The sequence below is a fragment of the Nocardia sp. NPDC020380 genome (genome assembly GCF_044386975.1).
Classification (GTDB): domain Bacteria; phylum Actinomycetota; class Actinomycetes; order Mycobacteriales; family Mycobacteriaceae; genus Nocardia.
This window is the reverse complement of record NZ_JBIRVQ010000028.1, coordinates 1-92,169: the sequence shown is the minus strand read 5'-3', so window position 1 is coordinate 92,169 and position 92,169 is coordinate 1. Positions and strand designations below refer to the sequence as shown.

59 protein-coding genes and 2 pseudogenes are annotated in these 92,169 nt (G+C 68.1%); 24 read left to right on the top strand and 37 right to left on the bottom strand.

Annotated elements, in window-relative coordinates:
* Positions 1-103: 103 nt before the first annotated feature.
* Positions 104-394, top strand: a pseudogene (locus ACH438_RS44805) (SRPBCC domain-containing protein); the annotation flags it as partial.
* Positions 395-874: 480 nt separating this feature from the next.
* Here the strand turns inward: ACH438_RS44805 and ACH438_RS44800 are convergent.
* The 5 genes from ACH438_RS44800 to mftF all read right to left on the bottom strand — a co-directional run bounded on the left by ACH438_RS44800 (position 875) and on the right by mftF (position 35,781).
* Positions 875-1,096 carry an MbtH family protein gene (locus ACH438_RS44800; RefSeq protein WP_397017153.1) on the bottom strand — a complete coding sequence of 74 codons (222 nt, stop codon included), beginning with the start codon at positions 1,094-1,096 and terminating at the stop codon, positions 875-877.
* Positions 1,097-1,110: 14 nt separating this feature from the next.
* On the bottom strand, positions 1,111-20,493 hold the full coding sequence (locus ACH438_RS44795; protein WP_397017151.1) for a non-ribosomal peptide synthase/polyketide synthase: 19,383 nt from the start codon (positions 20,491-20,493) through the stop codon (positions 1,111-1,113).
* Positions 20,493-32,180, bottom strand: coding sequence for an amino acid adenylation domain-containing protein (locus tag ACH438_RS44790; RefSeq protein ID WP_397017149.1), 11,688 nt, complete (start codon positions 32,178-32,180; stop codon positions 20,493-20,495). Before ACH438_RS44790 ends, ACH438_RS44795 begins: the two co-directional genes overlap by 1 nt.
* A gap of 548 nt (positions 32,181-32,728) precedes the next feature.
* Positions 32,729-34,081 carry a GAF domain-containing protein gene (locus ACH438_RS44785; protein ID WP_397017147.1) on the bottom strand — a complete coding sequence of 451 codons (1,353 nt, stop codon included), beginning with the start codon at positions 34,079-34,081 and terminating at the stop codon, positions 32,729-32,731.
* Between the two features lie 299 nt (positions 34,082-34,380).
* On the bottom strand, positions 34,381-35,781 hold the full coding sequence (gene mftF, locus ACH438_RS44780) for a mycofactocin biosynthesis glycosyltransferase MftF (protein WP_397017145.1): 1,401 nt from the start codon (positions 35,779-35,781) through the stop codon (positions 34,381-34,383).
* 209 nt (positions 35,782-35,990) lie between these two features.
* Here mftF and mftR2 point away from each other — a divergent pair, with 209 nt between their 5' ends.
* On the top strand, positions 35,991-36,611 hold the full coding sequence (gene mftR2 / locus ACH438_RS44775) for a mycofactocin system transcriptional regulator MftR2 (protein WP_397017143.1): 621 nt from the start codon (positions 35,991-35,993) through the stop codon (positions 36,609-36,611).
* Between the two features lie 45 nt (positions 36,612-36,656).
* Positions 36,657-37,712, top strand: coding sequence for a 2Fe-2S iron-sulfur cluster-binding protein (locus ACH438_RS44770; protein ID WP_397017141.1), 1,056 nt, complete (start codon positions 36,657-36,659; stop codon positions 37,710-37,712).
* Positions 37,713-37,773: 61 nt separating this feature from the next.
* On the opposite strand, the gene ACH438_RS44765 is transcribed toward ACH438_RS44770, so the two are convergent.
* The 5 genes from ACH438_RS44765 to ACH438_RS44745 all read right to left on the bottom strand — a co-directional run bounded on the left by ACH438_RS44765 (position 37,774) and on the right by ACH438_RS44745 (position 42,578).
* A complete protein-coding gene (locus tag ACH438_RS44765) occupies positions 37,774-38,502 on the bottom strand; it encodes a transglycosylase SLT domain-containing protein (protein ID WP_397017139.1) in 729 nt (242 codons plus the stop codon).
* Positions 38,503-38,748: 246 nt separating this feature from the next.
* Entirely contained in the window at positions 38,749-39,489 is a 741-nt protein-coding gene (locus ACH438_RS44760) for a DNA alkylation repair protein (protein WP_397017137.1), read from the bottom strand.
* Positions 39,490-39,553: 64 nt separating this feature from the next.
* Positions 39,554-41,497: a hypothetical protein gene (locus ACH438_RS44755; protein WP_397017135.1), complete on the bottom strand. Its 1,944-nt coding sequence runs from the start codon at positions 41,495-41,497 to the stop codon at positions 39,554-39,556.
* Positions 41,498-41,598: 101 nt separating this feature from the next.
* Complete coding sequence (locus ACH438_RS44750; RefSeq protein ID WP_397017133.1) at positions 41,599-42,225, bottom strand: TetR/AcrR family transcriptional regulator; 627 nt, start codon at positions 42,223-42,225, stop codon at positions 41,599-41,601.
* On the bottom strand, positions 42,225-42,578 hold the full coding sequence (locus ACH438_RS44745; protein ID WP_397017131.1) for an SPW repeat protein: 354 nt from the start codon (positions 42,576-42,578) through the stop codon (positions 42,225-42,227). Before ACH438_RS44745 ends, ACH438_RS44750 begins: the two co-directional genes overlap by 1 nt.
* A 154-nt stretch (positions 42,579-42,732) precedes the next feature.
* Between ACH438_RS44745 and ACH438_RS44740 the strand changes: the two genes are divergently transcribed.
* Together ACH438_RS44740 and ACH438_RS44735 are read left to right on the top strand one after the other, a co-directional pair.
* Complete coding sequence (locus ACH438_RS44740; protein ID WP_397017129.1) at positions 42,733-43,926, top strand: NAD(P)/FAD-dependent oxidoreductase; 1,194 nt, start codon at positions 42,733-42,735, stop codon at positions 43,924-43,926.
* A gap of 98 nt (positions 43,927-44,024) precedes the next feature.
* Positions 44,025-44,801, top strand: coding sequence for a glutamate racemase (locus ACH438_RS44735; protein ID WP_397017157.1), 777 nt, complete (start codon positions 44,025-44,027; stop codon positions 44,799-44,801).
* Positions 44,802-44,962: 161 nt separating this feature from the next.
* On the opposite strand, the gene tuf is transcribed toward ACH438_RS44735, so the two are convergent.
* The 7 genes from tuf to hppD all read right to left on the bottom strand — a co-directional run bounded on the left by tuf (position 44,963) and on the right by hppD (position 52,172).
* Positions 44,963-46,153 carry an elongation factor Tu gene (gene tuf, locus ACH438_RS44730; RefSeq protein WP_397017127.1) on the bottom strand — a complete coding sequence of 397 codons (1,191 nt, stop codon included), beginning with the start codon at positions 46,151-46,153 and terminating at the stop codon, positions 44,963-44,965.
* 116 nt (positions 46,154-46,269) lie between these two features.
* Positions 46,270-48,372 carry an elongation factor G gene (gene fusA / locus ACH438_RS44725; RefSeq protein WP_397017125.1) on the bottom strand — a complete coding sequence of 701 codons (2,103 nt, stop codon included), beginning with the start codon at positions 48,370-48,372 and terminating at the stop codon, positions 46,270-46,272.
* Positions 48,373-48,546: 174 nt separating this feature from the next.
* Positions 48,547-49,017 (bottom strand): 30S ribosomal protein S7, encoded by a 471-nt coding sequence (gene rpsG / locus ACH438_RS44720; protein ID WP_040813378.1) that lies wholly within the window; start codon positions 49,015-49,017, stop codon positions 48,547-48,549.
* Positions 49,017-49,391 carry a 30S ribosomal protein S12 gene (gene rpsL, locus ACH438_RS44715; protein ID WP_014353064.1) on the bottom strand — a complete coding sequence of 125 codons (375 nt, stop codon included), beginning with the start codon at positions 49,389-49,391 and terminating at the stop codon, positions 49,017-49,019. Before rpsL ends, rpsG begins: the two co-directional genes overlap by 1 nt.
* Before the next feature lie 280 nt (positions 49,392-49,671).
* Positions 49,672-50,247, bottom strand: a complete 576-nt coding sequence (locus tag ACH438_RS44710) for a DUF3558 domain-containing protein (RefSeq protein ID WP_397017122.1) — start codon at positions 50,245-50,247, stop codon at positions 49,672-49,674.
* 11 nt (positions 50,248-50,258) lie between these two features.
* Positions 50,259-50,789, bottom strand: a complete 531-nt coding sequence (locus ACH438_RS44705; RefSeq protein WP_397017120.1) for a DUF3558 domain-containing protein — start codon at positions 50,787-50,789, stop codon at positions 50,259-50,261.
* Positions 50,790-50,972: 183 nt separating this feature from the next.
* The gene (hppD, locus tag ACH438_RS44700; RefSeq protein ID WP_397017118.1) at positions 50,973-52,172 is read right to left on the bottom strand and encodes a 4-hydroxyphenylpyruvate dioxygenase; all 1,200 of its coding nucleotides are present in this window, start codon (positions 52,170-52,172) and stop codon (positions 50,973-50,975) included.
* Positions 52,173-52,310: 138 nt separating this feature from the next.
* Here hppD and ACH438_RS44695 point away from each other — a divergent pair, with 138 nt between their 5' ends.
* Positions 52,311-52,829, top strand: a complete 519-nt coding sequence (locus tag ACH438_RS44695; protein ID WP_397017116.1) for an Lrp/AsnC family transcriptional regulator — start codon at positions 52,311-52,313, stop codon at positions 52,827-52,829.
* Between the two features lie 21 nt (positions 52,830-52,850).
* Here ACH438_RS44695 and ACH438_RS44690 read toward each other — a convergent pair whose 3' ends face one another.
* From ACH438_RS44690 to ACH438_RS44650, 9 genes are all read right to left on the bottom strand, one after another.
* Positions 52,851-53,495, bottom strand: coding sequence for a GntR family transcriptional regulator (locus tag ACH438_RS44690; protein WP_397017113.1), 645 nt, complete (start codon positions 53,493-53,495; stop codon positions 52,851-52,853).
* 27 nt (positions 53,496-53,522) lie between these two features.
* Positions 53,523-54,515 (bottom strand): isopenicillin N synthase family dioxygenase, encoded by a 993-nt coding sequence (locus ACH438_RS44685; RefSeq protein ID WP_397017111.1) that lies wholly within the window; start codon positions 54,513-54,515, stop codon positions 53,523-53,525.
* A 26-nt stretch (positions 54,516-54,541) separates the two neighbouring features.
* Positions 54,542-55,702 (bottom strand): nitrate ABC transporter substrate-binding protein, encoded by a 1,161-nt coding sequence (locus ACH438_RS44680; RefSeq protein WP_397017109.1) that lies wholly within the window; start codon positions 55,700-55,702, stop codon positions 54,542-54,544.
* A gap of 11 nt (positions 55,703-55,713) precedes the next feature.
* Positions 55,714-56,556 carry an ABC transporter permease gene (locus ACH438_RS44675; protein ID WP_397017107.1) on the bottom strand — a complete coding sequence of 281 codons (843 nt, stop codon included), beginning with the start codon at positions 56,554-56,556 and terminating at the stop codon, positions 55,714-55,716.
* Positions 56,556-57,305, bottom strand: coding sequence for an ABC transporter ATP-binding protein (locus ACH438_RS44670; RefSeq protein WP_397017105.1), 750 nt, complete (start codon positions 57,303-57,305; stop codon positions 56,556-56,558). Before ACH438_RS44670 ends, ACH438_RS44675 begins: the two co-directional genes overlap by 1 nt.
* Before the next feature lie 94 nt (positions 57,306-57,399).
* Positions 57,400-58,740: an amidohydrolase family protein gene (locus tag ACH438_RS44665; RefSeq protein ID WP_397017103.1), complete on the bottom strand. Its 1,341-nt coding sequence runs from the start codon at positions 58,738-58,740 to the stop codon at positions 57,400-57,402.
* A gap of 175 nt (positions 58,741-58,915) precedes the next feature.
* On the bottom strand, positions 58,916-60,031 hold the full coding sequence (locus ACH438_RS44660) for a winged helix DNA-binding domain-containing protein (RefSeq protein WP_397017101.1): 1,116 nt from the start codon (positions 60,029-60,031) through the stop codon (positions 58,916-58,918).
* A 29-nt stretch (positions 60,032-60,060) separates the two neighbouring features.
* Entirely contained in the window at positions 60,061-61,035 is a 975-nt protein-coding gene (locus tag ACH438_RS44655) for an NADPH:quinone oxidoreductase family protein (protein WP_397017099.1), read from the bottom strand.
* 113 nt (positions 61,036-61,148) lie between these two features.
* Positions 61,149-62,990 carry a protein kinase gene (locus ACH438_RS44650; protein WP_397017096.1) on the bottom strand — a complete coding sequence of 614 codons (1,842 nt, stop codon included), beginning with the start codon at positions 62,988-62,990 and terminating at the stop codon, positions 61,149-61,151.
* Positions 62,991-63,173: 183 nt separating this feature from the next.
* Between ACH438_RS44650 and ACH438_RS44645 the strand changes: the two genes are divergently transcribed.
* Together ACH438_RS44645 and ACH438_RS44640 are read left to right on the top strand one after the other, a co-directional pair.
* Positions 63,174-63,947: an acyl-[acyl-carrier-protein] thioesterase gene (locus ACH438_RS44645; RefSeq protein WP_397017094.1), complete on the top strand. Its 774-nt coding sequence runs from the start codon at positions 63,174-63,176 to the stop codon at positions 63,945-63,947.
* Between the two features lie 20 nt (positions 63,948-63,967).
* Positions 63,968-64,480, top strand: coding sequence for a hypothetical protein (locus ACH438_RS44640; protein WP_397017092.1), 513 nt, complete (start codon positions 63,968-63,970; stop codon positions 64,478-64,480).
* Positions 64,481-64,576: 96 nt separating this feature from the next.
* Here ACH438_RS44640 and ACH438_RS44635 read toward each other — a convergent pair whose 3' ends face one another.
* Positions 64,577-66,268, bottom strand: a complete 1,692-nt coding sequence (locus ACH438_RS44635; protein WP_397017090.1) for an FAD-dependent oxidoreductase — start codon at positions 66,266-66,268, stop codon at positions 64,577-64,579.
* A gap of 183 nt (positions 66,269-66,451) precedes the next feature.
* Here ACH438_RS44635 and ACH438_RS44630 point away from each other — a divergent pair, with 183 nt between their 5' ends.
* On the top strand, positions 66,452-66,943 hold the full coding sequence (locus ACH438_RS44630; RefSeq protein ID WP_397017088.1) for a SixA phosphatase family protein: 492 nt from the start codon (positions 66,452-66,454) through the stop codon (positions 66,941-66,943).
* An 8-nt stretch (positions 66,944-66,951) separates the two neighbouring features.
* Here the strand turns inward: ACH438_RS44630 and ACH438_RS44625 are convergent, their stop codons facing one another.
* A complete protein-coding gene (locus ACH438_RS44625; protein WP_397017086.1) occupies positions 66,952-67,149 on the bottom strand; it encodes a hypothetical protein in 198 nt (65 codons plus the stop codon).
* A 148-nt stretch (positions 67,150-67,297) separates the two neighbouring features.
* Between ACH438_RS44625 and ACH438_RS44620 the strand changes: the two genes are divergently transcribed.
* Together ACH438_RS44620 and ACH438_RS44615 are read left to right on the top strand one after the other, a co-directional pair.
* Positions 67,298-67,756 carry a MerR family transcriptional regulator gene (locus ACH438_RS44620; protein WP_397017084.1) on the top strand — a complete coding sequence of 153 codons (459 nt, stop codon included), beginning with the start codon at positions 67,298-67,300 and terminating at the stop codon, positions 67,754-67,756.
* On the top strand, positions 67,753-68,763 hold the full coding sequence (locus ACH438_RS44615; protein ID WP_397017082.1) for an aldo/keto reductase: 1,011 nt from the start codon (positions 67,753-67,755) through the stop codon (positions 68,761-68,763). The genes ACH438_RS44620 and ACH438_RS44615 overlap by 4 nt, the downstream gene beginning before the upstream one ends.
* 127 nt (positions 68,764-68,890) lie before the next feature.
* Here the strand turns inward: ACH438_RS44615 and ribA are convergent, their stop codons facing one another.
* Positions 68,891-69,562 carry a GTP cyclohydrolase II gene (gene ribA, locus ACH438_RS44610; protein WP_397017080.1) on the bottom strand — a complete coding sequence of 224 codons (672 nt, stop codon included), beginning with the start codon at positions 69,560-69,562 and terminating at the stop codon, positions 68,891-68,893.
* Positions 69,563-69,663: 101 nt separating this feature from the next.
* On the opposite strand from ribA, the gene ACH438_RS44605 reads away from it, so the two are divergent.
* From ACH438_RS44605 to ACH438_RS44590, 4 genes are all read left to right on the top strand, one after another.
* A complete protein-coding gene (locus ACH438_RS44605; RefSeq protein ID WP_397017078.1) occupies positions 69,664-70,125 on the top strand; it encodes a MarR family winged helix-turn-helix transcriptional regulator in 462 nt (153 codons plus the stop codon).
* Between the two features lie 93 nt (positions 70,126-70,218).
* The gene (locus ACH438_RS44600; RefSeq protein ID WP_397017076.1) at positions 70,219-70,701 is read left to right on the top strand and encodes a carboxymuconolactone decarboxylase family protein; all 483 of its coding nucleotides are present in this window, start codon (positions 70,219-70,221) and stop codon (positions 70,699-70,701) included.
* A gap of 3 nt (positions 70,702-70,704) precedes the next feature.
* The gene (locus tag ACH438_RS44595) at positions 70,705-71,019 is read left to right on the top strand and encodes a GNAT family N-acetyltransferase (protein ID WP_397017074.1); all 315 of its coding nucleotides are present in this window, start codon (positions 70,705-70,707) and stop codon (positions 71,017-71,019) included.
* Entirely contained in the window at positions 71,016-72,002 is a 987-nt protein-coding gene (locus tag ACH438_RS44590; RefSeq protein WP_397017072.1) for a pirin family protein, read from the top strand. Before ACH438_RS44595 ends, ACH438_RS44590 begins: the two co-directional genes overlap by 4 nt.
* Before the next feature lie 65 nt (positions 72,003-72,067).
* On the opposite strand, the gene ACH438_RS44585 is transcribed toward ACH438_RS44590, so the two are convergent.
* Entirely contained in the window at positions 72,068-72,907 is an 840-nt protein-coding gene (locus ACH438_RS44585; RefSeq protein ID WP_397017070.1) for a helix-turn-helix transcriptional regulator, read from the bottom strand.
* A gap of 235 nt (positions 72,908-73,142) precedes the next feature.
* Here ACH438_RS44585 and ACH438_RS44580 point away from each other — a divergent pair, with 235 nt between their 5' ends.
* The 3 genes from ACH438_RS44580 to ACH438_RS44570 all read left to right on the top strand — a co-directional run bounded on the left by ACH438_RS44580 (position 73,143) and on the right by ACH438_RS44570 (position 76,431).
* Positions 73,143-74,438, top strand: coding sequence for an erythromycin esterase family protein (locus ACH438_RS44580; RefSeq protein ID WP_397017068.1), 1,296 nt, complete (start codon positions 73,143-73,145; stop codon positions 74,436-74,438).
* A 90-nt stretch (positions 74,439-74,528) separates the two neighbouring features.
* Entirely contained in the window at positions 74,529-75,776 is a 1,248-nt protein-coding gene (locus ACH438_RS44575; RefSeq protein WP_397017066.1) for a sensor histidine kinase, read from the top strand.
* A 10-nt stretch (positions 75,777-75,786) separates the two neighbouring features.
* A complete protein-coding gene (locus ACH438_RS44570; protein WP_397017064.1) occupies positions 75,787-76,431 on the top strand; it encodes a response regulator in 645 nt (214 codons plus the stop codon).
* Here ACH438_RS44570 and ACH438_RS44565 read toward each other — a convergent pair.
* Positions 76,428-78,485 carry a CocE/NonD family hydrolase gene (locus ACH438_RS44565; RefSeq protein WP_397017155.1) on the bottom strand — a complete coding sequence of 686 codons (2,058 nt, stop codon included), beginning with the start codon at positions 78,483-78,485 and terminating at the stop codon, positions 76,428-76,430. The genes ACH438_RS44570 and ACH438_RS44565 overlap by 4 nt on opposite strands.
* Before the next feature lie 152 nt (positions 78,486-78,637).
* Here ACH438_RS44565 and ACH438_RS44560 point away from each other — a divergent pair, with 152 nt between their 5' ends.
* Together ACH438_RS44560 and ACH438_RS44555 are read left to right on the top strand one after the other, a co-directional pair.
* On the top strand, positions 78,638-79,309 hold the full coding sequence (locus ACH438_RS44560) for a TetR/AcrR family transcriptional regulator (protein ID WP_397017062.1): 672 nt from the start codon (positions 78,638-78,640) through the stop codon (positions 79,307-79,309).
* Entirely contained in the window at positions 79,306-80,313 is a 1,008-nt protein-coding gene (locus ACH438_RS44555; RefSeq protein ID WP_397017060.1) for an aldo/keto reductase, read from the top strand. Before ACH438_RS44560 ends, ACH438_RS44555 begins: the two co-directional genes overlap by 4 nt.
* A 52-nt stretch (positions 80,314-80,365) precedes the next feature.
* Here ACH438_RS44555 and ACH438_RS44550 read toward each other — a convergent pair whose 3' ends face one another.
* From ACH438_RS44550 to ACH438_RS44540, 3 genes are all read right to left on the bottom strand, one after another.
* Positions 80,366-80,836: a PaaI family thioesterase gene (locus ACH438_RS44550; RefSeq protein ID WP_397017058.1), complete on the bottom strand. Its 471-nt coding sequence runs from the start codon at positions 80,834-80,836 to the stop codon at positions 80,366-80,368.
* 53 nt (positions 80,837-80,889) lie between these two features.
* The gene (mqo, locus tag ACH438_RS44545) at positions 80,890-82,401 is read right to left on the bottom strand and encodes a malate dehydrogenase (quinone) (protein WP_397017056.1); all 1,512 of its coding nucleotides are present in this window, start codon (positions 82,399-82,401) and stop codon (positions 80,890-80,892) included.
* A 75-nt stretch (positions 82,402-82,476) separates the two neighbouring features.
* Positions 82,477-83,007: a CGNR zinc finger domain-containing protein gene (locus ACH438_RS44540; protein WP_397017054.1), complete on the bottom strand. Its 531-nt coding sequence runs from the start codon at positions 83,005-83,007 to the stop codon at positions 82,477-82,479.
* Between the two features lie 39 nt (positions 83,008-83,046).
* On the opposite strand from ACH438_RS44540, the gene ACH438_RS44535 reads away from it, so the two are divergent.
* The 4 genes from ACH438_RS44535 to ACH438_RS44520 all read left to right on the top strand — a co-directional run bounded on the left by ACH438_RS44535 (position 83,047) and on the right by ACH438_RS44520 (position 86,662).
* Positions 83,047-84,015 carry an EamA family transporter gene (locus ACH438_RS44535; RefSeq protein ID WP_397017052.1) on the top strand — a complete coding sequence of 323 codons (969 nt, stop codon included), beginning with the start codon at positions 83,047-83,049 and terminating at the stop codon, positions 84,013-84,015.
* A gap of 82 nt (positions 84,016-84,097) precedes the next feature.
* Complete coding sequence (locus tag ACH438_RS44530) at positions 84,098-84,799, top strand: hypothetical protein (protein WP_397017050.1); 702 nt, start codon at positions 84,098-84,100, stop codon at positions 84,797-84,799.
* 118 nt (positions 84,800-84,917) lie between these two features.
* A complete protein-coding gene (locus ACH438_RS44525) occupies positions 84,918-85,505 on the top strand; it encodes a TetR/AcrR family transcriptional regulator (protein WP_397017048.1) in 588 nt (195 codons plus the stop codon).
* A 107-nt stretch (positions 85,506-85,612) separates the two neighbouring features.
* Positions 85,613-86,662 carry a medium chain dehydrogenase/reductase family protein gene (locus tag ACH438_RS44520; protein ID WP_397017046.1) on the top strand — a complete coding sequence of 350 codons (1,050 nt, stop codon included), beginning with the start codon at positions 85,613-85,615 and terminating at the stop codon, positions 86,660-86,662.
* On the opposite strand, the gene ACH438_RS44515 is transcribed toward ACH438_RS44520, so the two are convergent.
* The 3 genes and pseudogenes from ACH438_RS44515 to ACH438_RS44505 form a co-directional block, all read right to left on the bottom strand.
* The gene (locus ACH438_RS44515) at positions 86,663-87,115 is read right to left on the bottom strand and encodes a hypothetical protein (RefSeq protein ID WP_397017044.1); all 453 of its coding nucleotides are present in this window, start codon (positions 87,113-87,115) and stop codon (positions 86,663-86,665) included.
* A gap of 123 nt (positions 87,116-87,238) precedes the next feature.
* On the bottom strand, positions 87,239-91,192 hold the full coding sequence (locus ACH438_RS44510; protein ID WP_397017042.1) for a DNA-directed RNA polymerase subunit beta': 3,954 nt from the start codon (positions 91,190-91,192) through the stop codon (positions 87,239-87,241).
* A 141-nt stretch (positions 91,193-91,333) separates the two neighbouring features.
* Positions 91,334-92,169, bottom strand: a pseudogene (locus ACH438_RS44505) (DNA-directed RNA polymerase subunit beta); the annotation flags it as partial.

The following is a 92,169-nucleotide window of genomic DNA, read 5'->3' as shown; positions in this document are numbered from 1 at the left end:
CAGCCCCGCCGACTACGAATCCGTTCACGCACCCGATAACATGGCTCAAGCCGCGTAATCACAAACCCCGTGTCCAACTTCCGGGGTCAAGGCCCCAGGAACCCGCTTCCGATTCACCATGCCGTCCGCACCGCTGGATGAAATCGCCTGCGAAGTCCTCACAGCCCAGCCCTGCAAACAGTTGACCTACAGCTGGAGATACCTGCAAGCCGTCCATCCCGCCCGATGGATTGTCGACTGGACGTTGCACCCGCAGGGGCGTGGCACCCGACTTCTGTTCACACAAAGCGGTTTCGATATCGAGGACCGTCGGCAGCAGATGGTGCGCAACGCCACGGAGCGCAGCTGGAAACGTCGCGTGTTGCCGCGACTCGGCGAGGTAATGAAACACTGACGCCGCGGCGTGCCGGTCCGGCAGAGGGGAGGTGGACGGGACGCCGCGGCGTGTATTCAGGTGGAAAAGGGGGCTGCCGGGGTGGAATGCCCTGGTGGCCCTGTACCTTCCCGCGTTATAGGGGCGGGAGGGTGACGGATGAACCTGTTTGGATGGATTTGGCCAACAGCTCCAGGAGGTTGTTGACTGCGCTTCCGGTCGTCATGAGGGGGCTAGCCGGGGACGATGGAGGTGGCGGAACCTGTGGTGATCAGGTGGGCCAGGGCCGCCAGGACGTCGGCGGCGCCGGAACCGGTGGTGGGCATGGGGACTCCTTACTGGGGGTGGATGGCTATTTGGGGGTGTAGCTGGTGGTGGAACCTGTGGCCAGGAAGGACAGGACCTGGGTGAGGATGGCGCCGTAGTCCACGGTGCCGGTGCCGCCGGTTGGCATCTATCTGTTCTTCTTTCTTCACTGTGCGGAACCTTTGTTCCGCAGTGCTATTCGGGATCGACGGCCATCGCTTCGATGAGCGACTTGGGCCGCATGTCGGTCCAGTGGGCTTCCACGTATTCGAGGCATTCCTGGCGGCCGGCGGGGCCGTGGGCGACGGTCCAGCCGCCGGGGACCGCGGCGAACACCGGCCATAAGGAGTGCTGGGCCTCCTCGTTGACGAGGATGTAGAACTGGGCGTCTTCGTCGTCGAAGGGGTTGCTGCTCATGGCGAATCACCTTTCTAGGCATGGTCTTTCGGGGTGGCGGTGGCCGCTCCGGAGACGGGGGCGTCGAGTACCCGCGCGATCTGGGCCAGGGACTCCGGAGTTGCCATCTGCCAATGGGTGGCGAACACGGCGTGGTTGTGCAAGGCGCCGTCGATGGCGTTCGCCCAGCCGGACACGCCCAGCGTGCCGGTCGGATCATCCAGGGCCGCGGTGAAATACAGCAGGTCGCCGTGGAACGGGCGCGGCCGGTAACGGTCGATGAGGGACAGCGACGCGACACCGCTGTCCACGATGCGGGCCAGGCGTTCCGCGCCCACCGAGGCGAAGGGCTCGGGCAGTTCCGCCAGCTTGGCCGCCAATGTCTGCGGGTCCAGGCCGTCCAGTTCGGAGGCATCGCCGAGCAGGCCGCCCAGCATTTCGCTGACCAGGATCTGCACCGAGGACGCCTCGTCGATCAACGGGCCGTCGCTGTCCAGGGAACTGTCCAGCATGGCCAGCGAGGCCACCCGTTGACCCTGATCCTGCAGCCGCACCGCGACCGCGTGCGCGATCACACCGCCCAGCGACCAGCCGAGCAGATGGTACGGGCCCTCCGGCTGGACGCGGCGGATCTCCGCGACATAGCGATCCGCCCAGTCCTCGATCGAATCCGGCAGCGGCACAGCGCTGCCCAGCGTCGGCGACTGCAGGCCGTAGATGGGCCGGGACTCGTCCAGGTGCGCGGTCAGGCCCGCGAAGGACCAGGCCACACCGCCGACCGGATGGATGCAGAACAGCGGGGCGCCCGTGCCGCCGGTACGCAGCGGCAGCAGCACGTCGAAGGCGCGCTCCACATCGAACTCCGCATTGCGCAGTCGCGCCGCCAAGCCGCCGGGCGTGGGATCGGTGAACAGCAGCAGCACCGGAATCTGCATCCCGAGCTTGCCACCCAGCTCCGCGGCCAGCTGCACGGCCAGCAGCGAATTGCCGCCGAGCTCGAAGAAGCTGTCGTCCAGGCCGACCCGCTCCACCCCGAGCACCCCGGCGAAGGCGGCGCAGGCCGCGATCTCCAGATCGCTGACGGGGGCCCGGTATTCGCGCGCCGCGAACACCGGTTCCGGCAGCGCCTTGCGGTCGAGCTTGCCGTTGGCATTGAGGGGCAGATCGTCCAGGACCATCAAGGCCGAGGGCACCATGTAGGACGGCAGTGCGGCGCGCAACGCGGCTGCCACCCGCTCGGTATCGAGCGCGGTGTCCGAGGCCGGTACCAGGTAGGCCACCAGCATTCCACTCTCCTTGTTCGGTCCTTCGTGAACGAGCACGGCCGCCTGCGCGATCTCGGGCGACGCCAGCAGCGCCGTCTCGATCTCGCCCAGTTCGATGCGGAAACCGCGCACCTTGACCTGGAAGTCGGTGCGGCCCAGATACTCCAGCTCTCCGCCGGAAGTCCAAGCCACCAGGTCGCCGGTGCGGTACATGCGCTCGCCCGGCGTGAAGGGACTGGCCACGAAGCGATCCGCGGTCAGATCGGGGCGCGCGAAGTAGCCGCGGGCCAACTGGGCGCCGGACAGGTAGAGCTCGCCCTCGACGCCGGCCGGGACCGGGCGCAGCCGCGAATCCAGCACGTAGACCTGCGAGTTCCACTCCGGAGCGCCCACCGGCACCGACAACCGATCCGCGTCGGTGACCCGGTGATTGGTGATGGAGACCGCGGCCTCGGTGGGGCCGTACAGGTTGCAGAGCTCGATCTCCGGGTAGGTGCGGCGGAACCGTTGCGCCACCGCCGCCGGCAACGCCTCACCGATGGCCAGTACGCGGCGCAGCGGCAATGCCGTCCGGGCGGCACCCGAGGTGGCCGTGGTGAGCAGCGCGTGCAGCATGGACGGGACGGCGTGCAGGGTGGTGACGCCTTCGCGGGCCATGAGGTCGATCAGATAGGCCGGGTCGCGGTGACCGTCCGGGGCCGCGATGACCAGCCGTCCACCCGAGACCGCGGCCGACCAGAACTCCCAGACCGACAGGTCGAAGGTGGCGGCCGTCTTCAACAGCACCGCGTCCTCCGCGCCGAGCCCGAATTCGGCTGTCTTCCACAGCAACTGGTTGACGATCGCCGCATGCGGGACCGCCACGCCCTTGGGCTTGCCGGTGGAGCCGGACGTGAAGATCACGTAGGCGGTGTGGTCCGGGCGCAGCGTGCCGCGGCGTTCGGCGGCCGTGATCGGCGCGTCGGAGTAGCCGCTCAGATCCAGCCGATCGATCGGCAGCTGCGCGGTGTCGACCTCCAAGTCGGCGCCCGAGGTCAGCACGGTCACCGGATCGGATGTCGCCAGGATGTACTCGATGCGGTCGGCCGGCTGATCCGGATCCACCGGCACATAGACGCCGCCCGCGACGGACACCGCGTACATGGCCACCACCAGGTCGACCGAGCGCCGCAATGCCAGCGCAACCCGGTCCTCCGGGCCGACGCCGAGCGAAATCAGGTGCCGGGCAAGGCGATTGACGCGCGCAACGAGTTCGCCGTAGGTCAGTTCGACCCGACCGGCCGGTAGACCTCGGTGCGCTGGCTTCGAAGCCACCGGCGTACCGGATTGCGACGCACTCGAAGCCGCGGATGTCCCGGATTGCACCGCACCTGCGGCCTCGGATGTACCGGTCTGCGCCACACCCGAGGTCGCGGGCGTACCGGTCTGCGCCGCACTCGAAGCCGCGCGTGTCCCGACTGTGGCCGGGGCGTCGGCGACCAGGGCGATGCGGTCCGGGTGCAGGGCCGCGGTTCGGTCCAGCAGCGTCGCCAGGGTGGCTGTGGTCTCCACCTCGTGTGCGGTGTCGTTCCAGGCGCGCAGGATTCGGGTGCGCTCGGGGGCGGCGAGGATTTCCAGATCACCGACCTGCGACTCCGGCGCCAACACCACCGCATTGAGGACGCGGCGCAGGCGTTCGGCGAATCCGGTCGCGGTGTCCTTGTCGAACAGGGCGGTGGAGTAGGTGAGCGAGGCGGTCAGCCCGGCCGGGGCGCCGTCGGCGGCGTAGCGGTCGGCTATCACCAGGTGCAGATCGAACTGCGAGATGGTGGTCTCGAAATCGGCCGCGCCGACCCGCAATCCGTCCAGTTCCAGTTCCGGCGTCTCCACATTGTTGAAGGAGAAGCCGATCTGGAACAGGGCGTGGCGGGCGGTGGAGCGGACCACGTCGAGCGATTCCACCAGGCGTTCGAACGGCACATCGGCGTGCGAGAAGGCGGCGAGGTCGGATTCGCGCACCTCGGCCAGCAGGGTGCGGAAGTCGGCGGCCGGATCCACCGCGGCACGCAGCACCAGGGTGTTGACGAACATGCCGACCAGGTCGTCCAGTTCGTGCTCACCGCGGCCCGCGATCGGGGTGCCGACCGCGATATCCGCGGTGCCCGACAAGCGGGCCAGCAGCAGCGCCCACGCCGCGTGCAACACCATGAACAGCGTCGCGCCCTGGGAATGACCCAGATCCACGAGCCGCTTGTGCAGATCGGCATCCAGATCGAACTCGACCGAGCCGCCCTCGGTGGACAGCACCGCCGGGCGCGGCCGATCCGACGGCAGGTCCAGCTGATCGGGCAGGCCCGCCAGCGCACCGCGCCAGAAGTCGAGCTGCCGCGCCAGCAGCGAGTTCGGATCGTCCTCGGCGCCCAGGCGAGCACGCTGCCACAGCGCGTAATCCGCGTACTGCACCGGCAGCGGCTGCCACTGCGGGGCCAGGCCCGCATGCCGGGCGGCATAGGCGGCCATCACATCCCGGGCCAGCGGGGCCATGGAGGCGCCGTCCGCCGCGATGTGGTGCACCACCACGACCAGCACGTACTCATCGGCAGTACCGGCGATCGAGTACAGCTGCCCGCGCAGCGGCACACCGGTGGTGACGTCGAAACCAGCCGAGACGAAATCGGTGATTACGCCGAACAATTCATCGGCGGCGACCGGAATCGGTTGCAGCGAGGGCAGTTCCACCTCGGACATGGGCAGGATGACCTGCACCGGGCCGGACTCGGTGAGCGGGTACACCGTGCGCAGCACCTCGTGCCGCGCCGCCACATCGGCCATGGCGGCCTCCAGGGCGGGGATGTCCAGCGCGCCGGTGAGGCGGATCGGCAGCGGCATGTTGTAGGCCGAGGAATCGCCGTCGAAGCGGTTCAGGAACCACATGCGCTGCTGCGGCAGCGACAACGGCACCGGACCCTCACCGGTGCGCGGCGCCAGCGCCGGGCCCTCGGAGAGCCGCACCGCGTCGGCGTCCACCGTGGCGGCCAGGGCGGCCACGGTCGGGAACTCGAAGACGGTCCGCATGGCCACATCGACGCCCAGCCGCGCCGACAGGCGGGCCGAAAGCTTCACCGCGCTCAGCGAATTGCCGCCGAGCAGGAAGAAGTTGTCGTCCAGGCCGACCCGGTCGGCGCCGAGCAACTGCGCGATGGTGTCGGCCACCACCTGCTCGACCACCGTCTCCGGCGCGCGGAACTCCGCGGTGCGGAAGACCGGTTCGGGCAACGCCTTCCGATCCAGCTTGGCCATCGGTGTGAGCGGGATGGCGTCGATCACCATGATCACGGCCGGGACCATGTAGGCGATGAGCGAGCGGCCCGCGAACTCGAGCAGCTGCTCGGTGTCCACCACCCGACCGGCGGCGGGCACCACGTAGGAGACCAGGGAGACGTCACCGCTGCGGCCGGTGTGGCCGACGGTGACCGCGAATTCCACGCTCTCGTGGGCGATCAGCGCCGCGTCGATCTCCCCGAGTTCGATGCGCAGGCCGCGCACCTTCACCTGATCGTCGGAGCGGCCCAGGTATTCGAGGGTCGGCTCGGTGCTGCCCGCGATCGGGCTGCGCACCCAGCGCACCAGGTCACCGGTGCGGTAGAGCCGGCCGCCGGGTGCGCCGTACGGGTCGGCCACGAAACGGTCGGCGCTCAGCGCGGCACGCCCGTGGTAGCCGCGGGCCAAGCCCGGACCACGCAGGTACAGCTCGCCCGCCGCCCCGTCCGGGACGGGACGCAGCCGGGTGTCGAGCACCACCGCGGACTGGCCGTCCACCAGATCACCCAGCACCACACGGCCGTTCGGCGGCAGCGGGTAGCTCATGTGGCTGATGATGGTGATCTCGGTGGGTCCGTAGCCGTTGTACAGCTCGCGGGTCGCGCCCCAGCGGTCCACCAGATCCTGGCCGAAGCCCTCGCCGCCGACCGTCAGATACGGCATGCCGCGCAGGGTTTCCGGGTCGAGGGTATTGATGACGGCCGGAGTGAACACGCCGTGCGTGACACCCTCGGACTCGATGAGCTCCTTCAGCTCCGCACCGCCGATGATCTCCACCGGCGACACCACCAGCGCCGCGCCGACCGGGAAGGCCATCAGGATTTCCAGGATATTGGCGTCGAAGCTGGGCGAAGTACGGTGCAGCACACGGGAACTCGACGTGGTCGGCGAATGCCGGTGATGCACGCCCGCGATGCCGATGATCCCGGCATTGCCGACCACCACACCCTTGGGGCGGCCGGTGGAACCGGAGGTGTAGACCATCCAGGCGGCATTGTCGACGTGCACGGGGCGCACGAGCTCCGCCGGGGCGATCCGCTCGCCGGCCGCGTCGGCCAGCCGCAGCTGGGTCGCCGGATCGTCGATCACCAGCCAGGTGCAGGTGTCGGCGGGCAGCCGGTCGGCGTACTCGGCGATCGTGATGCCCACGGGGGCACCGGAATCGGAGAGCATGAAACCGATGCGGTCGGCCGGATAGGTCGGGTCGACCGGCAGGAAGGCGGCACCGGTCTTGGCGACCGCGAACAGCGCCACTACCGAGTACACCGAGCGCGGCACCGACAGGGCCACGAAATCCTCGGCGCCGACACCGTGTTCGATGAGCAGCCGGGCCAGACGCGAGGACATCGCATCCAGTTCGGCGTAGCTCACCTGCTCGCCGCGGTAGATGAGCGCGGGGGCGGCCGGATTCAGATCGACGGCCGCGCGCAGGATTTCGGCCAGCGACATCGGCTCCAGCGCAACCGGACCGCGGCGGGCCAGGATGCCGGCCCGTTCGCCCGGGGACAGCACCTCGACGCTGCCGATGGTGCGGGTGGCGTCCGCGGTGACCGCGCCCAGCACCCGGCCGAAGCGGCGCAGCAGATCCCGGGCGGTGGACTCGTCGTAGAGGTCGGTGGCGTAGACCAGCTCCACCACCAGATTGCCGTCCGAGTCCAGGTCCTGGCCGACCGAGAAGGTGAGATCGAACTTGGCGACGCTGTCGTCGAAGTCGACCGGCTCCAGCACCAGACCGGGCACGGCGTGCGTGCCGTCGTCCAGGTCGAGGTAATTGAGCGAGACCGTGAACAGCGGGTGCCGGGCCTGCTCGGCCACCACGCCCAGCGCGCTCACCACCCGCTCGAACGGGACGGCGGCGTGCGCGAAGGCGGCCAGGTCCGTGGTCCGGCTCTCCGCCAGCAGTTCGGCGAAGGTGCGGTCGGCGGCCGGGCGGGTGCGCAGTGCCAGGGTGTTGACGAACATGCCGACCAGGCCGTCCAGCGCGGGCTCGTCGCGGCCCAGCACCGGGGTGCCGATGGCGATGTCCTCGCTGCCGGACAGGCGGGCCAGCAGGGTCGACAGGGCCGCGTGCAACACCATGAACGGCGTCGCGTGATGCTGCTTGGCCAGCTCACGGACGCGCTGGCCGATACCGCCGCCGATCCGGCCGCGCACCACCGCGCCACGGAAGGAGGCGACCGGCGGGCGCGGGCGATCCGCGGGCAGGGTCAGCTCGTCCGGCAGGCCGGCGAGGGTCTCCCGCCAGTAGTCCAGTTCGGTTTCGCCGACGGTGTCGAGCACCTCGTGCCGCCACAGGGCGTAATCCGCGTACTGGACCGCGAGCGGCTCCCAGGCGGGTTCGACGCCCACGGTGCGGGACAGGTAGGCCAGCACCACATCCCGCAGCAGCGGATCAGTGGAGGCGCCGTCACCGGCAATGTGGTGCAGGACCGCGACCAGCACGTGGCTGGTCTCGGACTCGCGCAGCAGCATGGCGCGCAGCGGCACCTCGGTGGTGACATCGAAACCGGCGGAGGCGAATTCGTAGAAGCGCTCCACGACCGAACCGGTGATCTCCTCCAGCGGCAGGTCGATGACCGTGCCGGCGGGCAGGATCTCCTGGCGGCCTTCGCCGTCGGCGTCCATCGGGTAGCGGGTGCGCAGCACCTCGTGCCGGGTCATGACATCGGCCATGGCGGCGCGCAGCGCCTCGAAGTCGATATTGCCGATGAGGCGCACCGCGAACGGGATGTTGTAGGCCGGTGAGGCCGGATCCAGGCGGTTGAGCAGCCACATGCGGGTCTGCGCGGGCGAGAGCGGAATCCGCTCCGGGCGCGGGACCGCCAGCAGCGGCGGCAGCGTGCGCTGATCGGCGCCCGTCACCACCGGCGCCAGCGTGGCGACGGTCGGGAACTCGAAGATGGTGCGGACGCCGAGATCGCAGCCGAAGGTGGCATTGATGCGGGCGACGAGGCGCATGGCCAGCAGCGAATTGCCGCCCAGCCCGAAGAAGTCGTCGTCCGCGCCGATCGGGGCGGTGGCGCCGAGCAGTTCGCCGACCAGACCGGCCAGCACCGCCTCCGCGCCCTCGCGGGGTGCGCGGAAAGTGGTTGCGGCGGCAGTGAACTCGACCTTCGGCAGGGCCGCGCGGTCCAGCTTGCCGACGCTGGTGCGCGGCATGTCCTTCAGGACCACCAGGTGCGCGGGGACCATGTAGGCGGGCAGCAGCGCGCTGGCGTGCTCGAGGACGGTGTCCGCGGAAAGCCCGGCGCCGGAGACGTATCCGACCAGGCAATCGGTGCCGCTGCTGTCGCGATCCAGCAGGACCACGGCATTCGCGACGCCCTCGGCCGCCAGCAGCGCGGCCTCGATCTCGCCGAGCTCGATGCGCTGGCCGCGCAGCTTCACCTGGAAGTCGTTGCGGCCGAGGTAGACCAGGTCACCCGCGCGGTTCCAGCGCACCAGGTCGCCGGTGCGGTACATGCGCTTACCGGCCACGCCGAACGGGTCGGCCACGAAGCGTTCCGCGGTGAGTCCGCCACGCGACTGGTAGCCGCGGGCCAGCTGGTCACCAGCCAGGTACAGCTCGCCGATCACGCCGGTCGGGACCGGGCGCAGGCGGGCGTCGAGGACGTAGGCGCGGGTGTTCCAGTTCGGCAGGCCGATGGCGACCTCGTAATCCGGGTCCGCATCGGTGAATTCGTGATAGACGGCCGAAATGGCCGCCTCGGTCGGGCCGTACGCATTGTGGACCGCGCCGCCCACCTGCTCGCGCAGGGCGCCCAGCAGTTCGGCGGGGAGCGCCTCGCCGCCGGTGTGCAGGTGCCGGAACGAGCGCAGGGCATCGCCGTGGCCCTCCGCCAGCAGGGCGGCCAGCACCGACGGGACGTGCTCGGCAATGGTGACGCCGTGCTCGCGCATGCGATCGGCCAGATAGTTCAGATCCTGATGACCGCCCGGGCGCAGCAGGGCCAGCGGCGCGCCGGTGAGGGCAGGCAGGAAGCACTCCCACACCGAGACATCGAAGGCCAGCGGCGCGCGCTGCATGATGCGGTCGGCGGCCGTGACCTCGTAACGGTGCTCCAGCCAGCGCAATTGGTTCATGATCGCGCGATGGCTGGTGCCGACCCCCTTGGGCTTACCGGTCGAGCCCGAGGTGAACAGCACGTAGGCCAGGTTGTCCGGCCGCAGCGGCCGGACACGCTCGGCGTCGGTGATCGGCGCGGGGGAGAAACCAGCGAGGTCGAGATCGGCGACCACAAGGGTCCGGACGCCAGGTGCGCTCGGTGTGGCCACCGGCTCGCTCGCTGCTACCGCGTCGACGACCTCGACTGCCACAGCATCGACTATCTCGGCTGCCACAGCGGCGGCTATCTCGGCGGTCTTCGCGTCGGTTACGCCGTCCGCCACCGGGCCGGCCACGGCGGCCATCGCTCCATCGGACGCGCTGATCGAATCGGGCGCAGCGGTTTCCGTGAGTGCGGCGATCGAAGCCGGGAGGGTTGCGCCGCCTACTGCCAGGACCAAGCGGGCGTGGGAGGTTTCGAGGACGTGGGTGATGCGGTCTGCTGGGTGGTCGGGGTCGATGGGGACGTAGGCGGCGCCCGCGCTGATGACGGCGTAGAGGGCGATCATCATGTCGAGGCTGCGGACCGCGGTGAGGGCGATGATGTCGTCCGGGCCTACGCCCTCGCGGATCAGGAAGCGGGACAGGCGGTTCGAGCGGTCGGCCAGTTCGGACCAGGTGAGGGTGGCGCCGTCGAGTTCGATCGCCACGGCGTCGCCGGAGGCGGCGGCGCGGTGATCGAGCAGGTCGGCCAAGGTCTCCGAGGGCAGGGCGCGGACGGTGGCATTGCGGTCGGAGAACAGCCGGCCGCGTTCGGCCACCGACATGAGCTCCAGCTCGCCCACCACGGTGCGCGGGTCGGTGATCAGCGTGCGCAGCACCCGCTCGTACCAGCGCAGGAAGTCGGTGGCGGTATCGGCGTCGAAAAGGTCGGTGGCGTAGTGCAGGTGGACGTCGATGCCGGTGGGGACGCCGTCCTCGTAGTGATCGCTGAGGGTCCAGTCCTGATCGAACTGGATCGGCAGCACGCCCGCGTCCAGGCCGGTGATGGACAGCTCGCGCAGGTGGAAGTCCGGCTGCGCCAGGTTCTGCATGGTGAAGCCGACCTGGTACAGCGGCGAATACGACTGGGAGCGCACCGGATTCAGGGCGTCCACCAGCGTCTCGAACGGGACCGCGGAGTGGTCGAAGGCGGCCAGGTCGCTGTCGCGGACCTGCGCCATCACATCCGACAGGCGGGCACGCGCCGCGACCGGGGTGCGCAGCACCAGGGTGTTGACGAACATGCCGACCAGATCGTCCAGGGCCTGATCGCCACGACCCGCGATGGGGGTGCCGACCAGGATGTCATCGGTGCCCGACACTCGCGCCAGCAACACGGCCAGCGCGGCGTGCAGCACCATGAACGGGGTGGCGCGGTGCTCGTTCGCGAATTCCACCACGGCGGCGTGCAATTCGGCGTCCAGCACAGCCGTGCGGGCGTCCGCGCGGCCCGAGGCCACGGCGGGGCGCGGGCGATCGGTGGGCAGGGCCAGCAGATCCGGGGCGCCGGTCAGGCGGCGCTGCCAGTACCGCAGCTGCCGGGCCAGCACCGAGGACGCGTCGTCCGGCGTGCCCAGCGCATTCCGCTGCCAGATGGCGTAATCCGCGTACTGCACCGGCAGTGGCCGCCAGGTCGGGGCGACATTCGCGCAGCGGGACACGTACGCCTGCGCCAGATCCCGGGCCAGCGGGGCCAGCGACCAGCCGTCGGAGGCGATGTGGTGCACCACGATCAGCAGGACGTAGGTGTCGGGCTCATCGGTCACCTGGAGCAGCTGCGCGCGCAGCGGCACCTCGACGGTGACATCGAAGACCGTGTGCGCCAGGCCCACCGCCAGCATGGGCAGCTCGGCCGAGGCGACCGGCTTCGGCTCCAGATCGACCAGGCGGGTGCCGGCGGGCAGCACCAGCTGCCGTGCCACACCGTCCTGTTCGGGGTACAGGGTGCGGAGCGTCTCGTGGCGGTCGATCACATCGTCCACCGCGGTGCGCAGGGCTTCCACATTCAGCGCACCGGTCAGGCGCAACGCGAACGGCATGTTGTAGCCGCCCGCCTCGGTGTCGAAACGGTTGAGGAACCACATGCGCTGCTGCGAGATCGACAGCGGGACGAAATCGCCGCGCTCCTGCCGCGTCACCGGCGGCAGCGCCACCTTCTCCTCGGCGGCCAGCTCGGCCAGGCGGACCGCCAGGTCACGCACGGTCGACGCGTCGAAGATGGTGCGCAGCGGGATGGCGAGACCGGTGGCCTGGGACAGGCGCGCCACCAGCTGGGTGGCGATGAGCGAGTTGCCGCCGCGGATGAAGAAGTTGTCCTCCGCGCCGACCTGGTCGAGACCCAGCAGATCACCCATCACGGCGGCGACCAGGATCTCCGAATCGCCTGCGGGCGCGATGAATTCGTCGACCGGGGCGAGGACCGGGGCGGGCAGGGCCGCACGGTCCAGCTTGCCGTTGGGGGTCAGCGGCATGGCGGCGAGCACCACGAAGGCGCCCGGCACCATGTAGCCGGGTAGCTTCGCTGCGAGCCGCGCGGACAGGGCCTCGGTATCGATGACCTGTCCGGTGGCGGGCACCAGGTAGGCGGTGAGGATGTCGCCGGTCGAGACGGTGGCCAGCAGTACGGCGGCCTGCGCCACGGTGTCCTCGGCGGCCAGCGCCGCTTCGATCTCACCGAGCTCGATACGCAGTCCACGCAGCTTCACCTGGAAGTCGGTGCGGCCCAGGTACTCCAGCTCGCCTTCGGCGTTCCACTTGACCAGATCGCCGGTGCGGTACAGGCGCTCACCAGCCGCGAAGGGACTGGCCACGAAGCGATCCGCGGTCAGGCCCGGCCGGGCGGTGTAGCCGGTGGCCAGCTGCGCGCCGGCCAGATAGAGCTCGCCGGGCACGCCCGCCGGAACCGGCGCCAGACGCGAATCCAGCACGTACACGCGGGTATTGAATACCGGGCGGCCGATCGGCACCGTGCGAGTGTCCGCATCGGTGACGCGGTGGTAGGTGACGTCCACCGCCGCCTCGGTGGGGCCGTACAGATTGTGCAGCTCCGCGCCGGTCAGGGCGCGCAGGCGCTGCGCGGTCGCGGCGGCCAGCGCCTCCCCCGACGCGAAGATGGTGCGCGGAGCGGAATCCCGCTCCCCCGCGTGCTCGGTGAGTTCGGTGACATACAACTCCAGGGCGGAGGGCACGAAGTGCGCGACCGTGACGCCCTCGCGGGCGATCAGGCCCGCCAGGTAGGCCGGATCGCGGTGACCGTCCGGCCGTGCCACGACCAGGCGCGCGCCGATCTGCAAGGGCCAGAAGAACTCCCACACCGACACGTCGAAGGTGGCCGGAGTCTTCTGCAGCACCACATCCGCGGTGGTCAGGCGGTATTCGGCCTGCATCCACTCCAGCCGGTTCACGATCGCGGCGTGACCGACGGCCACACCCTTCGGCCGGCCGGTCGAGCCCGAGGTGAAGATGATGTACGCGGTGTGCGAGGAGTGCAGGGCGACCCGGCGATCGGCGTCGGTGAGCGGCGTGTCCGAATACTCTTCCAGCGCACCGCTCTTCACGAGCTCGTCGATACGCAGCTGCGGCACGCCGAAACCGTCCACACCCGCGGTGCCGAACGGGCTGTCCGTCCCGGACGTGAGAATGACCGCCGGAGCGGCAGTCTCGATGATGTAGCGGATGCGGTCGACCGGATGATCGAGATCCAGCGGCACGTAGGCGCCGCCCGCCGCCACCACCGCGTACATGCCGATCACCAGGTCCGGGCCGCGGCGCATGGCCAGCGCGACCGGCACGTCCGGGCCGACACCCTGCGCCACCAGGTGGCGGGCCAGCCGGTGCACGCGGGCGGCGAACTCGCCGTAGGTGAGGCTCTCGTCCTCGAAACACACGGCGGCCGTATCGGTTCCGGCCGCCACCTGCTCCTCGAAGCGGGTCAGCAGGGTGCGGGCCGGGTCCACCGCGACGGCGGTGTCGTTCCAGACCCGCAGCACGCGTTCGCGTTCCGCGGCCTCGAACAGGTCGATATCGCCGATCGGAGCGGTCGCGTCGAGGGCCACCGCGTGCAGCACCCGCTGCCAGCGCGCCACGAAGGAGGCGGCGGTGGCCGCGTCGAAGAGCTCGTCGGCGTAGCGCAGGGCTCCGCCCAGCGTCCCGTCCGCGCCGTCGTCGACCACCAGCTGCAGGTCGAAGCGCGCACCCGGATCGGTCAGTGGCACCGGCTGGATGGTCAGCGCTCCGCCTCCCCGCGCTTCCGGCAGCGCCAGTTCCCCGGTGTCGCCGTGGTTCTCGCCGAAGCTCAGCATGACCTGGAACAGCGGGTGACCGGTCTCGGTGCGATCCGTGACCAGCTCGTCCACGATCTGCTCGAAGGGCAGATCGGCATTGGCGAAGGCGGCCAGGTCGGTCTCGCGCACGCCGGCCAGCAGTTCGAGGAACGAGGCGCCGCCGTCCACCGCGGTGCGCAGCACCACGGTATTGACGAACATCCCGATGAGGCCGTCCAATTCGCGTTCACCGCGACCGCCGACCGGGGAGCCGATGGCGATATCGCCGGTGCCGGTGAGCCGGGCCAGCGCCGCGGCGAAGGCCGCGTGCACCACCATGAACAGACTCGCGCCGTGCTCGCGGGCCAGCGCCCGCAGTCCGGCCGACACCTCGGCGGGAACCGTGAAATCGATTGCGGCGCCGGTGTTCCGGGGCTCCGCTGGACGCGGGCGGTCCACCGGCAGCGGCAGCTGGGCCGGTGTACCGGCCAGCGTGTCCCGCCAGAAGCCGAGCTGCTGGTGCGCCAGATCGCCCGGGGTCTCGGCGGAGCCGAGGATCTCGCGCTGCCACAGCGCGTAATCGGCGTACTGGACCGGCAGCGGCTCCCAGGTGGGGGCCGCACCGGCGGTCCGCGCGTGGAAGGCCGTCATCAGGTCGGTGACCAGCGGGCGCAGCGACAGCGCGTCACCGGCGATGTGGTGCACGACCAGCACCAGCACGTACTCGTCGGCGTTCACCGGAGCGTCGGGGCCGCGGTCGACCACCAGTAGCGCGATGCGGGAAGGCAGTTCGCGGGTGACATCGAAGGACGCCTGGACCACGGCCGCGACGGCCGCCGTCACCTCGTCCTGCAGCACCGGCACCGGGGTCAGGCTCAGCCCGACCTCGGCGGCCTCCAGCAGCTGCTGGTAGGGACCGGAACCGTCGTCCGGGTACATGGTGCGCAGCGCCTCGTGGCGGGCCAGCACATCCAGTGCGGCCTCCTCGAGCGCGGTCACGTCCAACCGGCCGGACAGGCGCAGCACCAGCGGCAGGTTGTAGAGGCTCGGGCCATCCTGCTCGTTCTCCAGCCGGTTGAGGAACCACAGCCGCTGCTGCGCGGGCGAGAGCGGCACCCGCTCGGGACGCGGTCCCGCGACCAGCGCGGGACGCGGGGCGGCATCGGCCAGGCGGCCCACGGCCGCGGCGAAACCGGCCACGGTGGCGCCCTCGAACAGCATGCGGACCGGAATCCGCACGCCCAGTTCGGCGCCCGTGCGCGCGGTGATCTGGGTGGCCAGCAGCGAACTGCCGCCCAGCAGGAAGAAGTCGTCGTCCAGGCCCACGTGCTGAATGCCCAGCACCTCACCGAAGACGCGGGAGACCAGTCGCTGGGTGGCGTCCACCGGTGCGCGGAAACGCTTGGCGGCCAGCACCGGAACCGGCAGCGCGCCACGATCCAGCTTGCCGCTGGTACCCAGCGGGAACTCGGTCAGCTCGACCACCGTGGTGGGCACCATGTAGGGCGGCAGCAGGGCGGTCAGGCGATCCCGCACCGTGGTGGTGTCGAGTTCGCTGCCCGCCGTGCGGATCACGTACCCGGCCAGATAGTCGCCGGTGTCGGCGGTGATGAGCCGCACCGCCGCCCGACCCACCTCGGGCAGGGTCAGCAGGGCGCTCTCGATATCCGCGAGCTCGATGCGCTGACCGCGGAACTTGATCTGGAAGTCGATGCGGCCCAGGTAGGCCAGCTCGCCGTCCTGGGTCCACTTCACCAGGTCACCGGTGCGATACATGCGCGCGCCGGGGAAGCCGTAGGGATTGGCCACGAAGCGATCCGAGGTCAGATCGGCGCGGTCGTAGTAGCCGCGGGCCAGCTGCACGCCGGCCAGGTACAGCTCGCCGGGGACGCCGATCGGCGCGGGGCGCAGCCGCGAATCCAGCACGTAGACCTGGGTGTTCCACTCCGGCTCGCCCATGGGGACCGCGGGGGTGAACTCGTCGGCCTCGCGGTAGGTGACGGTGATGGCGGCCTCGGTGGGGCCGTACAGGTTGTGCAGAGTGGCATCGGAGACGGCGCGGAAGGCCACCACGGTCTCCACCGGGAATGCCTCACCGGCGACGAAAACGTCACGCAGCGAATCCAATTCGCCCGGCTCCGCGTGCGCGGCGAACACCGAGAGCATGGACGGGACGAAGTCGGTCAGCGTGACGCCGTGCGCGGCAACGGTTTCCGCCAGGTAACGGGCATCACGATGGCCGTCCGGGGACGCGAGCACCAGCGTCGCACCGACCCGCAGCGGCAGGAAGTAGCCCCACAGCGAGACATCGAAGGTGCTCGGCGTCTTCTGCAGATACACATCGGAACGGGCGATCCGGTATTCGGCCTGCATCCAGGCCATCTGATTGGCGATGGACCGGTGGCTGACGGCCACGCCCTTGGGGGTGCCGGTCGAGCCGGAGGTGAACAGCACGTACGCGGGATGCTCCGGATGCACGACGCCGCCGCGTTCGCGGTCACCGATCCGGGCCTCCGAATACCGGGACAGATCCACCTCGTCGAGGCGCAGCAGGGGTGCGGCATCGGTGTCGAAGGCATCCGCCGCGGTGGTCAGCACCAGCAGCGGGTGCGCGGTGCCCAGCACATTGGCGATGCGCTCGGCCGGATGCGCCGGATCGATGGGCACGTAGGCCGCGCCGGCGCGCAGCACGGCGTACATGGCGATCACCAGTTCCACCGACCGCGACATGGCCAGCACCACCAGCGATTCCGCTCCGGCGCCACGCTCGATCAGCAGGCGGGCCAGGCGATTGGCCTGCTCCGACAGCTCCGCGTAGGTCAGGGAGCGGTCGCCCGCGATCACGGCGGTCGCGGTGGGGGTGCGCTGCACCTGGGCGTCGAAGCCGGCGTGCAGCAGGGTGTCGGCGACCTTCGCGCCGGTGGCGTTCCAGCTGTCGATCACGTAGTCGCGCTCGCCCAGATCGAGCAGCTCGATATCGCCCACCGGGCGGTCGGCGTCGGCCGTGGCGGCGGTCAGCAGGCGCAGGAACTTGGCCGCGAACTCCCGGACGGTGTGCTCGTCGAAGAGATCGGTGGCATAGGTGAATTCGACGCGGTAGCTCGAATCCTGTTCGAGCACGGTGAGATTCAGGTCGAACTTGGCGAAGGCCTGGTCGAAGTCCACCGGGGTGGCAGCCATGCCCGGCAGCGACGGGATGGTCGCACCCAGGTTCTGCATGAACAGCGCCACCTGGAACAGCGGGTGCCGGTTGCGGGCACGCACCGGGTTGAGCACCTCCACCAGGCGCTCGAACGGAACGTCGCGATGCGCGAAGGCCCGCAGGTCACGGTCGCGGGCATGGCCGACCAGATCGGCGAAGGACTGCCCGGCGCGGACGTCGGTGCGCAGCACCAGGGTGTTGACGAACATGCCGATCAGGTCGTCGAGGGCCGCCTCACCACGACCGGCGACCGGGGTGCCGATGGCGATATCGGTGGTGCCGGACAGCCGGGCCAGCAGCGCGGCCAGCGCGGCGTGCAGCACCATGAACGGCGTGGCCTGGCAGCGGGCCGCCACCGCGTCGACGGCGGCGCGCAGCTCGGCGGGGATGATCTCCTCGAAGGTGGCGCCGCGGTAGCTCGACTCCGCCGGGCGGGGACGATCGGCGGGCAGATCCAGCTGGGCCGGGAGATCATCGAGTTCCGTTGTCCAGAAAGCGATCTCGCGGGCAGCACGGGATTCCGGATCCTGCTCGTCGCCGAGCAGTTCCCGCTGCCACAGCGCGTAGTCGGCGTACTGCACGGCCAGCGGCGGCCAGCCGGGAGCCACGCCCGCCTGACGGGAGGCGTAGGCCACCACCAGATCGCGCAGCAGCGGGTTGAGCGAGAAGCCGTCCGCCGCAATGTGATGGACGACCAGCACCAGCGCGTGATCATCGGCGCCCAGGCTGAGTAACCGGAGCCGCAGCGGCACTCCGGCGGCCACGTCGAAGCCACGCCCGGCCTCCGCATACACGGTGGCGAGCAGCGCCTGCTCCTCGATTTCCACCGGGGTCAGGTCGAATTCGACGGCCTCGCCGATCACCTGGACCGGTCCGGCGGGCGTCTGCGGGTAGTGGGTGCGCAGGATCTCGTGGCGGTCGACCAGATCGGTGACTGCGGCGGACAGGGCCGCGATTTCGAGCGCGCCACGCAGGCGCAGCGCGGCCACCACATTGTCGACGGCGGACGCATCGTAACCGTCCGCGGCAGCGCCGGATTCGGACTGCGCCAGCTGGTTGAGGAACCACATGCGCTGCTGCGCGGGCGAGAGCGGCAGGGCATCCGGGCGCGGACCGGCCACCAGCGCCGGTGCGGAACCCGCTGCGGCAGGCGAATTCTCGGCCAGCAGGGCGAGGGCGGACACGGTCGGGCGGTCGAAGAAGTCACGGACGTCCACGGCCGCGCCCAGCGAATCCCGCATGCGGGCGATGGCGCGGGTCGCGACGAGCGAGTTACCGCCCAGGCCGAAGAAGTCGTCGTCGGCGCCGACGCGTTCGACGCCGAGCAGCTCGGCGAAGATCGCCGCGACCGCCTCCTCGGCGGGGGTGGCCGGGGCCCGGTAGGCGCCGGACAGGTCGGCGAACACCGGTGCGGGCAGGGCACGCCGGTCCAGCTTGCCGTGCACGGTCAGCGGCATCTCCACCATCGGCATGAGCACCGAGGGCACCATGTAGGCGGGCACGTGCGCGCGGACACCGGAAAGCACGGCGGCGGGGTCGATTTCGGCGCCGCGCTCGGGCACGGCATAGGCGACCAGCGCCTGCTCGCCGCCCGCGCGGGTGTGCATGAGGACGGCGGCCTGCGCCACGGTGTCATCGCGCAGCAGGGCGGCCTCGATCTCCCCCAGCTCGATGCGCTGACCGCGCAACTTCACCTGGAAGTCGCTGCGGCCCAGGTATTCCAGCTCGGCCGGGGCGCCGTCGACGCCGGGGACCCAGCGCACCAGGTCACCGGTGCGGTACATGCGATCCCCGGAGGGGCCGTCGGCATTGGCCACGAAGCGTTCCGCGCTCAGGCCGGGCCGGCCGTAATAGCCGCGGGCCAGCTGCATGCCGACCAGGTACAGCTCGCCCACCACGCCCATCGGGACCGGGCGCAGATCCTCGTCCAGCACCAGCAGGTCGACATCGTCGCCCGGGATGCCCAGCGGCACCGAGCCGACATCGGCGGCCGTGACCTCGTGCGTGGTCACCAGCACGATGGCCTCGGTCGGGCCGTACATGTTGTAGAGGGTCGCGCCGGTGACGCTGCGGAAGCCCGCCGCCACCGCCGGCTGCAGGGCCTCGCCACCCACCGAGACGAAACGCAGCGAATCGGTGACGCCTTCGGGATCCTGCGCGGCCTCGGCCACCAGCACCGCCAGCACGGACGGCACGAAAAAGGCGACGGTGATCTGGGATTCGCGCATGACGCGCAACAGGTACGCGGGATCGCGGTGACCGTCCGGCGTGGTCACCACCAGGCGGCCGCCGGTCTGCAGGGTCCAGAAGATCTCCCACACCGACGCGTCGAAGGTGATCGGCGTCTTGAACAGCATGGCGTCCGCGGGCGACAGCGGATGCAGGCGCTGCTCGGACCGGAACAGGGTCTGGATGGCGCGGTGCGTGATCGCCACACCCTTGGGCCGTCCGGTCGAACCGGAGGTGAAGAGCACGCAGGCCAGGTTGTCGGCCACCGGCTGCGGATCCTCCACCGGGGAGCCGACCTGACTCGGGTCGGCGGTGAATTCGCCCGTGGTGCGCTCGAATTCGTCGACGCGCAGCACCGGCACGGTCAGCTCGGCCGCCGGCTGATCGGCGGTGGTGGTGAGCAGCAGGGCCGGCGTCGACACCTCGAGCACGTAGGCGATGCGCTCGGCCGGATGGTCCGGATCGATCGGCAGGTAGGCGCCGCCCGCCTCCAGCACGGCGTACATGCCGACCAGCAACTCCACCGAGCGCCGCGCCGCCACACCCACCAGCACGTCCGGGCCGACCCCCAGCACCCGCAGGTGCCGCGCCAGCACCGTGATCCGCGCGGCGAATTCGGCGTAGGTCAGGCGGATATCGCCGCACTCGATCGCCACCGCGTCCGGGGTCTCGTCCACCTGCCGGCGGAACTCGGTGGTCAGCGTCTCGACCGGAGCCAGATTCGGTTCCAGCACTTCGGCGGCCACCGTGACCGCGTCGTCGACCAGCGCCTCCAGCACCGTGGTCAGCTCACCCTCCGCGCCGTCCATGAGCGCGGGCAGCTGACCGGACACCACCACCTGCACCAGCGCCTCGGGCTCCAGCGCGCCGCCCATGGCCTCGGCGAGCATGGCGAGCTCGCCCGCCAGCACGCCGTAGGAGACGGTGTCACCCTCGTAGCGCAGCGCGGACCGCTCCGGATCCAGCTCCGCCACGGTCGCGATCAGATCGGGCAGATCCCCCACTCCGTAGGCTCGGCGCAACACCGAGACACGGCCGGTGCGGCTGGTAGCGATCGACTCTGCGTAGTGCATCAGAGGATTCCTTCCGACGAGCTTTCCGAGCGGAGAATCAGTTCCTGCGCCTGCGTTTTCAGCATGCTCAGGACCTGGCTGAGACCGGCCCCGCCGAGGGCCTTGAGGATGCCGGGCACCAGTCCGGCCAATGCGACGTTCACCAGGGCTTCCGGCTTGGCCGCCGCGCCCATGGCACGGGCGCTGGCGCCGATCTTGTCGGCGAGGGCCCGGTAGGTGACGGTGTGGTCGCCGTGGGTGAGCGCGACCGCCTCGGGGGCCAGTGCGGCGGCCGTGGCGATCAGCGTGGGCAGATCCGCTTGTTGTTCGATCGTATTCGATTGTGGCACAACATTATTCGATTTTCCGGCAGAAGATTCGGGACGACCGGCAGTGGCCCGGTTGTTCCGCTCGGCGGTGGTGCGGATGTCGATGGCGCGCACGGGTGCGGCCGGATCCGCCAGCACGGCGTCCACCACCAGCAGCAGGCGCTGCGCCAGCAGGCGCACCGTGTCCGCGCCGAAAATATCGGTGGCATAACCGAACCGGAGGTTCAGGCCCGCCGGGCGGCCGGCCTCGTCACGCTTCTCGACGACGGTGAGCTGCAGGTCGAACTTGGCTTCCCCGAGATCGGCGTCCAGCGGCTCGACCGTCATACCGGGCAGGGTCACGGCGCCCGCGGAGATGTTCTGGAAGGCGAACATCACCTGGAACAGCGGGGTGACCGAGCTGGAGCGGGCCCGGCCGGTGGCGGCCGACACCGCGTCCACCACCTGCTCGAAGGGCACATCGGCGTGCGCGAAGGCGGTGAGATCACGATCGCGCACCTGCCGCAGCAGGTCCTGGAAGGACAGCTTGCCGTCCACCAGGGTGCGCAGCACCACGGTATTGACGAACATGCCGACCAGATCGTCCAGCGCGCGCTCGCCGCGACCCGCGACCGGGACGCCGATCGAGATATCGCGCTGGCCCGACAGTTTCGCCAGCAGCACCGCGAAACAGGCGTGCACGACACCGAACAGCGTGGCGCCGTGCTCCCGCGCCAGCACGGTCAGCCGATCGGTGGCCTCGCCGTCCAGCTCGATATCGACACTGGCGCCCCGCATATCGCGCCGGGCGGGCCGCGGGCGATCGGTGGGCAGCGTCAATTGCTGGGGGGCGGTGGACAATTCGTCGACCCAGAAGCGCAGTTGCTGCGAGATCAGGCTCTCCGGATCGGCATCGGAGCCGAGCAGCTCGCGCTGCCAGATCGCGAAATCGCCGTACTGGACCTCCAGCGGCGCCCAGCCGGGCGCCTGCGCGCCGAGCCGGGAAGTGTAGGCCAGCACCAGATCCCGGGTCATGGGCAGCACCGAGTAGCCGTCGGCGCTGATGTGGTGCACCACCACGACCAGCACGTGCTCCTGCGGCGCCAGCTCGAACAGTCGCATGCGGACCGGCGGGGCGGCCGTCACATCGAAACCGGCCGTGACGATCTCGGCCAGGCGGGCGGGCAGCTCGTGCTGCGTCACCGGGGCCGGGGTGAGCCGGGCGTTCAGCTCGTCGAGACCCAGCACCAGCTGCACCGGTTCGCCGTCCTTCTCCGGGTAGCGGGTGCGCAGGATCTCGTGCCGGTCCAGCACATCCCGCACCGCGGCCTCCAACGCGGACAGATCCAGCGCGCCGGTCAGGCGGATGGCGGCGGGCACGTTGTAGGCGCCCGACTCCGGATGCAGGCGATTGAGCACCCACATGCGCTGCTGCGCCAGGGACACCGGCGCCGGATCGGTACCGGCACGCCGGACCAGGGCCGGACGCAGATCCGCGGACTCCGCGGTGGTCAGCCACCGCGCCAGCTCGCCGGCGCTCGGCGCCTCGAAGATCGCGGCCACCGGCACCCGCAGGCCCAGATCCGAACCCAGCCGCGCGGCCAGGCGGGTCGCCATGAGCGAATTACCGCCCAGGGCAAAGAAATCGGAATCCAGGCCGATCGATGCGGCCGCCGCTCCCTCCGCACCGAAGTCGGCGCCCACAGCGCCGAAATGCTCGGCAGCGGCAATGGTGCCGACGCCGGCCACTCCAGCGGCGCCGACTACGCCAGCGGTGCCGATTACTTCGGCGAAGGCCGCTACGACCGCGCGCTCGAGATCGGTCTCGGGCGCGCGATAGGCAGCCGTGGCGAAGATCGGCTCCGGGAGGCGGGTCCGGTCCACCTTGCCATTGGCGTTGAGGGGCAAGGCTTCCAGCACCGTGATGGACGCCGGGACCATGTACTTGGGCAGGGCGGCCGTCAGGGCCGTGCGGAGGGCCGCCGAAACCTGGTCGCGGCCTTCGACGGTGGCGTCCGGGACGGCCACGTAGGCGACCAGGCGGGCGCCCGCATCGGCGGTGGCGTGTGCCACCGCTACCGCCGCGGTCACGCTGGGCTGGCGACGCAGTGCGGTCTCGACCTCGCCGAGTTCGATGCGGAAGCCGCCGATCTTCACCTGGAAGTCGGCGCGCTCGACGTATTCGAGGGTGCCGTCGGCGAGCCAGCGGACGATATCGCCGGTGCGGTACATGCGGCCGGGACCGTACGGGTCGGCGACGAACCGATCGGCGGTCAGGGCGGCGCGGCCGTGGTAGCCGCGGGCCAGCTGGGCGCCGGAGAGGTACAGCTCGCCGGGCACGCCGACCGGGACCGGCTGCAGGCGGGCATCGAGCACGTACACGCGGCTGTTCCAGGCGGGAGCGCCGATGGGCACGGCCCGCGGATGCGGTTCGCGCACCGCGAAGGAGGTGATGGACACCGCCGCCTCGGTGGGGCCGTACAGGTTGAACAGCTGGGCGCCGGCCGCGCTGCGGTCGAGGAACTGCGCGGCGGTCGCCGCGGGCAGCGCCTCGCCGATGGCCAGTACCGCGCGCACCGACGCGGGCAGTTCACCACCCGTGAGCAGCATGCCCAGCAATGACGGCACCGGATGCAGCACCGTGACGCCGCGCGCCTCGATCAGCGCGCGCAGCCGATCCGGATCACGCTCGTCGCCGGGGGCGGTCACCACCAGGCTGCCGCCGCTGGTCAGCGGCGACCAGAACTCCCACACCGAGAGATCGAAGGTGGCGGGGGTCTTGAGCAGGGCCCGATCGGTGGCGCCCAGCGCGAAAGTGTCCTGCAGCCAGTGCAACTGGTTGACGATGGCGGCGTGCGGGACCGTCACGCCCTTGGGGCGACCGGTGGAACCCGAGGTGAAGATGACGTAGGCCGGATGCTGATCGAGCAGCGGGCGGATGCGATCCGCGTCGGTGATCGGGCCGGGCGAGAACACCGCGAGGTCGAGGCGGTCCACCTCCAGCACCGGCGCATCGGACGCGAAGGGGGCGCCGTCGGCGGAGGTGGTGAGCACCACTGCCGGACGGGCGGTTTCGACAATGTAGGCGATGCGGTCGGCCGGGTGATCCGGATCGATCGGCACGTACGCGCCGCCCGCCTTCACCACCGCGTACATGGCCACCACCAGCTCGAGGCCGCGGCGCATGGCCAGCACCACCCCGGTCTCCGGGCCCACGCCGGCGAAGACCAGACGACGGGCCAGGCGGTTGACTCGCGCATCGAATTCCGCGTAGGTGAGGGAGGTTTCACCCGACGCGTCCAGCAGAGCGAGCGCCTGCGGGGCGCGGGCCACCTGCGCGTCGACCAGGTCGGCGAGGGTGGCGGGGACGAGCTGACGCTCGGTGTCGTTCCAGTCGCCGAGGATCCGGCTCCGCAGTTCCGCGCCCAGCAGATCGATATCGCCGACCACCGATTCCGGTTCCGCCGCAACGGTGTCCAGCAGCAGGGACAAGGCGTCGAGCACCTGCCGCGCGGTGGCCTCGGTGAACAGATCGGTGGCGTAGCCGAGGGTGAGATCCACGCCCGCGGGCGCGCCCGACTCGGTGTATCGATCGGTGGCGAACAGGTGCAGATCGAACTGCGCGATGTGATTGTCGAATTCGAGCTCGGACACGGTCAGGTCCGGTAGTCGTAGTTCGGCGTGCTCGTAGTTCTGGAAGGACAGGCCCACCTGGAACAACGGGTGCCGGGCCTGCGAACGCACCGGATTCAGCACCTCGACCAGGCGCTCGAACGGCACATCCGCATGCGAGAAGGCGGCGATGTCACCGGCCCGCACCCGCGCCAGCAGCGCGGTGAACGGCTCGTCGGCGGCCACCCGGGTACGCAGCGCCAGGGTGTTGACGAACATGCCGATCACATCGTCCAGGGCGGTATCGCCACGACCGGCGATCGGAGTGCCGACCGCGATATCGGCGGTACCCGACAGCCGCGACAGCAACGCGCTGAACGCGGCGTGCACCACCATGAACAGGGTCGCGCCGCGGCCACGGCCCAGTTCGATCAGCCGCGCGTGGAGATCGGTGTCCACCTGCCGGTGAATCTGCCTGCCGCGCAGGCTCTGCCGTGCCGGACGCGGGTGATCGGCGGGCAGGTCCAGCTGATCGGGCAGTCCGGCCAGGGTCTCGCGCCAAAAGGCGAGCTGCTGGGCGGCCACCGAGGTGTCGTCGTCCTCCGCGCCGAGCAGCGCGTGCTGCCACAGGGCGTAATCCGCGTACTGCACCGCCAGCGGCGTCCATGCCGGGGCGGCGCCGTTCATCCGGGCCGCGTAGGCCAGCATGAGGTCGCGCACGAACGGCACCACCGAGGAGCCGTCCGCCGAAATATGGTGCAGCACACCGGCGAGCACGTGCTCGCCCGTGAACTCACCGGCGGCGTCCACGACCTTCAGCAGCTCCACCCGGATCGGGACCTGGGCGGTCACATCGAAGGTGGTGGTGAGGATCTCGGGGACCCGCACCGCCAGTTCGGCTTCCGTCACCGCGAGCGGCTCGAGGCCCGGGAAGGCCTGGGCGAGCGGCAGAATCACCTGCGCCGCGCCCTGGGCGGTCTCCGGGTAGACGGTGCGCAGCGTCTCGTGCCGCTCCAGCACATCGCCGAACGCGGCGGCCAGCGCGGCCGCGTCCAGCGCACCGGACAGCCGCAGCGCGATCGGCAGGTTGTAGGCCGTCGACTCCCGGTCGAAGCGGTTGATGAACCACATGCGCTGCTGCGCGGGCGAGAGCGGCAGCAGGTCCGGGCGCTCCCCCGCCATCAGTGCGGGCCGTTGCGCCGCACCGGATTCCGCGGCCAGCCGGGCGGCCAGGCCGCCCACCGTCGGATCCTCGAACAGCAGCCGCACGCCGACCGTGGTGTCCAGCGCCGCGCCGAGGCGCGCCACCGCCTTGGCCGCCAGCAGCGAACTGCCGCCCAAGCCGAAGAAGTCGTCATCCGCGCCGACCCGCTCGACCCCGAGCAGTTCGGCGTACACGCCGGCCACCAGTTCCTCGGTGACCGTGCTCGGGCGGCGGTAGGCCGCGCTCTCGAACACCGGCTCCGGCAGCGCCCGGCGATCCAGCTTGCCGTTGACCGTGAACGGGATCTCGTCGATCACCACGAACGCGGCGGGCACCATGTACGGGGCCAGCCGGCCGGCGAGCGCCGACTTGACCGCCGCCACATCCAGATTCGCGTCGGCCGACACCAGGTAGGCGACCAGCTGATCACCGCGCACCGGATGCGAGTACAGCAACACCACCGCGCGCCGCACCTGCGGCTGCTCCGCCAGCGCCGACTCGATCTCGCCCAGCTCGATACGGTAACCACGCAACTTGACCTGGAAGTCGTTGCGGCCCAGGCACTGCATGGACCCGGCCGCCGTCCAGCGCATGAGATCGCCGGTGCGGTACATGAGTTCACCCGGCGCCCACGGGCACGCCACGAAACGCCCCGCCGACAGACCGGCCTGGCCGCGATAGCCGCGCGCCACCTGCGGACCGCCCACGTACAACTCGCCGATGGTGCCCACCGGCACCGGGCGCAGCCGCTCGTCCAGCACCCACTCGTACACGCCCGCGAACGGCGGGCCGATGTGCAGGTCGTCAGTGACGGAGAAGGGATTCGCCGCCTGCGTCACACACGTGGTCTCGGTCGGCCCGTACACGTTCACGAAGGAACGACCGGCCGCCGCCCAGCGGCGCGCCAGCTCCAGCGGGCACGGCTCCCCGCCCACGATCGCCACCCGCACCGACGGGGTATCCAGGGGATCCACCGTGCCGAGCGCGGACGGGGTCATGAAGGCATGCGTAACCCCGTGCGCCCGAAGGATTTCGGTGAGTTCCGCGCCCATGGTGGCGTGCGGCGGCGCGATCACCAGCGTCGCGGCCGCGTCGATCGCCATGGCCAGCTCGCCCACCGAGATGTCGAACGCGGGCGAGGCCACGTGCAGCACCCGGGCTTCCGGCGTGAGGAAGAAATGCTCGGTCTGCCCGGCCGCGAAGGACGGCAGCCCCTTGTGGGTGACCATGACGCCCTTCGGCATACCGGTCGAACCCGAGGTGTAGATGACATAGGCGACGTGCCCGGGACGCAGCGGGCGCACCCGGTCCGCATCCGTCACCGCGTCCGCGGCGAATACCGCTACGGCAGCATCGAACTCGGCGTCGTCGAGGACCAGCCAGTCCACCGAATCGGGCAGGCCCGGGCGAGCCGCGGCCACGGTCAGGCCGAAACGCGCACCCGAATCCGACACCATGCGCTCGATACGGTCGGCCGGATAGGCCGGATCCACCGGCGCCCAACCGGCACCCGACTTGGTGATCGCCCAGGTCGCCAGCACCGATTCCAGCGAACGCGGCATGCCGAGCGCCACCAGCTCCTCGGCGCCGACGCCACGCTCGATCAGCAGCCGCGCCAAGCGATTCGACCGCGCGTCCAGCTCGCGATAGGTGATCTCGCGGGCGCCGTCGACGACCGCCACCCGATCCGGTTGCGCCGCCACCGCGGCCGCCAGCAGGTCCGGCAGCACCGCGCCGGTCTCGACCGGGCCACCGGAACGGGCGGTCAGATCGGCATATTCGGTTTCGGACAGGAAGGGCAGCGCATCGACCACGGCCGACGGGTCGGCGGTGACGGCGGCGAGCACGCGCGCGAAGCGCTCGGCGAGCACATCGATGGTGCGGGAATCGAAGAGATCCTCGGCGAATTCGAATTCTGCGAGAATCCCCGCCGGTGCCGGACCTTCCCCGGGACCGGCACCGACGAAGCTTTCGGTGACCGCGACCGAAAGGTCGAATTTGGTCACTCCGGTATCCAGCGTACCCGTCGTGGCAAGCAATCCGGGCAGTTCGACACTGATATCACCGACGGCGGTGAAGGACAGGGCCACCTGGAAGAGCGGATGCCGGGCCTGCGAGCGCGGCGGGTTCAGGGCCTCGACCAGCTGCTCGAATGGCACCTCGGCGTGCGCGAATGCCGCCAGATCGACCTCGCGAACCTGCCGCATCAGCTCGCGGAAGGCGCGCGTGCCGTCGATCCCGGTACGCAGCGGCAGCGTGTTCACGAACATGCCGATCAGGTCATCGAGTTCGCGCGCGCCGCGGCCGCCCACCGGCGTGCCGATCACGATGTCGGACTCACCGGACATGCGCGACAACAGGGCCGCCAGCGCGGCGTGCACCAGCATGAAGGTCGAAACACCTTCGGCGCGGGCCGTTTCGACAATCCGGGCGTGCAGGTCCGCCGGCAGCTCGAGGGTGCGCTTACCGCCGCGACCGCTGGCCACCACGGGGCGCGGGCGATCGGAAGGCAGCTCCAGCACGTCCGGGGCGCCCGCGAGGGTCTGCCGCCAGAAGTCGAGCTGGCGGGCCAGCAGCGACTCCGGATCGGTGGCCTCGCCCAGGCGATCCCGCTGCCAGAGTGTGTAATCGGCGTACTGCACCGGCAGCGCCGGCCAGGCCGGAGTGGCGCCCGCGGCGCGCGCGCCGTAGGCGAGCAGCAGGTCCCGGGCCAGGATGGGCAGCGAAAGACCGTCGGCCGCAATGTGGTGCAGCACCATGGCCAGCGCGTAGCTGTCCTCCACCGGCGACGACGCCGAATTCGGACCGCTCGGTACGTAATTCGGGACGACATCGGCATCCAGCACCGTGAAAACCCCCGCCCGGAACGGGATCTCCCGCTCCAGATCGAAACCCGCACCCGCCAACCGGGCCAGCTCGGCCTCCAGCTCGGCGCCCGCACCCACCACCTCGTGCGCCACCAGCTCCGCCGGGCCGGGCAGCTCGGCGACCGGCAGCACCCGCTGCACGGCCAGACCGTCCGCGGCCACCGGGAACACCGTGCGCAACGCCTCGTGCCGGGTCAGCACATCGACGACCGCGGCCCGCAAGGCCGCCAGATCCGCCGTGCCACGCAGACGCACCACGAACGGCATGTTGTAGGCCGCGACCGTGGTATCGAAACGATTCAGGAACCAGATGCGCTGCTGCGCCGGCGACAACGGCACCAGCGCCGGACGATCCGCACCCAGCCGCGGCAGCAACGGCAACGCCGCCGAACCCGCGTCCTCGTCCAGGAACTGGGCCTCGATGACCTCGGCCAGCTCGGCCACATTGGTGGCCGCGAACATCTCCCGCACCGTCAACCGGCACCCGAGCTCGGCATTCAACCGCGCCGCCACCTGGGTCGCGATCAGGCTGTTGCCACCGAGCGCGAAGAAATCATCCGAACGCCCGACCCGCTCGGCGCCCAGCGTCTCAGCGAAGACGCGCGCCACAGCACGCTCCACCACCGACACCGGCGCCGTGTACACGGCCGCCACCCGCACCGGCTCGGGCAGCGCGGCGCGATCCAGCTTGCCGGAAGCATTGACCGGCAACGCGTCCAGCACCACATAGGCGCTGGGCACCATGTACGCCGGCAAGGCCCGCGCCGCCACGGCCCGCACCCGCGTCTCCTCCAGCGGGGCCGCGGCCACCACATAGGCGACCAGCTGATCGTCACGGACGATCACCACGGCCCGCGAAACCTCGTCCAATTCACTGAGAACGGCCTCGATCTCACCGAGCTCGATACGCAGACCACGCAGTTTCACCTGGAAATCGCTGCGGCCCAGGTACTCCAGCTCACCGTCGGCGGTCCAGCACACCAGATCGCCCGTGCGATACATCAGATTGCCCGCGCCGGGCGAGAACGGATCGGCCACGAAACGCTCGGCCGTCAGACCGGGTCGCGCAACGTAGCCCCGGGCGAGCTGAACCCCCGACAGATACAGCTCGCCCGGAGTACCCACCGGAACCGGTCGCAGCCGTGCGTCGAGCACGTACAACCGGGTGTTGAACACCGGCGCGCCGATCGGCACGAACACGGTGTCCGTGGCCGACACCTCGTGGAAGGTGACGTCGACCGCGGCTTCGGTCGGGCCGTACAGATTGTGCAGCCTCGTACCCGTCACCGCGCGCAAGCGCTGCGCGGCCCGCGCGGGCAACGCCTCACCCGAGGCGAACACATGCCGCAGCGAGCTGTGTTCAATCTGCCTCCGCTTCGCTCCGGCGGGTTCGCGGCCCTGCGAGTCTCGTTCTTCCCTCCTCCGCTCCTCCGCTTCGCTCCCCCGCTCCGTCGGTCCAGAACGAGACGGGCCGCGAACCACATGTGCGCTGTCACTGCCGGCAGTGGTTTCGAGATCCGCCAGGAAGATCTCCAGCATGGACGGTACGAAATGCGCGACCGTCACGCCGTACTCGGCGATCACCGCACGCAGCGCGGCCGGATCACGATGACCGTCCGGCTGCGCCAGCACCAGCGTGGCGCCGATCTGCAACGGCCAGAAGAACTCCCACACCGAGACATCGAAGGTGGCCGGCGTCTTCTGCAACACCACATCCGACGGCCGCAAACCGTACGCCTGCTGCATCCAGACCAGGCGATTGACGATGGCGGCATGACTCACCGCCACACCCTTGGGACGCCCGGTGGAACCGGAGGTGAAGATGACATACGCGGTATTCGCCGGGCGCAGCGCGGCCACCCGCTCGGCGTCCGCGATCGGCGCGCCCGAGTACGACTCCAGGTTCAGTTCGTCCAGGCAGAGCACCGCGGAGCCGCTCTCCGGACGCTCCGCCGAAATGCTCAGAATCAGTGCCGGAGCGGCCGTTTCGAGAATGTGCGCGGTGCGGTCGGCCGGGTTGTCCGGATCCACCGGGACATAGGCCGCGCCCGCGGCCTGCGCCGCGTACATGGCGACCACCAGCTCCGGCGAACGGCGCAGATGCAGGGCGACCAGCGACTCCGGGCCGACACCCAGCGAAATCAGGTGCCGGGCAAGCTTGTTCACCCGCTCGGCGAAGGTCGCGTAATCCAGATCGCGGTCCGGCGCACCGGCGAAACGCACGGCGACGGCCTGCGGCGTCCGCGCGGCCTGCGCATCGAACATCGACACCAGGGTCGCGGCGGCGTCCACCGGATAGGCGGTCTCGTTCCAGAAGCGCAGCACCACATCGCGTTCCAGCTCGGTGCTGACCTCCACGCGCCCCAGCGGAGTGGCCGGATCCAGGTCCGCCAGCCGCTCCAGGAAACGCAGGAAACGCGCGTGATGACGGGAGATCTCGCCCGCCGTGTACAGGTTCGGGTTCACCTCGAGATCGAGATGCACGCGATCGTTCTCGCCGTAGAAGACATTGAGGCTCATGTCCTCGATCGGGCCGGTCGACATCAGGCGCAGCTGCCCGGTGACGTCACCGAACTGCAGCTGCGAGTGGAACAGCATGATGTTGACCATCGGGCCGAACAGGGCGCGCGAGGCCGGGCTGCCCTGGTTCTCGGCATCGCGGCGGATGTCCTCGTGCCGGTAGCGCTGATGACGCAGCGCGCCGGAGACCTCCACCCGGGTGGCGGTCAGCAGCTCACCCCAGGTGGTGTCCGGCCGCACCGGCATGCGCAGCGGCACGATATTCGACAGCATGCCCGTGGAACGGCGCATGACCGCGGTGGTGCGGGCCGTCACCGGGAGGCTCAGCACCGCCTCGTCCTTACCGGTCAGCCGCGCCAGATAGGCGGCGAAGGCGGCCAGGATGACCACCGGCAGGCCGGAATCCTGCTGCGCGCCAAGGTCTTCCATCCGCTGCTGCAGATCGGCGGGCAGCGCCCGGCCGAAGACCAGATTGCCGGCGCTGCGGGGCGCGGTCCGGCTGTTGAGGGAGGTGACAGCGTCCAGGCCGCGCGTGCGCTCGGCCCAATGCTCGCGGTCGGCCACGAAACGTGTGCTGTCGCGGTAGGCCAGCTCGTTCTCGACCAGCTCGCGCAGGTCGCCGACCTTCAGGTTCTCCGGCTCGACGCCGCGCTGAATCGCGGTGTAGCGCTTCGCCATCCACTGCATGACGTTCATCGCCGCGTAGCCGTCGCCGACGATGTGATGGGCGCGGATGAACCAGAAGAAACGCTGATCGGCGATCCGGATGATGGTGGGCGCGAACAGCAGGTCGGTCAGCAGATTCACCGGGCGGACCAGCTCGGCGCGCATCCATTCGTGCGCCGCCGCAATGGGATCCGGCGCCGAGCGCAGATCGAGGAAGGTGGAGGGGTCCTCGGTGGCGGACAGGTCGAGGTACTGGCGCGGCTGCCCGTCGATCTCGGTGAAGCGCAGCTGGGAGGTGCGCCAGATCGGCACCATCTCGCGGCCGATGCGCGCGATCAGTTCGAGATCCCAATCGCCCTGGATATCGACGTACTGCGCCATATTGACCGGCACGTCCGGCTCCAGCAGCTGAGCGAACCAGACGCCCACCTGCGCGGGACCGAGCGGAAACGGTGTGGATCCCCCGACCGGCGAGTCTTCCGACCGCGAAACGTCGCGCGACTCGAAACCACCCAACTCCGTACCCTGCACCGGAGCCTCCCTTCTTATGGCGAATTGCTATGCCGCCGAACGCTTTCGGGCATCACGAACTAGACCTGGGGCGTCTCGTGGTGCGACGCCCAGGCCGCGGAAAACCGCACTGCCCTGGGTGATTCGACGAATGCGCGACGTCGTCCGTGACGCCTGCGCGCGTGATCCAACTAGTGCTCGAGACGGCCGGGTCCCCGTGCCTCGGAAAGCACCTGCCGCCGGCCGGGATGCGGTTGCCTCCGGGTCATCCGCATCAGGGGTGTACTGCTGCCGATCTCCTCCAACTTCACCGCCGAGCGGTGCCGCTGTGGCCGGATCCCCAGCGGCGGGGATGCGGTCTCGAGCGTCGCTCTGTCGCCTGCGTCACATGGATGCCCTCCATGCATTGCGAACACTAGGCGGTGTACGAAAAAAACGGAACTTTTTCCCTGAAAAAAATTGGACGCCCGTCTAGTTCGGGCGCGACAAAGCCCGCCGAACGCGCCAAATGTGCGTTCAGACACAGAACGAGCTCGAAGTGTGATCGACCACACTTTCGGATGCGAAGACTATGAGTCGAAACGTTGCATCTGCGTTGCATCGGCGCCCAGGCGCCGATCCAGCACCCGGATCTTGGCCTCGATCTGCGCATACAGCGGAGAATCGCGATCCACCGTCGACCGATAAGCGGCCCACGCGGCCGCATCGTCACGCCCTTCGGCGCCCGCCGTCCAGCGACTCAAAACACCGGTGTCACCCGAACGTAATACCGCCGTGCGCAGCCGCACCCGCAATTCATCGCGAATGTCTATCACTCCCGGAGCCGTCGACCTCGGCAGCGCCGGACCCGAATACAGCCGCACCGCCGAATCCACATCCCCGGAATCCAGCGCCGCCCGCAACGCCTCCACATCCGTGGCGATCGGAATCCGCAACCGGTACGGCCGCGAACCGAAGACATTCGGGCCCACCACCGACCGCAACCGCGACATGGCGGCACGAATGGTGGCATTGTCGAGATCCGCGTCATCGAGCAGCAGCGCCAGATGGTCCGCCGAAAGGCCCTCGGCATGCTCGGCCAGCAACAGCAGAATCTCGGCATGCCGCTGCGACAACGGAACCCGGTCCCCCGCCACCGTCAGCTGCGGCTGCCCCAACCCGAGCACCTCCAGGCCCAGCCGCTCCGGCGCCGGCGCATCCGCACCCGACCGCCGATCGTGACCCGAACGCACCGCCGCCAGCAGCAGATCCATCTCCGCCGCCGTCGCCGCCGCCTTCACCAGCGCCAGAATCTCCGGGCGCGCCACCCGCACCCCGCCCGCGATCATCAGCACGCCCACCAGGCGGCCGTCCGGATCATGAACGGGCGCAGCGGCTCCCGTGATCTGATGCATGCGATGCAGGAAATGCTCCGGGCCGTGAATCCACGCCGCCCGGCCGGTACGCACCACCAGGCCCACCGCATTGGTGCCCACCCGCCGCTCGCTCAGGTCATTGCCCTCGCGCAGTCCCGCCTCCGAGGCGGCCTGCACCCGATCGGCGGTGCCGTGCACCGACAGCACCCGGCCGAACTGATCGGCGATCACCACGATCAAGCCCGTGCTGGTGGCGTCGCGCAGTAGTAGCTTGTCCACCAACGGCATTACCGCGGCGATCGGATGCGCGTCGCGATAGCGCTCGAGATCGGTTCCGCGCAGCCCGCGGCCGTCACCGTCGTCCATCGGATCGACGCCGCCGCGCAGACTGCGCAGCCACGACTCCAGGACCAAGGGTCGTAGTAGACCCGGCAGTTGAGCCAACTGCTCGCCGCCCACACTGAGGTATCCGTGGGCTTGGGCGGCGTACGCCTCCAGCGCCCCGAGCTGACTGCCCGGTTCGACGCCGTTCTGGGATTGCCCCCCACCTGCGAGATTGCTGACCATTTGCCTTTCTTTCCGACCCAAAGAGTACCGGCGGGGTCGGACACGGAAGGCAGAAGCCGGACGTTTGTCCGGCAGGTCACATCGCGACCGGAACCTCACGAAATGTGAGCTGTGTCTATTTGCCTCCGCTTCGCTTCGGCGGTTCGCGGCCCTCGTTACCCCGGCTCTTCCCTCCCTCCGCTCCTCCGCTTCGCTCCCCCGCTCCACTCAGTCCAGAACCGGGGCGGGCCGCGAAACACGGGTGCGACCCACACCGTCCGAATGTTGGAGATGCAGACGCTACCGGCCTGACCGCGAAATCAGTTGGGTGGCAAGGTGGGACGCAGCGCCGCGGCATTGCGGGTACGCAACGCACCCCACCACAGGCCCGTACCGTAGGCCACATCCTCCACCCGCTTACACGCGATATAGCGGGTCGGATCCAGGCAACCCGGCTCCCGATGCATGAACCAATCCGCCAGACCGTCCGCCATCGCCAACGTGATCGCGATATGCCGGATACGGCGCGAACACAACATGCCCAGCAAGGTGACCGGCCAATAATGACGGCACAGCGCCGAAGCCAGCCGCCACACCCCGCCGGAGAAACCACGCGCCATATATATGGCGGCCACTCGCGTCGGATTGTCCAGGCCCGCGAACACCCGGCGCAGCCGGAACAAGGTCGCGATCAACGTCAGCAGACCACCGAACACACCCCACCCGGACATGGTGGCCAGCAGCATCGCCGTCACCGCCGTCCAGATCGGCATCGACAACGGTGCCGCCATACCCGCGTGCCGCTGCCCCAGCGGAGCCACACCCGTACCGTGAACCACCTTGTGCGCGAACCACTTCCGCAAGGTCACCGGATTGCTGTGCGCCACCCGCGCGGCCGGCTCGTAGCGCAACCGCCAGCCCGCCCGATCCAGCCGCCAGCACAGATCGATATCCCCGCCCGCCGGCATCGACTCGTCGAAACCACCCTCCGCCAGCAAGGCATGCCTGCGCACCAGCAGGGCCGAACTCGGCACGTACGGCACCGGGCCGTGCGCCTGCACCGCCGACTCCCGCCGGCCCCGATGCAGCGAACCGCGCGTGTGCTCATAGCGGGCCAGCAAGGTCGAATCCGGATCCATCGCCAGAATGCGCGGCGCCACCAGCGCCACCTTCGGATCACTGAAATGCCCGAGCATCACCTCGAGCCAGCCCGCCCGCGGCACCACATCCGGATCCAGGAACGCCACGAATTCGGTTGCCGCCGCACGCAGGCCGATATTGCGCGCGGCCGCCGCACCCTGGCGGCGATCCCGGCGCAGCACCGTCACCCGGCAGCGGCTCCCCCGCGAATCCGGAATACGCACCGGCTTGTCCGAACCGTCGTCCACCACGATCACCGAATGCCCGCGCAGCGCCGACAACAGCCGATTCAATTCGGCGGTGTGATTGTGAACCGGCACGATGACGGTCACGTCTTCGAGAGCCGGCAGCAATCGCGGACGCGGATTCGCGACACCGGAATCCAGTAGCCGTCTGGCAACCCGAGCCGACGCAGGATCCGTCACCTCGAGGTATCCATCACCGATCATGGCCGCAGCTTCCGGCGCCAACCGCAGCAACCGGGTCGGCGTGCCGCCGACCAGGAGCCGTCCACCGGAATAAGTGCGCACCCTGGGATCGATTCGCACCCCGAAACCATCGGGAAGTCGATCATGGCGCATTCCTGGAATGCTAGGACAGCACATGCCCAGCAATCATCATTGCCACGCCGCTCACTATCCCGAACGACAAGTAACCTGCGGCGGCTCACCCGAGACCGACCGGTAAGGCACAACCGACATCTAGACTGCGGGAGGAAAATCGGCAGATGAACAGGTCGGGGACGGAAATCCGTACCCGTGGTGGTCGAGGTGGTATGGGAGTCGGGCGCATGCAGACAAGCGGGGGCGGTAACACCCTCTCGGAATCCGAGATCGTCGAGGCCGCCCTGCGGGTGGTCCGGCAGGACGGCGTGGAGAAACTCTCCATGCGGCGACTGTCCCGCGAACTCGGCGTTTCCCCGATGGCGCCCTATTACTACGTCGCGGACAAGCGCGAGCTACTCGATCTCGTCGCCACCGCCGCGCTCACCGGAGTACGCAAGCCCCCACCGGAATTCGGCCCGTGGCAAATGCGGCTGCGCGATCTCATCGACCAGATCGACGAGAAATTGCGCAAGCACCCCGGTCTCGGCGACGTACTCATCGAGCAGATGCTGGGCAAACAGCTCGATCTCATCGCGGCCGTCATGGAAATCCTCTTCGACGCCGGATTCGACGATCGCAATGTGCTCGCCGCCTACGCCACCATCCACACCTATCTGTTCGGCCGCAGCAAGGTCAATCCGCGCGACCGCACCGCACTGCACGATCGAGTACTCCCCGAAGCTGTGGAACGCGCCACCAAACACATGGCCGACCTGCGCGGAAAGTACTCTTACGACTTCTCGATGGAGGTCCTGATCGCCGGCCTGGAGGCTCAGCTTGTCCGCCAGCGGGACAGCCACGTATAGTCAAACTAGAACGTGTTCTAGTTTAGGTAGACTACGAGGAGCCACATGACCACCGTCGACGTACCGCACAGCTCGCGCTCGGTCGTGCTGCGAGTCTCCGCGGTCATCAACGAGACGGCCGACTCCTGCTCGCTGGTATTCGACGTTCCCGAGGAACTGCACGAGCGATTCACCTACCAGCCAGGACAATTCCTGACCCTGCGCATCCCCAGCGAGCTCACCGGCTCCGTCTCCCGCTGCTACTCGCTCGCCAGCTCACCCCACACCGACGACAAACCCAAGGTCACCGTCAAACGGACCGTCGACGGGTACGCCTCGAACTGGGTGTGCGACAACGTGAAAGCCGGAGACAACCTCGAAGTACTGCCGCCCTCCGGCTCGTTCACCCCCAAGAACCTCGACGAGGACCTGCTGCTCTTCGCGGCCGGCAGCGGGATCACACCCGTCATGTCGATCCTCAAATCGGCGCTCTCGCGCGGCAACGGGCGCATTGTCGTGGTGTACGCCAACCGCGACCACGACTCCGTCATCTTCGCGCGCGAACTCCGGGAACTCGCGGACAAGCATCCGCAGCGGCTCGTCGTCGTGCACTGGCTCGAACACCTGCAGGGGCTGCCCACCGCGGACGCACTCGCCGCACTCGTCACGCCCTACAGCGGGCACGAGGCCTTCATGTGCGGGCCCAAACCGTTCATGGACCGCGTCCACGACGCACTCGGCCAACTCGGGGTGCCGCGCAACCGGACGCACGCCGAAGTATTCAACTCACTCTCCGGTGACCCGTTCGCCGAAGTCGCGCCCAGCGAGATCACCGAAGCCGAAGCCGCCGACGCGGCCACGGTCGAAGTCGAACTCGACGGCGAGACACACGAACTCCAATGGCCACGCACCCAGACCCTCGTCGACATCATGCTCGCCAAGGGCATCGACGTGCCCTACAGCTGCCTCGAAGGCGAATGCGGATCCTGCGCCTGCACCGTGCTCGAAGGCAATGTCGAAATGGCCAACGCGGAAATCCTCGACCCCGAGGACATCGCCAACGGCTACATCCTCGGCTGCCAGGCCCGGCCCGTCACGGACCACCTGAAGATCCAGTTCTAGCGCCCGGCGCAAAAGCACTGCCGGCCGCCGCGTGAAACACGCGGCGGCCGAAGCACTCCGATCAGTACGCCGAGAAGACGTTGTCGATCGAACCGTAGCGGTGGGCCGCGTAATTGCAGGCCGCCGCGATATTCGCCACCGGATCGTAGATATCCCACGAGGTTCCGTCGACGTGGTACGCCTGGAACGTCGGGTCGATCACCTGGAGCAAACCCTTCGACGGGATACCCGCCGCGGCATTCGAGTCGTACAGGTTGATCGCCTGCGGATTGCCACCCGACTCCCGCATGACATTGCGGAAGATGCCGTCGTAGCTGCCCGGAATATTGTCCTGGCCCATCAGATACAGCGCGTGATGGATCCAGCCATCCAGATCATCCGGGAAAACCGGCGGCAACAGCTGCGAGAACGGGGCCGGCAGACCCTGCACGAACTGCTGCACCTGATCCTGCTGCGACTGCGGCAAGGTCTGGTCGAACTGCACGGCCTGCTGCTGCACCTGCTGAGCGGGCGCCTGCAGCTCGTTCGGCACGCCCGCGATCTCGGCGGCCGAGGCCTGACCCGAAGCGAACACGGCACACATGGTCAGCGCGAGCGCCGCGGTGCCCGAGGCGACGAACGCCCGGCCGGAAGAGACGGGGAAACGCGAGGAGATCAGTTTTCGTGAAGGCATAGACTTTTCGGCCAGCGCAAGCCACAGCGGACGCCCCGTTTGGCGCACGCTCATACGCTGTTGGTTCGTGATTGGCTTGTAAGGGAACGAGATTCGGGCATGCATACCCGAGATCACCGATCCACCACGCTCTCGCCGGCGGAAGCGGCGGTCTTCGCATGTACGCCCGGGGGCGTGGTCACAGAATGATTGCGCCAGGTTAACGTAAACTGAACTGAAGATGAACAACTGTCGCCGGTTGCTCCGACGGCACTGGTAGGGAACCCGGAACCGGTCGCCTACCTGGACATCTTCGGATAACGGGAAGGTCTCGAGCGCTCCGTCACAACCGCCTCGCGCCCGGTCAGCGGGACCTCGGACGGGTCACAACGAGCGATAGTGCGCGCGCTCCTCGGCCGTCAGATGCTCGGTCGCATAACTCAGCGCGGTCCGGCCCATATGCGCCGCATGCGCATCCAGAAAAGCCGTCAACTGCGCGCGATCCACCCGCTTACCGATTTCCCGCAACATCCAGCCGACCGCCTTCTGAATCAAGTCACGCCGATCCGGCAGATACCGCTCACACAGTTCCAGCGTCGTCGACGTATCCCCCGCCTTGATGAACGCGAAAGTGGCCAGCAGAGCCACCCGCCGCTCCCACAGCGAATCCCCGCCCGCCAACTCGAACAAAACCGCACGCGGCCGCTCCAGCAACCACGGACCGAGCACGAACTCCGCCGAACCGTCCACCAGATCCCAGTTGTTCACCCGGCCCCGCGCCACCGCCGCCAGATACGCGCCCACAATCCGTTCCTGCGCCGCCACATCGGGCGCACGTTTCCGCATCGCCTGCGCCATCCGCGCATTCAGAATCAGCAAACCCGCCAAGCGGAACTCGTGCACCTCACTGTCGAGCAGTTCATCGATCTGCGCCAACGGCAACTCCGCGAAACCCTGCACCACTTTCCGGGTCTGCGGCACCCGCACACCGATGAACACATCCCCCGCGCCGTACTCCCCCGGCCCGGTCTTGAAAAACCGCCGCAGATGCACCGCATCCGCGGGATCCGCCACCTTCGACAATTCCGCCCGCACCGCCGCGGCCGTCAGCTCCGGATTCGTCACCACACCATGATCAGGCACGGCACCGACAGCAATCCGAATTCACCGGCCGCGACGGGCGGGCGATTCACGACCCAGCTGTTTCGACCGCGGCCTGTAACAGCACCTCGCCGAACTTGCGCATATGATCCGCGCCGCCATACCAGGCGGCCACCAGATCCACGGCAGCAGAACGCGTCGCGCGAGCCACTCGCGCCAGCTCCGCGACCGACAGCTCACCGGCCTCCGCCTGCTGCGCCGCCACATCCAGCTCATGACTCGCCATCAGCAGACGCATGATGTCCTGCAGGCCGACCGCCGGCGCGGCGGCAGCGGGCGCCGGGCGTGGGGGCGTCACCGCGGCGACGGACGGAACAGGCTGCGGCGCTTCCGGTTCGGGAGCCGCGCGATGCGAAGTCACCAGCGGATCCGGCGCGGCACGGCGCGGGGACGACTCGGAATCCTGCATCACACGCTGAATGACCGCGTCGGATTCCACTGCGGAAGCTACCGATTCGGCGGCGGCACGACGCGCGAACGACTCCGGATCCGCAATACGCCGCGGCAGCCCGGCCGCTTCCGGCTCGGGTGAGCGGGACGGCTCCGGGGAGACCTCCGGCTCGGGCCGACGACGGCGGCCCTCCGACGGCGGCTCGGGCGCGGCGACCCGGGGCATCGAACCGGTATCCAGGTCGGAACCCGCGAACCGCGACGAGCGACCGGAATCGCTTGCCGCCGAGGGAGATCCGGTACCACCGGCGGTGAACAGCGCGCCGGGCGCGGCACCTTGATCGCTACCCGAATAGCGCGGGGCGGGCGCGTATTCGGGCTCGTTCGAGACGAAACGCGGTAGTGAGGAATCCGATTCGGAAGGCGCGAAACGCGGCAACGACTCCGCCTCGGGGGAGGCGTAGCGCGAAGACGACCCGGAATCGGATTCCGGAGATGAATAGCGCGGCAACGGGGCGGGCTCCGCCTCTTGCGACGAATACCGCGGCGACGATGCGGCATCGCCGCCCTGCGACGAATACCGGGGCAGCGACGCGGGATCCGCCTCCTGCGCTGAATAGCGCGGGGACGACGGGGGATCTACTTCGGGCGACGAAAAGCGCGACAGCGAGGACGGATCCATGTCGGGCGACGAAAAGCGCGACAAGGACGACGGATCCGCTTCCTGCGGCGAAAAGCGTGGCAACGACGAGGAACCCACCTCGGGCGACGATAGGCGCGGCAAGGAGGGGGAATCGGATTCCGCCGACGAGAAACGCGAGAGTGGGGCGGGGTCCGGGTCGGCAGGGCGGGGCGGGGATGCCGGCTCCGGCTCGGGTGTCACGAAGCGGGGCGGGGATATCGGCTCCGGTTCGGGCGTCATGAAGCGGGAGAGGGTGGTCTGCTCGGCTTCGGGGGTTACGAAGCGGGAGAGGGACACCGGGTCCGGGTCGGCGGCCGCGCGGCGGGCATCCGCCTCCGCGGCGATCCGGCGCGACAGGGACTCCGCATCGGTGGCCCAGGACGATGCGGCCGACCGATCCTGCGAACGGGGGGACGCGACCTCGGGGGCCGGCATCCGGGTCGGCAGGGGATCGGGGGCGCGGTTCAGCGGGTACGCCGCCTCGGCTGCGCTGCCGGGGAACACGGTCGAATCCGTGGCGCCATTGGTGAGGTACGCCGAACCGGACGAGCCGTTGGAAAGAGACATGGGATCGGAAGAACCGTTCGAAAGATAGGGGGAACCGGTCGCGCCGTTCGAGAGATACGACGAACCGTTGGAGAGATACGCGGAATCCGCCGGCGGACCGGACGAATACGGGGAATCGGACGGAGGCGACGACAGCCGCGGCGGCGACCAGCGCTCCGCCTCCCCCCGCTCGGGCGGTTGCTCCGGCCGATCCGCGGCGCGGCCGTACCCACCACTGTCGGCGCCGGTCAGCAGCGGAGCCGAGCCCGGATCGCTGCTGCCCGACCGAGTGAGGCGATAACCCCGGCGCTCGTCCGGGGATTCGCCCCGCGAGGCGGTGTAGTCGGCATCCATGGGCGACATTGTTACCCCGACCGGGGCTCGGGTGCGAGTCGGGTCGCCGCGAAAGCTATTCATGAGCAAAGGTATTGGGGCGTTGACGCCGGTCAGCAAATTCAGCCCATGTGTGCCATGCCCGCGGCAACCACCTGGGCCACATTGAAGATCTCGTCCGCCGTCGGCAATGTCATGCCGTCCAGCGCATGCAAACGGTCGGTGCTCGCGATCGTGAACATGGCCGAAACCCATGCTGCCGCACAAGCTCGCAACGTACCCGGCTGCACCGGGGACGGGGCGCTCGCTTGCAATACCCGCGCCGTCACGTCCAGTAGCTGGTCACGCATGCGGCGTAATTGCTTCCGTACATCGGGATGGGTGTCCGCTTCGCGCCACATGATCACTCGCAAAACCGACGAATGGTGATCGCGGAGATTCAGTGCCGCGTCCAGATTCACCAGGCTCTTCACCGGATCACCCGGCGCCACCAGGGAATCGATGTCATCGATCGGTTCGGGCGGGACGCGCTCGGCCATCAATGCCGACAGAATCGCGTCCTTGGTGGGGAAATAATAGAAAACCAGGCCTTTGGGGACACCGGCCGCGGTCGCGATGGCGGCGGTCGGGGTCGCATCGAATCCCTTTGCCGCGAACAATTTCTCCGCGGCATCCAGGATGAGCTGACGGGCGTCGCCGTCCTCTTTCTTGGAACGGCGACGCCCCGCTCGCGGTCGTGGCATCTGCATCAGTGATGCGTCACCGAGTTCAGACGACCCGACACCGCCGGCATAGCCGCGGCCGCGGTGGCCACGGTCAGCGCGCCGACGATCCACGCGGTCCACGAAGCACCGCTGTAGTCGTGGAAATTCATCACCCACGGCGAGATGAACAGCAGCACGCCCAGCACGCCCATGGCGTAATCGGCGGTGGTGCCGGCCATCTTGGCCAGGTGACCGAGCCCGCTCAGCGCGATCAGCACGCCGAGCACGATCAGGGTCCACAGAGCGCGGTTGCTGTGCGCCACCCAGATGGGCGACAACGCGGCGACGACGCCGAGAACGACGGCGACGGCGTCCTGTGCGCGGCCTTCGGTGAACATGAGGGGCCTCCTTAAGGCTGAGGATATGTCCTGATACCGGTATATTCCTGATTGACCGCCCGATCAATAAATGTTCAGCTACGATTCGGCGGCAGCTCGAATGTGGCGCGGGACACATCGGCGCGGGACCCGGGGAACCGATAGGGTTTCCCCTATGTCGCAGGCGGTAGAACACGTTCTAATTGTTGGTGCGGGGCTCGCGGGACTCCGCACCGCCGAAGAACTGCGAAAGGCCGGATACGAGGGCGAACTCACCCTCCTCGGCGACGAGAACCGGGCACCCTACGACCGGCCGCCACTGTCCAAACAGTACGTTCGCGGCGAAACCGACGACACCACCCTGCGGCCCGCCGAATTCTTCACCGAAAAGGGCATCGACCTGCGACTCGGCGCCACCGCGACCGGGGTCGACACGGTTGCGCGCGAGGTCACCCTCGCCGACGGCAGCCGCCTCGGCTACGACCGGCTGATCATCGCCACCGGGCTGCGGCCACGGCGTATACCCGGCTTTCCGGACGTTCCCGGCGTGCACGTGCTGCGCTCCCACGACGACGCGGCACGGCTCCGCGAACAACTCGCAAATACGGGCGAAGCGGTTGTCGTAGGCGCCGGGTTCATCGGCTGCGAACTCACGGCAAGCTTTCGCGCCCGCGGCGTGGACGTCACACTCGTCGAACCGCAGGCAACACCCCTTGCCGCCGCACTCGGCACCGAGGTCGGCGCACTCGTCGCACGCCTCCACACCGAGGAAGGCGTCGACGTCCGCTGCGGGATCGGCGTGGAATCACTTGTCACCGAAGGCGACACGCTGCGCGGCGTGCGGTTGAGCGACGGCACCGTCATCGACGCCGGCCTGGTCGTGATCGGCGTCGGATCCGTACCCGTCACCGACTGGCTCGCCGACTCCGGCATCCCCCTCGCCGCACCCGCCGACGGCGGCGGCGTACTCACCGACGACACCGGCCGGACCAGCGTCGACGGCGTCTGGGCCGTCGGCGACGTCGCCGCCTGGCCACACCACAGCGGACGCAACAAACGCGTCGAACACTGGACCAATGCCGGCGAACAGGCCCGGCTGCTCGCCGCCGCCATGCTCGGCGTGGAACCGGCTGCGGGCGTACAGGTTCCCTACGTCTGGAGCGACCAGTACGAGCTGAAGATCCAGGTTCTCGGCACACCCGGCGGCGCCGACGAAGTACGGATCGTCGACGACCAGGGGCGGAAGTTCCTCGCCCACTACTTCCGGGACGGTGTCCTCGTCGCCGTGGTCGGCGCGGGTATGACCGGCAAAGTCATGAAAATGCGCGGACAGCTCGCCGCCGCCACCCAACCCGAGGCCGCCCACTAGCGACCCGGCTGCGCTGCAACCGCCGATCGGACGGCGGTAACGCACTATTTCGACCCGCAGTTCGCGAACAGCGGGGGTACTTCACTACCGTGACAAGTGTGATCGTCGCGCTCATCGACTCCGGATTTGGGCTGCTGCCCACTGCCGCCTGGTTGCGGAAGCTGCGGCCCGATCTCGACCTGCTGCTGCAGAACGACCCCGACGGGGCACCGTGGGGGCCGAAACCCGAGCAATGGGTCGTCGACCGGGTACTGGACACCGCCCGCGCCTCCCTGCGCGAAGGCGCGGAAGTCATTGTGCTGCCCTGTAATACGGCCAGCGTCACCGCGCTCGAACACGTCCGCGCCATGGTCGGGCCGGACATTCCCGTCATCGGCACCGTGCCCGCCATCAAACCCGCCACCGCCGCCTGCCGGAAAGTAGCGGTCTGGGCCACCGCGGCCACCACCGCCAGCGCCTACCAGGCCGACCTCATCGCCCGCTTCGCCGGCGACGCCGACGTCACCGGAGTCGCCTGCCACGGCCTCGCCGACGCCATCGACCGCGGCGACCTCCCCGCCATCGCGCACGCCATCGCCGACGCCGCCGCCCGCACCCCCGCGGATACCGAAGGCATCGTGCTCGGCTGCACCCACTACCCCCTCGTCCTCGACGACATCCTCTCCGCACTCCCCCACGGAGTCCGCGTCTTCGACAGCGCCCAAGCCGTCGCCGCCCAGACCCTCCGCCGCATGGACGCCCTCGGCCGCCCCACCACCGGCACCGGCACCGTCCGCGTCATCGCCTCCGGCCGCCCCGCCCGACTCCCCACCGCCGCAGCCTCCTTCGACTCCGGCCGCATCCTCGGCGCCGTCCAGGCCGAACCCGCAGTTTGACCCCACTCACCACCGCCCCACCGCCGCAACGTATTCGGGCGAGAGGAAGGCGATTGGGGAAGTGCGGGTGGATATTCGGGGCAGGAATGGCGAAAGGGCCGCTCCCCCTTGGGGGAACGGCCCTCTCAGCGATTCAGCGAATCACTCAGTGATTCAGGGAATCACTTGATGATCTTGGTGACGCGACCGGCACCGACGGTGCGGCCACCCTCACGGATCGCGAAACGCAGGCCCTCTTCCATGGCGATCGGCTGGATGAGCTTGACGCTCATCTCGGTGTTGTCGCCGGGCATGACCATCTCGGTGCCCTCGGGGAGGGTCACGACGCCGGTCACGTCCGTGGTGCGGAAGTAGAACTGCGGGCGGTAGTTGTTGAAGAACGGGGTGTGGCGGCCACCCTCGTCCTTCGACAGGATGTACGCCTGGCCCTCGAACTCGGTGTGCGGAGTCGTGGTGCCCGGCTTGATGACGACCTGGCCGCGCTCGACATCCTCACGCTTGATGCCACGAACCAGCAGACCGACGTTGTCGCCCGCCTGGCCGTTGTCGAGCAGCTTGCGGAACATCTCGATGCCGGTGATCGTGGTCTTGGTCGACTTCTCCTTGATGCCGACGATCTCGACCTCTTCGTTGACATTCACGATGCCACGCTCGATACGACCGGTGACGACGGTGCCACGACCGGTGATCGTGAAGACGTCCTCGATCGGCATCAGGAACGGCTTGTCGGTCTCACGGACCGGGTCCGGGATCGACTCGTCGACGGCGTTCATCAGCTCGATGATCGACTCGGTCCACTTCGGGTCGCCCTCGAGCGCCTTCAGACCGGAAACACGCACGACCGGCGCGTCCTCGTCGAACTCCTGGGTGGCCAGCAGCTCGCGGACCTCCATCTCGACGAGCTCGAGGATTTCCTCGTCGTCGACCATGTCGGACTTGTTCAGCGCGACCAGGATGTAAGGCACACCGACCTGACGGGCGAGCAGCACGTGCTCACGGGTCTGCGGCATCGGGCCGTCGGTAGCCGCCACGACCAGGATCGCGCCGTCCATCTGGGCGGCACCGGTGATCATGTTCTTGATGTAGTCGGCGTGACCGGGGGCGTCGACGTGCGCGTAGTGGCGCTTCTCGGTCTGGTACTCGACGTGGGAGATGTTGATCGTGATACCACGAGCCTTCTCCTCCGGAGCCTTGTCGATCTGGTCGAACGCGAAGGCCGCGTTCAGGTCCGGGTACTTGTCAGCCAGCACCTTGGTGATCGCCGCGGTCAGCGTGGTCTTGCCGTGGTCGACGTGACCAATGGTGCCGATGTTGACGTGGGGCTTCGTCCGCTCGAACTTCGCCTTCGCCACTGTTGTCCTCCTGGACTAGTTAGTGCGTGCTTTTTTGCAGCAGTGCGGTTTGTATTACAGGGGGTCGTTCGACGACCTGCTCGGGGCGAATTCTCGCAAACTCGCCCCGACAGCGATTACTCGCCGGTCGCCTTGGCGATGATCTCCTTCGACACGTTGGCCGGAACCTCCGCGTACGAATCGAACACCATGGAGTAGTTCGCCCGGCCCTGGGTCTTCGACCGCAGGTCACCGATGTAACCGAACATCTCCGAGAGCGGAACCAGCGCCTTGACGACACGGGCACCACTGCGTTCCTCCATGGCCTGGATCTGGCCACGGCGGGAGTTCAGGTCGCCGATCACATCGCCCATGTAGTCCTCGGGCGTGATGACCTCGACCGCCATCAGCGGCTCGAGGATCACCGGACCGGCCTTGCGGGCCGCTTCCTTGAGGGCCATCGCGCCGGCGATCTTGAACGCCATTTCCGAGGAGTCGACCTCGTGGTAGGCGCCGTCGAGCAGCGAGACCTTCAGGTTGACCAGCGGGTAGCCGGCCAGCACGCCGTACTGCATGGCATCCTGCGCACCGGCGTCGACCGACGGGATGTACTCACGCGGCACACGACCACCGGTGACCTTGTTCGCGAACTCGTAGGTCGCACCGTCCTCGCCCACGAAGGGCTCGAGGGAGATGATGACGCGCGCGAACTGACCCGAACCACCGGTCTGCTTCTTGTGGGTGTACTCGAGCTTCTCCACCGTCTTGGTGATGGTCTCGCGGTACGCCACCTGCGGCTTGCCGACGTTCGCCTCGACCTTGAACTCGCGGCGCATGCGGTCCACGAGGATATCGAGGTGGAGCTCGCCCATACCGCCGATGACGGTCTGGCCGGTCTCGTCGTCCAGCTTCACCGAGAAGGTCGGATCCTCTTCGGCGAGCTTCTGGATCGCGACGCCCAGCTTCTCCTGGTCGGACTTGGTCTTGGGCTCGATCGAGACCTCGATGACCGGATCCGGGAAGGTCATGGACTCCAGCACGATCTGGTTCTGCGGATCGCACAGGGTGTCGCCGGTGGTGGTGTCCTTCAGGCCGATGACCGCGTAGATGTGGCCGGCGGTGGCGTTCGGGACCGAGTTCTCCTTGTTGGAGTGCATCTGGAACAGCTTGCCCAGACGCTCCTTCTTGCCCTTGGTCGAGTTGATGACCTGGGCACCGGAGTCGACCTTGCCGGAGTACACGCGGATGTAGGTCAGCTTGCCGAAGAACGGGTGCGCCGCGATCTTGAACGCCAGGGCCGCGAACGGCTCGTCCGGCGACGGATTGCGGTGCAGGACTTCTTCTTCCTTGCCCGGGATGTGGCCATCGGCGCCACCGTCGTCCAGCGGGGACGGCAGGTAGTCGATGACGGCGTCGAGCATGGGCTGCACGCCCTTGTTCTTGAACGCCGAACCACACAGGATCGGGTAGGCCTCGGAGTTGACCGTCATCTTGCGGATGGCGCCCTTGATCTCCTCGATCGAGAGCTCCTCGCCACCGAAGAACTTCTCCAGGAGGGCCTCGTCGGACTCGGCGACGGCCTCCAGCAGTTCCTGGCGGTAGATCTCGGCCTGGTCCTTCAGATCCTCGGGGATCTCCACGACCTCGTACTGCTCACCGAGCTTGGTCTCACCGCGCCAGACCTTGGCGTTGTTCTCGACCAGGTCGACGATGCCCTCGAAGGTATCCTCGGCGCCGATCGGCAGCTGGATCACCAGCGGGCGCGCGCCCAGGCGGTCCTTGATGGTCTGCACGGTGAAGTAGAAGTCCGCACCGAGCTTGTCCATCTTGTTGACGAAGCAGATGCGCGGGACGTCGTACTTGTCCGCCTGACGCCACACCTGCTCGGACTGCGGCTCGACACCTTCTTTACCGTCGAACACCGCGACGGCGCCATCGAGCACGCGCAGCGAACGCTCCACCTCGACGGTGAAGTCGACGTGCCCGGGGGTGTCGATGATGTTGATCTGGTTGTCTTTCCAGAACGTGGTGGTCGCGGCCGACGTAATCGTGATGCCGCGCTCCTGCTCCTGCTCCATCCAGTCCATGGTGGCGGCGCCATCGTGAACTTCACCGATCTTGTAGGTGATACCGGTGTAGAAGAGGATGCGTTCGGTGGTCGTCGTCTTACCGGCATCGATGTGGGCCATGATGCCGATGTTGCGGACCTTGTTGAGGTCGGTGAGCACGTCCTGTGCCACGGAAATCTTCCCCGCTCGTAGCTAGTTGGGATTAACGGGAACGGCTCCGGATTTTCCGTGAGCCATCTCTGTCAACGTCTGGCGCGGCGGCTGAGTGCCCTGGGGCGGCCCGGCCGCCGGATCAGACGTGTGACTCGCATCCCGGCACATCCGAACGGAGGGCCGGGCTGCAGGTCACCAGCGGTAGTGCGCGAACGCCCGGTTGGACTCGGCCATCTTGTGGGTGTCCTCGCGACGCTTCACCGAAGCGCCCAGGCCGTTGCTGGCATCCAGCAGCTCGTTGGCCAGACGCTCGACCATGGTCTTCTCGCGACGAGCGCGGGAGTAGTTGACCAGCCAGCGCAGCGCCAGGGTGTTGGCGCGGCCGGGACGAACCTCGACCGGCACCTGGTAGGTGGCGCCACCGACACGACGCGGCTTGACCTCGAGGGCCGGCTTCACGTTGTCCAGCGCGCGCTTCAGCGTGACGACCGGGTCGGTGCCGGTCTTCTCGCGAGCCTGCTCGAGGGCGCCGTAAACGATGCGCTCGGCAGTCGACTTCTTGCCGTCCAGCAGGATCTTGTTGACCAGCTGCGTCACCAGAGGGGAGCCGTAGACCGGGTCGTTGATCAGGGGACGCTTAGGAGCGGGACCCTTACGCGGCATTAGCTCTTCTCCTTCTTGGCGCCGTAGCGGCTGCGGGCCTGCTTGCGGTTCTTGACACCCTGGGTATCGAGGGAGCCGCGGATGATCTTGTAGCGCACACCCGGGAGGTCCTTCACACGACCACCGCGGACGAGCACCATCGAGTGCTCCTGCAGGTTGTGACCCTCACCGGGGATGTAAGCCGTGACCTCGACCGCGCTGGTCAGGCGAACACGCGCGACCTTACGCAGCGCGGAGTTCGGCTTCTTCGGGGTCGTGGTGTACACGCGGGTGCACACGCCACGACGCTGCGGGCTCCCCTTGAGGGCCGCAGTCTTGGTCTTGGCGACCTTGTCGCGGCGACCCTTGCGGACCAGCTGGTTGATGGTTGGCATAGACCGGCTTTCCTTATTAGTAACCAGGTGTCTGGAACTTCATGTCTTTGTCATTCGAGCTTTCCGCCCTGTTCTCGCGGCATTTCGCCTCCACGAGGTCGGGCGTGTCGCACGCAGCTCCGGGGCCTTTTATCGGGCACGCTGGAACGGTCAGCCGCTCTCGCTGGCCTACGTACTGCACACGAACCTGCCCGAATGCTTCCGGGCACAGGGATCCACGATACCCGGAGGCTCTACCAAGGCCAAAAAGGGGTCCCCGGACGGGGGGCTGGTAGAGCGATTATTGGGCCAGATTGAGGGTCAGTTCAACCAGTTTCTTGGCTGCTGCGCAGGGGTCCGGATGGGCGGATCCGGGCCGGTAGTTGACCCACCAGCCGATGATCCCGGTGTCAGCGGCGGGTGCCATCACACCGCAGGAGTCGGCGTCGTTGGGGCGCTGGGTCTGGATCGATCGGCGACCCTGGACGGTTATGTCGTTGGTCACATAGCCGAGTTTTCCGTTGTTCGTCTTCTCGTTGGCGATCGAGCCCTGCTCGTACCAATTGAGGGTGACCAGGCCGCTGCCGGCGCTGCCGCCGGTGATGTTCCACATGCAGACCGCGCCGTTGAAGGACGGTTCCAGGCTGGTGCCGTCGCCGACCGTCTTGGCGATGTCGTCGAGGGCGACGACATCGCATTCGCGGAGCAGCTTGTCGAAGTCGGTATTGATCTTGCCGGGGCCGCTGGTGCTCTTGCCGGCGGGCAGGGCGTTGCCGGAGATGGTCTTGCCGCAGCCGCCGACGGTGGCGGTGACCGCCAGCACGGCGAGGATCACCGCGGTCCGTGAGCGTCGTCCGGGGCGAAGTGTGCGCCGCATGTCCGTCCCCTTCATCCGAGCCGCTGCACGGTCAGTTCGGCCATCTGCCGGACGCGGTCGCAGGGGTTGCCGAGATTGCTGCCGCCGAAGAGGCCGTAGGAGATGGACCATTCGAAGAAGTCGTCGTCCAGCTGTACGGCGAGGTCGCAGATGCTGTTGCCGGGATCCAGGGCCTGGAAGCCGGGCTTGCCCTTCACGTCGATGGTGTCGGGGGCGCGGCCGACGCTGGACACCCAGGCCTTCTCGCGGTCGATGGGGCTGCCGCGGTAGGACGCGAAGGTGACGCTGGCGCCGCCGAGGCCGCCGGCCTGCCAGTTGCAGCCCACCGAGTTCTTGTACACCTGGGTGACCGCGCCGAGCGCGCCCAGCTTCGCCACCTCGTCGTCGGTGAGGTGTCCGCACTCACCGACGAAAGGGCCCAGGGTCGCCACCTTCGGCGGGGCCTGCACCGGGCCGTTGCCACCCGAATCGCTCTTCCCCCCGCACGCAGACAGCAGCACTACGAGGCTGAGCCCCGCAACGATCGCCGACGTGATCCGCATGCCCCGACAATACTGTGCACCGCCCAGGCAAGCCTGATTCAACAATCCCCCAAAGGTTCGCGGCCGTCTCGATTCTGGACTGAGTGGAGCGGGGGAGCGCAGCGGAGGAGCGGAGGGAGGGAAGAATCGAGACTTCAGGGCCGCGAACCCGCCCGGAGCGAAGCGGAGGGCAGAAGATACAGCTCAGAGGTTTCCGCGCGCGTCCTGTTCGCGCTCGATGGCCTGGAACAGCGCCTTGAAATTGCCCTTGCCGAAACCGAGTGAGCCGTGCCGCTCGATGAGCTCGAAGAAAACGGTGGGGCGGTCGGTGACGGGCTTGCAGAAGATCTGCAGCAGATAGCCGTCCTCGTCACGGTCGACCAGGATGCCGCGAGACTTGAGCTCCTCGACGGGAACTCGGACGTGGCCGATGCGGGCGCGCAGTTCCGGGTCCTCGTAATAGCTGTCCGGGGTGTCGAGGAATTCGATGCCCTCGCGGCGCAGGGTGTCCACGGCGGTGAGGATGTCGCCGGTGGCGAGCGCGATGTGCTGGACGCCGGGGCCGCGGTAGAACTCCAGGTACTCGTCGATCTGGGACTTCTTGCGGCTGACGGCCGGTTCGTTGAGCGGGAACTTGACGCGGTGGTTGCCGTTGGCGACGACCTTGCTCATGAGGGCGGAGTAGTCGGTGGCGATGTCGTCGCCGACGAACTCGGCCATGTTCTGGAATCCCATGACGCGGCGGTAGAACTCGACCCACTCGTCCATCTGCCCGAGTTCCACATTGCCGACCACGTGGTCGATGGCCTGGAAGATGCGCTTGGGCGCGCCCTCGCGCGGGGCGTAGGCGGAGCTGCGGGTCACGTAGCCGGGGAGGTAGGGGCCGTTGTAGCGAGAGCGGTCGATGAGGGTGTGCCGGGTTTCGCCGTAGGTGGCGATGGCGGCGGAGCGGACGGTGCCGTGTTCGTCGGTCTCGTCGTGCGGTTCGACGAGGATCTTCGCGCCGTGATTGCGCGCCCAGTCGATGCAGCGGTCCACGTCGGGGACCTCGAGGGCGATGTCGATGACGCCGTCGCCGTGCCGATCATGGTGTGCGACAAGCGGACTGGCGGGATCGACCGCGCCCTGGACGACGAAGCGGGCGCCGCCGCTGCGCAGTACGAAGGACTTGTGATCACGGTTGCCGGTCTCGGGGCCGCTGTAGGCTTCGAGCCGCATGCCGAAGGCGGATTCGAGGTAGTGGGCGGTCTGGGTGGCGTTGCCGACGGCCCAGACCAGGGCGTCCCAGCCGGAGACGGGGAACGGGTCCGCGGCGGCGTCGTGGTCGACGAGGCCGACGAGACGGCGCAGGTCATCGGGTTCCGGGAGGTCGGCGGAGTGCTGGGCTGCAACGTCGATGCTCATGAACTCAGCAAATCGCCATGGTTCCAATTGGGCAATATCGCCGAATTCGAGTAGACACCCTGGTGAATTGGGGCATCATTTGCTGCGTTGTGCTGGACAATTTGAATAGAAGCAACGTCCCCGAGCGGAAGGTCCACCATGGCGCGTACGCCGGCCAAGCTGGACGAACTGGATCTGGCCATCCTGACTGCCATGCACGAGTATCAGAAGGCCGGAATCCTGGAGTTGTCACGGCGCACGCGGGTCGCCCGCGCCACCGTGCAGTCGCGCATCGCGCGCATGGAGGAGGCGGGGGTGATCTCCTCCTATGATCCCCAGATCGATGTCACCGCAGCGGGTTTCGATGTGCAGGCGTTCGTGACGCTGGAGATCGCGCAGGGCGCGCTGGACGCGGTGGCGGCCGATCTGGAGAACATTCCGGGCGTGCTGGAGGCCTATGCGACCACCGGGACCGGCGATGTGCTGTGCCGGATAGGAGCGGATTCGCATTCGGGGTTGCAGGCGGTGCTGCTGAGTATCGATCGGTCGGGTGCGGTGGTGCGGTCGCACAGTGTGGTGGTGCTGTCCACGGTGGTGGAGCGGCGGGCGCTGCCGTTGCTGCGGACGTTGACGCCGGCGAGTTCGAGTAAGGCTCCGGCATACCGGAATACGCACTGAGCCGAGTTATCCCGAGCCTCTTCAGATTCGGGTCAGGCGGGTGATCAATCCACGGACGTGCGCGTCGGCGGCGTCGCGGGCGTCCGCGGCGTGGCCGGATTCGAGGGCGTCGAGGATGCGGCGGTGTTCGCGCAGTGCGATGCGGCGGTTGCGCGGATGCTGCCAGAGGTCGCCGCGGTAGAGGTGGGCCTGGGCCTCGAGGCGCGCGAGTTCCTCGGTGAGCGTGCGGTTTCCGGAACGATCCCGGATGAAGGTGTGGAACTCGAGATCGAGTTCGGTGTCGCGGGCCGGGTCGGCATTGTCGAGCAGGTTCTCCTCCTGTGCCGACAGCATGGCCGCGAGTTTGCCGAGATCGAATTCGGTGAGCCGGGTGGCGGCGGCCTCGGCGGCGAGGCCGTCGAGGGCGGCGCGCACGGTGAGGACTTCGCGGATGCGGTCGTCGTCGACGACGGCGACGCGGGCGCCGGCGTGCGGGACGGTCACCGCGAGGCCCTCGTAGATGAGTTGCTGCACGGCTTCCCGGACGGGACTGCGGCTCACGCCCAGCCGGGCGGACAGCGCGAGCACGGACAGCGGTGCGCCGGGGGCGAGTTCACCGGACAGCACGAGCTGCCGCAGTTGCCGGTGTACCGAGGGGCCGAGCAGTTCGCTGTCCGCGTCCGTCATGGGTGTCCTTTCCCGATGGTGTCGAAACTACCGTTGCGGCCGGTAGTTGGCCTGCACGCGCTGGGTGAGGAAATCGGCGGCGGTGACGGGCGGGTAGGCGCCGCCGGGCCCCTGGATGACGGCGTCGCGGTCGGCCTGGGCGAAGTAGGCGATGCTGTAGCGGTCGCCCTGATATTCCTCGGGGCCGGGGCCGCGGACCCGGTGGAAGTTGGAGGGCAGGGCGTCATCGCTCCAGCGCGTGAGCATGTCACCGATATTGCAGGTGATCAGGGCGGATGACGGGGTGATGGAGGTCCATTGCTGGTCGTCCATCTCCTTGCCGGGGCAGACTTGCAGGCCGCCCTGGCCGTCACGCTGGAAAAGCAGTGTGAGGCAGTCGAAGTCGGTGTGGGCGCCGGCGCGCCAGCGGCCGGGGACGTCGCGCAGTTCGGGCGGGACGGCGAAGTAGTGCAGCAGGCGCAGGGTGGATTGGTAGTGGGGTGAGGCGGGATCGTGTGCGGCGGTGAAGTGTTCGCGGGGGAAGCCGAGGCGGTCGGCGAAGCAGGACAGCACGCGCATGGCGACGGTCCAGCAGGCGTGCTCGAATTCGAGTATCGCACCGGTGAATCCAGGTAGTTCGGTGTCGGCGGGCCAGAGCCCGGTCATGTGCGGGCGGGTGATCTGGTAGGACTCCTTCTGATCCGGGACGCCGATGGAGGGGCGGACCTGGGTGAGGCTCTCCCACCCGGCATTGTTCGCTTTGACCAGTGGGTACTGCGCTTTGACGGGTTCGGGGAGGGCGAAGAAGCCGCCGGTGCGCGCGAAGATGTCGTCGATCTGCTGCTGCGGGATGCCGTGGCCGGAGAGCTGGAAGAAGCCGATCTCGGTGGCGGCGGTCCAGAGTTGCTCGGTGATCTCGGTGCGGCGGGCGTCGAAATCGGTGAGGTCGACGACCCGGATCTCGCGGGTGTCGGTTTCCGAGCCGAGGCCGCCCATGCGCTGTTCGCGGGCGACTTCGGACAGGTCGTAGCTGGAGGTCATGGGATTTCCTTGTGCGGTCAGGGTTTTCAGCCGGTGACGGTCTTGTCGAGGAATTCGGTGGTGACGAGGTCGCGGGCCGCGAGGTGGTCGGGGACGGCGGCGCCGCTCTTGCGCAGGATGGGGGCGAAGCCGTCGATGACGCGCTGCACCCGGGCCAGGTCGAAACTGCCGATCACGCCGTCGGTGTCGGGGCCGATGAGGCCCTTGTCGATGAGGGTCTTCGAGCCGTACGCGGCGAGGGCGGCGCTGTAGGGCGTGAACTTCGGGGTCTTGGCGACGACGTCGACCACGATGTCGTTCACGTGGGTCGGGTCGGCGCGGAATTGGGCGGTGGCCCTTTGGATCATGGGGACGAGGCGTTGCAGACAGGGTCGCAACTCGTTCAGTTTGTCGGCGCGCACGTTGACGGTGCGGGCGTAACCCTCGTAGCCGACGTCGCGCAATAGTTGATACGCGACGGGTTTCTGCCAGGCCGACACCTCGTGCTCGTAGACGTAGGGCTCGGAGTTTGCGAAGCCCTGTTGCGCGAGGGTGGGATCGGCGACGAAGCGGGACGGGGAATTGTCGTAGGAGGTGTCGATCTGCTTGCTGTTCAGTAGCCCCTTGGAAACCAGCCAGTCGGGGTAGAGCTGACCCTGCGAGACCACCACGGGTGCACCGGTTTTCCCGATATCGGCGATGCCGTGCCAGTCGGGATGGCTCTTCGGGTCCCACATGATCATCTGCGGACTGTCTCGCAACAGAGTGGTGACGGCGATCAGGGGTTGTTTGGCGGCGGCGGCCACGGCCTGTTCGGAATGGCTGAGCCCCAGCGTGATCGAGGGGTCGACATACATCTGGGAAGGGACGGTCTGGAAGCCGATGGCGGGACCGCCGGCCCGGATCTCCAGTTTCACGCCGGTGTCCTTGCCGTCCGCCACGAGTGGGCCGGTGACCTTGCCATTGTCGGCGTCGACGCGGTAGCCGGGGCCGAGCAGGCCGAAGAGCGGGCCGGAATCGGTTTCGGGTTCCCATTGCAGCTGGACGACGACGGTAGCGGGGCAGACGCCCGAAAGCTGCTGGGCGGCAGGCGCGGCGGGCAGGCTGACCGGGGCGGAATCGGTGGTACCGGAGGACGAGCAGGCGGCGGTGGCGACGGTGAGTGCGGCGACGGCGGCCACGCCGAATCCGCGCAGGCGGGGGTGCATGATTCTCTCTTTCAGCGGCCGGAGGGGTGCCAGCGGCCGACGGTGAGCCGCTGAGCGGCGGTGAAGACAGCGAAGACGGCGACGCCGAACAGCGCGGCCAGGACCAGGGCGGCGAGCAGATCCTCGGATTGCAGCCGGGCGCGGTACATGTCGAGCAGCGTGCCGATACCTGGCTGCCCCTTGGCGAAGAACATGTCACCGATGACGGCGCCGGTGACGGAAAGTCCGGCGGCGGTGCGCAGCCCGGCCATGATGGACGGCAGCGCGGCGGGTAGTTCCAGGGAGATCAAGCGGCGCAAGCGGTTCGCGCGGCCCAGGATGAAGAGTTCCCGCAGATTGCGGTCGACGGATTGGATGCCGAACAGGGTCATGGCGATGATCGGATGCACCGCGATGAGCACGCACACGATGGTGCGGGCGGTCGAGCCGTAACCGAACCAGAGGCCGATGAGGGGCACCACGGCCAGCACCGGAATGGCTTGCAGCACCACCGCGTACGGGTACACGACGCGCTCGACCACCTTGGCCTGGCTCATCAGCACCCCGATGGCGATGCCGAGGACGGCGGCCACGGCCAGGCCGGTGACGGCCACCCGCGCGGTGACGGCCAGCGCCCGCAGCATCACCTCCAATTTGGCAGGATTACCGAGGGATTGGGTGAACACCTGGTCCGGTGTCGGCAGCAGGAACCGCCGGTCGGGTGCGAGCAGTAGCAGGGAGACGGTGTACCAGGCCGCGAGCGCCAGGCCGATGCAGACGACCGGGACGGCCAGCCGCGCGAGCAGGCGCCGCGGCCGGAAACGCAGGACCGGGCGGGTACGGACCGGTGCGGCGGGTAAGGCGAGACCGACCATCAGGAGGCTTCTTTCAGGGATCGGGACACGCGGGACACCAGTGCGGTGAAGGCGGGTTCGAAGCGCAGTTCGCGGCCGCGCGGATACGGCAGGTCGATATCGATGACCTCGTGCACGCGGCCGGGCCGGGCCGACATGACCACCACGCGTCCGGCCAGGAAGACCGCTTCGGAGACCGAGTGCGTGATGAACAGGGCGGTGAAGGCGTTGTCTCGGTACAGCCGCAGCAGTTCCTCCTGCATGCTCAGCCGGGTGATCTCGTCGAGCACGCCGAAGGGTTCGTCGAGCAGTAGTAGTCGCGGTTCCAGGGTCAGGGCGCGGGCCAGCGAGACGCGCATGCGCATGCCGCCCGAGAGCTGACCCGGCAGTTTGGTCGCGAAGTCGGCCAGGCCGACCGCCGCCAGGGCGCTGGTGGCGCGGGCGCGGCGGGTGGGGCGGTCGATGCCGCGCAGTTCGGCGCTGAGTTCGACATTGCGCTGCACCTTGCGCCAGGGCAGCAGGGTGGCTTCCTGGAAGATGAAGCCGACCGAATCCGCCTCGACCACAACCCTTCCCGCCGTGGCCTGCTCCAATCCGGCTGCGACGCGGAGCAGGGTGGACTTGCCGCAGCCGGAAGGCCCTACGACGGCGACGAATTCGCCGTTGCCGATGCGCAGGTCGATATCGGCGAGGGCCACGACCTCGCCGGTGCCCGTGCCGTCGTAGCGCTTGCCGACGCCGGCGAAGCAGATCTCACCCACCGCACTCACCTTCTCTCCTGTATTGCGTGCACTGTGCGCGTTAGATCAGTGTTGCCGAGTTGAATTACATGCAATCGATGGCCTGTTTCGAAATCATTAACAGCTACTGCATGTCGCCTAGCCGCTTCGTGAGCGTCCGCTCGTCGGTGCGGGCGCTGCGGCCGTCGCGAAGTACGGCGTCACCGTCGACCCATACGGTGTCCACCACGCGCGGTGATGCGGTGGTCAACAGGGCCGCACCCGGATCGCGCACCGGCAGGCAGGCGAAGTCGCGATCGAAGCGGAGCAGGACCAGGTGGGCCGGCTCCCCGACGGTCACGCCGGCCGGGCCCGCGGGCAGGCCGAGGGCGCCGGCCGCGCCACGGGTCGCCATCTGCAGCATGTCGGGAAAGCCCAGCAGGTCGGCCTGCCGATGGGCGGCGCGCTGCAGGTAGGCGCCCATGCGCACGGCCAGCAGCATGTCCTGGGTGTCATTGCTGGCCGCGCCGTCCACGCCGAGGCCGATATCGATTCCGGCGGCCCGCATTTCGGGGATGGGCGCGATACCGCTGCCCAGCCGCATATTGCTGAGCGGGTTGTAGGAGACGGCGACCCCACGCTCGGCGAAGACCTCCCGGCCGTGCTCGTCGAGGTGGCAGCAGTGCACGGCCAGTGTGCGCGGTCCGAGCAGGCCGCCGCGGTCCAGGTAGTCGACGGCCGAACAGGCTGCATGCAATCGGCACATGTCATCGTCGGTGGTCGTCTCCGACAGGTGGATGGAGATGGTTTTGCCGGTGCGCCCGGCGTATTCGCGCACGGCGGCCATGCCGTCGGGGGTGAGGCAGCGCGGGTTGGGCACGGCCAGCGCGGTGGTGATGCGGGAATCCGCCAGGCGCGCATCGAGATCGTCGATATGAGCGAGGACGTCGGGAAGTGGTTGCAGCAGCCGGGGATCCATCCCCCAGCGCCGGGAGGCGTCGGACCGATCGGCGATGCCGCGCCCGAACACCACGCGGATACCGAGTTCGTCCAATGCCCGCAGCGCCGCATCGTGCACGGCTTCCGAAGGATTCGGCCACATGTGCTCCACCACCGTGGTGACGCCGCTGCGCAGCAGTTCGAGCCCACCGGCCAGCGCGGCGAGATAGGTCTGCTCGGGTGTGGCCGCCACGGTGAATTCGCCGACGCAGTGCAGCCATTCGAGCAGCGGCAGTCCCTCCCCCGCCCCGCGCAGTACGGATTGCTGCAGGTGCGTGTGGGTGTTCACGAATCCTGGAATCAGATGACCGCCGCTACCGTCGGCCCGCGGCAGGTCGAGACCCGTTCCCGCACCGGCGCCGACAGCGGTGATGCGTCCGTCCTCGACGACCACATCCTGTCCTGCCAGCCAGGCGGGACCGGTGGGTGTGGCGGCGTAAACGGTGACGTCGTGAATGACGGTGGACAAGGGCGTAATGCGCACCATGCGGCATTCCTCCGGGAAATGCGGCTGGTTCGCCCGCTCGGTGCCGAACGGTGCCCGTACGCCCGTTGCAGCCGGTGAGCGCCGTGCGGGAGAGCCTAACCGGACCGTATTGCGTGGTTGTTAAACCTCATCGGACGGACCGTCCCCGCCTCGGATCGCCTGCGCCGCAGTGCGATCAGGGACGGAGATTCGCTCCCGCGTCGAGGATCTCGACGCTCGGGGTACGGTCCGGTTCCAGGAAGCCCAGTAGCGCATGGGCTTCCACTTCGACCGCGGCGCGTTCGGCCTTCGACCAGGTGGTGTGGGGACTGATACGGAGACGGGCGGTGTCGCGCTCGGGGAAGATCTTGTAGATGCCGGATAGGTAGCCGTCCACCAGGATCGAGGAGACCTGGGCGGCGAACGCCTGCAGGGGCGGGGCGGAACCGTCGGGGATGATGCGGGTGCGGTCCTGGTGTGAGAGCAGGGCATTGTCGTACCAGCCGAGGAAGCGCACGGGGGCGGGCAGGTCCGGGTCGGCGAGGGCGGTGCCGGCGGCGTCGTAGAGGGTGCGGCCGCGGTCGTCGGTGTAGAGGCGGATGCGGTCGCCGAGGCTTTCGACGGCCTTCTTGATGCCGGTGAGTTTGGACCAGGTCTGCATGTCCATGGTGGTGGCGGGGCCGAAGGCGCGCAGGTAGCGCAGCAGCAGTTCGGCCAGCGGGTAGCCGGGATCCAATGGTGCGCCGAGCCAGGGTTCGACGCGGGACCAGACGGGCCGACTGCTGTCGCCCCAGCGGCCGCGCGGCGGGGTCTGCAGGACGGGGAGCTGGTAGAGCCAGGTTTGCAGGACGGCGCCCGGATCGCGGTCCGGGTAGCGGGCCGCGGCGTGGGTGCGCAGGTCGGCGGCGGGCATGGGTTCGTCGCCGAGGACCGCCTCGCCGTGCGCGCGGACTTCCTCCGGGTCGAGGCCGACCATGGCGCCGTAGTTGAAACCCTTACGGAAGGGGATCTTTTCGAGTTCCGGCTGGATGTGCGGTGCGATGCGCACCGCGTCCGGCGGGGTGACCAGGTGAATGGTGCCGCGCATCAAGGTGATTCGCACCAGGGAGCGATCGTCGAGCCCCTTCGACACCGTCTCCGGGTCGAAATCCCTTATGCGGCTCCAGGATGCGACGAACGGCGGCAGCATGTCCTGCGCCTGCAACCCGATCAGGTGATCGCAGAGCTCCGGAACCGTCAGCGCCGAACGTTCCAGCAGATACTGGCGCTCGAGCAGTGTCCGGTTCAGAATCCGGTTGGACAGCTTCACCATTCGCTCACGGTAGCCGAACCGTCCGACATTCAGCGGAGGGTGACGACGACCTTGCCGGTGGCGGTGCGCTTGTCCAGGGCGGAGACGGCCTCGGCCGTGTGCGCGAGGGTGTAGATCGCCGGGTCGGGCGGGTTGATCTTGCCGTTGGCGAGCAGCGGTTCCACTTCGGCCCACTGTTCCTGCAGGTAGCCCGGGTGGCTCATGACCCATTCGCCCCAGGCCGCGCCGACCACTTCGACGTTCTTGAGCAGCAGGCGGTTCACCTTGACGGTGGGGATGTCGCCGGCGGTGAAGCCGACCACCAGCAACCGGCCGCCGCCCGCGAGCGAGCGGACGCTGTCGGTGAAGCGGTCACCGCCGACCGGGTCGAGCACGATGTCGACGCCGCGGCCGCCGGTGATCTCCTTGACCGCGTCCAGCCAGCCGTCGGTGAGCACCACATCGGTGGCGCCGTTGGCGCGGGCGACCTCGGCCTTCTCGTCGGTGCTGACGACGGCGATCACCCGCCCCGCGCCGAGGGCCTGCGCCATGCGCAGGGTGGAGGTGCCGATACCGCCGGCGGCGCCGTGCACGAGCACGGTTTCGCCGTCCGCGATGCGGCCGCGGTTGCGCAGGCAGAAGTGCACGGTGAGGTCGTTGAACAGCACGCCCGCACCCGCCTCCAGTGAGACGTTGTCGGGCAGTTTGAAGACCATGTCGGCGGGTGTCACCGCGACATCGGCGACGGCATTGCCGAGCAGGGTGAGGGCGACGACGCGGTCACCGGCCCGCACGTGGGCGCCTTCGGGCGCCTCGCGCACGATGCCCGCGATCTCGCAGCCGACGACGTAGGGCAGCGCCGGTTTCATCTGGTAGAGCCCGCGCGTCATGAGGACGTCCGGGAAGGCGATGCCGGCGGCGTGCACGTCGATGACGACACCACCCGGATAGGCCGCCGGTTCGGGGATGTCGAGGACCTCGATGGCTTCCGGGCCTTCCAGCTTGCCCACCACTGCTGCTCGCATACTCGATCAACTCCGATCCATCCGACTGCGGATACAGCGAACTTAGTCCATCGAACTGTGAATTGTCCCGGTCGCCCGGTTTCCGGTGTCAGTCCGGCCCGTTTTTCCGTCCATCAGCGATGCTCGTATTCCTGCATCGGCTCGTTGGCGGCAACCTGACCGTTGCTGGTGATCACCAGGGCGCTCGCGGTGATGCGGTACATGGTGCCGTCGCCGGGATTGGTGACCGTGTAACCGCCGGAACCGTCCGGCACCGGATCGTTGATCGAGATGGTCGCGCCGTCGCTGATGCGCACGCCCTTGTAGTAGTAGCGGCCGGTGCTGGTGCGGCAGATGGCGATTCGCGAGGCGGTGCTGCGGCCGACGGCCATGGCCGGATCGTCGGCGTCGCAGCGCGGCCCGCCGGTGGTGAAGCCCTGCGTATCGGTGCCCGCGACGGTGCCGACGTAGGGAGCGAGGGTGGTGGTGACGACCGCGGGGGTCGTATAGCCGGGCCCGCTGGTGACACTGGGCGGAGTGGTCCCGGGACCACCGACGGTCCCACCGCTTCCGTTGTGCGACACGATCATCCACCCGACCACACCCGCCAGCAGCAGCACCACGACGATGAGCGCGCCGACCAGATACGGCAGTGAACCGCGTTCGCGCGGCGGCAGCGGCAGCGGGGCGGAGGGATGATCGCGTACGGGTTGCGGGCGCGAGAACTCCGAGCTCCCGGGCGGGCGGGCGCCCGTCGCATAGCCGTAACCGGCGGGCGGCGGGATCGACTGCTCCCCCGAGCCCGGCCGTTGCGGTTGGTACGCGTACCGCGACGGGACGCCCTGTTCATTCGAAATGCTCTGTGGCCCAGAGGAAACACCCGGCGCGCCCGCCCCGTATGCGGCGGGCGGATAGCCCTGCCCCGGGATCGGCTGCGATCCGGATCCGTACGAGCCCGGCGCGCGCCCGGCATGCATGGTGGGGTCGAAGCGACTCTGGTCATAGCCGGAAGGTATCGACCCGCCGGGTGAGTGCTGTTGTCCCGCATCGGGATACGGCTGCCACGTGGGCGGATGCGTGACCACGGGCGGCGCCGAGGTGCGAGTGGGCTCGCCGGGCAGCGTGAGCGCGGTGCGGGCGGCGCGGGCGAGCTGCCCCGCGGTGGCATAGCGGCGGGCCGGGTCCTTGGCCATGCCGGCGGCCACCACCTGGTCGAGGGTGACGGGTACGCCCGGCTGGGTGCTGGGCCGCGGCGGCGGGGTCATCATGTGCGCGCGGATGGTGGCGAAATTGCTGTCGCTGGGGAACGGCACGCCGCCGGTGAGGGATTCGTAGAGCACGCAGGCGAGGGCGTAGACGTCGGCGGCCGGGGAGACGGCGGCGCCGTGTTCGAAGCGTTCGGGCGCCATGTAGGCGAAGGAGCCGATGGCGCTGCCGGTGCCGGTCAGCTGCACGTCGGATTCGGCGTGCGCGATGCCGAAATCGACCAGGTAGGCGAATAATTCGCCGGTGAGCAGGATATTGGCGGGCTTGACGTCGCGGTGCACGAGGCCGCTGTCGTGGGCGGCGTCGAGTGCGGCGGCGATCTGTTCCACCACCTGGACGGCCTGCTCGGGCGGCAGCGGTCCTTCGTCGTGGACGTAGGCCTTGAGGTCGCGGCCGCGGACGAGCCGCATGTCGATGTAGAGGACGCCGTCCACTTCGCCCCAGTCGTGCACCGGGATGACGTGCGGTTCCTGCAGTTTGGCGGCGGTGCGGGATTCGCGGCGGAAACGTTCGACATAGGTGGGCTGCCCGGCGAGGGTTTCGTCGAGCAGTTTGAGCGCCACCACCCGGTCGCGGCCGGTGTCATATGCCTCGTACACCTCGCCCATACCGCCGACGCCGAGCAGTTTGCGCAACTCGTACTGCCCGAACCGCGAACCGGCCCTCGCACCTGCGGCCACCCGCGTCGCCTCCCCGTGTTGTATCTGCAACAAGGCAAGGCTACGGGGTAGGTCCGGACGGTGTCATGCTCTGCGTAGCAGGAGTACAGACGACTCGACGCGAGTGGGTCGCGTCCGCCCCGTAGAGTCGTGTCACGGACTTCGGTCAGCAAGCGTCGGACAAGGCGCTTATTGAGAAGAAACGCGGCACACCGTGCAGCGCGAGGAGCACAAGTGTCACTCGATCAGCCACTCGCCCCGCTTCCCCAGGAGGGCATGGGTTTCGCTGCGGCGTGGCCCGTCCGGGCTGGCGATGTGGATCCTTATCAGCGACTGCGATTCGATGCGGTGGCGCGCTATCTGCAGGACATCGCCTGGGAGGAAATGCAATCCGGATTCTTCCATCGCACCGATCCGGCGTGGATCGTGCGGCGGACCGTGGTGGATGTGATCCGGCCGATCCATTGGCCGGACCGGGTGCAATTGCAGCGCTGGTGCTCGGCGATGTCGACGCGGTGGACGAATATGCGGGTGCGGATCACCAGTGCGGACGGCGGATTGATCGAGACCGAGGGGTTCTGGATCAATATCAACGAGTTCACCAATATGCCGACCCGGATCAGTGACGAGGGCCTGGCGGAATTGTCGAAGACGACGGCGGAGCATCGTTTGCGCTGGCGGCCGTGGCTGACGGATGCGACGCCGCCGGAATCCGATGTGGATCTGACATTTCCGGTGCGTGCCACGGATATCGATCAGTACAACCATGTCAACAATGCCGCGTATTGGCAGGCGGTCGAGCAGTATCTGGTTGACTATCCGAAGCTGGTGGCGGGTCCGCATCGCGCGGTGATCGAGTACATCGCGCCGGTGTGGGCGCGGCAGCACATCAGTGTGCGCAGCCGGTTCGAATCCGGTGACCGTACCGGGCATCCGGTCTTGAGGTTGTGGTTCATGGTGGAGGGATTGACGACGACGGCGGTGCGGATCGGCCCACTGCCGGGTTGATTCGCGACAGGAGGTCGCCCGTGAAGATCTCTTCCTCGGCGTTACTCGTTGCACTACCCGCGGTGGCAGTCACGCTGACCGCCTGTGATCAATCCACGAGTTCCGCACCCGGCACTTCCAGCAAACCAGCGGCAAGCACCACCGCCGCACCCGGCAGCACCGCGGCCGGCACCACGGCCCCGAAGCCGGTGCCGCCCAGCCCGACCCGGCCGCCCATGCCGACCGCGCCTTCTCCCGCGGATGTCGACTGCGGCCCGATCACCGGATCCAACGGCCAGAGCGCCAACGTCATCGCCTACGGGCGGCAGGTCGGCATCGCCGGCTGCACCGAAGCCGTCACGGTCGCCCACGACTACGTCAACGCCAGCCGCACCGACGACGCGGTCCAGGTCGACAACTGGACCTGTGAACCGCAGCCGGACACCGACGTTCCGCACATCTGCTTCAAGGACGGCCTGCTCCTCGGCCTGCGCGGCGGGGCTTCCTATCTCTTGCTGCCTCCCCCGCCACCGACGGCAACCACACCCCATTGACGAAACGCGGCCCCGCCCGGAAAGGGCGGGGCCGCGGCGCTTTCGAAGGCGCGGGGGTTTCAGGGGCGTGAGCCCCTGAGAGTCACGAGAGTTGTTCTATCCTTTGGCGGCCTTGAGCAGATCTTCGAGGCTGGTGAACTTCACCCGGGGCCGGCCGGCGGACTTGCCGGCGTTCTTCTCGGCCTGGTCGATGGCCTTCCAGCCGTCGCGGCCGATCTGGTCGGGCTGCCGTTCGGCCAGCAGCGCGGTGAGGGTGGCGCGGTTACCTTGCGGCGCGGCCAGTTTGCCGCCGACGAAGTCCTCGATGAGCTGGTCGACGGTTTCCTGGGAGTCGACGCGGTTGGTGCCGATGACGCCGCGCGGGCCGCGCTTGATCCAGCCGGAGACGTAGACGCCGGGAACGGGTGCCCCGTCGGCATCGAGGACGCGGCCCTTGGCGTTCGGGATGACGCCGCGGGACTCGTCGAACGGGATGTCCGCGACGGGTTCACCCTTGTAGCCGATGGACCGCAGGACCAGTCCGGTTTCCAGCACGCCGGTGCGCTCGGAGCCGCGGGCCATGAGCACGCCGTTCTCCTCGACCAGGTCGTTCTCCTGGTATTCGAGGGCCTGCACCTTGCCCTCGCCGGTGAGGGCGGTCGGCGACACCAGGTAGCGGAACACGATTCGCTTGGTGCCCGGGGAGGCGGTGGCGGTCCCCGGAGTGGGCGACTTGGCCGCGTATTCCTCCGCGAGGGTGTACTTGAGCTGCAGCGACGGTTCCACTTCGGGATCGTCGAGCGCCGCCTGCGAGGTCGGATCGAGCGTCAGTTCGGCGGGATCGATGATGACGTCCACGCCCTTCAGGTGCGCGAGCGCCAGGAATTCCGGCGAGGTGTAGGCGGCCTGCAGCGGGCCGCGGCGGCCCAGCACCACGACCTCCTGGATATTGCTGCGGCGCAGCGCATCCAGGGCGTGATCGGCAATGTCCGTCTTGGCCAGTTCATCCGGGTTGACGGTGAGCACGCGGGCCACGTCGAGCGCGACATTGCCGTTGCCGACGATGACGGCCCGTTCGCCGCTCAGATCGAATTCGCGGTCGGCGAAGTCCGGATGCCCGTTGTACCAGGCCACGAACTCCGTGGCGGAGTGGCTGCCGGGCAGGTCTTCGCCGGGCACCCCGAGCTTGCGATCGGTGGCGGCGCCGACGGCGTACAGCACGGCGTGATGGTGGGCGAGCAGTTCGTCGTGCGAAATATGCTTGCCGACCTCGACATTCAGCCGATATTGCAGGGCGTCGCGGCGGAAGGCCGATTCGAACAGTCCCGCAACGGACTTGGTGCCCGGGTGATCGGGCGCGACACCCGCGCGCACCAGGCCGTACGGCGTGGGCAGCCGGTCGAACAGTTCCACCTCGACATCGGCGCGGCGCAGCAGTTCCTCGGCGGCGTAGCAGGCGGCCGGGCCGGCGCCGATGACGGCGACGCGCAGCGTGCCGAGGTCCTTGGGCGCACGATTGGGCGCGACGAGCGGCTCGAAGTTGGATTCGAGCGGATGCCGCTGGAAGTAGGCGGCGTTGATGTCGCGGAACCGGGCCAGCGACGCTAGCAGGTCGTCCTCGGAGAAGATGGCGTCGACCGGGCAGGCGTCGACACAGGCACCGCAGTCGATACAGGTGTCGGGGTCGATGTAGAGCATCTCGGTGGTCGCGAATTCGCGTTGCTCGGGGGTGGGGCGAATGCAATCGACCGGACATTCAGGTACGCAGCTGGCGTCGTTGCAACAACGCTGCGTGATCACATATGCCATATCTCGCTGATCCTCGAAACTGTCGCGTGCTGGTGCTTCTCCGCCCGGGGTCGAGCGGGTTCGGTAGAACACGTTCTAATATAAACGGCGTTCACCAACTGTCGGCACTGCGGTGTGACGCCACTTTCAGTGTGCCTCGAGTGTGAGCGCGGTCTCCAATCGACACCGCCTACCGTAGTGCGCATGGTGCGGACTCTCATCTTGATGCGGCACGGCAAATCCGGCTACCCCGACGGCGTGCCGGACCACGACCGGCCGCTGGCGCCCCGCGGTGAACGCGAAGCGGCGCTGGCCGGGGACTGGCTGCGGGAGACCCAGCCGCCGATCGATCAGGTGCTGTGCTCGACCTCGGTACGCACGCGGGAAACCTTGTTCCGCACCGGGATCACCGCGCCCGTCTCGTACGAGAAATCGATCTACGAGGCCTCACCGCACACCCTGATCGAAATGGTGCAGCTCGCCGACGCGCAGGTACAGACACTGCTGCTGGTCGGGCACTCCCCCGGAATGCCGTGGACGGCATGGGAGTTGGCGGCCAACCGGAGCTCGGCCGCGGCCGAGGAGATGAGTCGCAAATTCCCCACGTCGGCGCTGGCGGTGATCGAATTCGATCGCCCGTGGGCCGACGCGGATCCGGGCACGGGCGAACTGGTCCGCTTCCACGTGCCCCGCTGACCGGCGGGTCAGGACTTCAGGACGCGCCAGGCCAGTACGCCGCCGCCGATCAGCAGCAGCAACAGCGCCCAGCCGAATCCGGCGAGCGCCCAGACCACCCCGAACACCACCAGCACGGGGAGGGCCGCGATAGCCGTGATGACCGGTTGGTCCTTGATGGTCTCGAGGGCAGACCTGGCCCGCATCCGATCGATGTCTTTTGGCATGACCCCAGCGTAGGCGCGAAGACCGGGGGTTTCATCGGGGTAATCCCGGGTTTTACGAGACTCTCCCGGTTCGGCAGAATCGGACTTGCTTGGAGTGCACTCCAGGTGGCTAGCGTCGACGATGTTCGACAGAGAAGGGGCGAGACCGATGAGCGCAGTTCCGGAGCCCGTAGCGCACGGCGAAGACTTCGAACGACCCCGGTATTCGATCGGCGAGGTCTCCGAACGATGCGGACTGACGCGCGACACCCTGCGCTGGTACGAGCGGATCGGCCTGATGGACTACGTCGGCCGCGACCACACCGGCCAGCGCCGGTTCAGCGACCGCGACCTGGGCTGGCTGGATCTCATCGGGAAACTGCGGCGCACCGGCATGTCGGTCGCCGACATGGTGCGGTACGCGGAACTCGTGCGGGCGGGAGAACACACCTTCCCGCAGCGGCTGGACATGTTCCGCAAGACCCGCGCCGAAGTGCTCACCCAGATCGAGGAACTGCAGGCCACGGTGGCCGTACTCGACCGGAAGATCGCCATCTACGAGGGCAGGCCGAGCGAGTGCGAGATCAGCGCGGTGGAAAGTATTGCTACCGAGAGGATTCAGGCATGACCGGCAACCTCCCCCTCACCGCACTCGGCAATGCGGGCGTGGAGGTCGGTGCGCAGGGCTACGGCGCCATGGGCATCAGCGAGTTCTACGGCCCGACCGATGCGGTCGAGGCCCGGGCCACGCTGGAGCGGGCGCTGGAACTGGGCGTGACACTGTTCGACACCGCGGACATGTACGGCAGCGGGCACAATGAGGAATTCGTCGGCGAATTCGTGCGCGCGCATCGTGAGAACGTGGTGCTGGCAACGAAATTCGGCCTGGTCCGCAAGGCGGACGACCCGGCCTACCGCGGCATCGACAACTCCCCCGCCTACATCCGGCAGGCGGTCGACGCCAGCCTGCGCCGGCTCGGCATCGATGTCATCGACCTGTACTACATGCACCGCAAGCAGGACGGTGTCCCGGTGGCGGATACCGTCGGCGCCATGGCGGAGCTGGTGACGCAGGGCAAGGTGCGGCAGCTGGGGCTGTCCGAGGTGACCGGTCCGGAACTGCGGGCCGCGCATGCCGTGCATCCGATCGCGGCCGTGCAGTCGGAATGGTCGGTGTTCTCGCGCGATGTGGAGAACACGGTGGTGCCGGCCGCGGCGGAACTCGGCGTGACCTTCGTGCCGTATTCGCCGCTGGGCCGCGGGTTCCTGTCCGGGGCGATCACCGCGACGGGCGAACTGGCGGAAGGCGATACGCGCCGCCGCTTCCCGCGTTTCTCCGGCGAGAACGCGGTGAGCAATGACGAACTGCTGGAACCGCTGCGCACCATCGGCACGGCACGCGGCCTCACGCAGGCGCAGGTGGCGCTGGCCTGGGTGCATGCGCGCGGGCGCGTGCACGGGCTGCCGGTGGTGCCGATCCCGGGGACGCGCAGCAGGATTCGCGTCGCGGAGAATATCGCGGCGGCCACCGTCGAACTGACGGCGGACGAGCTCGCGCCCCTCGACGCGATCGCGGGCCGGGTGACCGGAGAACGCTACGCGGACATGGCTTTCACGTCCGCAGGGCGCGAATAGCGTTCGGGCCCGGCTGATCCGGATGGCACTCCCGAGCCGGCCGGATCGCCCGCCCGATTGCGCCGGTCGACGGAGCGGCGAAAGGTCCCCGGCCCATCAGGGCCGGGGACCTTCTCATTGCTCCCGTTCAGCCGGCGAGGCTGATGGTGTGGCCGGTGTGCTCGGCCTTTGCGCGCAGGTAGCGGAGGTTGTTCTCGTTGGCGTGGACGCCGGTGGGCAGGGTGTCGCGGACGGTCACGCCGAGGGCGGTCAGCTGCCGCACCTTGTCGGGATTGTTGGTGAGCAGGTCGATTTCGCCGAGGCCGAGGGCGGCCAGCATCTGGGCGGCCGCGGTGTAGTCGCGGGCGTCCTCGTCGAAGCCGAGTTCGGTATTGGCCTGGTAGGTGTCGAGGCCGGAATCCTGCAGGGCGTAGGCGTCGAGCTTGTTGTAGAGCCCGATGTCGCGGCCCTCCTGCCGCAGGTAGAGCAGCACGCCGCCGGTGTCGCTGATGCGTTCCACGGCTTCGCGCAGCTGGGGTCCGCAATCGCAGCGGGCGGAGCCGAAGACATCGCCGGTGAGACATTCCGAATGCAGGCGCACGAGCGGGGTGCCGGCGGGCTCGCCGAGCACGAAGGCGACGTGTTCGCGACCGTCGGACAAGCCGTCGAAGGTGACGGCCTGGGCGGTGGTCGTGTACCCGTCACCGAAGGCCAGCGGAATCTGCACGCGGGTGCGCACAGTGGCGCCGACTGTCGTAGTCAGCCCACCCGTCGCCCGGCCACCGCCCCTCACCGAATCGCTGCGCGATGCTGTACTCATATTGCTCCTGTGTCTCAGGGCGTAGGGTCGTTCCGTTCAAATTTGAACCGGCCCCTCCCGGTTGTTATTCCTCCCCAACCGAACGGCGGTAACCTCGCCCTATGGGTCCGGGGTGGCTGAGCGATGAAGAACAACGCGCCTGGCTGGCCTTTCTCGCCGCCGCCAGCCTGCTGGAGCGGCGCATCGGGCAGCAGCTGGAATTCGATGCGGACCTGTCCCATCTGCAATACGAGATCCTGGTCCGGCTGAGCGACTCTCCGAGCCGGGAGATGCGGATGAGCGAACTGGCAGCAGCCCTGTTCAATTCGAAGTCGAAACTCACCTATCAGATCGATCAGCTGGAGAAGTCCGGCCTGGTCACCCGCCGTACCTGTCACAGCGATCTGCGCGCGGTGTGGGCCCGCCTCACCGATGCCGGAGTGCGGAAACTGGAACAGGCCGCGCCGGGCCATATCGCGGCCGTGCGGGAGTATTTCGTGGATGTGCTGACGCCGGAACAACTCTCGGCCATCGCAGACGGGCTGTCCGCGGTGACGCGGCGTCTGCGCCCCTCGGCGGAGTGAGCCCGAGTCCACTGGGCGTGTGACCAGCTTCGCGACGGGCAAATTGGAAACCGGAGGGCACGGTTCAACTTCTCGTTTTACGATGCGGGCACTATGCAGTCGTCAGTAGCTCATGACCGGGTCTGGATCGACAAACAGACACCCGGGGTCTATCACGCGCTCGAGTCCGTCGCGATAGCCGTGCGGAATGCCGCGGCCACAGTCGATCTGGGGCGGGCGGTGATGGAACTGGTGAATGTGCGGGTGTCGCAGCTCAATGGCTGCCCCTTCTGCCTGGATCTGCATACGCGGGCCGCGCGCGAGGCCGGAGTCACCGCGCAGCAACTGGATGTTCTGGACGCTTGGCGACGAGCCCCCTACTTGTTCTCCGAACAAGAACGGGCTGCTCTCATCCTCGCCGAAACTGTGACCTCGCTGCCGGATGAGGGAATCCTCGAAAATGAGTATGCTGCTGCGCGGCAACATTTGTCGGATGACCAGATATCGGTCCTGATCTGGGCTGCTACCACGATCGGCGCGTTCAATCGCGTGTCGATCTTGAGCAAACATCCGGTGCGGGTGCGGAAGGAGAACTGAACAATGAGCGAACAGGCCGTGGCAGCCGCAGTCGTTCGTAACGACGCGCAACACCGGTACGAGGTGTGGTACGGGAATTCGCTCGCCGGGTTCAGCGAATACCGCGAACGCGACGACGAGGACACCGTCTTCATCCACACCGAGGTGGACGGTGAATACAGCGGTAAGGGGCTCGGCAATCTGCTCGCCCAGGAAGCCGTCAAGGATGTGATCGCCCGCGGTCGCGCCATCGTGCCGCGCTGCCCGTTCATCAAGAGCTGGCTGGACAAGAACCCCGAATACGATGAACACGTGGTCGGAAAGGGCATAAAACGATGAGTGACCTGGAGCCGAAACCCGAGGAAACGCTGTGCGAATCCTCCGGGCGGCCCGGCCCGCGCGCGGAATTCTTTCCCGCCCGGGAGGTTCCGCTCGGCGGGGTGCGCGGCGTGACCGTGCACCGGACGCTGCCGCAGCGGGACCTGCCCACCGTGGGCGCCTGGTGTTTCCTGGACAATTTCGGCTCCGGGTCCCCCACTCTGCCCGAGGGCAATGACATCGACCCACATCCGCATATCGGATTGCAGACGGTCACCTGGCCGTTGAACGGGCGCATCCGGCATCGGGACAGTATCGGCTCCGATGTGGAGATCGAGCCGGGACAGTTGAACCTCATGACCTCGGGACGCGGTATCGCGCACTCGGAATACCGTGTGCCCGGCCATATCTCGGGCGCGGGCCTGCAATTGTGGATCGCGCTGCCGGACGCGTCGCGGTTCATCGCACCGCATTTCGAGCAGCATCGGGAACTGCCGATCTTCGCCCTGCCGGGCCTGGAAGGCATCGTTCTGATCGGCACGCTCGGCGGGGTCACCTCACCGGCGACCGCGTACACGCCCATCGTGGGCGCGGACCTGCAGGTGTTGGCGGGGAGTTCCGTTGCGCTGCCGCTGAATCCGGAGTTCGAGCACGCCCTGCTGGTCATCGAAGGCGAACTCGTCGCGGACGGCGTCACCACCGGCCCCGGGCAGCTGCTCTATCTGGGCAGTGACCGGAAGACCCTGCCGCTCAGCAGCTTCCAGGGCGCGCACCTGCTGCTCGTCGGCGGCGAGCCGTTCGGCGAGGACCTGGTCATGTGGTGGAACTTCGTGGCCCGCAGCCACGAGGAGATCGAGGCGGCCCGGAACGACTGGGAGAACCACGATATCGAACGTTTCGCCGATATCGCGGGGCATACTCCGGATCAGCGCATCCCGGCGCCACCTCTGCCGGGCCTGCATCTGAAACCGCGTAAACGCCGGTGCGGCGTACCGCACGACTGACAAATGGAATAATTCGGCCCCGAACCAATTAGCGGTCCGGGGCCGAATTCCTTTACGGCGCACAATCAGTGCGTGCTCATGGATTGCGTTCCGATCACCCGGAGCAGATCCAGCTTCTCCTGAGTATCCGTCCCGGGCGCGGGGTAATAGACCAGCACCTGCCGGGTGGCGCTCGGCGTCAGCAGCGGTTCACACACGAGCTCGAACATCCCCACCTCGGGATGAATCATGCGCTTCACATGACCGTATCCCGTCGGGACCTCGTGCTCGTTCCACAATTGCTCGAATTCGGCGCTCTCCGCACGCAATCGAGCCACCAGTTCCGTCACATCCGCGTCCCCTGCCCGCCGCGCGGCCGTGGCCCGCAGATCGGCGACATGCTTGCGGCTCATGCCGTCCCAGTCCTCCTGCGGAAATCGCCGGCGCCCATCCGGCCGGGTGAACCACAGCCACGGAATGCACCGGTCCAGCCCCCGAGCCTGCGAGTAATCACCACTCAGCAGTATGTGTATCCGGTTCTGCACCAGCACTTCACCGAGATCGGAGATGACCGCCGCGGGGGTGTCGTCCAATTTCGTCAGCACATGCAGAATGGCTGGGCCGACATGGGTATCCCCGCCGCGGGCCGGCGGCTGCTGGCCCGCCAGGTGATACAGGTGATCCCGCTCGGTGTCGGTGAATCGCAAGGCCCGGGCCAGCGACGCCAGCACCTGGGTGGAAGGCCGCGGTCCCCGGGCCTGCTCGAGCCGCGTGTAGTAGTCGGTCGACATCCCGGCCAGCATGGCCACCTCGTCCCGCCGCAGGCCGGGGGTCCGACGGCGGGCGCCCTGCGACAGCCCCACGGCGGCGGGCTGCAGGCCCTCCCGGCGGCGACGGAGGAAATCTGCCAGTTCTTCGCGGTTCACCCCACCACTCTCCCCCGTCCCCGTCCGGCTATCCAGGTATCGGCGATCCCCCTCACCCGACCGGGAGCGCCCGGCCACGGTAGGGCTGTCCCCGGGGTGCGGTCGGCGGCTACCGCCAGGGCGCGGACGGGCTCCGGCGGGCAACTCTTCTTGCGAGGTTGCAGCTACACGAGAAGAGGGGTACGCGGCGATGGCCGAGAACCGGAAACGGGTCAGTCGACGAGGAGTGCCGGCAATGGCGGCGGTGATCGCGGTCGCCGGGCTCACGGCCTGTCATTCGGCGCCGGCCGCGCCGCGGGACCCGGTGGTCCACGCACTCGAACAGGCGGCGCATCCACTGCGCTCGACCGACCCCGGGGCGGACCCGAGTGATCTGCGGGCGCTCGGCGATATGGTCGGCGAGGCGACGGTGGCCGGATTCGGGGAGGCCACCCACGGCTCCCACGAGTTCTTCACCATGAAGCAGCGGGTTCTCCGATATCTGGTGGAGGAGAAGGGGTTCACCGCCTTCGCACTGGAACTGAGCTGGTCGGCGGGACTGGAGATCGACGACTATCTGCAGACCGGCAAGGGTGATGCCCGGACGATCGCGAAGGACACGCTCACCGGATCACCTTGGGATCGTGAGGAGTTCGTGGATCTCATCCAATGGATGCGGGACTACAACAGCGGGCATCCTGGGCACACCGTGCATTTCGTCGGCGATGACATCGGCGCACCCACCCTGGACGACGAATTCTTCGGCCGGATAACCGATTACGTGCGGCGGAACCATCCGGAAGCGCTGGCGAAGCTCGATGAGCTCTACACCGGATTGCGGCCGATCGACGACGCCATCGCCTATATGAGCGACAAGCCGGCGGCGGAGCGGCAGCGGCTGGCGGCGCAGGCGCAGCAGGCATCGGACCTGATCACCGGCCTGAAGGGGTCCGGCGGGGCCGAGTTCGACCGGGCCGAGCAGAATGCCCGGAACATCGCGCAGACCACCGAATTCCTCACCGTCGACACGAATGATCAAGCCTCGCTGACCACGTCCGAACGCTTCCGCGATCAGGTGATGGCGCAGAACGTCATCTGGTGGCAGCAGCACAACGGCGGCAAGGTCATGCTGTCGGCGCACGATGGCCATGCCGGTTATCTCGCCGGCGACCCCGCCACGTATCCGAAGACGCAGGGCTCGTTCCTGCACGATGCGATGGGCGCGAACTATGTGGCCATCGGGTCGACCTTCGATCGGGGGTCGTTCCTGTCCAAGGACACCGCCCTCGGCGGTCCATGGAAGAAGTTCACCGTGGGCGCCGCGGCGCCCGGCAGCAACGAGTACACGCTCAATCAGGTCGAGTACCCGGACTACTACCTGGATGTGCGCAGCGCGCCGGCCGAGGCGCGCACCTGGCTGGATGCGGCCCGGCCCACGCGGCAGATCGGCACGGAGTTTCCCGTCGAGCCAGAGAATGTCGCCCTCGGCCGTTCCTTCGATGTCGTCGTGCAGCTGCGCGAGGTGCACGAGGCCGAGCAGCGCAAGCCGTGACCGGGCCATCCGGGGGTAGGGATAACCCCACCACGGGCGGTCCGGCCCCCCGGATGGAACGCCGGACGTCTTACCTGGATCGTTGTCGGCATGTTCGATTTCGTACAGGTGCGGCGCGACCTCGTTTACCTGCTGCCCGGCCTCGCCGTCGGACTCGCCAGTTTCATCCCCCTGATCTGCGGATCGCTGCTCGGCCTCGGCACGGTGGTGATCTGGGTCGGGCTCCCGCTGCTGGTTGTCACGCTGGGCCTGGCCAGGGGGTTCGCGGCCATCGAGCGATTCCGGGTGGCCGCGGTCACCGGGCATCCGCTGCCGCCCGCGCGGTACACCGGCGGCAGCGGGCGCGGACTGCAGCGCCTCTGGACGATCCTGAAGGACCGGCAGTACTGGCGCGATCTCGCGCACGGGGTGCTGGTCATGCCGCTGTCGGTGTTCACCTGGAGCATCACGGTGGTGTGGGTGACCGCCGCGGTGGCCGGGACCCTGTACCCGCTCTACGGCTGGGCGATTCCCCAGTACCCCGACAGCAAGGGCCTCTCCGACCTGGTGGGCGTGCACGGCCTGGCCGCCGATATTCTCGCGAATACCCTGCTGGGACTGGTTTTCCTGGCCACCGGGCCGCGCGTGCTGCGCGCCCTCGCCGCGCTGCACACCGGTTTCGCCCGCCTGCTGCTCACCGATGAGACCGCCGCCCTGCGCGAACGGACCGAACACCTCACCGCGAGCCGCAGCGCCGCCGTCCAGGCCGAGGCGCAGACCCTGCGCCGCGTGGAACGCGATATCCACGACGGCCCGCAGCAGCGTCTCGTCCGGTTGACCATGGACCTCGAGGCGGCACGCCGCCGCATGAACGACAATCCCGAGGCCGCAAGAACATTGGTGGACGAGGCGCTCGAGCAGAGCCGGGAGGCCCTCACCGAACTGCGCGCGGTCTCCCGCGGTATCGCGCCGCCGATCCTGATCGATCGCGGACTCCCCGCCGCGCTCACCGCGGCCGCGGCCCGTTGCCCGGTGCCCACCACGCTCGAATGCGATCTGGCCGACGGCCGGCGACTGCCCGAATCCGTCGAGAACGCAGCGTATTTCGTGGTCAGCGAGGCCCTCACCAATGTGGCCAAGCATGCGCGCGCCGACAGTTGCGTCGTCGGCGTCACCACCGATGCGACCGGTCTCTGGCTGCGCGTCACCGATTACGGCGTGGGTGGCGCGCACATCGGGAAGGGGCACGGGCTGGCCGGTCTCGCGGACCGGCTGGCCGGGGTGGACGGCCGGCTCGACGTGCACAGCCCGGCGGGCGGGCCGACGGTGCTGACCGCCGAGATCCCGTTCCCCGGATAGGCTCGCGAGCGTGCGTGTTGTGCTTGCGGAGGATTCGCTGCTGTTGCGTGAGGGTCTGGTCCGGCTGCTCGACGAGGCGGGCGCCACCGTCGTCGAGGCGGTCGGCGACGGCGAGGAACTGATCCGCGCGGTGGTCGAGCACCGCCCCGATATCGCGGTCACCGATGTGCGGATGCCACCGGCGTTCAGCACCGAGGGACTGCGGGCCGCCCTGGAGGCGCGGCGCCTGGTGCCCGGCACCGCGGTACTGGTGCTGTCCCAGTACGTCGAGCAGACCTACGCGTCCGAACTGCTCGCCGAGGCGGGCCTCGGCGGCGTCGGCTACCTGCTCAAGGATCGGATCTCCAAACTGGAGGAACTCGCCGACGCCCTGCACCGGGTGAACGAGGGCGGCACCGTCCTCGACCCCGAGGTGGTCGCCGCCCTGTTCGCCCGCCGGCAACGCGGCCCCCTCGACGAACTCACCCCGCGCGAGCGGGAGGTGCTCGGCCTGATGGCGGAGGGCCGCACCAACCGGGCGATCAGCAAGCACATGGTGGTCACGGAAGGCGCGGTGGAGAAACACATTTCGTCGATCTTCAGCAAGCTGCGCCTGCCGCCCTCCGACGATGACCACCGCCGCGTGCTGGCGGTGGTCACCTGGCTGCAGTCCTAATCGGGGATCGGCGCGTCCAGGGACACGTTGACCCAGCTGGGGGCGCCCGGGTCGAGCCGCACGTGCTCCGGCTTCAGTCCCGAGTCCGCCAGGATGAACAGCGGCGGCAGCCCCTTGGGAAAGTTGCTGGCGTACAGGTCGACTCGCAACCGGTGACCCGGCTGCAGCACGGCCTCGATGGGCGTCAGCGCGATATCGAGGGTGACCGGTACCCCGGGCACGGTCTGCTGCCGCTTGGCGAGGTCCAGGAAGTAGTGCGGCTCGGTGTAATCGCCGTTGGCCGACTTCTTGCTGTTGTCCTCGTCGATCGCGCGCAGGGAGGCGACCAGCTGACCGGTGGCGATCTCACTCGAATTGCCGTCCGGGGACACATCGTTCAGCGTCGCGACCCAGTAGCCGTCGGACGCGTCCTCGACCGCGTTCAAATGCACATCGACCGGCCCCGAGATCGTGGTCGGCTGATTCACCGGGCTGCTGGTGAAGCTCAGGCCGTCGTGCTCCCAGACGCGTGAATCCTTCCCGCACACATCGAGAATGGCGGTGGCGCCGGCGCTGATGCGCGCGGTGTCCCGGCCGCACAGGCTCAGCAGACCGGGCGCCGCCGTGACATCACGGACCCCCGCCTGACGCGGCGTCTGCGCCAACCCACCGTCGAACGCGGAGCCCGGGCTGGTGCCCGAGGAGCTGTCGTCGAGGTACAGGCGGCGGTAAACCGCTTCGGCGCGCGGGAATTCCGGCGCGTCCGTCCAGCCGCCGCCCTGCTGCTCGACCGTCAGCGGCGCGTATTTCTCGATGCCGTTGTCGATTCCGCGCAGCCAGTGGTCGAACCAGGCGCGCTGCAGGACATCCAGCCGCGGCGGCATCCCGGGATGCCCGAAACCGGCCAGGCCGCTACCGAGGTGGTAGCCGTTGCCCATGATCAGCTTCTTCTGTTCCTCGGGCAGCGGAATGGCGCCGAAGGTGTCGGTGGGCGTGCTGCCGAAGATGTCGAACCACGCGCCGATCATGAAGGTCGGCACCTGGATGTTCGCGACGTCGGTCTTCAAGCCTTTGCGGAAGCCCGAATTCGGGTCCACGAGCTGCCGCGTGTACGGGGTCAGCTGATCCGGGGTCAGCGCGGTGTAGCCGTTGGTGACCATGCCGACCAGGGTCAGCGGATCCGCCATCCGGTCCTTCAGCCACTGCAATTGCTCTGCGGGATCGAACTTTCCGACCAGCAGCGAGGTGATGTCGGGAATCATCTTGAGCGCATTGACGCCGAGCAGCCAGGGCACCAGGAAGCCGACGCCGACCGCGCCGCCCGGGCCGGCGATATCGTCGAAGATGTCCGCGCTGCCCTCGTAGGCGAAGACCGCTTTCAGGCCCGGCGGGCGGCGATCGGTGGCCTCCAGCGCGCTGATCGCGGTGAACGAGATGCCCATGGTGCCGACATTGCCGTCGCTCCAGGACTGCTGCGTGATCCAGTCGATGATCTCGGCGGCGTCCTGCTTCTCACGGTCCCCGAAGACCTGCCAGTCGCCCTGGGAGGTGCCGGTGCCGCGAATATCGACCTGCACCAGCGTATATCCGGCCTCGGCGAGCGCCCAGTCCTGAGCGGCGGCCTCCAGGGCGCCCGCATCGGCCTGCCGGGTGAGGTCGAACAGGCCGTCCACTCCGACCCCCGGAAGGTTGAGGGAGCCGACCCAATCCTCCAGCGGCTTCTTGATTCCCAGCCCGTCCGCCGCGCTCAGCACGGCCTGCCCGACCAGGATGGGCAGCTTGCCGTAACCCTGCATCTGCAGGATCACCGGGCGGCGGCCGGGCGCGATGCGGCCGTTCTGCGCGGGATGGATGATGTCGGCCTTGAGGACGGTGCCGTCGTCCATGGTGATCGGGACCGCGAGATCCGGTGCGATGCCGTGGTACGGCTGCGGGCCGTCCACCGCGGCCGTCCAGTTCGCGGCCAGCTCGCCGCCGTCGATGCCGGTGTACCCCCCATGCGGTACAGCGGATGCCGACGGCGCGGCGAAGCCGGCGCACGTCGCGAAGACGACAGCCGCGGTCAAGGCCCGCACCGTACGCCTGCGCATGAATAACCCTGTCTGCATATGTATTTCGCTCTCTACCTGGTACCCCTACCGGCGAGTAGGACTGTAACGTGCACCACACCGAGATAGCAAGATAGCGATGCATCGCCATCGAAGTTGGTTCGGCTAGGCTTGATCCGGTGCGTAGAACCCAGCAGGAACGGCGCGAAGCCACCATCACCAAGCTTTTCGATGCAGCCATCGCGACCATCGACGAACTGGGCTACGCCAAAGCCTCCGCCAGCACCATCACCGCGCGCGCCGGCATGTCCTACGGCGCACTCTTCCGCCACTTCCCCACCATGAGCGACTTCATGGCCGCCGTCGCCCGCGAAACCATGCGCCGGCACAGCGAACTCGTCACCGCACGCTTCCAGGCCCTGACCGGCAGCACCGCCCCCGGCGGCCTCGCAACCCTGCTGACCGCCATGCACGAACTGGTCACCCACCCCACCCGCTACGCCATCCTGGAACTCACCGTCGCCGCCCGCACCGACGAGCAACTCCGTAACGCCATGCGCGCCACCACCGAGGAGGCCGGACTCGCCATCGTCGACACCGCCGACCGCATGGTCGGCTCCGAATTCGCGCTCGGCCCAGCGGAATTCACCAGTCTGGTCTTCCTCGTCCTCGACCTGTTCGACAACGAGGCCATCCAGCACCCGCTGCGCGTACTGCACCCCGAGATCTACGACCACCGCCTCCCACTGCTGCTCCGCATGGTCGAACCACTGCTAGCCAGGGATCGCCGATCCCTGGATACCCCGTCCTCTCCCGCGCTGCCGGACGGGCGCGCAGAGTTACAGGCATGACGAAGAACCTCAGCACAGTGCAGCTCGGCAAGACCGGTCCCGTCACCGCCCGCATCGGCCTCGGCGCCATGGGCATGTCCGGCATGTACGGACAGTCCGACGAGGCCACCTCGATCGCCACCATCCACGCGGCCCTCGACTCCGGCGCCAACCTCATCGACACCGGCGACTTCTACGGCATGGGCCACAACGAAATGCTCATCCGGCAGGCGCTGGCCGACCGCAAGCGGGAAGACGTCCTGCTCAGCGTGAAATACGGCGCGCTGCGCGGCCCCGACAACAGCTTCGGCGGCAACGACACCCGCCCGGCCGCCACCAAGAACTTCCTGGCCTACTCACTGCAGCGACTGGGCACCGACTACATCGACATCTACCGCCCCGCGCGACTGGATCCGAACGTGCCCATCGAGGAGACCATCGGCGGCCTCGCCGAACTGGTCCAGGCCGGCTACATCCGGCACATCGGTCTCTCCGAGATCGGCGCCGGCACGCTGCGCCGCGCCGCCGCCGTGCACCCGATCGTGGACCTGCAGATCGAATACTCGCTCATCTCCCGCGGCATCGAAGCCGAAATCCTGTCCACCGCACGGGAACTCGGCGTCGGCATCACCGCCTACGGCGTGCTGTCCCGCGGCCTGCTCAGCGATTCCGTGAAGGCCGGACAGCAGTTCGCGCCCGGCGACTTCCGGGCGCACTCGCCGCGCTTCCAGGGCGAGAACCTCACCGCCAACCTGCAACTGGTCGACGCGCTCGCCAAGCTGGCGGCCGACCACCAGGTCAGCGTCGCACAGCTCGCCATCGCCTGGGTGCTGAGCCGCGGCGAGGACATCGTGCCGATCATCGGATCCCGCCGTCCCGAGCGGTGGGCCGAAGCCGTCGCCGCGCTGGACATCGAACTGTCCGAGACCGAACTGGCCGCCATCGAGGCCGCCGCACCGGCCGACCGGGTCGCCGGCACCCGCTACGCCACCGCGATGATGGCCGGACTCGACAGCGAGCGCTGACCACACCCTCCGGAAGGGGATCCCGGCTGCGGCCGGGATCCCCTTCGGCCGTTCACTTCCGGCGCGGGCGGATGACGGCGGTGAATGCGGCTGCCGCCACGGCCTTTCCGGTGCTGTCGGTGATCGATACCGGCACCTCGAGCTCGATTTCCTTGCGCGCCTGGATATTCGCGCGCGTCTCGGCGAGCGTCTCCGCGGTCAGCTCCGAGGTGGCGGTGAAGGGACCCGCTTCACCCTTGGCGCGGGCCAGGTATTCGATGCGACCGTCGCGCGCGACGATGAAGGTCTCGCCGAGCAGGTCGACGATGCCGGAGATGGAGGCGCCCATGGCGGCGGTCTCCGCGAGCCCGAAGAGCAGGGCGGCGTGGATGTCGCCATTGTGGTTGAAGTGTTCCGGGCGGGCGGCCATGCGGACCACATTGCGGCCCGGCGCGTAGTCGACTCCCTCGATTCCGGTGAACTGGATGAAGCCGAGCTTCTGGAAGCCCGCCATCACCTGCTCGCCCATGGTGGCGCTGTCCATCGCATCTCCTGCCGGTATTGAAACGTGTTCTAATTTCATACCAGGCAATGCGGTCAGCCGACGAGCGGCGGCGCCAATCCCAGGATCTCGGCCGTGCGATTCATCGTCCCCCGGGCCAGCCCGGGCTCCTTGCCCAGACTGACGCCCAGCGTCGGCATGAGCTGCCGCAACCGCGGCTCCCACAGCTGGTGATAGCGCGGGAAGCAGCGATCCAGCACCTGCAACAGAATCGCGGGCGCGGTCGACGCGCCCGGTGACGCACCCAGCACCGCCGCGATCGAACCATCGTGCGAGGACACGACTTCCGTCCCGAACTGCAGCACGCCGCCGTGCTCGAGATCGGACTTGACGAGCTGCGCCAGCTGACCCGCGCCCACCAGCGTCCAGTCGTCCGACTCGGCGCCCGGGGCGAACTCGCGCAGACTCGCCAGCTTGCGCTTCCGGGTCGAGGTGACCTGCGAGGCCAGCATCCGCACCAGCTCGCCATTGTTCTTCAGCACACCGGCCACCGGCTGCAGATTGTGCGGGTTCAAGGCCGCGGTGGCGTCGAACAGCGAACCCTTGTTCAGGAAACGGGGATTCGCGCCCGCGAACGGCCCGAACAGCAGCGCCCGCTTGCCGTCGACGACGCGAGTGTCCAAGTGCGGCATGGAGATCGGCGGCGCCCCGGCCGGCGCGCGACCGTACACCTTGGCGTCGTGCCGGGCCACGATCTCCGGAACATCGCACCGCAGGAACCGCGCGCTCACCGGCAGCAGACCGTACCCGCGCGCCTCCGGAATCCCCGCCTTCTGCAACAGTTTCAACGCCCAGCCACCCGCGCCCGCGAACACGAAGCGCGCGTCCACCTTCCGGGTGAGGTGATCGTTGCCGGTGTTCCAGTCCACCTTCAATTGCCAGGTGCCGTCATTGTTGCGGCGCATCCCGCGCACCTCGCAGTTGCGATGGATCTCGACATCCCGCGAGCGCAGATAATGGAACAGTTGCTGGGTCAGCTCACCGAAATCGACATCGCTGCCGGTGATATCGCGAGTGGCGGCAATCGGTTCCGCCCCTTCGCGTCCCGCCGTGAGCAGCGGCGCCCACTCGCCGATGGTCGCCGGATCGTCGCTGAACCGCATGGAGGCGAAAAGCGGATGCGCGGACATGGCCTCGAATCGGCGGCGCAGGAAATCCACCTCGGCCGCACCGCGCGCGAAGGTCATGTGCGGCACCGGATTCACGAAAGTATCCGGCTTCCCGAGGATCCGCTCCTCCACCAGCGCGGCCCAGAATTCCCGCGTCAACCGGAATTGCTCGCCGACCTCGACCGCCGCGCCGATATCGATACCGCCGCCCGGATTCGCGATCGTATAGTCCGGTTCACACAGTCCCGCATGGCCGGTACCGGAATTGTGCCAGGCCGCGGAGGCCTCGGCCCCCACCTGTGGCAGGCGCTCGAACACCGCGATCGACCAGCTCGGTTCCAGATGCTGCAGCAGCATTCCGAGCGTGGCGCTCATGATGCCGCCGCCGACCAGCGCCACATCGTAGGGACGCAGCGCCGCGGGTGTTCTGATGGTCATGACGTGGAGACCCCCATAGGACTCGTACAGCTAGGGGCACGCTAGCACCGAGCCAAATCCGTCGCCGCGCGAGCGCTAACGCTGCCGGGCGCGATACGCGGCCACGGCATTGCGATTACCGCAGGCGATGCTGCAGTACCGGCGGGAACGATTGCGGGACAGGTCCAGGACTATCCCGTCACAGGTTTCGTCGGCGCAGATGGAGAGGCGGGACAACTCGTCCGCGCGAATGAGGTCGATCATCGCCATCGCGGTTTCCACGGCCATCCGGACATCCAGCGGAGCATCGGCTGGCACGGCGTGGATGTGGTAGTCGAGGTCGTCGTGGCGGACCAGACGGGGGACGGCGCGATGCGCGGCGAGGATGTCGTTCACGAGGATGACGGCGGTGTCGCGGTCGCTGGTGAGCAGGCGCCGCAGCGGCGCGCGCTGGGCCCGGACGGCGGCCAGTTCGGCGGCCGTGCGGGTGTGGGCGCCGGTGTAGGCGTGCTTGGCGAAGAAGGCGTCGAGCTGGGCGATCTCGGTCATGGTGTCCGGGTCCTCGGCGGAATTCACCAGGTCTGCCGCCGCGGCCAGCGCGGCGCTCGTGTCATCAGCGAAAAGCACGTTGACATATTACACACGCACACCCTAGCGTCATTAACCATGGCGGCTTTGACTAATGACATGGCGGTGGCGCATCGGAGCCGGCTGCGCTCGGGACTCCTGGTGGCGGCGCTCTCGGCGGCGTCCTTCGGCCTGTCCGGATCGCTCGCCCGCGGACTCATGAACGCGGGCTGGAGCCCCGCCTCGGTGGTGATCGTGCGCGTCCTGCTCGGCGCCGTCGTGCTACTGCCCGCGGCCGTCATCCAATTACGCGGCGACTGGAAACTCTTGCGGCGCAATGCCGGACTCTTCGCCGGATACGGACTGCTCGCCGTCGCCGGCGCGCAACTCGCGTATTTCAATGCGGTCGACCACATGGCGGTCGGCGCCGCCCTGCTCATCGAATACACCGCACCCATCGCGGTGGTGCTCTATTTCTGGCTGCGGCACAGCCAGCGGCCCACCCGCGCAACCGTTCTCGGCGCCGTCATCGGCATCGCCGGACTGGTTCTGGTACTCGACCTGAGATCCGGTGTCAGCACCAGCTGGATCGGCATCGCCTGGGCCCTGGGCGCAATGGTCGGCGCGGCAGGATATTTCGTACTGTCCACACACGGCGGGGATGCCGTGCCCGGCACCGTGCTCGCCACCGGCGGACTGCTCATCGGCGGATTCGGCATTCTGCTGGCCGGACTCATCGGCATCGTGCCCCTGCACGCCACCACGAGATCCGTGGCATTCGAGGGATTCACGACGCAATGGTGGACACCGCTGCTCGCACTGGGCGTCATCACCGCCGCGATTTCCTACGTGACCGGAATTGCCGCGACGCGTTTGCTCGGCTCCCGGCTCGCCTCCTTCGCCGCGCTCACCGAGGTGCTGGCCGCGATCGTGTTCGCCTGGCTGCTGCTCGGCGAAACTCCGCATCCCGTTCAATTCGCGGGCGGCGCACTGATTCTCGCCGGCGTGGTGATCGTGCGGCTCGGCGAACCGCGACCGACCGGCGATGTAGCTGTGAGTTTGTCCTGAATGCGTCACCAGGGTTCCGGTAATGATTAGGTAACGGTAGGTTCATTCCGAGTCGGGGTCCGCAGACGCGAAAGAACTTTGAATGGGTATCACCAAAATCCTTGCACCAGTGCTGCTCTGCGCGACGGTCATCGCCGCCGCCGGAAACGCGGTCGCCGATCCGGCGCCGGCTCCCGCACCGGAGCCGCAGCCTGCGCTGCAAGTGAAGGGCACCGACCACAATGTGGCGTACCAGGTGGCTCTCTCCGACGACAAGCGCGCCGCCGTCAGCACCCTGCAGACCGGGCGCTTCATCGCCAGCTGGGACGGCGACGCGGTCGTCGTCACCGACGACAACGGCATCCTGGTCGGCACCGTCCCGCTGAAGTACGACATCGCGGGCAAGACCCTCGAGGTCACCCCCAAGATCGAGGACGACAACCGCAAGCTCACCCTCACCCCGGTCGCCGAATCCGCGACCCCGCTGCGCGATATCGACGCCCAGCAGCAGTTCTTCGACGTCGTCCAGGCCAATATGCCGGCCGTCGCCACCGGCGCGGTCATCGGCGGCGCCATCGGCTTCATCCTCGGCTTCCCGGCGGGCCTGTTCGTGCTCGACTTCATCACCGCGCCGCTCATGGGCATCGCCGGCGCGCTGATCGGCGGCGCCATCGGCCTGCAGGCCTCCGGCGGGCAGCCGGCCATCGAGGCGGCGCTGCAGTACGCCAACACCATCGTGCCCAACGCCTCGCAGGCGCTGGCCCCGGTCTTCGGCGTCCCGCAGCCGGACCCGTCTACCAACTGATTCTTCGCTCGAAAGACGTTCGGCCCCGGCTCCTTTCGGAGCCGGGGCCGTTGCTTTCCCACCGGTCGCGAACTCGGGGTCTTGCGGTCTCCGCGAGAGTGAGTGTACAGTCACTCACATGGCACGACGCGGAATAGCACTGTCCACCTCGGACGCCCGGCGCGAAGCCGTCGTCGACTCGGCGATCACCGAATTCGCCCGCACCGGATACCACGGCACACCGATCAACACGGTCGCGGCGAACGCGGGCATCTCCCCCGCCTACGTGTTCAAGCTCTTCCCCAGCAAGGTCGAACTGTTCGTGGCCGCCCTGGACCGCTGCTTCGAACTCGTCGAGCAGGCCATGGCCACCGGCGCCGCCTGCGCCACCGGCACCGATCCCGAGGCCGTCCTCCACGAAATGGGCGGCGCCTACGCCGAACTCATCACCGACAAACGACTGCTCATGCTGCAGGTGCACGCGCAGTCCGCCACCGACATCCCCGCCATCGCCGACGCGGTCCGCGACGGGCTCGCCCGCATCACCACCTACGCGAAGACCCGATCCGGCGCACCGGACGACCGGGTGCAGAACTTCATCGCCTACGGGCAGCTCTGCCACCTCATCACCACCCTCGAACTCGACGGCCACGACAGCCCGTGGGCCGCCATCCTCACCGCCGGCATCCGGCACCCGCACGCCCACGACCTTCCGGTCACCAAGTAGCCGGCCATCCGGCGAATACACCGGCCCCGACCCCGGGGCTTTTTCTTCAACCTTCGGGTGATTGACCAGTCACTCACGGCAGATCGACAACGGAAGCGAGCAAGACCATGAACACCACCGCCGCCAAGACCACCACCGCCCGCGAGATCGTCCTCCCCGGCCGCGTCGAGCCCCGCGACCTGCAGGTCACCCACCGCGAACTGCCGCCGCCCGCCGCCGGGCAGGCCCTGGTCCGGGTGGACGCCACCGGCGTCTCCTTCGCCGAACAGCAGATGCGGCGCGGCAAGTACTTCGACCAGCCGCCCTTCCCCTTCGTCCCCGGCTACGACCTCGTCGGCACGGTCGAGTCCATCGGCGCGGGCGTCGATCCGGCGCTCGCCGGCCGCCGCATCGCCGCCCTCACCAAGACGGGCGGCTGGAGCAGCCACGTGCTGCTGCCCGCCGACAGCCTGGTGCCGGTTCCCACCGCCCTCGACCCGGCCGAAGCCGAGACCTTCGTCGTCAACGGCATCACCGCCTGGCAGATGCTGCACCGCTTCGCGAAAATCCGTGCCGGACAGACCATCCTGGTGCACGGCGCCAACGGCGGCGTCGGCTCCACCCTGGTCCAGCTGGCCCGCGTCGCCGGCGTCCGGGTGATCGGCAGCGCCTCCGCCCGCAATGCCGACGCCGTCCGCGCCCTCGGCGCCCTGCCCATCGACTACCGCGGCGATATCACCGCACAGGTCCGCGCCCTCAGCCCCGGCGGCGTGGACGCCGTCTTCGACCACGTCGGCGGGCCTGGCATCATCGACTCCTTCAAGCTGCTGGCCCCGGGCGGCACGCTCGTCGCCTACGGCAGCGCCGCCACCAAGGACGACGAAGGCAACTCCCGCCTCCCCGTCCTCGCCCTCTTCGCGCGCCTCATGCTGTGGAACCTGCTGCCCAACAAGCGGAATGCCCACTTCTACAACATCTGGACCGGCGCCCGCCGCCGCGCCCGCTTCCTGAACCGCCAGGCCGAAGACCTCGGCGCGGTGCTCGAACTCGCCGCCGACGGCAACCTGCACCCGCAGGTCGCCGCCCGATTCCCCTTGAGCCAGGCGAGCTCCGCGCTCGAACTCGCCGAATCCCACACCGTCACAGGCAAAGTCGTCCTCGTCGCCGACGAGAACTGATCACTCCATGAACGACGCCGACCTGACCGGCATGGTGGTATCCAGGTGATACCACTGTGCCGTCATATCGGTTTCCAGGGCCAGCCGCAGCGTATGCCCGCTCGCCGGTCCGTCCGTAATCGTCCACAGCTCATTGGGATACCCGATCGCCGTGGACACACTGCCATCCGACCAGGTGATCCGCGCGGAAGCATTGTCGATGGTGATCCACGGTTCCTCCGCCGTGAAATGACCCGAAACGATCCCCGGCAACAGCGGACTCGCGCAATCCCACAGATCCGTCTCGCGGTGAATCCCTTGTCCCGCACTGCCCGTCCCCGGCACCATCTGCGCCGTCAGCAGTCCCCCGCGCGCACATCCACCCAACTCCGGTGAATCCGCCTGAGCCACAACCGGAACCGACAGCACCACCCCGCACACCGCCGCCACCAACGCCCCACGCCGAACAGTCACGCCAACTCCTCCCCATATCGAAAAGCAGTCAAAACGTTCCGACCAGCATAAACCCCCGTAAACGAGTCCGGCCCCCGCTCCGAGAAGGAGCGGGGGCCGGATTGTTCTGGCTTACCTATTGCCTCAGCGGTAGTCGCTGAAGCCGTAGTCGTCCAGCGGCACCGCGGCGCCGGTGGAAGTGCCGAAGCCGTCCGGGCTGTAGTAGCTGTCGTCGTAGGACGGGACAGCGTACGCGGCCTGACGTGCTTCCTCGGTGGGCTGCACCTGGATGTTGCGGTAACGGTTGATACCGGTACCGGCCGGGATCAGCTTGCCGATGATCACGTTCTCCTTCAAGCCGATCAGCTTGTCGGAGCGGCAGTTGATCGCGGCATCCGTGAGCACGCGGGTGGTCTCCTGGAAGGAGGCCGCCGACAGCCACGAATCCGTCGCCAGCGACGCCTTGGTGATACCCATCAGCACCGGGCGACCCGAGGCGGGCTCCCCACCCTCCGCGACCACGCGGCGGTTGGAGGACTCGAACTCGGCGCGCTCCACCAGCGAACCCGGGAGGAACTCGGTCGCACCCGAATCGATGATGGTGACGCGGCGCAGCATCTGGCGGACGATCACCTCGATGTGCTTGTCGTGGATGGACACACCCTGCGAGCGGTACACCTCCTGGACCTCGTGGACCAGGTGGATCTGCACCTGACGCGGACCCATCACGCGGAGCACCTCGTGCGGATCGGCCGAGCCCTCGAGGAGCTGCTGACCGACCTCGACGTGGTCACCGTCGGCGAGCAGACGCTCGGAGCCGTCGTCGTGCTTGAACACCCGCAGACGCTGACGCTTCGACAGCTTGTCGTACACGACCTCGTCCGAACCGTCGTCCGGAATGATCGTGATCTTGTAGAAGCGATCGTCGTCCTCCAGCCGGATCCGGCCGGAGACCTCCGCGATGGGCGCCTTGCCCTTGGGCACACGAGCCTCGAAGAGCTCCTGCACTCGGGGCAGACCACCCGTGATGTCATCACCCGCGACACCACCCTGGTGGAAGGTACGCATGGTCAGCTGGGTACCGGGCTCACCGATGGACTGCGCGGCGACGATACCGACGGCCTCACCGATGTCCACCAGCTTGCCGGTCGCCATCGAGCGGCCGTAGCAGGTGGCACACACGCCGGTGCCGGTGGTGCAGGTCAGCACGGAACGAACCTTCACCTCCGTGATGCCGGCGTCGAGCAGCGCCTCCAGGGCGGGATCGCCCAGGTCGTGACCCTTCTCGACAATGACATTGCCCTTGGCGTCGACCGCGTCGGTGGCCAGCGTACGAGCGTACGTGCTGGTCTCCACGTGGGCGTCCCGGATCAGCGTGCCATCGGCCTGCTTCTCCGCGATCGGCACCACGATGCCGCGCTCGGTGCCACAGTCGGTCTCGCGCACGATGACGTCCTGCGACACGTCCACCAGACGACGGGTCAGGTAACCCGAGTCCGCGGTACGAAGCGCGGTGTCGGCCAGACCCTTTCGCGCACCGTGGGTGTTGATGAAGTACTCGAGAACGGTCAGGCCCTCACGGAACGAGGACTTGATCGGCCGCGGGATGAACTCACCCTTCGGGTTGGTAACCAGGCCCTTCATACCCGCGAGGGTACGAGTCTGGGTGAAGTTACCGGTCGCGCCCGAGTCGACGATCGTGATGATCGGGTTGTCGGCCGGGTAGTGCGCGCGCAGCGCCTTACCGACCTCTTCGGTCGCTTCCTGCCAGATCTTGACCAGGGCGTTGTTACGCTCCTGGTGATCGAGCGCACCACGCTGGTACTTCTTCTCGATCTGATCCGACTGCGCCTCGTAGCGCTCCATGATCTCCGCCTTCTCCGGCGGAACGAGCACGTCCGACATCGAGACGGTGACACCGGACCGGGTGGCCCAGTAGAAGCCGGCATCCTTCAGCTTGTCGACGGTCTGCGCGACCACGATCATCGGGTACCGCTCGGCGAGATCGTTGATGATCGCCGCCTGACGCTTCTTCGGCATCGGCTCGTCGATGAACGCGTAGTCCGCCGGGAGCAGATCGTTGAAGATGACACGGCCCAGCGTGGTCTTGGTGAGCCACGCGTCGCCGCGCTGCCAGCCGTTCGGGAACAGCTCGGTCTCGACATCCCGCGGCGGGCGCTGCTCGGTCAGACGCATCTTGATCAGCGAACGCACGGTCAGCTCACCACGATCGACCGCCATCTGCGCCTCGGCGGGCGAGGAGTAGACGCCGAACTCGGCCTCGTCCTTACCGGCCGCGCGGTACTGGCCCTTCGCCTTCTCGTCCAGACGGGTCAGGTAGTACAGACCCGTCACCATGTCCAGACGCGGCATGGCGAGCGGACGACCCGACGCCGGCGACAGGATGTTGTTCGAGGACAGCATCAGGATGCGGGCCTCGGCCTGCGCCTCCGCCGACAGCGGGAGGTGCACGGCCATCTGGTCACCGTCGAAGTCGGCGTTGAACGCCTCACACACGAGCGGGTGCAGCTGGATGGCCTTACCTTCGACCAGCAGCGGCTCGAAGGCCTGGATACCCAGGCGGTGCAGGGTGGGCGCACGGTTCAGCAGCACCGGGTGCTCGGCGATGACCTCTTCGAGGACATCCCACACCTGGGGACGCTGACGCTCGACCATCCGCTTGGCGGACTTGATGTTCTGCGCGTGGTTGAGATCCACCAGACGCTTCATGACGAACGGCTTGAACAGCTCGAGCGCCATCAGCTTCGGCAGACCACACTGGTGCAGCTTCAGCTGCGGACCGACCACGATGACCGAACGACCCGAGTAGTCGACACGCTTACCGAGCAGGTTCTGACGGAAACGACCCTGCTTGCCCTTGAGCAGATCGCTCAGCGACTTCAGCGGGCGGTTACCCGGACCGGTGACCGGACGGCCACGACGACCGTTGTCGAACAGCGCGTCCACCGACTCCTGCAGCATGCGCTTCTCGTTGTTCACGATGATCTCGGGCGCACCCAGATCGATCAGTCGCTTCAAACGGTTGTTGCGGTTGATCACGCGGCGGTACAGGTCGTTCAGGTCGGAGGTCGCGAAGCGGCCACCGTCCAGCTGCACCATCGGGCGCAGCTCCGGCGGGATCACCGGCACGGCGTCGAGGACCATGCCCATCGGCGAGTTGCCGTTGGTCTGGAACGCGGCGACGACCTTCAGACGCTTCAGCGCGCGAAGCTTCTTCTGGCCCTTGCCCGTACGAATGGTCTCGCGCAGGTTCTCGGCCTCGGCCGGGATGTCGAACTGCTCCATGAGCTTCTGGATCGCCTCGGCGCCCATCGCTCCGGTGAAGTACTCGCCGTAGCGGTCCTGCAGCTCGCGGTACAGCACCTCGTCCACGATCAGCTGCTTGATCGACAGCTTGGTGAAGGTGGTCCAGATCTCGTCGAGCCGGTCCAGCTCGCGCTGGGCCCGGTCGCGCAGCTGACGCATCTCGCGCTCGCCGCCGTCCTTGACCTTGCGGCGCACGTCGGACTTGGCGCCCTCCGCCTCCAGCTCGGCCATATCGGCTTCCAGCTTCTGGGCGCGGGCCTCGAGGTCGGCGTCGCGCTGATCCGCGACCGACTTCTTCTCGACCTCCATCTCCGCCTCGAGCGTGGACAGCTCGTTGTGACGCAGCTCGTCGTCGACACCGACGATCACGTACGCGGCGAAGTAGATGATCTTCTCGAGATCCTTCGGCGCCAGGTCCAGCAGGTAGCCCAGACGCGACGGCACACCCTTGAAGTACCAGATGTGCGTGACCGGGGCGGCCAGCTCGATATGACCCATGCGCTCACGACGCACCTTGGCGCGAGTCACCTCGACGCCACAGCGCTCGCAGATGATGCCCTTGAAGCGGACGCGCTTGTACTTACCGCAGTAGCACTCCCAGTCCCGGGTGGGACCGAAGATCTTCTCGCAGAACAAGCCGTCCTTCTCCGGCTTGAGCGTGCGGTAGTTGATGGTCTCCGGCTTCTTGACCTCGCCAAACGACCAGTTGCGAATGTCTTCGGCGGTCGCCAGGCCGATCCGGAGTTCATCGAAGAAGTTGACGTCTAGCACGTAACTTCCTTTCCCCTGTTCGGGTTGAGTATGAGCAAAAGTTCGCTAAATCCGCTCGTAGCGACTGCTTGCAGGTCGCTCGAAACGGTCCGCCCGGGAAGGCAATTCGAAAGATGAACGGCCTTCCCGGACCGATCGCTCTTACTGCGCCAGGTCGTCGACCGTCGCAGCCTCGTTGCGGGACAGGTTGATACCCAGGTTCGCCGCGGCGCGCTCCAGGTCCTCGTCGTCGCCGTCGCGCATCTCGATGGCGGCGCCGTCCGAGGACAGCACCTCCACGTTGAGGCACAGCGACTGGAGTTCCTTCAAGAGCACCTTGAACGACTCCGGAATACCGGGCTCCGGAATGTTCTCGCCCTTGACGATCGCCTCGTACACCTTCACGCGGCCCACCACGTCATCGGACTTGATGGTGAGCAGCTCCTGCAGCGTGTACGCCGCGCCGTAGGCCTGCATGGCCCAGCACTCCATCTCACCGAAACGCTGACCACCGAACTGCGCCTTACCACCCAGCGGCTGCTGCGTGATCATCGAGTACGGACCGGTCGAACGCGCGTGGATCTTGTCGTCCACCAGGTGGTGCAGCTTCAGGATGTACATGTAGCCGACCGCGACCGGGTACGGGAACGGCTCGCCGGAGCGGCCGTCCAGCAGGATCGCCTTGCCGTCGTCGTTGATCATCTTCTCGCCGTCGCGGTTCGGCAGAGTCGAACCGAGCAGGCCGGTCAGCTCTTCCTCACGCGCACCGTCGAACACCGGGGTGGCGATGTTCGTGTCGGCGGGCTGGCCGATCATTTCCTCGGGCAGGGCCTTCGCCCAATCCGGGGTCCCTTCGACCTGCCAGCCGGTCTTGGCGATGTAACCCAGGTGGGTTTCCAGCACCTGACCGATGTTCATACGACGCGGCACACCGTGGGTGTTCAGGATGATGTCGACCGGAGTGCCGTCCGGCAGGAACGGCATGTCCTCCACGGGCA

Coding starts and splice junctions, on each gene's coding strand:
- ACH438_RS44580 (WP_397017068.1), top strand. CDS start 73,143: ATGGCGGCGGTGATCGCGGTCGCCGGGCTCACGGCCTGTCATTCGGCG.
- ACH438_RS44680 (WP_397017109.1), bottom strand. CDS start 55,702: ATGCACCCCCGCCTGCGCGGATTCGGCGTGGCCGCCGTCGCCGCACTC.
- ACH438_RS44745 (WP_397017131.1), bottom strand. CDS start 42,578: ATGTTCACCGAAGGCCGCGCACAGGACGCCGTCGCCGTCGTTCTCGGC.
- mftR2 (WP_397017143.1), top strand. CDS start 35,991: ATGCAGACAAGCGGGGGCGGTAACACCCTCTCGGAATCCGAGATCGTC.
- mqo (WP_397017056.1), bottom strand. CDS start 82,401: ATGACCATCAGAACACCCGCGGCGCTGCGTCCCTACGATGTGGCGCTG.
- ACH438_RS44590 (WP_397017072.1), top strand. CDS start 71,016: ATGAGTGACCTGGAGCCGAAACCCGAGGAAACGCTGTGCGAATCCTCC.
- ACH438_RS44655 (WP_397017099.1), bottom strand. CDS start 61,035: ATGCGAGCAGCAGTGGTGGGCAAGCTGGAAGGCCCGGAAGCCATCGAG.
- ACH438_RS44795 (WP_397017151.1), bottom strand. CDS start 20,493: ATGCACTACGCAGAGTCGATCGCTACCAGCCGCACCGGCCGTGTCTCG.
- ACH438_RS44625 (WP_397017086.1), bottom strand. CDS start 67,149: ATGCCAAAAGACATCGATCGGATGCGGGCCAGGTCTGCCCTCGAGACC.
- ACH438_RS44695 (WP_397017116.1), top strand. CDS start 52,311: ATGGCGCGTACGCCGGCCAAGCTGGACGAACTGGATCTGGCCATCCTG.
- ACH438_RS44605 (WP_397017078.1), top strand. CDS start 69,664: ATGGGTCCGGGGTGGCTGAGCGATGAAGAACAACGCGCCTGGCTGGCC.
- ACH438_RS44520 (WP_397017046.1), top strand. CDS start 85,613: ATGAACACCACCGCCGCCAAGACCACCACCGCCCGCGAGATCGTCCTC.
- ACH438_RS44740 (WP_397017129.1), top strand. CDS start 42,733: ATGTCGCAGGCGGTAGAACACGTTCTAATTGTTGGTGCGGGGCTCGCG.
- ACH438_RS44665 (WP_397017103.1), bottom strand. CDS start 58,740: ATGGTGCGCATTACGCCCTTGTCCACCGTCATTCACGACGTCACCGTT.
- ACH438_RS44575 (WP_397017066.1), top strand. CDS start 74,529: ATGTTCGATTTCGTACAGGTGCGGCGCGACCTCGTTTACCTGCTGCCC.
- ACH438_RS44755 (WP_397017135.1), bottom strand. CDS start 41,497: ATGGATGCCGACTACACCGCCTCGCGGGGCGAATCCCCGGACGAGCGC.
- ACH438_RS44750 (WP_397017133.1), bottom strand. CDS start 42,225: ATGCAGATGCCACGACCGCGAGCGGGGCGTCGCCGTTCCAAGAAAGAG.
- ACH438_RS44690 (WP_397017113.1), bottom strand. CDS start 53,495: ATGACGGACGCGGACAGCGAACTGCTCGGCCCCTCGGTACACCGGCAA.
- ACH438_RS44675 (WP_397017107.1), bottom strand. CDS start 56,556: ATGGTCGGTCTCGCCTTACCCGCCGCACCGGTCCGTACCCGCCCGGTC.
- ACH438_RS44770 (WP_397017141.1), top strand. CDS start 36,657: ATGACCACCGTCGACGTACCGCACAGCTCGCGCTCGGTCGTGCTGCGA.
- ACH438_RS44660 (WP_397017101.1), bottom strand. CDS start 60,031: ATGGTGAAGCTGTCCAACCGGATTCTGAACCGGACACTGCTCGAGCGC.
- ACH438_RS44710 (WP_397017122.1), bottom strand. CDS start 50,247: ATGCGGCGCACACTTCGCCCCGGACGACGCTCACGGACCGCGGTGATC.
- rpsG (WP_040813378.1), bottom strand. CDS start 49,017: ATGCCGCGTAAGGGTCCCGCTCCTAAGCGTCCCCTGATCAACGACCCG.
- ribA (WP_397017080.1), bottom strand. CDS start 69,562: ATGAGTACAGCATCGCGCAGCGATTCGGTGAGGGGCGGTGGCCGGGCG.
- rpsL (WP_014353064.1), bottom strand. CDS start 49,391: ATGCCAACCATCAACCAGCTGGTCCGCAAGGGTCGCCGCGACAAGGTC.
- ACH438_RS44530 (WP_397017050.1), top strand. CDS start 84,098: ATGGGTATCACCAAAATCCTTGCACCAGTGCTGCTCTGCGCGACGGTC.
- ACH438_RS44635 (WP_397017090.1), bottom strand. CDS start 66,268: ATGGCATATGTGATCACGCAGCGTTGTTGCAACGACGCCAGCTGCGTA.
- ACH438_RS44535 (WP_397017052.1), top strand. CDS start 83,047: ATGGCGGCTTTGACTAATGACATGGCGGTGGCGCATCGGAGCCGGCTG.
- ACH438_RS44800 (WP_397017153.1), bottom strand. CDS start 1,096: ATGAGCAGCAACCCCTTCGACGACGAAGACGCCCAGTTCTACATCCTC.
- ACH438_RS44620 (WP_397017084.1), top strand. CDS start 67,298: ATGAGCGCAGTTCCGGAGCCCGTAGCGCACGGCGAAGACTTCGAACGA.
- ACH438_RS44525 (WP_397017048.1), top strand. CDS start 84,918: ATGGCACGACGCGGAATAGCACTGTCCACCTCGGACGCCCGGCGCGAA.
- hppD (WP_397017118.1), bottom strand. CDS start 52,172: ATGAGCATCGACGTTGCAGCCCAGCACTCCGCCGACCTCCCGGAACCC.
- ACH438_RS44595 (WP_397017074.1), top strand. CDS start 70,705: ATGAGCGAACAGGCCGTGGCAGCCGCAGTCGTTCGTAACGACGCGCAA.
- ACH438_RS44555 (WP_397017060.1), top strand. CDS start 79,306: ATGACGAAGAACCTCAGCACAGTGCAGCTCGGCAAGACCGGTCCCGTC.
- ACH438_RS44785 (WP_397017147.1), bottom strand. CDS start 34,081: ATGGTCAGCAATCTCGCAGGTGGGGGGCAATCCCAGAACGGCGTCGAA.
- ACH438_RS44600 (WP_397017076.1), top strand. CDS start 70,219: ATGCAGTCGTCAGTAGCTCATGACCGGGTCTGGATCGACAAACAGACA.
- ACH438_RS44705 (WP_397017120.1), bottom strand. CDS start 50,789: ATGCGGATCACGTCGGCGATCGTTGCGGGGCTCAGCCTCGTAGTGCTG.
- ACH438_RS44550 (WP_397017058.1), bottom strand. CDS start 80,836: ATGGACAGCGCCACCATGGGCGAGCAGGTGATGGCGGGCTTCCAGAAG.
- ACH438_RS44685 (WP_397017111.1), bottom strand. CDS start 54,515: ATGACCTCCAGCTACGACCTGTCCGAAGTCGCCCGCGAACAGCGCATG.
- ACH438_RS44615 (WP_397017082.1), top strand. CDS start 67,753: ATGACCGGCAACCTCCCCCTCACCGCACTCGGCAATGCGGGCGTGGAG.
- ACH438_RS44630 (WP_397017088.1), top strand. CDS start 66,452: ATGGTGCGGACTCTCATCTTGATGCGGCACGGCAAATCCGGCTACCCC.
- mftF (WP_397017145.1), bottom strand. CDS start 35,781: ATGCGCCATGATCGACTTCCCGATGGTTTCGGGGTGCGAATCGATCCC.